Source organism: Roseateles sp. GW821-FHT09G03 (genome assembly GCF_059416045.1).
The window spans coordinates 110197-225539 of sequence record NZ_JBWKOK010000009.1 but is presented as its reverse complement, the minus strand read 5'-3'; the positions used below and the strand labels follow the sequence as shown (position 1 = coordinate 225539).

The 115343-nt window shown below is 68.9% G+C and carries 84 protein-coding genes, 1 tRNA gene and 2 pseudogenes (2 of these 87 only partly in view); 45 read left to right on the top strand and 42 right to left on the bottom strand.

Features of this window, described 5'->3' with window-relative positions; translation table 11 throughout:
- On the top strand, positions 1-460 hold the end of the coding sequence (locus tag AC07OZ_RS26660) for a TFIIB-type zinc ribbon-containing protein (protein WP_495470055.1). 650 nt of this gene lie to the left of the window's left edge; only the last 460 of its 1110 coding nucleotides appear in the window; its start codon lies off the left edge, out of view; the stop codon is at positions 458-460.
- Between the two features lie 27 nt (positions 461-487).
- Here the strand turns inward: AC07OZ_RS26660 and AC07OZ_RS26655 are convergent, their stop codons facing one another.
- A complete protein-coding gene (locus AC07OZ_RS26655) occupies positions 488-1489 on the bottom strand; it encodes a hypothetical protein (protein ID WP_495470054.1) in 1002 nt (333 codons plus the stop codon).
- A 234-nt stretch (positions 1490-1723) separates the two neighbouring features.
- On the bottom strand, positions 1724-2764 hold the full coding sequence (locus AC07OZ_RS26650; RefSeq protein WP_495470053.1) for a zinc-binding alcohol dehydrogenase family protein: 1041 nt from the start codon (positions 2762-2764) through the stop codon (positions 1724-1726).
- Positions 2765-2916: 152 nt separating this feature from the next.
- Here AC07OZ_RS26650 and AC07OZ_RS26645 point away from each other — a divergent pair, with 152 nt between their 5' ends.
- The gene (locus tag AC07OZ_RS26645; protein WP_495470052.1) at positions 2917-3852 is read left to right on the top strand and encodes a LysR family transcriptional regulator; all 936 of its coding nucleotides are present in this window, start codon (positions 2917-2919) and stop codon (positions 3850-3852) included.
- 94 nt (positions 3853-3946) lie between these two features.
- Here AC07OZ_RS26645 and AC07OZ_RS26640 read toward each other — a convergent pair whose 3' ends face one another.
- From AC07OZ_RS26640 to AC07OZ_RS26630, 3 genes are all read right to left on the bottom strand, one after another.
- Entirely contained in the window at positions 3947-4441 is a 495-nt protein-coding gene (locus AC07OZ_RS26640) for a copper chaperone PCu(A)C (RefSeq protein WP_495470051.1), read from the bottom strand.
- A gap of 43 nt (positions 4442-4484) precedes the next feature.
- Entirely contained in the window at positions 4485-5327 is an 843-nt protein-coding gene (gene blaOXA / locus AC07OZ_RS26635; RefSeq protein ID WP_495470050.1) for a class D beta-lactamase, read from the bottom strand.
- A gap of 71 nt (positions 5328-5398) precedes the next feature.
- Positions 5399-6898, bottom strand: a complete 1500-nt coding sequence (locus tag AC07OZ_RS26630; RefSeq protein ID WP_495470049.1) for a hypothetical protein — start codon at positions 6896-6898, stop codon at positions 5399-5401.
- A gap of 242 nt (positions 6899-7140) precedes the next feature.
- On the opposite strand from AC07OZ_RS26630, the gene AC07OZ_RS26625 reads away from it, so the two are divergent.
- Positions 7141-8184 carry a tellurite resistance TerB family protein gene (locus AC07OZ_RS26625; RefSeq protein ID WP_495470048.1) on the top strand — a complete coding sequence of 348 codons (1044 nt, stop codon included), beginning with the start codon at positions 7141-7143 and terminating at the stop codon, positions 8182-8184.
- Positions 8185-8366: 182 nt separating this feature from the next.
- Here the strand turns inward: AC07OZ_RS26625 and AC07OZ_RS26620 are convergent, their stop codons facing one another.
- From AC07OZ_RS26620 to AC07OZ_RS26590, 7 genes are all read right to left on the bottom strand, one after another.
- On the bottom strand, positions 8367-9050 hold the full coding sequence (locus AC07OZ_RS26620; protein ID WP_495470047.1) for a hypothetical protein: 684 nt from the start codon (positions 9048-9050) through the stop codon (positions 8367-8369).
- Between the two features lie 151 nt (positions 9051-9201).
- Positions 9202-10023 (bottom strand): hypothetical protein, encoded by an 822-nt coding sequence (locus tag AC07OZ_RS26615; RefSeq protein WP_495470046.1) that lies wholly within the window; start codon positions 10021-10023, stop codon positions 9202-9204.
- Between the two features lie 139 nt (positions 10024-10162).
- On the bottom strand, positions 10163-13474 hold the full coding sequence (locus tag AC07OZ_RS26610; protein WP_495470045.1) for an error-prone DNA polymerase: 3312 nt from the start codon (positions 13472-13474) through the stop codon (positions 10163-10165).
- Complete coding sequence (locus AC07OZ_RS26605; protein WP_495470044.1) at positions 13467-14873, bottom strand: Y-family DNA polymerase; 1407 nt, start codon at positions 14871-14873, stop codon at positions 13467-13469. The genes AC07OZ_RS26610 and AC07OZ_RS26605 overlap by 8 nt, the downstream gene beginning before the upstream one ends.
- On the bottom strand, positions 14824-15690 hold the full coding sequence (gene imuA / locus AC07OZ_RS26600) for a translesion DNA synthesis-associated protein ImuA (RefSeq protein ID WP_495470043.1): 867 nt from the start codon (positions 15688-15690) through the stop codon (positions 14824-14826). Before imuA ends, AC07OZ_RS26605 begins: the two co-directional genes overlap by 50 nt.
- 102 nt (positions 15691-15792) lie before the next feature.
- Positions 15793-17181, bottom strand: coding sequence for a sensor histidine kinase (locus AC07OZ_RS26595; protein WP_495470042.1), 1389 nt, complete (start codon positions 17179-17181; stop codon positions 15793-15795).
- Positions 17171-17854 (bottom strand): response regulator transcription factor, encoded by a 684-nt coding sequence (locus tag AC07OZ_RS26590; protein ID WP_297525796.1) that lies wholly within the window; start codon positions 17852-17854, stop codon positions 17171-17173. Before AC07OZ_RS26590 ends, AC07OZ_RS26595 begins: the two co-directional genes overlap by 11 nt.
- 345 nt (positions 17855-18199) lie before the next feature.
- Here AC07OZ_RS26590 and AC07OZ_RS26585 point away from each other — a divergent pair, with 345 nt between their 5' ends.
- Positions 18200-18790, top strand: coding sequence for a GNAT family N-acetyltransferase (locus AC07OZ_RS26585; protein WP_495470041.1), 591 nt, complete (start codon positions 18200-18202; stop codon positions 18788-18790).
- A 60-nt stretch (positions 18791-18850) separates the two neighbouring features.
- Here AC07OZ_RS26585 and AC07OZ_RS26580 read toward each other — a convergent pair whose 3' ends face one another.
- Positions 18851-19507 (bottom strand): Crp/Fnr family transcriptional regulator, encoded by a 657-nt coding sequence (locus AC07OZ_RS26580; RefSeq protein ID WP_495470040.1) that lies wholly within the window; start codon positions 19505-19507, stop codon positions 18851-18853.
- 295 nt (positions 19508-19802) lie between these two features.
- On the opposite strand from AC07OZ_RS26580, the gene AC07OZ_RS26575 reads away from it, so the two are divergent.
- The 12 genes from AC07OZ_RS26575 (at position 19803) to AC07OZ_RS26520 (ending at position 32161) form a co-directional block, all read left to right on the top strand.
- On the top strand, positions 19803-20645 hold the full coding sequence (locus tag AC07OZ_RS26575; protein ID WP_495470039.1) for a hypothetical protein: 843 nt from the start codon (positions 19803-19805) through the stop codon (positions 20643-20645).
- Positions 20646-20792: 147 nt separating this feature from the next.
- Positions 20793-22739: an AMP-dependent synthetase/ligase gene (locus AC07OZ_RS26570; protein WP_495470038.1), complete on the top strand. Its 1947-nt coding sequence runs from the start codon at positions 20793-20795 to the stop codon at positions 22737-22739.
- On the top strand, positions 22739-23686 hold the full coding sequence (locus AC07OZ_RS26565) for an ABC transporter ATP-binding protein (protein WP_495470037.1): 948 nt from the start codon (positions 22739-22741) through the stop codon (positions 23684-23686). Before AC07OZ_RS26570 ends, AC07OZ_RS26565 begins: the two co-directional genes overlap by 1 nt.
- A gap of 48 nt (positions 23687-23734) precedes the next feature.
- The gene (locus AC07OZ_RS26560) at positions 23735-24664 is read left to right on the top strand and encodes a branched-chain amino acid ABC transporter permease (protein WP_495470036.1); all 930 of its coding nucleotides are present in this window, start codon (positions 23735-23737) and stop codon (positions 24662-24664) included.
- A 33-nt stretch (positions 24665-24697) separates the two neighbouring features.
- Positions 24698-25759, top strand: a complete 1062-nt coding sequence (locus AC07OZ_RS26555) for a branched-chain amino acid ABC transporter permease (RefSeq protein ID WP_495470035.1) — start codon at positions 24698-24700, stop codon at positions 25757-25759.
- Positions 25760-25833: 74 nt separating this feature from the next.
- Positions 25834-27147 carry an ABC transporter substrate-binding protein gene (locus AC07OZ_RS26550; protein ID WP_495470034.1) on the top strand — a complete coding sequence of 438 codons (1314 nt, stop codon included), beginning with the start codon at positions 25834-25836 and terminating at the stop codon, positions 27145-27147.
- 33 nt (positions 27148-27180) lie between these two features.
- A complete protein-coding gene (locus tag AC07OZ_RS26545; protein ID WP_495470033.1) occupies positions 27181-28035 on the top strand; it encodes an ABC transporter ATP-binding protein in 855 nt (284 codons plus the stop codon).
- 27 nt (positions 28036-28062) lie between these two features.
- The gene (locus AC07OZ_RS26540) at positions 28063-28353 is read left to right on the top strand and encodes a hypothetical protein (RefSeq protein WP_495470032.1); all 291 of its coding nucleotides are present in this window, start codon (positions 28063-28065) and stop codon (positions 28351-28353) included.
- Positions 28353-29645, top strand: a complete 1293-nt coding sequence (locus AC07OZ_RS26535; RefSeq protein WP_495470031.1) for a phenylacetate--CoA ligase family protein — start codon at positions 28353-28355, stop codon at positions 29643-29645. Before AC07OZ_RS26540 ends, AC07OZ_RS26535 begins: the two co-directional genes overlap by 1 nt.
- Before the next feature lie 139 nt (positions 29646-29784).
- Positions 29785-30750 (top strand): tripartite tricarboxylate transporter substrate-binding protein, encoded by a 966-nt coding sequence (locus AC07OZ_RS26530; RefSeq protein WP_495470030.1) that lies wholly within the window; start codon positions 29785-29787, stop codon positions 30748-30750.
- A gap of 202 nt (positions 30751-30952) precedes the next feature.
- Positions 30953-31414 (top strand): hypothetical protein, encoded by a 462-nt coding sequence (locus tag AC07OZ_RS26525; protein ID WP_495470029.1) that lies wholly within the window; start codon positions 30953-30955, stop codon positions 31412-31414.
- 240 nt (positions 31415-31654) lie between these two features.
- Entirely contained in the window at positions 31655-32161 is a 507-nt protein-coding gene (locus AC07OZ_RS26520; protein WP_495470028.1) for a hypothetical protein, read from the top strand.
- A gap of 25 nt (positions 32162-32186) precedes the next feature.
- On the opposite strand, the gene AC07OZ_RS26515 is transcribed toward AC07OZ_RS26520, so the two are convergent.
- Genes AC07OZ_RS26515 through AC07OZ_RS26505 form a run of 3 tightly spaced genes read right to left on the bottom strand, consistent with a single transcriptional unit; the run spans position 32187 to position 34025 of the window.
- Positions 32187-32570, bottom strand: coding sequence for a VOC family protein (locus AC07OZ_RS26515; protein WP_495470027.1), 384 nt, complete (start codon positions 32568-32570; stop codon positions 32187-32189).
- A 46-nt stretch (positions 32571-32616) separates the two neighbouring features.
- The gene (gene dtd, locus AC07OZ_RS26510) at positions 32617-33054 is read right to left on the bottom strand and encodes a D-aminoacyl-tRNA deacylase (protein ID WP_495470026.1); all 438 of its coding nucleotides are present in this window, start codon (positions 33052-33054) and stop codon (positions 32617-32619) included.
- Positions 33051-34025: a cation diffusion facilitator family transporter gene (locus tag AC07OZ_RS26505; RefSeq protein WP_495470025.1), complete on the bottom strand. Its 975-nt coding sequence runs from the start codon at positions 34023-34025 to the stop codon at positions 33051-33053. The genes dtd and AC07OZ_RS26505 overlap by 4 nt, the downstream gene beginning before the upstream one ends.
- A 94-nt stretch (positions 34026-34119) precedes the next feature.
- Here AC07OZ_RS26505 and argB point away from each other — a divergent pair, with 94 nt between their 5' ends.
- The 13 genes and pseudogenes from argB to tatC all read left to right on the top strand — a co-directional run bounded on the left by argB (position 34120) and on the right by tatC (position 41727).
- On the top strand, positions 34120-35034 hold the full coding sequence (gene argB, locus AC07OZ_RS26500; RefSeq protein ID WP_238139351.1) for an acetylglutamate kinase: 915 nt from the start codon (positions 34120-34122) through the stop codon (positions 35032-35034).
- Between the two features lie 239 nt (positions 35035-35273).
- The gene (locus AC07OZ_RS26495; protein WP_067276757.1) at positions 35274-35963 is read left to right on the top strand and encodes a response regulator; all 690 of its coding nucleotides are present in this window, start codon (positions 35274-35276) and stop codon (positions 35961-35963) included.
- Between the two features lie 158 nt (positions 35964-36121).
- Positions 36122-36760, top strand: a complete 639-nt coding sequence (gene slmA, locus AC07OZ_RS26490) for a nucleoid occlusion factor SlmA (protein WP_297525826.1) — start codon at positions 36122-36124, stop codon at positions 36758-36760.
- Between the two features lie 57 nt (positions 36761-36817).
- Positions 36818-37786, top strand: a complete 969-nt coding sequence (locus AC07OZ_RS26485) for an ATP-binding protein (protein ID WP_495470024.1) — start codon at positions 36818-36820, stop codon at positions 37784-37786.
- A gap of 22 nt (positions 37787-37808) precedes the next feature.
- Positions 37809-38294 (top strand): NUDIX domain-containing protein, encoded by a 486-nt coding sequence (locus AC07OZ_RS26480; protein WP_495470078.1) that lies wholly within the window; start codon positions 37809-37811, stop codon positions 38292-38294.
- Between the two features lie 58 nt (positions 38295-38352).
- The gene (gene hisI / locus AC07OZ_RS26475) at positions 38353-38745 is read left to right on the top strand and encodes a phosphoribosyl-AMP cyclohydrolase (RefSeq protein ID WP_495470077.1); all 393 of its coding nucleotides are present in this window, start codon (positions 38353-38355) and stop codon (positions 38743-38745) included.
- A 110-nt stretch (positions 38746-38855) separates the two neighbouring features.
- Positions 38856-39221 (top strand): phosphoribosyl-ATP diphosphatase, encoded by a 366-nt coding sequence (locus tag AC07OZ_RS26470; protein ID WP_495470076.1) that lies wholly within the window; start codon positions 38856-38858, stop codon positions 39219-39221.
- A gap of 23 nt (positions 39222-39244) precedes the next feature.
- A complete protein-coding gene (locus AC07OZ_RS26465) occupies positions 39245-39646 on the top strand; it encodes a DUF4870 family protein (RefSeq protein ID WP_495470023.1) in 402 nt (133 codons plus the stop codon).
- Between the two features lie 21 nt (positions 39647-39667).
- Complete coding sequence (locus AC07OZ_RS26460) at positions 39668-40015, top strand: histidine triad nucleotide-binding protein (protein ID WP_495470022.1); 348 nt, start codon at positions 39668-39670, stop codon at positions 40013-40015.
- A 193-nt stretch (positions 40016-40208) separates the two neighbouring features.
- Positions 40209-40439: a Sec-independent protein translocase subunit TatA gene (tatA, locus tag AC07OZ_RS26455; RefSeq protein WP_495470021.1), complete on the top strand. Its 231-nt coding sequence runs from the start codon at positions 40209-40211 to the stop codon at positions 40437-40439.
- Between the two features lie 11 nt (positions 40440-40450).
- Positions 40451-40643 (top strand): annotated as a pseudogene (tatB, locus tag AC07OZ_RS26450) (Sec-independent protein translocase protein TatB); the annotation flags it as partial.
- A 140-nt stretch (positions 40644-40783) separates the two neighbouring features.
- A pseudogene (gene tatB, locus AC07OZ_RS26445) lies at positions 40784-40933 on the top strand (Sec-independent protein translocase protein TatB); the annotation flags it as partial.
- A complete protein-coding gene (tatC, locus tag AC07OZ_RS26440) occupies positions 40930-41727 on the top strand; it encodes a twin-arginine translocase subunit TatC (protein ID WP_495470020.1) in 798 nt (265 codons plus the stop codon). The pseudogene tatB (AC07OZ_RS26445) and the gene tatC, both read left to right, overlap by 4 nt.
- Positions 41728-41798: 71 nt before the next feature.
- Here tatC and AC07OZ_RS26435 read toward each other — a convergent pair whose 3' ends face one another.
- Positions 41799-43244: a S41 family peptidase gene (locus tag AC07OZ_RS26435; RefSeq protein ID WP_495470019.1), complete on the bottom strand. Its 1446-nt coding sequence runs from the start codon at positions 43242-43244 to the stop codon at positions 41799-41801.
- A gap of 338 nt (positions 43245-43582) precedes the next feature.
- Between AC07OZ_RS26435 and AC07OZ_RS26430 the strand changes: the two genes are divergently transcribed.
- Positions 43583-43924 (top strand): cupin domain-containing protein, encoded by a 342-nt coding sequence (locus AC07OZ_RS26430; protein ID WP_495470018.1) that lies wholly within the window; start codon positions 43583-43585, stop codon positions 43922-43924.
- 27 nt (positions 43925-43951) lie between these two features.
- On the opposite strand, the gene AC07OZ_RS26425 is transcribed toward AC07OZ_RS26430, so the two are convergent.
- From AC07OZ_RS26425 to AC07OZ_RS26380, 10 genes are all read right to left on the bottom strand, one after another.
- Positions 43952-44026, bottom strand: a tRNA-Arg gene (locus AC07OZ_RS26425).
- Positions 44017-45477, bottom strand: a complete 1461-nt coding sequence (locus AC07OZ_RS26420; protein WP_495470017.1) for a TolC family protein — start codon at positions 45475-45477, stop codon at positions 44017-44019. The genes AC07OZ_RS26425 and AC07OZ_RS26420 overlap by 10 nt, the downstream gene beginning before the upstream one ends.
- A complete protein-coding gene (locus AC07OZ_RS26415) occupies positions 45474-47459 on the bottom strand; it encodes an ABC transporter permease (RefSeq protein ID WP_495470016.1) in 1986 nt (661 codons plus the stop codon). The genes AC07OZ_RS26420 and AC07OZ_RS26415 overlap by 4 nt, the downstream gene beginning before the upstream one ends.
- On the bottom strand, positions 47456-48661 hold the full coding sequence (locus tag AC07OZ_RS26410; RefSeq protein WP_495470015.1) for an efflux RND transporter periplasmic adaptor subunit: 1206 nt from the start codon (positions 48659-48661) through the stop codon (positions 47456-47458). Before AC07OZ_RS26410 ends, AC07OZ_RS26415 begins: the two co-directional genes overlap by 4 nt.
- A complete protein-coding gene (locus AC07OZ_RS26405; RefSeq protein WP_495470014.1) occupies positions 48658-50784 on the bottom strand; it encodes an ABC transporter transmembrane domain-containing protein in 2127 nt (708 codons plus the stop codon). Before AC07OZ_RS26405 ends, AC07OZ_RS26410 begins: the two co-directional genes overlap by 4 nt.
- Before the next feature lie 2 nt (positions 50785-50786).
- Positions 50787-51761, bottom strand: coding sequence for a lysophospholipid acyltransferase family protein (locus AC07OZ_RS26400; RefSeq protein WP_495470013.1), 975 nt, complete (start codon positions 51759-51761; stop codon positions 50787-50789).
- 109 nt (positions 51762-51870) lie between these two features.
- Positions 51871-52062, bottom strand: coding sequence for a hypothetical protein (locus AC07OZ_RS26395; RefSeq protein ID WP_495470012.1), 192 nt, complete (start codon positions 52060-52062; stop codon positions 51871-51873).
- 228 nt (positions 52063-52290) lie between these two features.
- Positions 52291-56523, bottom strand: a complete 4233-nt coding sequence (locus AC07OZ_RS26390) for a translocation/assembly module TamB domain-containing protein (RefSeq protein WP_495470011.1) — start codon at positions 56521-56523, stop codon at positions 52291-52293.
- A gap of 4 nt (positions 56524-56527) precedes the next feature.
- Positions 56528-58462: an autotransporter assembly complex protein TamA gene (locus AC07OZ_RS26385; protein WP_495470010.1), complete on the bottom strand. Its 1935-nt coding sequence runs from the start codon at positions 58460-58462 to the stop codon at positions 56528-56530.
- Positions 58459-59652 carry a vWA domain-containing protein gene (locus tag AC07OZ_RS26380; RefSeq protein WP_495470009.1) on the bottom strand — a complete coding sequence of 398 codons (1194 nt, stop codon included), beginning with the start codon at positions 59650-59652 and terminating at the stop codon, positions 58459-58461. The genes AC07OZ_RS26385 and AC07OZ_RS26380 overlap by 4 nt, the downstream gene beginning before the upstream one ends.
- A 131-nt stretch (positions 59653-59783) precedes the next feature.
- Between AC07OZ_RS26380 and AC07OZ_RS26375 the strand changes: the two genes are divergently transcribed.
- Positions 59784-61076: an EAL domain-containing protein gene (locus AC07OZ_RS26375; protein ID WP_495470008.1), complete on the top strand. Its 1293-nt coding sequence runs from the start codon at positions 59784-59786 to the stop codon at positions 61074-61076.
- A 103-nt stretch (positions 61077-61179) separates the two neighbouring features.
- Positions 61180-62010, top strand: coding sequence for an MHFG family PEP-CTERM protein (locus AC07OZ_RS26370; RefSeq protein ID WP_495470007.1), 831 nt, complete (start codon positions 61180-61182; stop codon positions 62008-62010).
- Here AC07OZ_RS26370 and AC07OZ_RS26365 read toward each other — a convergent pair.
- From AC07OZ_RS26365 to AC07OZ_RS26350, 4 genes are all read right to left on the bottom strand, one after another.
- Entirely contained in the window at positions 61955-64069 is a 2115-nt protein-coding gene (locus AC07OZ_RS26365) for a S9 family peptidase (RefSeq protein WP_495470006.1), read from the bottom strand. The two genes, AC07OZ_RS26370 and AC07OZ_RS26365, sit on opposite strands and share 56 nt — an antisense overlap.
- On the bottom strand, positions 64069-64677 hold the full coding sequence (locus AC07OZ_RS26360) for a GNAT family N-acetyltransferase (protein ID WP_495470005.1): 609 nt from the start codon (positions 64675-64677) through the stop codon (positions 64069-64071). Before AC07OZ_RS26360 ends, AC07OZ_RS26365 begins: the two co-directional genes overlap by 1 nt.
- Before the next feature lie 70 nt (positions 64678-64747).
- Positions 64748-64972, bottom strand: coding sequence for a hypothetical protein (locus AC07OZ_RS26355; protein ID WP_495470004.1), 225 nt, complete (start codon positions 64970-64972; stop codon positions 64748-64750).
- Positions 64973-64994: 22 nt separating this feature from the next.
- Complete coding sequence (locus AC07OZ_RS26350; protein ID WP_331617684.1) at positions 64995-65837, bottom strand: AAA family ATPase; 843 nt, start codon at positions 65835-65837, stop codon at positions 64995-64997.
- A gap of 88 nt (positions 65838-65925) precedes the next feature.
- Here AC07OZ_RS26350 and AC07OZ_RS26345 point away from each other — a divergent pair, with 88 nt between their 5' ends.
- The 7 genes from AC07OZ_RS26345 to AC07OZ_RS26315 all read left to right on the top strand — a co-directional run bounded on the left by AC07OZ_RS26345 (position 65926) and on the right by AC07OZ_RS26315 (position 71968).
- Positions 65926-66648 carry a c-type cytochrome gene (locus AC07OZ_RS26345; protein ID WP_495470003.1) on the top strand — a complete coding sequence of 241 codons (723 nt, stop codon included), beginning with the start codon at positions 65926-65928 and terminating at the stop codon, positions 66646-66648.
- 146 nt (positions 66649-66794) lie between these two features.
- The gene (locus AC07OZ_RS26340; RefSeq protein ID WP_495470002.1) at positions 66795-68072 is read left to right on the top strand and encodes a cyclic di-GMP phosphodiesterase; all 1278 of its coding nucleotides are present in this window, start codon (positions 66795-66797) and stop codon (positions 68070-68072) included.
- A gap of 189 nt (positions 68073-68261) precedes the next feature.
- The gene (locus tag AC07OZ_RS26335) at positions 68262-68654 is read left to right on the top strand and encodes an SDH family Clp fold serine proteinase (protein WP_495470001.1); all 393 of its coding nucleotides are present in this window, start codon (positions 68262-68264) and stop codon (positions 68652-68654) included.
- Between the two features lie 78 nt (positions 68655-68732).
- Positions 68733-68897 (top strand): hypothetical protein, encoded by a 165-nt coding sequence (locus AC07OZ_RS26330; RefSeq protein WP_495470000.1) that lies wholly within the window; start codon positions 68733-68735, stop codon positions 68895-68897.
- Between the two features lie 50 nt (positions 68898-68947).
- A complete protein-coding gene (locus tag AC07OZ_RS26325; RefSeq protein WP_495469999.1) occupies positions 68948-70546 on the top strand; it encodes an ABC transporter substrate-binding protein in 1599 nt (532 codons plus the stop codon).
- Positions 70543-71394 carry an urease accessory protein UreD gene (locus AC07OZ_RS26320; RefSeq protein ID WP_495469998.1) on the top strand — a complete coding sequence of 284 codons (852 nt, stop codon included), beginning with the start codon at positions 70543-70545 and terminating at the stop codon, positions 71392-71394. Before AC07OZ_RS26325 ends, AC07OZ_RS26320 begins: the two co-directional genes overlap by 4 nt.
- A gap of 169 nt (positions 71395-71563) precedes the next feature.
- A complete protein-coding gene (locus AC07OZ_RS26315) occupies positions 71564-71968 on the top strand; it encodes a GFA family protein (protein ID WP_495469997.1) in 405 nt (134 codons plus the stop codon).
- A 204-nt stretch (positions 71969-72172) separates the two neighbouring features.
- Here AC07OZ_RS26315 and mdoH read toward each other — a convergent pair whose 3' ends face one another.
- From mdoH to AC07OZ_RS26290, 5 genes are all read right to left on the bottom strand, one after another.
- Complete coding sequence (gene mdoH / locus AC07OZ_RS26310) at positions 72173-74350, bottom strand: glucans biosynthesis glucosyltransferase MdoH (RefSeq protein WP_495469996.1); 2178 nt, start codon at positions 74348-74350, stop codon at positions 72173-72175.
- An 11-nt stretch (positions 74351-74361) separates the two neighbouring features.
- Positions 74362-75870, bottom strand: coding sequence for a glucan biosynthesis protein G (locus tag AC07OZ_RS26305; RefSeq protein ID WP_495470075.1), 1509 nt, complete (start codon positions 75868-75870; stop codon positions 74362-74364).
- A 244-nt stretch (positions 75871-76114) separates the two neighbouring features.
- Complete coding sequence (locus tag AC07OZ_RS26300) at positions 76115-77476, bottom strand: sigma 54-interacting transcriptional regulator (protein WP_495469995.1); 1362 nt, start codon at positions 77474-77476, stop codon at positions 76115-76117.
- Between the two features lie 79 nt (positions 77477-77555).
- Positions 77556-78212 carry a hypothetical protein gene (locus tag AC07OZ_RS26295; protein WP_495469994.1) on the bottom strand — a complete coding sequence of 219 codons (657 nt, stop codon included), beginning with the start codon at positions 78210-78212 and terminating at the stop codon, positions 77556-77558.
- On the bottom strand, positions 78170-79618 hold the full coding sequence (locus AC07OZ_RS26290) for a HAMP domain-containing sensor histidine kinase (RefSeq protein WP_495469993.1): 1449 nt from the start codon (positions 79616-79618) through the stop codon (positions 78170-78172). Before AC07OZ_RS26290 ends, AC07OZ_RS26295 begins: the two co-directional genes overlap by 43 nt.
- A 156-nt stretch (positions 79619-79774) precedes the next feature.
- Between AC07OZ_RS26290 and AC07OZ_RS26285 the strand changes: the two genes are divergently transcribed.
- From AC07OZ_RS26285 to AC07OZ_RS26265, 5 genes are all read left to right on the top strand, one after another.
- Positions 79775-99700, top strand: a complete 19926-nt coding sequence (locus AC07OZ_RS26285; protein WP_495469992.1) for a C80 family cysteine peptidase — start codon at positions 79775-79777, stop codon at positions 99698-99700.
- A gap of 82 nt (positions 99701-99782) precedes the next feature.
- Entirely contained in the window at positions 99783-100679 is an 897-nt protein-coding gene (locus AC07OZ_RS26280) for a LysR substrate-binding domain-containing protein (protein WP_495469991.1), read from the top strand.
- A 225-nt stretch (positions 100680-100904) separates the two neighbouring features.
- Positions 100905-102101, top strand: coding sequence for a CaiB/BaiF CoA transferase family protein (locus AC07OZ_RS26275; protein ID WP_495469990.1), 1197 nt, complete (start codon positions 100905-100907; stop codon positions 102099-102101).
- Positions 102102-102231: 130 nt separating this feature from the next.
- Positions 102232-103173, top strand: coding sequence for a hydroxymethylglutaryl-CoA lyase (locus AC07OZ_RS26270; protein WP_495470074.1), 942 nt, complete (start codon positions 102232-102234; stop codon positions 103171-103173).
- A 115-nt stretch (positions 103174-103288) separates the two neighbouring features.
- Entirely contained in the window at positions 103289-104284 is a 996-nt protein-coding gene (locus AC07OZ_RS26265) for a Bug family tripartite tricarboxylate transporter substrate binding protein (RefSeq protein WP_495469989.1), read from the top strand.
- A gap of 57 nt (positions 104285-104341) precedes the next feature.
- On the opposite strand, the gene AC07OZ_RS26260 is transcribed toward AC07OZ_RS26265, so the two are convergent.
- From AC07OZ_RS26260 to urtA, 6 genes are all read right to left on the bottom strand, one after another.
- On the bottom strand, positions 104342-109129 hold the full coding sequence (locus tag AC07OZ_RS26260) for a TcdA/TcdB pore-forming domain-containing protein (RefSeq protein ID WP_495469988.1): 4788 nt from the start codon (positions 109127-109129) through the stop codon (positions 104342-104344).
- 115 nt (positions 109130-109244) lie between these two features.
- Positions 109245-109949 (bottom strand): urea ABC transporter ATP-binding subunit UrtE, encoded by a 705-nt coding sequence (gene urtE, locus AC07OZ_RS26255; RefSeq protein ID WP_495470073.1) that lies wholly within the window; start codon positions 109947-109949, stop codon positions 109245-109247.
- Positions 109950-109998: 49 nt separating this feature from the next.
- Positions 109999-110835, bottom strand: coding sequence for an urea ABC transporter ATP-binding protein UrtD (gene urtD / locus AC07OZ_RS26250; RefSeq protein ID WP_495469987.1), 837 nt, complete (start codon positions 110833-110835; stop codon positions 109999-110001).
- Complete coding sequence (gene urtC / locus AC07OZ_RS26245; RefSeq protein ID WP_495469986.1) at positions 110832-111971, bottom strand: urea ABC transporter permease subunit UrtC; 1140 nt, start codon at positions 111969-111971, stop codon at positions 110832-110834. The genes urtD and urtC overlap by 4 nt, the downstream gene beginning before the upstream one ends.
- Positions 111968-113599, bottom strand: coding sequence for an urea ABC transporter permease subunit UrtB (gene urtB, locus AC07OZ_RS26240; protein ID WP_495469985.1), 1632 nt, complete (start codon positions 113597-113599; stop codon positions 111968-111970). The genes urtC and urtB overlap by 4 nt, the downstream gene beginning before the upstream one ends.
- Positions 113599-114894 carry an urea ABC transporter substrate-binding protein gene (urtA, locus tag AC07OZ_RS26235; RefSeq protein WP_495469984.1) on the bottom strand — a complete coding sequence of 432 codons (1296 nt, stop codon included), beginning with the start codon at positions 114892-114894 and terminating at the stop codon, positions 113599-113601. Before urtA ends, urtB begins: the two co-directional genes overlap by 1 nt.
- A gap of 127 nt (positions 114895-115021) precedes the next feature.
- On the opposite strand from urtA, the gene AC07OZ_RS26230 reads away from it, so the two are divergent.
- A protein-coding gene (locus AC07OZ_RS26230) for a prolyl hydroxylase family protein (protein ID WP_495469983.1) crosses the window boundary here: on the top strand, positions 115022-115343 show its 5' portion. Its footprint extends 281 nt past the window's final position; only the first 322 of its 603 coding nucleotides appear in the window; its start codon is at positions 115022-115024; the stop codon falls past the right edge of the window.

The following is a 115343-nucleotide window of genomic DNA, read 5'->3' as shown; positions in this document are numbered from 1 at the left end:
GCGCCGTCGCTCGCCGTCGGAGCCGCTGCTGATGTCCAACGGCGGCAAGCCGGTGGGCTGGGCCTGCCGCGGTTGCGGGGCGCCCATGGATCCGACGCGCGAGACGCGCTGCGGGCGTTGCCATCACACGGTGGTCGCGCCGTCGATGGAGGACCTGGGGCCGCTGCTCGATGCCCTCGAGCATGATGGCCAGGAGGCCGAGGCCCAGCTCGAACGCGAGCGCCGCGAGCGGCTGGCCTCCTACAACTTCGAGCACCGCGATCCGGCCGGCGGCAAGCACGGCCTGTTCTGGAAGGGCAAGTACGAGAAGCGCTACGACGCGGAGAACGATCGCCGCGAACGACGACGCGACGGCGAACGCGGGTGGGACGCGTCCGGATGGCCCTCGTCCGGCGAGGGCTCGCCGCCCACGCTGATCGAGATCGCGCTGCGTCTTGCCGCGATGCTGCTGAAGAAGTGATGCGGGCGCGCGCGAGGCGCGCTTCGATCAGAGCTCCAGCACCCCGATCGGTTTCGCGCAGGCCGCCGGCGTGCCGCCGCCGCGCACGACGAAGGGCAGTTCGCCCCACGGACCCGAATCGCGCGGACAGCCGTTGCGCAGCGTGCCGCCCGGGCAGCCGCAGCCCTTGGTCTTGACCAGCTTGTCCAGCGTCTGCGACTGCTGCGGGTTGAGCTTGGGCAGGTCGTGCTTGAAGACCAGCTGCAGCGCGGTCGTCGGCGCGGGCGCGTCCAGCGCGGGCACGGGACCGAGCAGCGTCGCCATCGTCAGGGTTTCCTTCAGCGCCGCGGCGGGCTTCATGCCCTTGGCACGGCGCAGGTAGTTCAGCGCCACCTCCATCGCCGCATACCCGCGCGCGGCCGAGGCCGTGAACGGCTTGCGGAACGCGGCGCCGTAGGTGTTGGCGACCTGGTCCCAGCGGCCGCGATCGATCGTGAGCACCGGGCACAACACCGCGTCGACGCGATCCGACAGCGTCGCGTCGAAGTCCATCCAGCACGAGGTCCGCGCGCTGATCCGCAAGCCGGTCTGGCGGCGCAGGTCGGCTGCGATCTTCTCTCCGGCATTGAGCTCGATGCGGCCCAGCTGCAGCTGCAGGTCCTGGTCCTTCATCCGCTCCGCGTTGCTGGAGATGAAGGGGATGCCCGCGGCACGCAGTGCGTCCGCGCCGGCGTTGATCTCGCACCAGTTGCCCAGCACGACGTCCACCTTGGCCTTGATGAATTCCTGGGAGATGGCGTCCGCCTTGCGAGCGTCGCAGCCGCTGTCCTTGACGATCAGCTTGGGCGCGGCGTCGCCGGGCCAGGTCTTGAGGGCCAGCGTCATGCCGAGCTGGAGTTCCTCGGCCTGCCCGGCGCTCGGGTAACTGCCCGGCAGGATGACGCCGATGGTGGCGGCGGTGGCTGGCACGGCGGCGCACAGCAGGACGGCAGATAGCGCCGACGGTAGTGCGGCGCCCGCGACGGCGCCCAGGACCTTGCGGATGTTCATGACGATCCCTCTTGTTCTTCGTGGCCGGGGTAGCGGCCGCTTGTTGATTTGTCGCCGGGACTGCGTTGTGGCGTCCAAGGCCGAGGTATCGCCTGCGCGGAGGGCGCGCGCACTGGAGGTTTTCCCGGGAGTCCCCACGAATGAAAACGCCCCGGCGGGCCGGGGCGGTAAGACGTCACAGTGGTGACAGAAAGTGCGGCATGCGCGCAACGCAAGCCGTACAGCGCACGAAGCTCAGGCGGGCCAGCCTTGCAGCACGAGCTTGCCGCGTTGGCGCTGACTCTCCTGCAGCGCGTGGGCGCGCTTGAGGGTCTCGGCGGCGATCGGGCCGACGACATCGGACAGCGTCGTGCGGATCTTGCCGGCGTCGACCAGTGCCGCGACTTCAGTCAGCAGGCGGCCTTGCGCGGCGATGTCGTGCGTCGCATGCATGCTGCGCGTGAACATCAGTTCCCAGTGCAGCGAGAGCGACTTGCCCTTCAGCGCCATCACGTCCAGATCGTTCGGGCCGAAGTCGTCGATCATCGCGAGCTTGCCCTGCGGCTCCAGCGCGTCGACGAATCCCTGGAAGTGCTGCGGCGTGTGGGTGAGGCTGGTGACGTAGCGCAGCGGCGGGACGCCTTTCTTCTGCAGCGCGGCGATCTGCGGCGCGATCGGCTCGCGATGGTTGATCACGTGGTGGGCGCCCAGCGCGTGCAGCCACTTGCCGCCGTCGCCCTCGGGCTCGGAGCTGGTGCCGATGACCGTCAGGTGCTCATGCCGGCGCGCCAACTGGACCAGGATCGAGCCCACGCCGCCAGCCGCGCCGGTGACCAGCAGGCTGACCGGGCGCTCCGGCTGCTGCTGCACCTGCAGGCGGTCGAACAGCAGTTCCCAGGCGGTGATGGCGGTCAGCGGCAGCGCGGCGGCTTCGGCGTCGCTGAGCGAGGTCGGCGCCTTCGCGGCGATGCGATGGTCGACGCACTGGAACTGCGCGTTGCTGCCGGGGCGCGTGATGTCGCCGGCATACCAGACGCGGTCGCCGACGGCGAAGCCGCTCACGTCCGGTCCGATGGCGCGGACCGTGCCCACGGCATCCCAGCCGAGGATCACGGGCGTCGTGCCGTCGGCGCTGGCGCGCCGCACGCGGATCTTGGTGTCGACCGGATTGACGGCGATGGCGGAGACCTCGACCAGCAGGTCCTTCGGGCCGGGCGCGGGCGTGGGCAGATCGAGATCGATGAGCGATTCGGCCTCGGTGATGGGCAGGGACTTGAAGTAGCCGACGGCTTTCATGGCGGGACTCCTGAGATTCGGATGGGAAGGGAAGGCGGAAGTAGCGGGATGCTGTGGGAACGAATGGTGAGCCTTCCGGCAGAATCAATGAAGAGCGCTGAATTGCTATCAGTTTCAATGCTGGATTGAAGATCGACGGAGGAGGGCGCGCCATGGACATCGAGAACACCGCCGAGCTGCGCCTGCTGATCGAATGCGCGCGCGGCGGCAGCCTGACGGCGGCCTCGCGGGAGATGGGCATCACGCCCGCGGCGGCCAGCGCGATGCTGAAGAAGCTGGAGGCGCGGCTGGGCGTGCGGCTCGCCGAGCGCAGCACGCGGGCGCTGCGGCTGACCGCCGCCGGCGAGCGTTTGAGGGACTACGCGCAGCGCGCGCTCGAACTGCTGGACGAAGGCCTCGCCCTGGTCTCGGAAGGCGGCGACGAGGGCGCCGCCAAGGGCCGTGGGGCGACGGCGCTGCGCGGGCGCATCCGCGTCAGCGCGTCGAGCGACCTGACGCGGCGCATCATGCTGCCGCTGCTGGACAGCTTCCTCGACCGGCATCCGGGGGTCGAGCTGCAGCTCAATGTCGGCGACGCGCTGCAGGACGTCGTGCGCGACGAGGTCGATCTGGCCTTGCGGTACGGCGAACTGGCCGACTCGCGGCTGGTGGCGCGCAAGCTCCATGACGGGCGCCGGCTGCTGGTGGCGTCGCCGGACTACCTGAAGCGGCATGGCCGGCCGGCCCATCCCGGGGAACTCACGCAGCACGAGTGCATCCGCTTCAAGATCGGCGACCGGCTGGAGCGCGAGTGGCGCTTCTGGCGACGCGACGCGATGCAGGCGGCGCCGGTGGACGTGACGGTGCAGGGCCGCCGCACGGCGGACGACGGCGGCATCGCCCACCAGTGGGCCCTCGAAGGGCGGGGGATGACCTACAAGAGTTGCCTGGACATCCGGGAGAGCCTCGCGAGCGGGGCGCTGGTCGAGGTGCTGCCGGACTGGATCGGCCGGCCGATGCCGCTGCATGCGCTGATGCCCAGCCAGCGCTTCCTGCCGCAACGGCTGAAGGCGCTGGTGGACCACCTAGCGGAAGCGCTCAGGCGTTGACCGGCAGGCGCGCTTGCGCGTGCCGGGGGCAGGCACTGTCGATCGGCCGCTCAGGGGCCGCTCAGGGGCCGCTCGAGGGCCAGTCAGGAACCGCTCAGTGCTTGTGGTCGCCGTGACCCGCGTGCGGGTCCTTGGCATCGGGCGACGCGACGGGGCCAGTCCTTGCCGGGGCCTGGACGGTGACCGTGGAGCGGGACTTGTCGGCGCCTTCGAACACGAAGGTCAGCGGCACCGCATCGCCGGTCTTCAGCGGGCCCTTCAGGTCCATCAGCATCACGTGATAGCCGCCGGGCTTCAGCTCCACCGGCTTGCCCGCGGGCACCGCCAGCGTGGTCACCGGCCGCATGCGCATCACGTCGCCGTCCATCGCCATCTCGTGCACCTCGGCCACGCCCGCCGCGGGCGTGCTGACCGAGATCAGCTTCACGTCCGTCGGCGACTTGATCTGCATGAAGGCGCCGGTGGACTTCTGCTGCGGCACCGTCGCGCGCACCCAGGCGTCGGCGACGACGACCTGCGCCTGCGCCAGGCCGGCAGTCAGCAGCAGGGTGGGAACAACAGCCAGGCGGGCGAGGGAACGGAACTTCATCGGGGCGTCCAATCCATGATTCATGACGATCCGGAAGTATCGGTCATCGTTCTTCGAGCGCTCCCATCGAGCGCAACACACGCTTGACGATCTCTTCGCGCTTCGAAGAGAAGGCGGGGTCCTTCATGTCCATGTTGAGCGCGAAGTACACGGGCCGCGCCTCGCGGTCCTGCTCCACCCATCCGACGAACCAGCCCAGGCCCGGCTCGGCGTTGTCCGCCCAGCCGGTCTTGGCGTAGAGGCGCCAGCCGGGTCCCTGCTCGCGCAGCATCACCTGGCGGGCGATGTCGTAGGTGCGGTCGGACAGCGGCAGCGCGCGGTCGTGCACGCGGCGCAGGAAGTCGATCTGGCCGACCGCCGAGATGCGCAGGTCGCCGTCGAGCCAGAAACGGTCCCCGACCGGGCCGGCGACGGCGTTGCCGTAGCGGAAGTCGCGCACGAACTGCTGCACCGTCGGCTGTCCGATCTGCCGTGCGAGCGACTGGAACACCCACACGGCCGACACCTTGTAGGCCGAGGCCAGGGTCTGGTCGCGGTTCCAGTCCTCGATGCGGCGCTTCGTGCCGTCCCACTTGAAGGGCTGCGTCTGGTCGGCGGCGGCGCCGGTCTCCAGCGCGATCAGCGACATCGGGATCTTGAAGGTGGATGCGGGCAGGAAGCCCTCGAAGGCGCGCACGCTGTCCGACGCGATCCAGCGATGCGCGCGGGTGTCGAGCATCACGAGCGTGCCCTTCGTCCCGAGTTCGGTGAAATGGCGCTGCAGTTCAGGACGGGTCTCCCAGCGTTCGCGCTCGTCGGCGGGCGTGGTCTGCGCGATCGAGGCGCGGCAGGCGGTGAGGGCGAGGCAGGCGAGCAGCGCGCTCGCCATCAGGCGGGGAAGGGACATGGCGGTCTCCGGTCGGTGAGGGACGTCGCCAGTGTGCGAAGTCCTCTGCGACGGAAGACGTCGAAGTGCCGTTACGCCCGTTGCGACTGCGGCATCAATCCGTCGGCCTCGTCGAGGTAGCGCCGCCGCGCGCCGTCATCGCGCAGCTTGCGCGCCTGCAACCGCGCCTGCCGCACGAGGTCGGTCGCGCTGAAGGCATCGCCCTCGTCGAGCGCGTGCCGGGCCCACAGCAGGAGGAAGGCGCAGCGCTGGTCGGCGGGAATCTGCGATTGACGCGCTCGACAGGACGCCCAGCGCTGCGCCGCAAGATCGCCGAAGGAGGTGGCGGGGAGGGGCAGGCCTTGCGTGGTGGCCAGGCGCTGGAGCGCCGCGAAGTCCAGGCGTCCGAGCGCCGCGAGCCGCAGCAGGAAGATGGTGTTCAGCAGCGAACTGCGTCCGAGCTGCCAGCGCGCGCAGAGCGCGTCGCTGAGCAGCAGCCAGCGCAGCGCGTCCTCCACGCCGGGACCGTCCGTGGGCAGCAGGTCGGCTTCGACGAGCCGGCCCAGCGCGTTGGACAGGTTGGCGGCGCAGACCTGGAGCGCGTCGGGCAGCCCGGCCAGCGAGGCGCTGCGCAGCGCGTCGCCCAGGCTGGCCAGCGATTGCGCCGCGAGCGCCGCGTCGCCGCGGGCGATGGCGAGGTCGCGCAGCACGATGCCGCGCAGGTTGCCGTGATCGCAGCGCAACGTGGAGTCGGCGGCGAGCACGTCGGGATCGACCTCGTCGAGCTTGTCCAGCGCCGGCGCCGCCTGGCCGAGGCTGCCGAACCAGTGCCAGGCCGCGAGGATCGCGACGCGGGCGCGCAACTGGCGGCGTTCCAGGCGCGGCAGGCGGCTGTTGTTGAGCGTCTGGCCCAGTTCGCGCAACTCGTCCTGCAACGCGGCCCAGTCGCCGAGCCGGCGCGCGATGCGGGCGCGGCGCAGGCCGAGCGCGGCGGCCGCGGCGTCGTCGCCCGGCGGCACGTGCGGCGCGGCCTGCTGCAGTGCGAGCCGCGCGGGGTAGAGCTCGCCGCGGTCGAGCAGGTAGTCGGCGCGGGCGAGCGCCTCGGCGTAGGCCAGCGGGAGCAGCGGCGCGGCGGCCGGCGCGCGCACCGGGCGCTGCTGGCCCAGCCAGCGCGCGAGCGCCTCGCCGGTGGCGGGTTCGCCGTCGATCTCGAAGCGGCAGGCCGGCAGCAGCGCGGCGTTGAGCCAGAACGGGCCGCTGCTGCGGGCGCTGGCCTCGATCAGCGCGGCGAGCGGGCCGTCGTCCAGCAGCGCGAGCGCGCGCCAGACCTGCGTGCGGTGCAGCTCGGCCATGCCGGCGATGCGCTCGCGCAGTTCGGCGCGCGGGCAGGGGCTGTCGATGCGCGCCAAGCCTTGCTCGTGCGCCTGCAGCAGCGCGGCGAGCAGGCGCGGCAGCAACCGGCTGCGCAGTTCGGGCAGTCCGTCGATGCGCAGTCCCTGCGCCAGCAACTGGATGCGATGCGAGAGCGTGCCGGCGCCCGGCGAGGCAGCAGCGATGGCGGTGGCGGTGGCGGAAGCAGCGGGAGCGGTCATTGGAGGCGCATTCTGCGCCGGGCGCTTCGTCGGTGTGACGGCATCGGCGTAACGGGCGTTACGCGGGCGGGTTACGGCGCGAGGCGCAGGTCGTGGCGCGAGCGGGGCCGTGCAAAGGAACCGTCAAGACGATCGCGGAGGCGGGCCGCACCGCTCGTCGATGGCTCTCGAGAGCGGCCGGTAACGAAACGTCAGGCCCGCCCTTTGCCTGTGGTTGTCCATCACAACTCGAGGGGACTGCCATGGTGGTGAAGAATGAAGCCTGGTATCCGGGCGAAGCCGGCGTGGGTGGCGTTGTCGCGCCGCGCGCGTCGACATCCGCGGTGTCATGGGGCGCGGTGCTGGCTGGTGCGACGGCCGCCGCGGCGCTGTCGTTGATCCTGCTGCTGCTGGGTGCGGGACTGGGGCTGTCCGCCGTGTCGCCCTGGGCCGGCGACGGCGCAAGCGCCGCGGCGCTGGGCGTGGCGGGCATCGTGTGGCTCGCGTTCACGCAATTGGCCGCATCGGGACTCGGCGGTTATCTCGCTGGCCGGCTGCGGGTGCGATGGCGCGACACGGATGCGGACGAGGTCCATTTCCGCGACACGGCGCACGGGATGCTGTCCTGGGCCGTGGCCACCTTGTTCACCGCTGCCGTGCTGACCGCTTCGGTCGGCGCGATCGCGGGGATCGGCGTGAAGGGCGCGGCCGTGGCGGCCGGAACCGCGGCAACAGGGGCGGCGGCGGCGACAGCTGCCGCCGGGACTGCCGTGGATGAATCCGGCATGAAGGGCGGTTCTTCGGGAACTGCGCGGACCTCGCTGGGCAGCGGCGACTTCGGCTATTACGTGGACACGCTGCTGCGTCCCGCGGCGACGGCGCCCACGACCACCTCCACACCGTCCGCGGCGCCCGCCGGGGTCAATCCGGCAACGCTGCGCGCCTGGCCGGATGCCTCGATGGTCCACGCAGACGAGCAATCGTCGGCATCGCTGAACCGTCTGCTGGTCCGTGCAGTGCGTGATGGCGGCACGCTGTCTCCAGAGGACACGCGCGCGGCGGGACAACTGGTGGCGCAACGCACCGGCCTGACCCAGGCGGAAGCCGAGCGGCGCGTCACCGAGACGCTGCAACGCGCCCGCACCGAGGCGCAAGCCTTGGAGACCCGTGCCCGTGAAGCCGCCGACACCGCTCGCAAGACGGCGTTGACGACGGCGCTGTGGATGGTTGTCGCGCTGTTGATCGGCGCGTTCACCGCGAGCCTGCTGGCCACCTTCGGCGGCCGTCAGCGCGACCTCATCGACTAAGACAAGGAGAACTCACATGCGATCGTTGCTGCTCTTTTTCCTGGGCGTGCCCATTCCCATCATCATCCTGATCGCGTTGATCAGATGATCACTGCGCGACCGCAATGATGCGGTCGCGCGATGTGACTGCCGGGCGATGAGACCCGTGCCGACATCGCGGCACTGTCCAAGGCCCTGGCGGATCACTCGAAGTCGCCCTGGATATCGAAATAACTGTCGTGACGACTGTGGTGACGACTGTCGTGACAACCGTCGTGGAACAAGGCGTCCGCCTGCGAGCTCACCATCTTTCGACGTACCGTATCGAAGGATTGGCCGTTCTCGGCGGCAACGATGAGGGCGTCGGGTGACGGACCGAAGTCGCTTTCCCATCGGAACGTCCTCGATTGCGCCAACGACTGCTCGAACAGCGCGGTGATGATGTCGAGCGCGTCCGGGCGCATGGGATCCACGGCACGGGCCTTGACGTCGTAAGGATAGTGAAGAAAGTCCAGCATCTCGGGGATGTTGCCGGGCGGGGTGCCATAGGGCTTGATGGTGATGTCGCCGGCGGGAGCGAGCCTCAAGGCCAGAGAGGCCACCATCGACTTCGCCTCGCGCGCGATGCGCAGCGCTTGCAGGCCGTCGGTGCAGCTCTTGAGTTGGGTGCGCAGTTGACCGAAGCGCGTTGCCAGCTTCGGCGCAAAGCGTGGGCAATCGGCCAGCTCGGTGTGGTCCTTGACGTACTGGGCGCAATCCTCGAAGTAGGCCGCCTTTCCTTTCAAGGTATCCGGAAAGGGACGTCGGAAGAGTTCGGCGGCCAGCTTCTCGGCGGGCTGGTACTTCGCCATGCTTTGGACGAACACGTCGCCGCTCAGCGGATTCATGACGAAGGCTTCAAAGGTGGGGACAGGAAACGACATGGAGGGGGACGTGGACAGTTGATGAGGAAGGACCGTGAGTCCTGCTCATCCGTGTCTGGTTCGCCAATTCCTTCGATGGTCTCCCGTTCGTCCGGCCGGTAAGGCCAGCCGGCATTCAGTTCATCGACGAGGTGGCAAGCGCGCTCGCGCGGTCGATCGGTTCGCCGTAAGGCCGCCATGCGCCGGGCGCATTGGACAGCCGATCCGCGACGACCTTGAGCACGGCGGGATTCCAGACCAGGCCGCAGTGGCTGCCGTCGACCTCGACGTTCTCGACCATCGGATGGTCCTCGGGCTGCACGCAGGCCTGCCACGCGACGACGCCGTCGCTGCGGCTGTAGATCGAGGTCGTCGGCACCTGCGGCGCGGCGATGAGGCGCGACTTGAAGTCGTCGTCGAGCACCGGCAGCGAGCCGTTGACCCAGCGGTAGATCAGGCTGACGTTGGTCTGTGTCGCCTCGCCGGTGATCGGCGTGCCGATCGTGATGACCTGACGCACCGGCAGCGAGATGCGCTTGGCGATCTCGCGCGCGTAGATGCCGCCGAGGCTCCATCCCACCAGCGAGACCGGTTGCGCCTGCTCGGCGACGAGTGCCTCGATGTCCGCGGCGAGCGTGTCGAGCCACAGGTCGATGTCGCCGGTCGGGCCGGTGTTGATGCCGCGACCCCAGTCGCGCGCCGCGTAGCCCAGCCCGTGGCAGAAGCCCACCAGCGGCGCGATCGACTGCGCGTCGGCCGCGAGGCCGGGGAACACGATGACGGGATGCCCGTCGCCGGGCGCGTGGCCGCTGCGGTCCATCATCCGGCAGCTCGCGTATTCCATCGCGGCGCGCAGCGGCTCGATGCCGAGCAGGGCCCACGACGGGGAACAGATGACCGGGGCCGGAACCGGCACGGCGGAGGGGTGGGCGGACGGAAGAGCGGCGATCTTCTTCATGGTCTTGGGGCCGCCTTCCCGGAGTGACCGGCGAGGTCGGCAGAAGGACAGTTGAGTCGATCTTTCCGCAAGCTGCGTTCCATGGGCATCCCCACAAGGTCGCATGTGATCGTCGGACGAGGCCTACATCCGGGGGAGATCAATGAAAATCCCGGCTCTCCGTCCTCAGCCGTCCCAGCATCGGGGTCAGGTCTTCCATGTGTCCGGCGATGAGGTTGCGCACGTCGCCGCTGCGCTGCCACTTGCCCTTCACCGCCATCAGCCGTGAATGCAGCATGACGTGGCGCTGCCGCTGCCACAGCGCGCGGTGCACGATGACCTGGATGTCGCCGGTCTCGTCCTCGAGCGAGATGAAGATCGTGCCCTTGGCCGTCGCCGGCTGCTGCTTGACCGTCACGATCCCGCAGCCCCGCGCCGGCCGGCCGTCCGGCAGTCCGTTGAGTTCCTCGGCCGACATCCAGCGCTGCTCGCGCAGCAGCGGCCGCAGCAGCGAGAGCGGATGGCGGCGCAGCGTCAGCCCCAGCGACGCGTAGTCGAAGACGATCTCCTCGCCTTCCGGCGCCTGCGGCAGAGCGAGAAAATCCTCCTGCACCGGCGCCGAGACCAGCAGCGGCGGCGGCGCGTGCTGCGCGGCCGCGTCCCACATCTGCTGGCGGCGGTGACCGCTGATGCTGGTCAGCGCGTCGCCAGCGGCCAGCATCGTCATCTGCTGCTGGTTCAGCCCGGTGCGTCGCGCCAGGTCCTCAGCATCGTTGAACGGGCCGTTCCGTCGCTCGCGGCAGATCAGTCCCGCCGACGACTGCTGCAGCCCTTTGACCAGCCGCAATCCCAGCCGGACCTTCACCGGCGCCGCGTCGGCCGCCAGCGCTTCTGCCGTGTCGAGGTAGGGATCGCCGTTGTCCTCCTGGACGATGCCATCCTCGTCCAGCGGCATCGCATCGATCGTGTCGGCGGCCGCGCCACGCCGCGCGGGTCGGATGACGCGGCCATCCGCGCGTTCCAGAATGCAGTCCCAGTCGCTGTGCATCACGTCGGGCGGCAGCACCTCGACGCCCTTGCGTCTGGCCTCCTGCACCAGCTGGCTCGGCGAATAGAAGCCCAACGGCTGCGCGTTCAGCAGGCCTGCCAGGAACTCCGCCGGGCGATGGCATTTCAACCAGCTGCTCGTGTAGACCAGCAGCGCGAACGAGGCCGCGTGCGACTCCGGGAAGCCGTATTCCGAGAAGCCCTTGATCTGCTCGAAGATCTGTTCGGCGAAGGACACCGGGTAGTTTCGTTCCCGCATCCCGTCGATCAGCTTCGCGCGGTACTTCTCCAGACTGCCCTTGCGTTTCCATGCGGCCATCGAGCGCCGGAGCTCGTCGGCTTCTCCCCCGGTGAATCCGGCCGCAATCATCGCGATCTGCATCACCTGCTCCTGGAACACGGGAATGCCCAGCGTGCGCTCCAGGACCGTCTCCAGCCCCTGTGGATAAACGACGGACTCCAGCTTCTGCCGTCGCTGCAGGTAGGGATGGACCATGCCGCCCTGGATGGGTCCGGGACGCACGATCGCGACCTCGATGACCAGGTCATAGAAGGTCTCCGGCTTCAAGCGCGGCAGCATGCTGCGCTGCGCGCGGCTCTCGATCTGGAACACGCCGATGGTCTCGGCCCGCTGGATCATCTCGTAGGTCTTCTTGTCGCCGTCCGGGATGTCCTTCAGTTCGAACGGATACCGCTCCCGTTTTCCGACGAAGTCCAGCGTCTTGCGGATCGCCGTCAGCATGCCCAGTCCCAGCACGTCGACCTTGAGCAGGCCGACCGCGTCGAGGTCGTCCTTGTCCCACTCGATGACGGTACGGTCCGGCATGGACGCGTTCTCCACCGGCACCATGCGCGTCAGCGGCCCGTGCGTCAGCACGAAGCCGCCCGGATGCTGCGACAGGTGCCGCGGGAATCCCAGCAACTCCGACGTGATCTCGACCAACTGGCGCACCGCGAGGTCGTCGGCCTCCAAGCCGGACTCGCGCAGCCGCTCGGCATCGATGGTCTGCCCGTCCCACCACTGGTGATTGCTGCACAGCGTGTCCAGCACCTCGGGCTCGAAGCCCAGCGCCTTGCCGACGTCGCGCAGCGCGCTCTTTACGCGGTACGAGATCACCACCGCCGCCAGGGCCGCGCGTTCGCGCGTGTACTTGCGGTAGAGGTACTGGATGACCTCCTCGCGGCGCTCGTGCTCGAAGTCGATGTCGATGTCCGGCGGCTCGTTGCGTTCCTTGCTGATGAAGCGTTCGAACAGCACCTGCATCCGCGCCGGGTCGACCTCGGTCACGTGGGTGCAATAGCAGACGATGGAGTTGGCCGCGCTGCCGCGACCCTGGCACAGGATGCCCTGCGAGCGCGCGAACTGGACGATGTCCGCCACCGTCAGGAAGTAGTGCTCGTAGCGCAGCTCCTCGATCAACGCGAGCTCGCGCTCGATCTGCTCGCTGGCCGCGGCCGGCACGCCCGCCGGCCAGCGCCGGCCCGCGCCCTCGTAGGTGAGCCGTCGCAGATGGCTGGCTGGCGTCTGGCCGTCGGGCACGACCTCGGAGGGGTAGTGGTAGCGCAGTTCGTCGAGGCTGAATTTGCAATGCTCGGCCACGCGCAGCGTCTCGGTGAGCAGGTCGGCCGGGAAGCTGAGCGCGAGGCGGCTGCGGTGGCGCAGATGCCGCTCGGCGTTGCGATCCAATGCCTGGCCGCACTCGGTCAGAGGCTTGCCCAGGCGCGTTGCCGTCAGCACGTCCTGCAGCGGCTTGCGGCTGCGCACATGCATGAGGGCGTCACCGACGGCCACCAGCGGGATCGCGGTCAGCGCGCCGGCCTCGCGCAGGCGCAGCAGGCGGATCTCGTCGTCCGCGTGCTGCGGCTGGTCGATGCCCAGCCAGCAACGTCCCATGAAGTGCGACAGCAGCCATCGCGCCATGGACAGTAGCTGCGCTGGCGTGGCATGCCGGTCTGGACAGGCGATCACGACGCAGTCGTCCAGCGTCTGCGGGCCGATGTCGGCGAGCGTGCAGCGGTAGGTGCCTTTCTCGGACGAACGCCGCAGCCGCGAGATGAACTGGCACAGGTTGCCGTAGCCGTTGATGCCGCAGGCCAGCACGACCAGCGTGAACGGGCCCTCGTCATCCGCGGCCTGACCGGTCATCGCGCCCACGGCGCGTCCTGAAGCGCCACCGGGCTCAATGAGGAACTGGCTCCCCACCAGCAGCTTCATGCCGTGCTGCTTGGCCGCCACGTGCGCACGCACCATGCCGGCCATGCTGCATTCGTCGGTGATTGCGAGCGCGGAATAACCGAGCTCCTTGGCACGCACCACGAGCTCCTCGGGCCAGCTCGCGCCCTTCAGGAAACTGAAGTTGCTGAGGCAGCGCAGCTCGGCGTAGTCGGGGAGTGCCGAGGCGTCAGAGGGGGCGGTCTCAGGCATACATCCCGTGGAGATACCACGCCTGCACGGGGTCCTTGTCGTCGCCCTCGTTCCCCGGCCCGGTCAACCGTTCCTGATAGACGGCCAGGACGCCGGCGTTCTCGTTGACGGCGATCCAGTAGTCGCGGGTGACCTGGCGGTGATGTTGCGCACCCTGTTCAGTGGCGGGCACACGGTCCCACCAGCCGCCTTCGACGCGATCCGGACCGATCAGCAAGGTCAGCGGGCCCTGGTAGTGCGGCCGGTGCTCGCGCACCGCCAACCTCAGCGGCGGATCGAGCAGGAAGGCAGGCTCCGGCACGTCCGGCGCGCGCACCGCCGCGTGCCGGCCCTTGCGGCGGGATGGCGTCCGCCCATCGCCGCAGGTCCGCCAGAGCGTCATCCATTCGGGTCGATGGTCGTCGGCGAGTACCGGCTGCAACACGCGCTCCGGCCCGAGCCGCGCGGCGATGCGCTCCAGCGTCAGGTAGAGCGTCTCGCCGGTGCGCACCACGTCGGGCAGCAGGGAGCCGCTGTCCTCGACCAGCGCCTGCACCCCGACCGCTTCCAGCCGCAGCTCGCCGACCGGCGCCAGCAACTGGGTCTTGGCGAGGTGCTCGGCCATCAGCCGGCAGAAGTGTTCGAGCTCGCGGATCGGCTCGGCCGTGCGCACGGTCAGGCTGCCGCCCTCGCCGGCGTCCTTGGCGCGCATCGAATCGTGCACCCAGTGCAGCGTCACGCCGGTGGCGCCGGCATGGCGCGCGGCCAGCCAGCCGCACAGCCGCATCAGCAGCGGCCGCGTGCCCATCAGCAGCGCGGGTGCATGGTCCTCGCGGCTGGGCAGCTCGATGCGGGCGTGGAAGTCCTCGGGCAGGGCGACCCAGGCGTGCGCCTCGGGGCGCAGCCCGTAGGCCTGGTCCAGCATCGTCAGCAGCGCCGCGCCGAAGCGCCGGCCGATGCCGCCGCGCGGCAAGGCCCGCAACTGGCCCAGGGTGTTGATGCCGGCGCGGCTCAGCGGCTCGGCGTGTTCAGCGCCGGCGCTCAGCGTCTGCAGCGGCAGCGGGTCCAGCACCGCCTGCAGCAGCCGCCCGCCCAGGTCGAGCACGCCGCAGCGCGCCAGCACCAGCGCGGCGGTGGCCGACGGCGCCCAGCCGATGCCGACGGCGCCCAGGTCGGGCGCCTCGTCGCTCAGGCGAGCCTTGAGCGCGGGCAGGCCCCGGAACAGGCGCAGACTGGCCTCGACCTCCATCACGACAGCGTCTTCCATCAAGGCCACGCGCGGCGTGAACTGCAGGCACCACACGGCCAGACCCGCCTGTGTCTCCGCACACACGCCCCAGGGATGGGGCGGCGGGGCGGTCGTCGGGTCCTCAAACGGTGCCGGCGGACGAGGCGGCAATACCAGTGCGACCCACAGCATGGGAGAACTCCGGGAACAGGGCGAGCGCAACGGGCTCGCCCGGGGAAAGGGCCTCGGCGTGGGTGACCGCCTCGGCGACTGGGACCGGAGCCGGCATGGGGGCCGGCAGGGGAACAGGCGCCACCGGACGCATCGTGCTGGGCCGCATCACGCGCGGCGTCAGCACGCGCTCAAGCCCGCCGGGGATCGAGGCCAGCCGCAGTGGGGTCTCGTGGGCGGGCCCCTTGCGCTTGAGGATCTGGACGTCCAGGGCCCAGTCGGCATCGATCGTCGCCAGCACCCGCAGCGGGGCCGGAGAAGGGTCATGGCGCGCCGCCAGCGGCCGGAACAGGAACACCGGCCCTTCGAACGACTGCGCCAGCACCTGCAGCCTTCGCAACTGCTCGGGCGCGGCCTGAGGCATCCAGGCCAGCACCGCGCCGGCGGCGTTGGACTTGATCAGCTGTTCGGTGCACCAGAGCCGTTCCGATGGCGCGCGTGCGTCGATCCAGACGAGGTGCCGTTCATCCAGCCCCAGGTGCATCAGGCCGGGCAAGTGGGGGCGCTTGGGCGGTCCGACCATCGCCACCGCGGCGCCGTCGGCGACCACGCGCCGCAGCGCCGGACCCGCCAGCCGCCATTCGGCCAGCGAGAACTGCGGCAGCAGCACCTCGGTCAGCTGGCGGCCCGGCCATCCACCGCCCGGGAGCTCGGCGTCGAGCGCGTCGAACCCGCTCGGCCAGACGGTGTCGGTGCCGCGGCCCAGCGCGTCACCGCGCCAGATCGCCTCTGCCACGGCGGGCGGAAGCGGGGCAAGAGGGGTGGACGGGGAAGGCATGGCGGGCGTCGGCGAGAGACAAAAACGCCGGTTGAGGAACCGGCGTGGAATTACTGTATTTGCATACAGTATAGGACGACGACAGGCCCGTCCAGGGCTGTTTCAACTCAACCCGGGAGAATGTCCGGAAGAGCCGCCCGGGGTCCCCTCAGGCACGGGCGAAGCGGGGAAGGTCAGTACGAATCTCGTCCCTCCGCGTGCTGGCGCCTCGAGGCTGACGCTCCAGCCCAGGTGCTCGGCGACGCGCTTGACGATGGCCAGGCCCAGGCCCGCGCTGCCGGCGCCGGCCGGGTCGACCTGCATGAAGCGGTCGAAGATCCGGTCGCGCACGGCCGGCGGGATGCCGATGCCGGTGTCCTCGATGACCACGCGGCCGGCCTCGAGCCGGATGTCGACGCGGCCCTGGTCGGTGAACTGGCAGGCGTTGCGGATCAGGTTGCCCAGCGCGATGGCCGCGAGCTCGGGCCGCGCCGGCACTTCCAGGCCGGCGTCGGCGGACGCGGCATGCAGCGTCATCTCGACCTCCTTGCCCTTGAGCAGCGGCCGGCAGCGCTCCATTTCCTGGCGCAGCAGCGGCAGCAGCGCGGTCGGCGGCGCGCCGATGCTGGCCGGATCGCGCGACAGCAGCAGCATCGCGACGACGCGCTCGCTGGTGTCGGCGGCCGTGCGCCGGATGCGCTCGGCCAGCTCGACCATGTCGTCGCGGTCGTGCAGGCGCGCCTTCAGGATCTCGGCCGCGCCCAGCATGACCGCCAGGGGGGTGCGCAGCTCATGGCTGACGTCGCCGGTGAACCAGCGCTCGCGGTCCAGGTAGCGCTGCTGCGCTTCGGTCTTGGCCGCGAAGGCGCGCGACAGCACGCCCAGTTCGTCGGTCGAGTCCAGCAGCGGATAGTCGCGCGGCGCGGCATCGGTCTCGACGGCGCTGGCCAGCGCGGTGACGGGGGCGACGATGCGGCTCGCGGTCAGCTGTGCCAGGAACAGCGCCAACCCCAGGCAGCAGACGAAGGCCAGGCCGAGCAGCCCGTAGACGCCGGCCTCGATCTTGGCGAAGTCCTCGTCGCGGTCGGTCAGGACGAAGACCGTCCCGAGGTCGTCGCGGACCAGCGCGGTGAAGGTGGTGTCTTCCTGCGGCAGCGTGTACTTGCCCGGCGGCTTGCCGCGCAGCGCCTGCGGGATCGCGTCGCCGCGGTAGAGCGTGACGCTGGGCGGCAGGTCGGCCTCCAGGCCCTGTTTCTCGCGGGCGACCAGTTCGTCGGCGGTGCGGTCCAGGCGCTGGTCGACGAGGCGGTCCTCGATGCTCGAGGCGATGCGCACCGCAGCCACCGCGAAGGCGCCGCAGACCAGCAGCGTCAGCAGCAGGAAGGCGGCCGCCACGCGCGTGCGCAGCGTGGTCGGGGCGGCGGTCGAGCGGCCGGCGCGGTGTTCACCGGGGTGGTTGCTGCGGTGGGGGCTGCGATGGTCGCCGCGGTCGCGCCGCGGCTCATCCCGCATCGGGCGACACCAGCCGGTAGCCGATGCCCGGATGGGTCTTCAGCAGCGGGACGGGGAAGGGCTTGTCCAGCGCCGCGCGCAGCGCGTGGATGTGGGTGCGCAGCGCGTCGCTGTCGGGCGGGTCGTTGCCCCAGACCTCGCGCTCGAGGTCCTCGCGGCGGACCAGCTTGGGCGCCTCGCGCAGCAGCGCGGACAGCAGCTTGTAGCCGGTCGGCGTCAGTTGCAGCGGCTTGCCGGCGCGGGTGGCCTCGAGCGTGTCGGGGTCGAAGTTGACGTCCGCGTAGCTGACCGCCGAGCTGAGGTTCAGGCCGTGGGAGCGCCGCATCAGCGCCTTGAGGCGGATCTCCAGCTCGACCAGCGAGAAGGGCTTGACGAGGTAGTCGTCGGCGCCGCTCTCGAAGCCGGTGACCTTGTCCGCGATCGTGTCGCGGGCGGTCAGCATGAGGATGGGGGTGGGGCGGCGGAAGTCCTTGCGCAGGCGGCGGGCGACGTCCAGGCCGTCCAGGCCGGGCAGGGTCAGGTCCAGCACGATCGCGTCGTAGGAGCCGGCGGCGGCCTGCGCCAGACCGCCCAGGCCGTTGCGGGCCACGTCCAGCGCATAGCCCATCGGCTCGAGGTAGGCGAACAGGTTCGCGACGATGTCCGGGTTGTCTTCGATGACCAGCAGCTTCATCACGAGGCTCTCGTTCCTGCGGCGCCGGGCGCCGCGTCGTCCTGGGGGACGGGACCCGGAGGGGAGTGTTCCCCCCGCGAGCCCCGCGGATGCCGGGAATGCTATGCGAGCGGGGACCTCCCGACCTGTCCGCGGGCTGTCGGCACCGCCCACGCGAGGGGCATCGCCCGTGATCGGGGCGAACGGTGGGCAAAAGATGGGCGATGGGCGCGCATCAGGTTCAAAGCTTCTGAGGTTCCTTCCTCTTCGTCACGTTTCGTGACGCAAGTCCGGGGCTGTCACCGACCGCTCGGTCGAGGGTGCACTTGAAATCCGGCTTGGGCGCATAATTTGCGGGTTAACCCTATGCTTGCGCCCTTCATCTCCATCCCCGCCGTCGAGCGGCTCACCGCGACCCGCCGGCTGACCTTGCGTCCGCCGGCCGCTGCGGATGCGCGCAGCTTCCGCGACCTGCTGACCGATCCCGCGAACCGTCGATTCGACGCGGGCGGTCCAGCCGCGTCGGAGCGGCTGGAACTGTGGCGCGCGCTGTGGACGCGCGACGGTCTGGGGCCGTGGGCGGTGGCGCTGCGGGAGCAGCCCTCGCTGGGCGCGATCGGTTTCGGCGGCCTGAGCCGGGGCCGCATCTGCGGCGCGCCGGCGCTGCTGCTGGAGTTCCACTTCCTGTCCGACCACTGGGGCCGGGGCTACGCGGCGGAGATGGCGACGGCCGCGCTGGCGCTGGCCTTCGACAGCCTGCATGCGACGTCGGTGCATGCACTGCTGGCGCCGGGCAACACGGCGGCGCGCAAGACGCTGGAGCGTGTCGGCCTGCGATTGACCGGCTCGGTCGCCGACTGCCCGGGCGAGGCGGCCAGCCTGCTCTACGAGATCAACGCCGGGCAGTACGCGGCCCTGCCGCAGGAACCGCCGGAAGCGACGCCGTTCGGGGCGTGAGGCAGACGGCCTCACCCGACGTCGTCGCATTCATCGTCGACATGTCCGGCGAGCGCGTCTTCACTGCTGCGGATACACCCGCAACCCCGCGAGATCCAGCACCCGGAGCCCGCCGTATTCCACGGCGATGAGGCGCTGTTCCTGCAGGTGGCGCAGCGCCTCGTTGACGCGCTGGCGCGAGAGTCCCACCAGGTGCCCCAGCTCCTGCTGCGTGATGCGCAGCAGCCCGTTCACGCCGGGGTAGAGCTGCGGATGGAAGAGCGACGCCAGGTTGCGCGCCACACGCAGGTCGGGATCGCTCTGGCGGTCGATCTCGCGGGCGGCGATGAACTGGCCCAGCCGCTCGTTGAGCTGGTTGAGCACGTAGCGGTTGAAGGCCAGGCTGGTCGCCAGCAATTCGTGGAAGCTCTCCAACGGCAGGCCCGCCACCACGCTGCGCCGCAGCGCCTGGATGTTGTAGCGGTAGGCCTCGCGCTTGAGCAGCGTGCCCTCGCCGAACCAGCCGCCCGGCGGCACGCCGGTGAAGGTGACCTGCCGCGCCGCCGCCTCGTCGTTGCTCATCTTCAGCAGCCCGTCGATCACGCCGAACCAGAAGTTGGCCTCGCGACCGATGCGGCAGATGCGCTCGCCGACTTCGACCTCCGCCACCTGGATGCTCGACGCGACGCGCTCGCGCAACTCGGGTTCGATGGCCTTCAGCCACGGGATGGCGCTCATCTCCTGGGCGCTCGCGGCCCGCGCCCGCAAGCGTATCGGCTGCGTCGGCACGGCTCCGGCAAGGGACGGCTGCAGGGCCGCGGGCGGGGGGGAGCCCGGCGCGGCGTGGACAACGGTGTCGGTGGTCGGAGCCATCCCCCGTTCATCGCGCCTGTGCATGACACGAACCTGACGAGGCGCCCTGGGGGAAACACGGAGCAGGAACCCGTCTGACAACCACGCCGACTAATGCAGCCCCCCTTCTCTGATTTGTGACCCGATGTTTACCAATAGAACCAGGACGCCCTGCTGTCCGATGTCAGCTGGCCCAATCCAGATCCTTCGCGAGACGCCCGAACAGGCGCTTGCCGAGGCAAGGCACCAGGTGGAGGTGTTCGCGCGGCTGAACGAACTGACCACGCAAACAGAAGCGCTGCTCGATCGGCACGCCAAGCCGCTCTCATCCCCCCAGGACCTTCAGGCCGCGATCAAGCAGCAGGCCCGTCACCAGCACCTGATCCTGGACACACTGCGTCGCGTGCCAGGAGACGGGCCCAATCTTCGCCCCTTCCGGGAGCGGGCCGACGTGTTGCTGGAGACGGCGCAGAGGCCGCGAGATGGGGAAGACTTCGGCATGTGGGTGGAGCGGCTCCAGCGGTATCTCGACGAATTGATGTCGTTGAACGATCACGGGCTATCCATGGCTGTCGATGCCCTGACCGGCGATGGTGAAGATACGGAGCCCCTGTGTCCCGATGAAATTTTCATTCCTCGGGACGTCGCGCAATTCGGAGACCTGATCGGGCAACTCCAACAGCGCTGCAACGACGGTTGCGACCAGGAGATGGTGGACTTGAGCCGGTCGTTCTACCTGCACTGGCGCATGCAGTGGAAGAAGGCCGACGCGCTGGCATCGCTGCAGGAGGACTTCCGGGTCCTGTGCGCCAAGGTTCAAACCGCCGAATCCTCGTTGGCGCCCTACTCGGACTCCGGCATCAGGCTCGGGAATCGTCAGCCGATCCTCGCCGTCGCGTCGGAGCTGCAACCGCCTGCCGACCGCGAGGCACGCAGGCACGCGATCGAGCAGAAGATCTCTTTCCATCAGCGGCAGGTGAGCGCGCACCGGACACCTCGACCCGACGAGGGAACGCCCGTCTGATCCGGGAAAACGCTCCCCCGAACTCTCCCTAGGACTGTCGTCGCAACGACAACACGACGTCAATGGTCCGGCCTACAGTCGGCGCAACCCCGCGGCCAGAGCGCCTCCATCAGAGAGGCGACAGCGGGGAGCACAAAGGAGACGACGGTGGAACAGACCTTCCCCCGGCTGCTGCTCGCTCACGCCGCCCAGCGCCCCCACGCGCCGGCGCTGCGCGAGAAGGAGCTCGGCATCTGGCAGACCCTCGACTGGGCGGCGCTGGCGGCGCTCGTGCGCGATCTCGCGCACGGCTTCGCCGCCGCCGACATGACGCGCGGCCAGCACCTCGTCGTGATCGGCGAGAACCGGCCCCGGCTCTATGCGGCGATGCTCGCCGCGCAGTCGCTGGGCGCGATCCCCGTGCCGCTCTACCAGGACGCCGTCGCCGCTGAATTCGCCTACCCGCTGCAGAACGCCGAGGTCGCCTTCGTCGTCGTCGAGGACCAGGAGCAGGTCGACAAGCTGCTCGAGATCCGCGATCAATGTCCCGCGCTGCAACGCATCTGGTTCGACGATCCGCGCGGTCTGCGCCATTACGCGGCGGACGGGCTCGCCTCGATCGACAGCCTGTGCGACGACGGCCGCGCCCATGCGCTGCGCCACCCCGGCTGGTTCGAACGCGAGGTCGACGCCGGCCGCGCCAGCGACGTGGCGGCGATGTTCTTCACCTCCGGCACCACCGGCCATCCGAAGGGCGTGGTGCACACGCACACCTCGCTGATCGACCGCGCCCAGGCCGGCGCGCGCTTCGACAAGCTGACGGCCAACGAGGAGGTCCTCGCCTACCTGCCCTGCGCCTGGATCGGACAGAACGTCTTCAGCTATGCGCAGTGGCTGGCCTGCGGCTATGTCGTCAACTGCCCCGAGTCGGCCAGCACCGTCAGCATCGACCTCAAGGAGATCGGGCCGACCTATTACTTCGCGCCGCCGCGGGTCTTCGAGGGGCTGCTCACCAGCGTGATGATCCGCATGGAGGACGCGGGCGCGCCCAAGCGCTGGCTCTTCGCGAAGGCGATGGCGCTCGCGGAACGCGTCGGCCCGGCGCTGATGGACGGCAAGCCGGTCGACGCCTGGGAACGCTTCAAGTACCGCCTCGGCGATCTCGCGATCTACGGCCCGCTGCGCAACGCGCTCGGTTTCTCGCGGGTGCGCGTGGCCTACACGGCGGGCGAGGCGATCGGGCCCGATCTCTTCAGCTTCTACCGCTCCATCGGCATCAACCTGAAGCAGCTCTACGGCTCGACGGAGACGGCCGTCTTCGTCTGCCTGCAGCCGGACCATGAAGCGAAGTCCGACACCGTCGGCGTGCCCATCGACGGCGTCGAGATCAGGCTCGCGGACAGCGGCGAGATCCTGGTGCGCTCGCCCGGCCTGCTCCAGGGCTACTACAAGAACCCCGAGGCGACGGCCGAAGTGCTCGGGGCCGACGGCTGGTACCGCACCGGCGATGCCGGCTTCCTCGACGCGGGCGGTCATCTGAAGATCATCGACCGCGCCAAGGACGTCGGCCGGCTGCGCGGCGGCGCGCATGACGGCGCGATGTTCGCGCCCAAATACGTCGAGAACAAGCTGAAGTTCTTCTCCTTCATCAAGGAGGCGGTGGCCTTCGGCGACGGGCGCGACCGCGTCTGCGCCTTCGTCAACATCGACTTCGAGGCCGTCGGCAACTGGGCCGAACGCCGCAACCTGGCCTACGCCGGCTACACCGATCTGGCGGGCAAGCCCGAGGTGCTCGGGCTGATCAAGGACTGCGTCGAGAAGGTCAACGCCGACCTCGCGCAGGACGAGCGCCTGGCCGGCAGCCAGATCACGCGCTTCCTCGTGCTGCACAAGGAACTCGATGCCGATGACGGCGAGCTCACCCGCACGCGCAAGGTCCGCCGCGGCGCGATCGCCGACAAGTACGCCGTGCTGATCGACGCGCTCTACGAGGGCAGGTCCTCGCAGTTCATCGAGACGGCGGTCCGCTTCGAGGACGGCCGCAGCGGCAGCGTCAGCGCCGACCTGCGCATCGAGGAGGCGACCACCTTCCCGCACACCCGGAGGGCCGCCTGATGAGCGCCAGTCTCACCGTCAATGCCGCCGGCGCCGCAGGTGACTCCGCGGCCGGGGCCCAGTTCCAGGAGGCCGGCCACGCCGCGCCGCCGGCATCGCCGGCATCGCCGGCGCAAGGCGCGGCATCGCCGCGCTCCGCCGGCGACGCCGCCCCGGGCCGGCGCATCGGCGAGGTGATCCTCGAGGTCGAGCACATCTCGCTGTCCTTCGGCGGCGTGAAGGCGCTCAACGACATCAGCTTCGACGTCCGCGAGCACGAGATCCGCGCCATCATCGGCCCGAACGGCGCCGGCAAGAGCTCGATGCTGAACTGCATCAACGGCGTCTACCAGCCGCAGCAGGGCGACATCCGCTACCGCGGCGAGGACGTGCGGCAGTGGAGCCCGCGCACGCGGTTGCGCCGCATGGCCGAGCGCGGCGTCGCGCGGACCTTCCAGAACCTCGCGCTGTTCAAGGGCATGAGCGTCCTGGACAACATCATGTCCGGCCGCAACCTGCACATGAAGCGCCACCTGCTGTGGCAGGCGTTGCGCCTCGGCCCGGCCGTGCGCGAGGAGATCGAGCATCGCGAGAAGGTCGAGCGCATCATCGATTTCCTCGAGATCCAGGCGCATCGCAAGACGCCCGTCGGCGGCCTGTCCTACGGGCTGCAGAAACGCGTGGACCTGGGCCGCGCGCTGGCGATGGAGCCCAAGGTGCTGCTGCTCGACGAGCCGATGGCCGGCATGAACGTCGAGGAGAAGCAGGACATGTGCCGCTTCATCCTGGACGTCAACGACGAGTTCGGCACCACCATCGTCCTGATCGAGCACGACATGGGCGTGGTGATGGACATCAGCGACCGCGTCGTCGTCCTCGACTACGGGAAGAAGATCGGCGACGGCACGCCCGACGAAGTGCGCGCCAATCCCGAGGTGATCCGCGCCTACCTCGGCGCGGGCGAGTGAGCGCCGGAAGAAGCAGGCAGCAGCAAGCAGGCAAGCAAGGAAACGATCATGGGCTTCTTCCTCGAAACCGTCTTCGGCGGGCTGATGGCCGGCATGCTGTACGCGCTGGTCGCGCTGGGCTTCGTGCTGATCTTCAAGGCCTCCGGCGTCTTCAACTTCTCGCAGGGCGCGATGGTGCTGTTCGCGGCGCTGGCGATGGCGCGCTTCGCCGAATGGTTTCCGCAGTGGTTCGGCTTCGAGAGCCAGTGGCTGGCCAACGGGCTGGCGCTGATCGCCGCCGCGGCCTGCATGGTCGTCGTCGCGTGGCTGGTCGAGCGGCTGGCATTGCGTGGCCTGGTCAACCAGCCGGCGATCACGCTGCTGATGGCGACGCTGGGCATCAGCTACTTCCTCGACGGTGCCGGTCAACTGATCTTCGGCAGCTCGACCTACAAGATCGACGTCGGCCTGCCGAAGGATCCGCTGTTCGTGCTGGAGGACAGCTTCCCCGGCGGGCTGCTGCTCAACAAGGAGGACCTGTACTCGGCCGTGATCGCCGCCGCGCTGGTGGGCCTGCTGTCGCTGTTCTTCCAGAAGACCCGCACCGGCCGCGCGTTGCGTGCCGTCGCCGACGACCACCAGGCCGCGCAGTCCATCGGCATCCCGCTGTCGCGCATCTGGGTGATCGTCTGGTCCGTCGGCGGGCTGGTCGCGCTGGTGGCCGGGATCATCTGGGGCAGCAAGCTGGGTGTGCAGTACTCGATCTCGCTCGTCGCGCTCAAGGCCTTCCCGGTCGTGATCCTCGGCGGCCTCACCTCGGTGCCGGGCGCCATCGTCGGCGGACTGATCATCGGCGTCGGCGAGAAGCTGTCGGAGATCTACCTCGGTCCGTCCGTCGGCGGCGGCATCGAGAACTGGTTCGCCTACGTGCTCGCGCTGGGCTTCCTGCTGGTGCGGCCGCAAGGCCTCTTCGGCGACAAGATCATCGATCGCGTCTGAGTTCCCGCTCGACGAACGATCAAGGAGACGACCGTGTTCTATCGTGAAAACGGCCAGTTCAAGGCCAGCTACCGCGCGGACCTGGCGCTGTTCCCGATCGCGCAGGACCGCCGCGCGGTGATCGCGCTGGCGCTGATCGCCTTCGTCGCCGTGCCCTGGCTGGCGAGCGACTACACCTTCCGCGCGGTGCTCATCCCCTTCCTCGTGCTGTCGCTGGCCGCGCTGGGCCTGAACGTGCTCGTGGGCTACTGCGGGCAGATCTCGCTGGGCACCGGCGCCTTCATGGCCGTCGGCGCCTACGCGGCCTACAACCTGCAGGTGCGCATAGAGGGCATGCCGCTGCTGCTCTCGCTGATCGGCGGCGGCCTGGCCGCGACGGTCTGCGGCGTGATCTTCGGACTGCCGAGCCTGCGCATCCGCGGGCTCTACCTCGCAGTCGCGACGCTGGCGGCACAGTTCTTCATCGACTGGTTCACCAACCGCGTGCCGTGGGTGACGAACTCCTCGTCGGGCTCGGTGAGCGTCGGCACGCTGCAACTCTTCGGCCTGCCGCTGGAGACGCCGGCGCAGCGCTACCTGCTGTGCCTGTCGCTGGTGGTCGTGTGCGGCATCCTCACCAAGAACCTGGTGCGCGGCGCCATCGGCCGCGAATGGATGGCGATGCGCGACATGGACGTCGCCGCCGCCGTCATCGGCATCCGGCCGGTGCACGCGAAGCTGACGGCCTTCGCAGTCAGCAGCTTCATCGTCGGCGTGGCCGGCGCGCTGTGGGGCTTCGTGCACCTGGGCGCGTGGGAGCCGGCCGCCTTCGGCATCGACAAGTCCTTCCAGCTGCTGTTCATGATCATCATCGGCGGGCTGGGCTCGATCGCGGGCAGCTTCTTCGGCGCCGCGTTCATCGTGCTGCTGCCGCTGCTGCTGAACCACGTGCCGCATTGGCTGGGCCTGCCGCTGTCGACCGCGGCCGCCTCGCACCTGGAGCACATGATCTTCGGCGCGCTGATCGTGTTCTTCCTCATCGTCGAGCCGCACGGGCTCGCGCGACTCTGGTCCACGGCGCGCCAGAAGCTGCGCCTGTGGCCCTTCCCGCATTGATCGCGCATTGGTCACCGATTGAATCCACGAGATTTCAAACCGCACCGCAGAGTGCACCACCAGGAGACGACACCATGAGCTTGAAGACCCTCGCGCGAGGCGCGCTCTGCGCGGCCACGCTGGTCGCGGCGGCGCTGCCGGCAGCGGCACAGACCGCCACCGAGCAGTTCATCCCGCTGCTGGTGTACCGCACCGGCCAGTTCGCGCCGCTGGGCATGCCCTGGGCGGACGGCAAGCAGGACTACCTGAAGCTGATCAACGCGCGCGACGGCGGCGTGAACGGCGTCAAGCTCGCCTACGAGGAATGCGAGACCGCGTACGACGCCGCCAAGGGCGTCGAGTGCTACGAGCGCCTGAAGGGCAAGGGCGGCGGCGCGTCGGGCTTCGACACGCAATCGACGGGCATCACCTTCGCGGTGACGGACAAGGCCTTCGTCGACAAGGTGGTCGTGGAGACCCCCGGGTACGGCCTGTCGCAGTCCGCCGACGGCACCGTCTTCGAATGGAATTTCCCGCTGCTGGGCACCTACTGGACCGCCGCCGACGTGATGCTGCAGGACATCGCGAAGAAGGAGAAGGGCTCGCTCAAGGGCAAGAAGATCGCGCTGGTCTATCACGACAGCCCCTACGGCAAGGAGCCGATCCCGCTGATCCAGAAGCGCGCCGCGGCCGAGGGCTTCGAGGTGCTGCTGTATCCGGTCACGCCGCCCGGGGTGGAGCAGAAGTCGACCTGGCTGCAGATCCGCCAGCAGCGGCCGGACTACGTGCTGTTCTGGTCCGCGGGCGTGATGACGCCGGCCGGCATCCGCGAGGCGCAGGCCAGCGGCTACCCGCGCGAGAAGATCTACGCGATCTGGTGGGCCGGCTCGGACCACGACGTCAAGGACATCGGTGCCGGCGCCAAGGGCTACAACGCGATCACGCTGCACAACAGTTCGGCCAAGGACAAGGTCCATGACGAGCTGAAGAAGTTCGTCTACGACAAGGGCCAGGGCACCGGCCCGGCCACCGGCATCGGCGCGATCGCGCACACGCGGGGCATGATGATCTCGATGCTGCAGGTCGAGGCGATCCGCGCCGCGCAGGAGAAGTTCGGCAAGGGCAAGGTCATGACGCCGGAGCAGGTCCGCTGGGGCTTCGAGAACCTGAACCTGAGCGCCGACCGGCTCAAGGCGCTGGGCTTCGGCGACGTCATGCGGCCGGTGCAGACCAGCTGCGCCAACCACATGGGCAACGACTGGGCGCGCATCGTCCAGTGGGACGGCGCGAAGTGGAACCTCGCGTCCGACTGGTACCAGTCGGACAAGACCCACATCGATCCGCTGGTCAAGGAGTACGCCGCCAAGTACGCCCAGACCAAGAACCTGAAGCCGCGCAGCTGCAGCTGACGTCCCAGTGAATCCTGCCTGAGCACGACCGCCATGCAAGCCACCTCCGTTCCCTCCGCATCCCCCGCGGGCACCACCGCGGCGGCGCCCGCGCTGCTCGACGTCAACGGCATCGAGGTCATCTACCACCACGTGATCCTGGTGCTGAAGGGCGTCTCGCTGCGCGTGCCCGAAGGGGCGGTGGTGGCCTTGCTCGGCGGCAACGGCGCCGGCAAGACCACGACGCTGCGCGCGGTGTCCAACCTGCTCGCGGGCGAACGCGGCGAGGTCACGAAGGGCTCGATCGAGCTGCGCGGCGAGCGCATCGAGCGGCTCACCCCGGCGGACCTCGTGCACCGCGGCGTGGTGCAGGTGATGGAGGGGCGGCACTGCTTCGCGCACCTGACGATCGAGGAGAACCTGCTGACCGGCGCGTACACGCGCACGGACGGCAAGGCCGCCATCGCGCAGACGCTGGAGAAGGTCTACGCCTACTTCCCGCGGCTGAAGACGCGGCGGACCTCGCAGGCCGCGTACACCTCGGGCGGCGAGCAGCAGATGTGCGCGATCGGCCGGGCGCTGATGGCCGATCCGAAGATGGTGCTGCTGGACGAGCCCTCGATGGGCCTGGCGCCGCAGATCGTCGAGGAGGTCTTCGAGATCGTGCGTGACCTCAACCGCAAGGAGCGCACGACCTTCCTGCTCGCCGAGCAGAACACCAACATGGCGCTGCGCTACGCCGACTACGGCTACATCCTCGAGAACGGCCGTGTCGTCATGGACGGCCAGGCGCAGGCCCTGCGGGACAACGAGGACGTGCGCGAGTTCTACCTCGGCATGGGCGGCACCGATCGCAAGAGCTTCCGCGACGTGAAGAGCTACAAGCGCCGCAAGCGCTGGCTCGCCTGAATTCAAGGATGGATGGGAGAGCAGTTCATGGACAACGATTTCTTCGCGCCTCCGCCGTTCAAGGCCGAGGAGGCGCTCGTGCAGTTGAAGCGCGCCTTGCGCGACCTGCGCGCGCTGACGGAGCGCGGCAACGGCTGGAGCTTCGAGAACCAGGAGGTGCTCCAGCTCGCGGCCGGCGAGGGCCAGATCACCGCGAAGCTGGCGAAGAAGCCGGCGCGCAGCCCCGACTGGGAGACGCGCGTCTGCCGCAACGCCGCCGACGTGCGCAAGCTGCAGGACGACCTCAAGCGTCGACTGGCGCAATGGGCGGAGGAGTGATGGGCGCCGCCAGCCTCGATTTCTACGATGCGCTGGAGACGCGCGATCCCGCCGCGCGCGAGGCCGCGCTGCTGGCCGCACTGCCGCACCAGGTGGCCAACGCGCGGCAGAACACCGATGCCTTCGGCGAACTGCTGGGCGACGTCGAGCCGGACCTGATCCGCACGCGCGACGCGCTGGCGCGGCTGCCGGTGACGCGCAAGTCGGAGCTGCTCGCGCGCCAGCAGGCCGTGCGCGCGGACGCGGGACGCGTGCCCTTCGAGCCCTTCGGCGGCTTCTCGACGATCGGCTGGCGCGGACTGAGGCGTGACACCGGCGCGCGTCGCGTGTTCCAGTCGCCGGGCTCGATCTACGAGCCCGAAGGGCACGGGCGCGACTACTGGCGCGTCGGCCGTGCGCTGCATGCGGCGGGCCTGCGCGCGGGCGACCTGGTCCACAACTCGTTCAGCTACCACCTGACGCCGGCCGGCGCCATGATGGAAGGCGGCGCGGAGGCGCTGGGCTGCACGGTCTTCGCCGGCGGCGTCGGCAACACCGAGTTGCAGCTGCAGGCGATGGCCGAGCTCCGGCCGCAGGCCTACGTCGGCACGCCGAGCTTCCTGAAGATCCTGCTGGACAAGGCGGCGGAGCAGGGCCAGCCCCTGTCGGTGCGCAAGGCGCTGGTCAGCGGCGAGGCCTTCCCGGCCGCGCTGCGCGACTGGTGCGGCGAGCGCGGCGTCAGCGGCTTCCAGTGCTACGCCACCGCCGACCTCGGGCTGATCGCGTATGAGACCGTGGCGCGGCAGGGGCTGGTCGTCGACGAGGGGGTGATCCTCGAGATCGTCCGGCCCGGCACCGGTGATCCCGTGCCCGACGGCGAGGTGGGCGAGGTCGTCGTCACCACGCTCAACCGCGACTACCCGCTGATCCGCTTCGGCACCGGCGACCTGTCGGCGGTGCTGCCCGGCGCCTGCCCGACCGGGCGGACCAACGTGCGCATCAAGGGCTGGATGGGACGCGCGGACCAGAGCGCCAAGGTGCGCGGCATGTTCGTGCATGCCGGGCAGGTGGCCGAGGTGCTGCGGCGTTTCCCGCAGGCGCGACGGGGGCGGCTGGTCGTCGAGGGCGAGATGGCGCAGGACCGGATGACGCTGCGCGTCGAGACCGAGGGCGCGGCGCCCGAGGGGATGGCCGAAGGCCTGACCGCAGCGCTGCGCGACGTGACCAAGCTGCGCGGCGAGGTCGTGTTCGTCGCGGCGGGCGGGCTGCCCAACGACGGAAAAGTCATCGAAGACCTGCGGAAGTTCGACTGAATTCCCGCAGATGGAGGGGGATGGCAGCGGTTCCATGCCTCGGGGCAATCCCGGCTTACGTAGTTTCCGTAAGTTGCAATGTGGGAGGGAGACCTAGCATCCGCGCCATCACCCACACCTCCAACGAGGAAGAGACACCATGAAGAAGATCTTGCTCGCCTCCGTCGCGGCGCTGAGCGTCGGCGCTGCCTGGGCCGACTACCCGGACAAGCCGGTGACCATCGTCGTCCCGTTCGCTGCCGGCGGCCCGACCGACAAGGTCGCGCGCGACCTGGCCGAGGCGCTGCGCAAGCCGCTCAACGCGACGATCGTGATCGAGAACGTCGGCGGCGCCGGCGGCACGCTGGGCGCCACCAAGGTGTCCAAGGCCGCGCCGGACGGCTACACGCTGCTGCTGCATCACATCGGCATCTCGACCTCGCCGGCCCTGTACCGCAACCTGCAGTACAAGACGCTGGACGACTTCGAGTACCTGGGCCTGATCAACGAAGTGCCGATGACGCTGATCTCGCGTCCCAACCTGCCGGCCGCCAACTACGCCGACCTGGTGAAGTGGCTGGGCGCCAACAAGGGCAAGATCAACCTGGCCAACGCCGGTCTGGGTTCCGCGTCGCACCTGTGCGGCCTGCTGTACATGAGCACGGTCAAGATCGACATGACCACGGTCCCGTACAAGGGCACGGGCCCGGCGATGACCGACCTGATCGGCGGTCAGGTCGACCTGATGTGCGACCAGACGACCAACACCACGACGCAGATCGACGGCGGCAAGGTCAAGGCCTACGCGGTGTCGACGACCAAGCGCCTGGGCGGTTCGCTCGCCAAGCTGCCGACGCTGGACGAGTCCGGCCTGAAGGGCTTCAACGTGACGATCTGGCACGGCATGTACGCGCCCAAGGGCACGCCGAAAGCGGTGCTGGACAAGATCAACACGGCGCTGAAGACGGCGCTGAAGGATGCCGAGTTCCACAAGCGCGAGGAAGCGCTGGGCGCGGTCATCGTCACCGACAACCGCGTGAACCCGGCCGAGCACAAGAAGTTCGTCGCCGACGAGATCAACAAGTGGACGCCGATCATCAAGGCGGCCGGTCAGTACGCCGACTGATCGCCGCGCGACCCTTCGGAGCGGCTCCCGCCGCTTCGAGTCCAGCGTCGAAGCCCGCCTCATGGCGGGCTTTTCCATTTCTGCGCGACCGCCGAACCTCGACCTTCTGTGCGCCAACTGATCGCCTTTCCAACTTGCCAATGAGGTGATCGATATGTGGAACGGAAGCTGTGAGTGCGCGGTGTCGCAGGGTCACTTGGCAATGGCAGTCCAGCCTGAAAGCAATCCGAAGTCCTCGCCGCAGAGTGATTCCGGCTGGACCCGGCTGAAAGCCCTGAGCGAGGGCAATCCGCACACGGATCTGGTGGGCAGGCGCACCTACGCCAACGGCATGGCGGAACTGCAGCGACAGTGGCCGCTGAGCAGCGGGCGTCAGCAAGCGGACTTGCTGGAACGCGCCGAGCAGATGAATCGCGACGCAAGGGCGTCCACGGCATCCTCCAGCAAGGCATCGCCCGCGAAGGAGATGCCCGCCCCTGTGGAGTCCTCAAGCAAGGCAACGCCGCTGAAGCCGACGGCGCTCCCCACGGTGTCATGGGATCCGGTGCAGTGGGAGGGGGAGTCCGACGCATCGTTCTACCACCGGCTCCACGGCTGGCGCGACGAGAAGACCGGCTTCATCTGGGAATGTGAAGTCGTCGGGGCCGATTCCGATTCCGACTGAGTTCACTCAGGTCTGGTGGCGTTCTCCGCGCCTGTCTCCCCGTTCGTCACGCCGGCGACCGGCACACCACGCCCACCTTGTTCCCGTCCAGGTCGCGGAAGTAGGCCGCGTAGAAGCTCGGCCAGCGAGGTGACGTGGCCCGCCTCACGGCGGGCTTTTTTCGTTCCCGAACGACGGACGAACTCCGGCCTCTCGCGCGCCAACTGATGGACTTTCCAACTCGCCAGCAAAGGTGATCGAATGTTGCCTCACCTCCCCTCAGTCTTTACGTGGTTGGCCGGGCCGGGAGGCGCTGATGCCGACCACCACGTGCCGTCCTGGAAAACGGGCGAAATCGGCCTGCGTCGATTGAAGGAACTGAGCGAGGACAACCCGTATTCGGGCATGGACAGGGCGAGTGGAGGTCGCTGGATCGACAGTGAACTGAGGCCTCGTCGCTATCGCGATGAGATGCTTGACCTGCTGTGGCGGTGGCCGCATAGCGACGCACGGAAGCAGTCGGAACTGCTCGACTTTGCCGAGCAGCTGAATCGGCAGGGACACGAAGCGAAGGCCGCACTCGAGAAAAAGGAACCGTGGAGGAAACCGCGCGAGCGTTCGCCCGAAGAGAAGAAGATCAACGAACTGACAAAGCGCAAGCGCGCCGGCGAAGCGTGGACCGATGACGACGCGAAGTTCATGCGCAGTCAGGGGTACTGCTCGCGGTTGGACGGCTTCCCAGAAAGCAATCGGCCCGACAAGAGCTGACGGTGTGCATCCAGCTGTGCCGGCGTCAAGCCGGCGACCGGCACACCACGCCCACCTTGTTGCCATCCAGGTCGCGGAAGTAGGCCGCGTAGAAATTCGGCCCGTAGTTCTCGCGCGGGCCGGGGCGGCCGTCGTCCTTGCCGCCGCCGCTGATCGCGGCGGCGTAGACCGCGTCGACCTGCGCCCGCGTCGACGCCGCCAGCGCCAGCATCGAGCCGTTGCCGACCGTCGCGTCCAGCCCGTTGAAGGGCTGCACCACCCACAGCTGCGTCTCGCCGCCTTCGGGGCCGTAACCGACCATCTCGTCGTCCGAGTAGCCTGGCTTCAGGCCCAGCGGCGCGAGCGCGGCGTCATAGAACACCTTGGCCGCGCGGCGGTCGTTGCTGCCCAGGGTGACGTAGCTGATCATGGTGGGGTTCCTTGCTTCGATGTGCAGTTGTAGCACTGCATTCTCATCACATCCTCATCGGAATCGTGACCGGCCCGTCGTTGATCAGGCGGACCTGCATGTCCGCGCCGAACTCGCCGGTCTCCACGACCGGATGCTGCGACCGCGCGAATGCGACCGCATGGTCGTAGAGCCGGCGGCCCAGCTCCGCCGGCGCCGCGCCGGTGAAGCTCGGCCGGTTCCCGCCGGAGGTGTCCGCCGCGAGCGTGAACTGCGAGACGATCAGCAAGCCACCGCCCACGTCCTGCACGCTGCGGTTCATCTTGCCGGCCTCGTCGCTGAAGATGCGCAGCTTCAGGATCTTCTGCAGCAGCTTCTCCGCCACCGCCTCCGTGTCCTGCGGTTCGGCGCAGATCAGCAGCAGCAGGCCCGCGCCGATCTGTCCGGTGCAACGGTCGCCGACATCGACCCTCGCTTCCTTCACCCGTTGCAGCAGCGCGATCATTCTGGTCTTTCCTGGTTGGAGGCGGCCGCGGGCGCGGCCGTCGATGAGGGCGTGGCCGTCGTGGTGGCCGTGGCTGTCGCCGTCTCGCGCTCCGCCATTTCGGCGAAGCGCGTCTCGACGTTCACCGGCAGCAGCTGGATGCTGGCGCGCAGGCCGGGCAGGGCGCGCATCAGCGCCTGCTCGACCTGACCCCGCAACGCGGCGGCCTCACCGAGCGTCCATCGCGCCGGTACGTGCAGGTGAAAGTCGACGTGGCGCTGCTGCCCCGCCACGCGGGTCGCGACGTGATCGAAACGCAACTCCGGCGACTCGAAGCGCGCCAGCACCTCGGCGATCGTCTGCTGGTCCTCGGGCTCCAGCGCCATGTCCATCAGCCCGCCGGTGGACTTCCACATCAGGTGCACCGCTTCGCGCAGGATGTTCAGCGCAACCAGGATCGCGAGCAGCGGATCCAGCCAGGTCCAGCCTGTCAGCATCACGCCGATCAGGCCGGCGACGACGCCCACGGACGTCCAGACATCGGTGAACAGATGGCGCGCATCCGCCTCGAGCGCGATCGAGCGATGCTCGCGCGAGGCCTGCAGCATCTTCCAAGCCAGCGCGCCGTTGATCGCCGTGCTGACCAGCGACAGCGCCATGCCGATGCCGAGCTGCTCCAGCGGCTGCGGCGTGCGCAGCCGCTCCACCGCCGCCCAGGCGATGCCCAGCGCGGCGATCAGGATCAGCGCGCCCTCGAAGGCGCTGGAGAAGTACTCCGCCTTGTGGTGACCGAAGGGATGGTCCTCGTCGGGAGGCCGTCGCGCGACCGTCACCATCGCCAGACCGAAGAGCGCCCCGGCGAGGTTCACCCCCGATTCGAGCGCGTCCGAGGCCAGGCTCACCGACCCCGTCCACCACCAGGCGGTCGTCTTCAAGGCGATGGTCAGCACCGCCACGCCGGCGGACACCTTCAGATATTGCTGCACTTGCATGGCGTCGATTTTGCCGGTCCTAGAATGGCGCCCGACCCATTCCTCGTTCCGCTTTCAACCACGTCCCACCCCTCAGCCTCCTCCGGACAGCACCATGAGCAACACCCCTCCCGTCCACGACGCCGACCTGAGCCACATCCCGCCGCGCGACAAGGCCGAGCTGCTCTCCCAGGCGCTGCCCTACATCCGCAAGTACCACGGCAAGACCATCGTCATCAAGTACGGCGGCAACGCGATGACCGATCCGGCGCTGCAGCAGGACTTCGCCGAGGACGTGGTGCTGCTCAAACTGGTCGGCCTGAACCCGGTGGTCGTGCACGGCGGCGGCCCGCAGATCGAGGACGCGCTCAACAAGCTCGGCAAGAAGGGCCACTTCATCCAGGGCATGCGCGTCACCGATGAGGAGACGATGAGCGTCGTCGAATGGGTGCTCGCCGGCGAGGTGCAGCAGGACATCGTCGGCCTGATCAACGTCGCCGGCGGCAAGGCCGTGGGCCTGACCGGCCGCGACGGCGGCATGATCCGCGCCAAGAAGCTCAAGCTGATCGACAAGGACGACCCGGCCAAGGAGCACGACGTGGGCTCCGTCGGCGACATCGTCGCCATCGACCCCAGCGTGGTGAAGGCGCTCCAGGACGACCAGTTCATCCCCGTCATCAGCCCGATCGGCTTCGGCGAGAGCAACGAGAGCTACAACATCAACGCCGACGTCGTCGCCGGCAAGCTGGCCGAGGTGCTCAAGGCCGAGAAGCTGGTGCTGCTGACCAACACGCCCGGTGTGCTCGACAAGCAGGGCAACCTCCTGACCGACCTGTCCGCGCGCGAGATCGACGAGCTCTTCGCCGACGGCACGCTGTCCGGCGGCATGCTGCCCAAGATCGCCTCCGCGCTGGACGCCGCCCGCAGCGGCGTCAAGGCCGTCCACATCATCGACGGCCGTGTCCCCCACGCCATGCTGCTGGAGATCCTGTCCGAGCAGGCTTACGGCACGATGATCCGCTCGCACTGAACGGACCGACAGCGGCGCCTGGGATCCCCCTGATGGGTGGATCTTCCCCACCGAGCCCCCTCCGAACGAGGGGGCTCGGTCGTTTCCGGAGGGGAGGCAGGATCGCTGCTTGCCCTCGCTGTCCCTCTGGCCGCCGGGCTTGGTCGAAGGTCATACCACTGCAAGCTGGGGATTGCCGCTGAAACACGCGACATCCCAGAATGCGCCACGAAACGGCTCCACAGGCCGTGAGGGATTGCATGTCACTTTTCAGCGTCTTGATCGTCGAGGATCAGCTTCGTTTCCGCGAAGCGTTCGCCCACGCCCTTGAGAAAGCACCGGACATCCGTCTGGTGGGCATGGCCACCGATCTCCAGCAGGGCCGGAAGATGTTCGACCAGACGCGTCCCGACGTGCTGCTGGTGGACCTCGACCTGCCCGGGGGGAGCGGCATCGAACTGATCCGCCACGCGGCCCACGTCGCGCCCGAGTGCGAGGTGATGGTCATCTCCGTCTTCGGCGACGAGCAGCACGTGCTCTCGAGCATCGAGGCCGGCGCGACCGGCTACCTGCTCAAGGACTCGCTCGCGCTGGACCTGCCCGGGCAACTGCGCTCGCTGCGCGCGGGCGGCAGCCCGATCTCGCCGGTGATCGCGCGCCGCCTGCTGCTGCGCCTGGCGCCGCAGGGCGCGGGCGCGCATCCACGCGGCTTCGGCGATTCGGCCCCGATGCCGCTGGTCGACGAGCAGGTCGTCGCGCTGTCCGAACAGGAATCGCGCGTGCTGCACCTGGCCGCCAAGGGGTTCACCTTCGACGAGATCGCGCAGTTCATGAACGTGTCGCCGCACACGATCATGACCTACGTGAAGCGCACCTACCGCAAGCTGCAGGTGCGCTCCAAGGTCGAGGCGATCTACGAGGCGCGCCGCCTTGGCTGGTTGCGCGACTGACTGCGGATCGATCAGGCAAGGACTGTCCCTTCGCAGGGCGGCGGTCCTTCCAGAATGAGCCGGAAACCGGCCTCGGGGAGTTGGCGTACGACGTCCGGCATCGGCGTCAAGACGGCGTTCCGGCTGTGCCAGAATCGCCGCACACTTCGGCCCCCTCCATGCACCCCAGCTCCTCGGACACCCCGGACTCCGCCGCCGCCAAGCCGGCGGAGCTGCCCCGCAAGCGGCTCAAGCCGGGCGAGCGCCGGGTGCAGATCCTGCAGACGCTGGCCAGCATGCTGGAGCAGCCCGGCGCCGAGCGGGTGACCACCGCCGCGCTCGCGGCGCGGCTCGAGGTCAGCGAAGCGGCGCTCTACCGCCACTTCGCCAGCAAGGCCCAGATGTTCGAGGGCCTGATCGAATTCATCGAGACCAGCATCTTCTCGCTGCTCAACCAGATCGCCGAGCGCGAGACGGACGGGCTGGCGCAGGCGCAGCGCATCGTCGCCGTGCTGCTGCAGTTCGGCGAGCGCAATCCGGGCATGGCCCGCGTGATGGTCGGCGACGCGCTGGTGTACGAGAACGAGCGTCTGGTCGCGCGCATGAACCAGTTCTTCGACAAGGTCGAGTCCTCGCTGCGGCAGGGATTGCGCACCGCCGCGGAGGCCTCGGGATCGACCACGCCGACCGTCGAGGCGCAGGCGCAGGCCTCGGTGCTGGTGAGCTTCATCATCGGCCGGCTGCAGCGCTATGCGCGCTCCGGCTTCAAGCGCCTGCCGACCGAACAGTTGGATGCCGCGATGCGAATGCTCGCCTGAGCTTTCGCGATGCCAACCGCCCCGGACGCCTCGGGGCGCCGCCTACACTCGGTGGCTATGGCCAATGCTCCTGATGCCTCTGAAGCCCTTGTCGCCGTGCTCCAACGCGCCGACGCGCTGCTGACCCGCCTGGAGGCCGTGCTGCCCCAGCCCCTGACGCCGCCCGACTGGGATGCGGCCGTGGCCTTCCGCTATCGCAAGCGCGGCGCGAGCGCGCGGCTGGAGCCGGTGAAGCACCTCTCCGCGATCCGGCTCGCCGACCTCAAGGAGGTCGAGCCGCAGAAGGATCGCCTGCTGCGCAACACGCGCCAGTTCGTGCAAGGCCAGCCCGCCAACAACGTGCTGCTGACGGGCGCGCGCGGCACCGGCAAGAGCTCGCTGATCAAGGCCTGCCTCAATGAATTCGCCGGGCAGGGGCTGCGCCTGATCGAAGTCGACAAGGGCGACCTGGTCGACCTGCCGGACCTCGCCGACCTCGTCGCCGACCGTCCGGAGCGCTTCGTCATCTTCTGCGACGACCTCAGCTTCGACGAAGGCGAGGCCGGCTACAAGGCGCTGAAGTCGATGCTGGACGGCTCTGTCGCCGCGGCCACCGACAACCTGCTGATCTACGCGACCAGCAACCGCCGCCACTTGCTGCCCGAGCAGATGAAGGACAACCTCGCGTCCACCTATTCCGAGCGCGACGGCAACGTCGAGGTGCATCCGGGCGAGGCGGTGGAGGAGAAGATCTCGCTGTCCGAGCGCTTCGGCCTGTGGATCAGCTTCTACAGCTTCAGCCAGCAGGAATACCTCGCGATCGTCGCGCAGTGGCTGACGCATTTCGGCCTGGACGCCGCCCGCATCGAGGCCGCGCGCCAGCCGGCGCTGGTCTGGGCGCTGGAGCGCGGCTCGCGCTCGGGGCGCGTCGCCTACCAGTTCGCCCGCGATCTGGCGGGGCAGGGGGCTGCACAAGGCCGTGCCGCGGAGGGCGCCTCCGCATCGGCCCGGGACGGCGATGTGCCGGAGGGTCTCGACCATGTCTGACAAGTCCGAGTCCAACACGTCCATGTCTGAAACGAACGAATCCGCGAATCCACACAGCCCCTCCGCCGCGAGCGATCGCAAGCCGGTGGACGTGGCCGTCGGCGTCCTGGTGCGCCGCGAGCCGAACGGCCGCGAGACCGAGTTCCTCCTGACCTCGCGCCCCGAGGGCAAGGTCTACGCCGGCTACTGGGAATTCCCGGGCGGCAAGCTCGAGGCCGGCGAGACGGTGGAGCAGGCCCTGCGCCGCGAGTTGCACGAGGAACTCGGCATCACCATCGGTGCCGCGTTGCCGTGGAAGATCGAGCTGATGGAGTACCCGCACGCCAAGGTGCGCCTGCACTTCTGCAAGGTGTACGAGTGGCAGGGCGAGTTCGAGATGCGCGAAGGCCAGACCATGAGCTGGCAGCACCTGCCGGTGCAGGTGCAGCCGGTGTTGCCGGGCACGATCCCGGTGCTGCAGTGGTTCGCCGCCGAGCGTTTCCATGTCGGAGCGACCCATGTCGTCTGAAGGCGCGACCGAGGGTGTGAGCGATGCCGCCGGCACGACCGCGGACTACACTGCCCCGATGGACTGGCTGGATCAGATCAAGTGGGACCGCGACGGGCTGGTGCCCGTCATCGCCCAGGAGCGGGGCTCGAACGACATCCTGATGTTCGCGTGGATGAATCGCGAAGCCCTGGCCCGTACCGCCGAGGTCGGCGAGGCGGTCTACTGGAGCCGCTCGCGGCAGAGGCTGTGGCACAAGGGCGAGGAGTCCGGCCACGTGCAGCAGGTCCACGGCATCCGGCTGGACTGCGACAACGACGTGGTGCTGCTCAGCGTCACGCAGCATGGCCACGAACCCGGCATCGCCTGCCACACCGGCCGCCACAGCTGCTTCTTCCAGAAGCTGGAGAACGGGCAGTGGACGGCGGTCGAGCCGGTCCTCAAGGACCCGGCCAGCATCTACAAGGCATGAGCGCGATGGCCCCCTCCGACACTTCCGGCAAGACCGCCATGGCAGGCGCGCCCGGCGCACCCGACTCGGTTTTCCTGCCCGACAGTCCCTCGCCCGCGGTGACGGCGCCGCTGACCGATCCGGCGAGGGCGCCGCTGAACGGCACCGACGTGCTGGCGCATCTGGGCGACGTCGTCGCCCAGCGCCGTGCCGAAGGCGATCCGGACAAGAGCTACGTCGCCAAGCTGTTCGCCAAGGGCCTGGACCAGATCCTCAAGAAGGTCGGCGAGGAAGCGACCGAGGTCGTGCTCGCGGCCAAGGACGGCGCGCCGGACAAGTTGGTCTACGAGGTCGCCGACCTGTGGTTCCACTCGATCGTGGCGCTGGCCGCCTTCGATCTGCGCCCCGAGCAGGTGCTGGCCGAACTGGCCCGCCGTGAAGGCCTGTCCGGCCTCGAGGAATTCGCCCGCAGAAGCCCCCCGGCGGGGACCCCATAAGGAGCGCGCATGAAGGAGATCGCATGACCCAGTCGTTCGAACCGCAGCCGCCCGACGTCGTCCTCGACCCGCAGCGCGAAGCGAGCCTGCGCAGCGTCGGCATCATCAGCTACGTGCTGCATGCGGTCGTCGCGATCGGCGCATTGCTGCCCGGCGTGCAGGCCAGCATCGTGCTGCTGATCGTCGCGGTGATCGTCGACCTGGTGAAGCGCGACGAGGCTGTCGGCACCTGGCAGGCCACGCACTTCTCGTGGCGCCTGCGCAGCGTGCTGTGGTGCGGCATCCTGTACGTCGTCACGATCCCGCTGTGGTTCCTGTTCATCATTCCGGGCTGGATCGCCTGGTGCCTGATCTCGATCTGGTTCCTCTACCGCATCGTGCGCGGCTGGCTGGCCATGAACGACCGCCGGCCCATGCCCCTCTGACCTCCCCAACCGTCTCCGACCATGAGCCACGACCCCAACTGCCTCTTCTGCAAGATCGTGCAGGGCCAGATTCCCGCGAAGAAGGTCTACGAGGACGACGACGTGATCGGCTTCCACGACATCCATCCGTGGGCGCCGGTGCATTTCCTGCTGATCCCCAAGCAGCACATCGCCAGCATGGCCGACCTGCAGCCCGAGCACGCGCCGCTGCTGGGCAAGATGTCGGTGCTGGTGCCGAAGCTGATGAAGGAACTCGGCGTCACGAACGGTTTCCGGACCGTGATCAACACGGGTTCGGATGGCGGTCAGGAGGTGTTCCACCTCCACATGCACGCCGTCGGCGGCCCGCGGCCCTGGTTGAAAGGCTGAGCGCCGGCCTCATCTTTGTGTCGCCGCCGCGGGCTGAGCCGGCCGGATCGATCGGTTTTCCGATGCCGGGCGTTCGTCCAGCGGTTGGTTACGGGCCCATAAGCCGCTGAAGCGGGGAGGGGCGGGCGTTGTTTGCCGACATGCCTGTCATGCGCGCACCGTAGAATTTCGGCTTCCGACTCTGGAGATTGTCATGGGTGGTTTGAGCATTTGGCACTGGCTGATCGTGCTGGTCGTCGTCATCGCCGTCTTCGGCACCAAGAAGCTGCGCAACGTCGGCGGCGACCTGGGCGCCGCCGTCAAGGGCTTCAAGGACGGCATGAAGGACGGCACCTCGTCCGAGACGCCGCCGCAGCAGGTGGTCAACGCCAACAAGGCGGCTGATCCGAACACCGTCGACGTCGACGCCAAGACGCGCAACTGAGCGCGGCCCGCATGGTCGATTTCGGCTTTGACAAGCTGATGCTGATCGGCGCCGTGGCGCTGGTCGTGCTCGGCCCTGAACGCCTGCCGCGCGTGGCGCGGACGGTGGGCACGCTGCTGGGCAAGGCACAGCGCTACGTGTCCGACGTGAAGGCGGAAGTGAACCGGTCCATCGAGCTGGAGGAACTCCAGAAGATGAAGGGCCAGTTCCAGACCGCCGTCAACGACGTGCAGTCCAGCGTGCAGGAGCAGATGGACGCCGCCAACCAGTCGCTGCAGTCCACCTGGTCCGACCTGTCGGTGGACGGGACGAACGCGGACGGCACGATCGGCGGCTATGCGGCGGTCCCTGTCTACACGCATCCGAAGAAGAACTGGCGCCTCAAGCGCGGCGCCACGCCGGTCTGGTTCAAGCAGCAGCAGGGCGTGCGTCGCCACGCCCAATCCGGCGCGGCCCGCGTGGCGCGCTTCCGTCCCTCCCGCCGAGCCCCATGAGCAGCCCCCAAGAAGACGAACTGGCCGGCACCGAACAGCCCTTTGTGTCCCACCTGATGGAGCTGCGCGACCGGTTGATCCGGGCGCTGCTCGCGATCGCCGGTGCCTTCGCCCTGCTGTGCATCTGGCCGGGCACGGACGGCCTGTTCGACCTGCTGGCGAAGCCGCTGGTCGCGCATCTGCCGCAGGGGGGCACCCTGATCGCGACCAACGTGCTGTCGCCCTTCCTGGTGCCGCTGAAGGTCACCTTGCTCGCCGCCTTCCTGGTGGCGCTGCCGGTGGTGCTCTACCAGGTCTGGGCCTTCGTCGCGCCGGGCCTGTACTCGCATGAGAAGCGGCTGGTGATGCCGCTGGTGGTGTCGAGCACCTTGCTGTTCTTCGCGGGGGTGGCCTTCTGCTACTTCTTCGTCTTCGGCAAGGTCTTCACCTTCATCCAGAGCTTCGCGCCCAAGAGCATCAGCGCGACACCGGACGTCGAGGCCTACCTCGGCTTCGTGATGAACATGTTCATCGCCTTCGGGGCCGCCTTCGAGGTGCCGGTGGTGGTGGTGGTGCTGGCGCGCATGGGCATCGTCACGGTGCCGCAGCTCAAGCAGTTCCGCGGCTACTTCATCGTGCTGGCCTTCGTCATCGCGGCGGTGATCACGCCGCCGGACATCGTCTCCCAGCTCGCGCTGGCGATCCCGATGTGCCTGCTCTACGAGGTCGGCCTCTGGGCCGCCAACGCCTTCGCAAGATATTCGAAGGCGCCGGACACCGAAGCGGAAGAGAGCAACGGCACCTCGCCAAGCTGACCGATCAGGACCCACCAAGCAAAACGCCCGATGCAAGCATCGGGCGTTTGTCTTTGGAGCCGGTGAAAGACTTATTCAGTCTTCGCTTCGGCCTTGCGTTCCTGCGCGAGCTTGGAGACGGCGACCGGCTTGCCTTGCAGCTGGTTCAGCGCCTGGCGCAGCGGGAAGTCCTCCGCGCTGCCGAACTCGGGCAGCGGCTTCGGCGCTTCGGCGCGCTTGGCGTAGTCGGCTTCCAGCTTCTGGCGACGCTCCTCACGGATCTTCTCCAGTTCCTTCGAGCGCGTTTCTTCCGTCTTCTCGTCGGCGCCGTGCAGGTGCTTCTCGAGGTCGGCCTCGCGCATGCGCAGCTCGGCGAACACGTTGCCTTCGGCGGTCTCGTCCAGCGGGATGTCCGGCACGATGCCCTTGGCCTGGATGGAGCGGCCGCTCGGCGTGTAGTAACGCGCGGTGGTCAGCTTGACCGCCGTGTCCGGGCCCAGCTGGCGCACGGTCTGCACCGAGCCCTTGCCGAAGGTCTGCAGACCCATCACGGTCGCCCGCTTGTGGTCCTGCAGCGCGCCGGCGACGATCTCGCTGGCCGAGGCGGAACCCTCGTTCACCAGCACCACCATCGGCACGTTCTTGATCGCGTCCGGCAGGCGGCGCAGCGGATCGCCGGAGCCGCGACGCGCGTAGAAATCGGGATCGGCGCGGTAGCTGGCCTTGGATTCGGCGAGCTGGCCGTTGGTCGACACGACCTCGACGCCCTTGGGCAGGAAGGCCGCGGAGATCGCCACCGCGCCCTCGAGCAGGCCGCCCGGGTCGTTGCGCAGGTCCAGCACGACGCCCTTGATCTTGGGGTCCTGCTTGTAGAGCTCGGCCAGCTTCTGGCTGAAGTCCTCGACGGTGCGGTCCTGGAACTGGCTCACGCGGATCCAGGCGTAGCCCGGTTCGACCAGCTTGGCACGCACGCTCTGCACGCGGATTTCCTCGCGGGCGATCGTGACGGGGAAGGTCCGGCTTTCCGACTTGCGGTAGATGGACAGCGTGACCTTGGTGGCCGGTTCGCCGCGCATCTTCTTGACCGCCTGGTCGAGCGTGAGGCCGCGCACGGCCGTCTCGTCGATCTTGCTGATCAGGTCGCCGCTCTTGAGGCCGGCGCGGAACGCGGGGCTGCCTTCGATCGGCGAGACGATCTTGACCAGGCCATCTTCCATGCCGATCTCGATGCCGACGCCGACGAACTTGCCGGACGTGCTCTCGCGGAATTCCTTGAAGCTCTTCTTGTCGAAGAACTGGGAGTGGGGGTCCAGGCCGCTGACCATGCCGGAGATGGCATCGTTGATCAGCTTCTTCTCGTCGACGGACTCGACGTAGTCGGACTTCACGATCCCGAAGACCGCGGCGAGCTGCTGCAGTTCCTCGAGCGGAAGGGGGCTGGCGGTGCTGCGGGCATTGGCCTGCAGCTGCATTGTCGTCATGACACCGGCCATCGCACCCAATGCGACCCAGCCCGCGACTTTCAGTTTGGCGCCCATGATGAAAAACCTTGAATCAGTACAGCCTGGCTGCTTGGCGCCGCATGGTCCGTCCCCATTGCGCGGGACGGAACAAAGGCGTTCCCAGTATATGCGTGAGGCAAAAAACCGGCCCGGCATCAAAAGCCGGTTTACCCCTCATTTACGCGTATCCCGAGCATCTTGCGCCCATTCCGGGCATGCCGTGGCAACGGGGGTGATCGAGTGAATGACTTCCGGCAGGGGCGCGTCGTGGCAGGGATGCGAACGGGCACGGTCGGTGCCATGATCGATGCCATGCCAGCCGCGGCACGACCTCGATGTGCTGCCGCAGTCGCCCGCCCACCAGGAGCAGTTCCATGGCCTTGCCGCATGCCGCCCCCGCCCAGCCCATCGATGTCGCGCCGCTGGGTGCCGCGTTGACCTCGACGCCGTCCTCGGCGCTGTTCAAGTCGGAGGGCCTGGAAGTGATGCGCGTCGTGCTGCCCAAGGGCAAGTCGCTGCCGTCGCACAAGGTCGACGGCGAGATCACGCTGCATTGCCTGGAAGGCGAACTCGAGCTCAGCGTCCAGCGCGACGGCGCGCAGCAGCGCAACACCTTGCGCGCGGGGCAGCTGTGTTATCTCGAAGGGGGCGTGGTGCACACGGTGACCGGCGTGGTGGACGCGTCGGCGCTGGTGACGATCGTGCTGAAGCGCTAGCGGAGCGCCGGGACCGACGCGCGGCGTTGGTCCCTCCGACAGGAATCGAACCTGTATTTGCCGCTTAGGAGGCGGCCGTTCTATCCATTGAACTACGGAGAGCCAGGGCGGTACGGCTCCGCCAAGGCGCCGGATTCTCGCACGGATGGCGCGGCGTCCTGCCTGGCCGGGACGCTGCCGCCCAGCGCCAGCATCAGACGTGCGGTGGACATCAGTCGACGATAGTCGCCCTCGGCCAGGACCAGTTCGGCCTGCCGCTGCGCATCGCGGGCACGGAGCACCGGCAGCAGGCCGGTCTGTCCGAGCGACAGCCGCGCCTCGGACAGCGTCGTCGCGTCGCGTGCCAGTCGCAGCGCGTCGTGGAGCCGGACCGATTGCTGGACATCCCGGTCGTTCGTCTCGAGCGCGTCTGCAACGTCGCGCAAGGCGTGCAGCAGCTGCTTCTGAAAGCTCAGCGTCGCCTGTTGCTGCCGTTCCCCGGCCAGTTGCGACAAGGTGCGGAACGTCTGCGGCCGCATCAGCGCGACCATCGCCGATCCGGCGAGGCTGCCTACCGGATCCTGCAGCCACCGGAACAGGTCGCGGCCGCCGTTCGTGCCGATGCCGGCGGTCAAGTTGATGGAGGGGTAGAGGCTGGTGCGCTGCACGTCGGCATCCGACCACTCGGCCCGCAGTCGAGCCTCGGCCGCGGCCACGTCGGGGCGGCGGGACAAGGCCGAAGCCATCGTCACGAGGGGAAGCTCTGGTGCCGCGAACGGCAGCGCGCGAGGTTCCTCGGCGGGGCGCCACGTTGGAGGATGTCCCGTCAACTCGGCCAGCCGGGAGCGGACGTGCGCGAGCTCGTGTTCGAGCGTGCGGCGCTCCTGCGCATGGGTGATCATCTCCTGACGGATCTGCAGCACTTCGTCCAACGACGCGGCGCTCGAATCCTGCCGGGCCTCTGCCAGTGCCAGGATCCGCAGCGCGTCGGTGTCGGTCCTTGCCAGCCCTTCGAATCGCTGGTGCAGCCATCCGTTCCGCCAGTACAGCTCCGCCACCGCCAGGGTGATCTCCAGTTGGACCGCTTCGCGGTCGAAGCCCGAGGCCGATGCCTTGGCCGTCGCTGAGTCGCGCGTCGCCGCGAGCTTGCCCCACAGGTCGAGCTGACGGCTGGCGGCGAGGGTGCCGGTGTAGCTGCGCGTGCTGGCGGTGGCGGGTTCGTCGAGTCGTCGCAATACGCCGCCATTGAGGGCGAGGCTCGCGTCGGGCCGGCGATTCGTGTCCGTGACGCTCGCCTCGAGCTGGGCCTGTTGAACGCGCGAGCGCGCCAGCGCGACATCGACATTGCGACGCAGCGCCTCCTCCATCCATTGCGCGAGCAAGGGGTCCTCGAAGGCGCGCCACCAGGGCGGCTCGGCGGCGAGCTCGATCGCGGGCGGCGCTCCCGCGTCGGCGCGGATGGCCGCGAGGTCCGGTGCCGGGGCGGCGGCGCAGCCGACGAGTGCGGCCCCGGTCAGCCAGACGGCCAGTTGCCCGCGAAGGCGAAGCGAGGCGCACAAGAGCAGCGTCGTCATCGTTGAAGGGCCGTCGCCGGATCCAGCGCGGCGGCCCGGGCGGCCGGCCAGTGTCCGAAGAAGAGGCCGGCGCCCACCGCGCAGGCCAACCCGCTGGCGATGCTCCCTGCGGAGAGCCGGACCGGGGCGTCCGGGAGCAGCAGCGGCAGGAGCGCCGCGGCCAGTCCGGTGACCACCAGGCCCGCCACCGCGCCGAGCAGACAGACGACGGTGGCCTCGAGCACGAACTGCGCGCGGATGTCGCGTCGTCTGGCGCCGACGGCCATGCGCAGGCCGATCTCCGCCGTGCGCTCGCCGACGGTGACCAGCATCATGTTCATGACCCCGATCCCACCCACCGCGAGGGCCACGACGGCCACCGCGGTGACCAGCCGCGTCAGCGATTGCGACGCGCGGTCCACGGCGCGGAGGATGGCGTCCACCGATTGCGTCGCGAAGGACTGCCCGTCATGGCGCGCCGCGAGGGCTCGGGCGATGGCCCGTTCCGCTGTCGGGATCGAGACGCCGCGGCGGACGCGCACGGTGATGGCGTCGAACGGACGTTCTCCCGTCAGCCGGCTGAGTGCGGTCGTGTAGGGCAGGTGGACCTGATAGCTGCCCGGCGGCGGCGGGAACCCGGGCGGTGGCTGGAGGACGCCGACGACGACGGCCGCCATCTCGCCCAGCCGGACCACCCGTCCGAGCGCCTGATGCGGCGGGGGGAACAGCACGCGCGCCGCCGCCTCGTCGATGACCACCGATGCGGCGCGGCGTGCGACGTCCTCGGTCTGGAATCCGCCCCCTGCGGCGAATCGTCGGCTGCGCGTCCGGAAGTAGTCCTCGGAGACCCCTTCGATCGATGCCGTCACCGTCGTGGCGCCGACGGACAAGGGCGCGTTGCCGCTCAGCACCGGCGATGCGCCGTCGACGAAGGGGAGCGCGCGCAGCAGCTCGAGTTCGCGGAGGCCGAGGCGACCCGCGATGCGGGCACCGGATCCGGGCGGCGCGGCGCGCACCTCGACGGTGTCGGCGCCCAGCGCGCGGATGTCCGCGAGCACCTTGTCGCGCGCGCCGTCGCCGAACGCCGTGACCAGCGATACCGCCGCGATGCCGATCGCGACGCCGGACATCGTCAGGCCCGTCTGCAAGGGTCTGCGCAGCAGCGACCGGACGCCGACCCGCAGGGCCTCGATCAGGCTGGCCCGAGGGCGCCGGTGCTCCGGCTTGCCGGCGGCGCCGCCCGGCTCGCCCATGGAGGCCGGGACAGCGCGCGGTGTCGGCCGGCGGTCCGCGACGATGCGGCCGTCGCGCAGCTCGACGACGCGGTCGGCCTGCGCGGCGACCGCCGGATCGTGCGTCACCAGGACGAGCGTCTGCCCCTGACGATGCAGGGCCTTCAACTGGTCGAGCAAGGCCTGCCCGGTGCGGGCGTCGAGGGCGCCCGTGGGCTCGTCGGCGATCAGCACCCGCGCGCCGTTCATCATCGCCCTGGCGATGCCGACGCGCTGTTGCTGACCCCCCGACAGTTGGGCCGGACGACGATCCAGCCGGTCCTCCAATCCCAGCGCGCACAGCAGCGACATCGCCCGTTGGCGACGCTGGACGGAGGAGCGCGGCGGCCCGTATTGCGCGGGCATGGCGACGTTCTCCACGGCGCTCAGGTCAGGCAGCAGGTGGTAGCGCTGGAAGACGAAGCCGAACACGCGGCTGCGCAGGACGGCCAGTCCGTCGGCATCCAGCGTCGCCGTGTCGACGCCGTCGACCCGGTAACAGCCCGAGGTCGGACGATCGAGGCCGCCCAGCAGTTGCAGCAGCGTCGACTTGCCGGAGCCGGAGGGGCCGACGATGGCCAGCAGTTCGCCGGCCCGGATGTCGAGGTCGACATCGCGCAGGGCCTCGACGGCCAGATCGCCGTGGCCGTAACGCCGGCCCACGCCGCGCAGGCTCAACAGGGGAGGCGGGGCCGCGGTCTGCAGCGCGATGGGCGCCGACGCGCCGCTCATGGTCGACGCTCCCCGCCTGCGGCGCGCGCGGCGCTGTCCTCGTCCGCCGCGGGCTCGAAAAGCTCGAGGCGGTCGAGTTCATCCAGACCCTCGCGGACCTCGACGCGCAAGCCGTCGTCCAACCCGATGCGGACCTGGCGGGCTTCCGGCGGCCGGCCCGGCCGCCGCACCATCGCGACGGCCGTGTCCTTGTCGCCGGACCAATCGATCAGCGCGCCACGCGGCACGGTCAGCACCTGCTTCACCGACGCCTGCACGATGCGCACCTGCGCGCTCATGGCCGGACGCAACAGGCGGTCCGGATTGGCGACTTCCAGCAGCGCGTCGTAATAGACCGGCCCCGCCGGCGCGGCACCCGGGCCGCGCGGGTCGGCGAGCGACTGTGCCGGCAGCGATTCGACCGCGCGCACGATGCCGGAGAAGGTCCGGCCCGGCACGCCGGGAATGGTGAACAGCGCCTTCTGCCCGGCCTGCACGCGGATCACGTCGGCCTCGCCGATGCGGGCCTTCAAGGTCATCACGTCGAGGGAGCCCATCACCATCAGCGTCGGCGAAGCCTGGGTCGAGACGAGCGTCTGGCCCGGCTGCGCGGCGATGTGGAGGATCTCCCCGGCGGCGGGCGCGCGGATCGCCGTGAAATCAAGGCCGGCCTGGGCCGCATCGACATCGAGCTGAGCCTGACGCCACTGCGCCTGCGCCACCGTCAGCTCGGACCGTGCCGTGTCGACATCGCCGCCGGCGCTCTCGACATCCGCCTCGGCATTGGCCTGGCGGCTCCGCAGCGCCAACTGGCGGTCCAGCACCTTCTGGAGCCGTTGCAGCGTCATCGACCGCATCGCCAGCTGCGCCTGTGCCGCGTCGCGGACCGCGCGTGCCTTGTCCAGCGCGCTGCGCGCCAGGGCCGGGTCGATCTCGGCCAGCAGCTGGCCGCGCCGGACCCGGTCTCCGACCTTCACGAGCAGGGTGCGCACCTGACCGTTCACCTGGGCGCCGATCGAGACCATGCCGGTGGCGTTCAAGGTGCCGGTGGCCAGCACGACGTCCTCGAGGTCGCCGCGCAGCACGACCGCAACCGCACCGTCCTCGCGCTGTCCGTTGCCGTGCAGCGTCGCCGCGATGCCGAGCCCCACGAGCGACAGGACGACGAGGCCACCCAGCAGGCGCCAGGTCATGCCGGCACGCGTCAGGTCGGAAGCCTTCATGGGGTGTTCCCAGGGGCGGTGAGCTCGATCAGGCGGCCCGCCTCCAGAACCAGCACGCGGTCGAAGCGGGCGGCCTGCCGGCGGTCGTGGAGCACGACGAGCAGGCCCTTGTCGGACGCGAGCAGCGCATCGAGCGTTGCGCCGGCGCTGGCGTCGTCGAGGTTGGCCGTCGGCTCGTCCAGCAGCACCACCGGCTGTGGCGCGACCAGCGCCCGTGCCACCAGCAGCCGCTGCCGTTGACCGGAGGACATGAGCGGTGCGCTCTCGGAAATCCGTGTCGCCCAGCCGTGCGGCAGGGCGTCGATCACCGGGCCCAGACCGAGCCGGTCGGCGATGCCCTTGACCCGCGCTTCATCGCTGGCATGGGCGCCGAACGCCGCCACGTTGTCCAGCACCGAACCCTGGAACAGCACGCCCTGGGCGTCCTGGTGGAACACCACGGCGCGAAGCGGCGGTCCCCCGGCCGGGCGGCCGTCCACGCGCACCGTGCCGGCCGACGCGAGCGATGCGCCGCCGATCAGGCGCAGCAGGCTGCTCTTGCCGCAGCCGGACGGGCCGACGAGCGCGACCTTCTCGCCTCGGCGCAGCGTCAGGTCCAGCGGCCCCAGGAGCGGGGAGCCGTCCTCCCGGACCAGGTGCACGTCATGCAGCGAGAGCGTGGAGGACAGGACCGCCGGCGTGGAGCCGTCCACGGCGGGCTCCTCGGCGGCATCGATCATCAGCCCGGCGCGCCCTTCCACGACCTCCTGCTCGCGCCGGGTCATGCGGGCGAAGAACAGCGTGGTCGCGGCGCCGATCGCAATGTCCTTCAACAACGTGAAGACGAGCAGATGGCCCAGTGAGAGCTGCCCGCGTTCCAGCAGCCGCAGGCCGATGACGAGCAGCAGCACCGACTCGCCGCGCGAGATCAGCTTGTAGAGCGCCTCCTGTCGCAACTGCGCGGTCCCGATGGTGCGCGCGACGGTCTGGGCCTGGCGCAGCACGGCCGCGAAGCCCGCGGCGCGCCGGTCCTCCAGTCGTGCCGACTTGATCGCGGCCACGCCGCGGATCGTCTCGAAGACGAACTCGTTGCGGGCCGCGGAGGCCTCCTCGGCGGCAAGTCTCAGCGCGGCACGGCGCGGCTCGTAGTGGGCGGACACCAGCCCCATCAAGGCGACGGCAGCCAGCGAGAGCAACGCGAGCCACGGATGGAGCCAGACCATCAGCGACAGGCAGACCACCGCGCTCAGCGCCGCCGTGCTTACCCCGGCCGTCAGCTCGGCGCGGCCGCTGACGACGGGCGCGAAGGCGCTGAAGCGTTGATAGATGTCCGCGAGGTCGCGCTTCTCGAAGAAGCGCGGCCACTTGCGCATCAGCCGGGCGAAGAGCTCGGGCAGGACGCGTGTCTCGACCGCCTGGCCGGTGCGGATCTGCAGCCCGCCGAGGAGCAGGTCGGCCAGCACCGACGCGATCACGCAGCCCAGGACTGCGGCGATCGCGATCGCCGATGCGCCGCCGGCGCCGGGGGCCTGGAGATCGAGCACGCGGCTCAAGGCCATCGGCACGACGAGCGCCAGCAGGCCGGCCGTCAGGGCGAGCGGCATCAGGCGGCGCAGATGGGGGCGGGCCAGGAGGTCGGGCGAGAGGCGGGAGGAGGCCGGCGGTGTCGTTGGCCGCGACGATGCACCCGAGGCTGCGATCGCACCGTCCTCTCCGGCATCGATGATCAGCGCCCGGCCGCTGAGGCGGTCGCGCAGTCCGGCGGCGGGCACGAAGGCTTCGCCGGACGCCGGGTTGAGCACCCGCAGCCAGGCGCCCGCGCGGTCCGCGAGGACGACGAAGTGGTGGCCGCCGAAGTGCGCGATCGCGGGCAGCGGCAGATCTTCGAGCGCGTCGGGCGTGAATTCGACGGGATGGGCGGTGATGCCCAGCTCGCGCAGCCTGGCCCGCAGGTCCCACAGCGAGGTGCCGGCCGTCGAGGCGGGATGCAGGGCGCGCAGTGCCGGCAGCGTCACGTCGGACCCCTGCGCCCGGGCCACCATGACGACGCAGGCGAGCCCGCATTCGGCGACCTCGTCCTGCAGGAGGGACTCGACGGCGCGACGGCGATGGCGCCCCGGTCTGCCGGGGCCGGACCCGGCCATGATCATTGGTCCCCGGCGCGGAAATGGAAGAACGACGGGGCGTGCCACAACAGCCACTGGTCGGGCCGGTCGCGCAAGGCGGCCTCGATGACCGCGGGGAGTCCATCCGTCACGTCGGCCGGCGGCAGCGTGGCGAGCACGTCGAGCGTGAACCGCCCGCCGGTTTCCCGCAGCGCGAAGACCAGCACGTGCGCACCGGACATCCTCGCCATCGCGGCGACGCCGTCGTGCAGCAGGGCGGGGCGTCCGAAGATCCGACAGCCTTGCGTCGGCATGTCGCGGTCGAAGAGATGGCGGGTGATCTCGGGCGGCGCATCGGGGAACAGGACCAGACGACCTTCGCGGCGCCGCAGCGCGCGCACGGCGGCCTGATAGCGGGGGACTGCGTCGTCGGCCGCGGGATGGATGAAACGGGCATCCGCGCCGGCGCGGGCGAGCTGGACGTCGCGCCCCGGCAGCGACCGATGATGGGTGACGATCCATGTCGGGCCGCCCAGCCGCGTGCACAGCGCCGCCGAGGCCATGTCTGACACGCAGTGCAAGGGCGCCAGCAGCACGCGGCCGCCGTCGCGTTCGATGCGATCGACGTGAGGGCGCAGCGTCTCGGCGCAGCGTGTCAGCTCATCGACCAGCGTGCGATTGCGTGACAGGAGGGCGCGGTCCAGGATGGTCTGGCGCCACTGGCGCCGGTGATGGGGCGGCAGGGCGGAGGGCGTCGCCAGGATCGCCTGGTGCTGGCGCGCGAATTCGTCTCCGGCGCGACGCCGCGCGGCCCTGGCATAAATGGGGAGGATCGGACTGCTCAGTCGCAGCAGCCAGCGATGTGGCAGATGCCGCCACAGCGGTTGCGAAAGGACCGATCGGAGTGGCTCGAGGAGTTTTCCAGCCCGTTCCGCGATCTGACTTGCACCGGCCAGCCATTGCAGTTTCAGACGGCTGATGGAGGGCGTTTCAACGCCGGAAAACAGCAGATTCATGAAGCACTCGATGACAGGGCGGCCGGGTGTTCACATCGACGCCAGCGACCACCGGGGGCTGACGAATGGATATGAAAAGGGGAGCCGGCGAACCGGCTCCAGGAGGCGCTTACTTCGCGCGCTGCGGGGCCGAGCCCCTCACCGTCTGGCCGGTGCGGCTGTCGACGCAGCCGGCGTTGTTGGGCTGATAGTCCCAATATTCGCCGCCCTTGGAGTTCCAGCACTTGTAGTAATAGCCGTCGGCGTTGCCGCCGCCGCCCAGGGTGTTTCGAGCGGATTGTTCGTTCAGTTGCTTGATCATTTTTGATTCGATCCTGTGGAGAATGGGGTGAGGGAATCCGGAACGCGTCGCCGTGCGCCGCGCGATGAAATGTTCGAGTCATGGCTCGAACGAAACGGATGTTAGGAGGGCGAACAGACGCGCGAAATAGCCTCAATAGGCATGTCTGCGTTGGCTGCTCATCGAGGTCAGGCAGGACCTCCCGGTCTGCCTGAATGCCGCTCAGCGCGCGGTCATTCCCTCATGCCCTCATTCCCACTTCCACTGCCAGATCACGTCCAGCCCCTGCTGGTACTCGTTGGCCTGCGCCCGCAGCGTGAAGCGCTGCGCCAGCTTGTAGATCACCTGCCACGACCCCGTGGTCGCATTCAGCCCGCGCTCGTAGGCGACGAAGACGTTGCGGCTGACCTGCTTGCCCAGCCGCACGACGGTGCCGCGCGCGTCGTCGCCTTCGCCGCTGAAGGACAGCTCGTCCAGGCCGATGTTGTGGATCAGCTTGTCGCTGGCGCTCTCGCCGTCGCCGCTGATCAGCGCCATCGCGGCGCGCTGCATCAGCGCGGTGTCGCTGCGGCCCAGGTTGTCCGGCGAGCGTCCCAGCACCAGCCACGACAGCTTGTTGGTCTCGCTCATGTCGGGCTCGGAATAGAGCTTGATCCGCGGGCTGCTGGCCGTGCCGGTCACCGTCACGCCGACGCGCACGGCCTCGTTCTCCATGTCGGGCCGGATCGCGAGCACGTCCAGCCGCGGGTTGTCCAGCGGACCGACGAAGCTGAAGACACCGCGCTCGACGACCAGCTTCTGGCCGTAGGCGTTGAAGGTGCCGCCTTCGCTGCGGACCTCGCCGGTCATCTGCGGGCGCGCCTGTCCGTCCTGCGCCAGGTGCAGCAGGCCGCGCAGTTTCGTGTCGATGCCATAGCCCTTGAGCTGCAGCCGCCGGCCGAGATCCAGGTCCAGGTCCAGCTTGAGCCGCATCGGCTTGCCGCTGCCGTCGACGGCCTTGGGCGGCGCGTTCTGGCGCACGACCTGCACGTCGCTGTCGAGCTGCGGCGCGTCGCCGCGCGAGAAGTCGAACAGGCCCTCGACGACGACGAGCTGCCCCTTCAGGTCCAGCAGCTGCGCGCTCGCCTTGAGCTGCGCCGCGCCGGTCGCGACGACTCGGCGGTCCACGCGCTGCAGCAGCGCGAAGGTGTCCGCCTTCAGCGACAGTTCCGCGCTCGGCTGCGAACCGAAGCGCAGCGTGCCGTCCATGTTGACCGTGCCGTTGCCGGCGCGTGCGCTGAACTTCTCGAGCTTGGCCTCGCGGCCGCTCATCGTCAGCGCGAGCTCGCCCTGCTGCATGTCCACGCCCAGCAGCGGATTGCGCAGCGACAGCTTCTGCGCGCCGGCCTGGCCGCGGACCTCGGGCGCGCCCAGCGTGCCGCCGAAGTTCAGCGTTGCGGCGAGGCTGCCGCCCAGCCGCCAGCCGGCGGGCAGCCACGGGCCCCAGTTGCCCATGTTGTCGACCTTGGCCTCGATGCCGCCTTCGAGCTTGGCGCCCGGCGTCGGCAGCGCATGCGCGTTGGCCGTGCGGAAGGTGACGGCGCCGCCGATGGCGCCCATGTTCTCGCCCGCCACGCCCTGCACCAGGTGCCACACGCCCTGGTCCGCGAGCACGCCCAGCCGCAGATCGGTGAGTGCGAGCCGTTGCGTGCTCACTTCGTCGGTGACGGTCAGGTCGCCCTTGGTGCGCTCGAGCATCGCGTCCACCGTCAAGCCGCGCGCATCGCGCCGCGACTTGAACCGGCCTTCGATCTGCAGGTCGCCGCCCCAGCCGAAGTCCGGCTGCAGCTTGTTGAGCACCGGCGCGGCGGCCAAAGGCTCCATCACCGCCTGCACGTCCCATTCGCCGGCGGGCAGGTGCGCCTGGCTGGAGCTCTGCCACATCATCCGGTCCCAGCGCAGGCCGGCGCCGAGCAGCTCCATCCGTCCCGGCGCCAGCGTCGCCTGGCGCGGATCGAGGCCCGGGTCCAGCCGCAGCGCGAGCGCCAGCGGGCCGGCCTTCAGCAGCGGCGTGGGCTGCTGGCTGGCTTCCAGCGCGAGTGTCAGTCCGCGCGCGTTCCACACCGCGCCCTGGCGCCAGGCCTGCAGCGGATCGGCTTCCAGCGCGCCGTCCAGCGCGAGCCGCGCGCGCGCGCCCTGCGGATCCAGCGGCACCGTCTGCGCGAGGGCGGAGCCGTTCGCGCTCGCCGCCTGCGCGCGCGCGACCACCTTGGTGGGCGTCGGCTGCGTCAGCACCGGCGGCAGCGGCACCTGGCCCTGCGTCGTCAGCGTCAGGCGGTGCTGCGCCCAACTGCCGGATAGGTCCAGCTGCAGCTCGTCGAGCCGCGTGCTCTGCTGCGGCAACCGCAGGTTGCGGAGCTGCGTGGTCCACGCCAGCTTGGCGTCCTTGAGGCTGGACAGCGTCCATTGCCCCGAGCCGTTGTCCAGCTGCAGCGCCGGCCGGCTGCCCGAGTTGGCGGGAAGGCCCGGTACCCCGGAAAGCCCGAAGCCCTGCAACTGCCACTTGCCGTCGCTGCCGTACTGCGCCTGACGTGCGCCCGGCTGGATCAGCACGACGGTGGCCTGGGCCTGCGCGCTGCCCACGATGGTCGCCTGTGGGAACTGCGTTCGCAGCATGGGCTGCAGGCTGGCGAGCCTGGGCGCGTTCGCCGTGACCGACAGATCGACCTGCTCGCGCCGCGCGCCGGCGTTGATGCGGCTGCGCGCCTGCAGCGTCGCGTCGGCCAGGCGCAGATCGGCCAGCAGGTCCGGCGCGGCGCTGCCATTGCGGCTGTAGCGCACCTGGCCGCTGAGGGGCAGGCCTTGCCACTGGCTGGGTTGCAGGTCGACATCCGCCTTGCCCTGCGGCCACAGGCTGCCGCGCACCGACTGGAGCGCGGCCTTCAACCGGCCGTTGATCGCCTGCGGCGCCGCGTCGGCGGGCAGCGGCTCGGGGCTGAGGCGTCGAGGATCCAGGCCCTGCACCGACGCCTCCACGCGCGTCTTCCAGCCCGACGCGAAATCGAGCGCCTCGTTCAGCGTGAACTCGCCTTCGGCGTTCAGCGTGGCGGGGCCCGAGCGCGCCTGCAGGCGCTGCACGTCGATCGACTGCGTGCGCAGCTCGGCGGCCAGCGTCACGGCCAGCGGCGCCTGCAGCTTCCCTTGCCCGAGTTGCCCGGTGAGATCGCCTTCGACCTGCAGCGACTGGTCCGCGGAGGCCTTCACGAGGTTGGCCTTCGTGCTGAGCTTGAGCTCGCCGCGTGCCTGGACCACGGGCCAGCGCGCGTCGATCTGGCGGCTGTCGAGTCCGGTGAGGCGCAAGGTCAGCACGCTGCCGTCGGCCTGGCTGGTCTGGCCCACCGCCTGCAGCCGGCCGCCGCCGGCCACCAGCGCGTCCAGGCGCGGCAGGCGCAGGCGGGTCCAGTTGGCGGGATCGAGCAGCAGGTCCAGCTGCAGCTCGCGCAGCGGCAGGCGGCCCTGGTCGAGGCGGCCGGCCGCGTTGTTGTCCAGGTCGGCCTTGACGCTGAGCGACTTGTCCGCGTTCGGGGTCATCGTGACCTTGCCGCTGAGGCCGGTGCGCGGCACGCCGTCGGTGCCGGGCAGCAGCGCGGCGAGATCCAGGTCCTTCGCCTGCGTCTCCAGTTGCGCGACGGGGAAGGGCGCGAACGCCTGCAGCCGCGCCTGCACCTGCAGCCGCTGCTTGGCCGCTTCGAGCGAGCCCTTCAGCGTCAGGTCCGCGATCGGGCCGTCGAGCTGGAACGGCGCCGTCCACGGCAACTCGCCGGTGGGTTGGCTCAAGGTCCAGCGGCTGGTGAGCTTCAGGTCCTCCTGCGTCGCGATCGTCGCTTCGCCGGCGAGGGTCAGCTGTTGCCAGCCCAGCGACTTCACGGTCAGCGCATGCTGCTTGCCGCCGTCCGCGCCCAGCGACGCGCTGCCGCGCAGGCCGCGCAGCGGCTGCGCCAGGCCGGGCGCGAAGACCTCGCCGATCTCCAGGTCCGCGATCGTGATCGCGACCGGCGACAGCAGGCTGAGCGGCGGCTTGGCCGGCTCGGCCGACGCGCTCGGCGCGACCTGCACGCGCAGTCGCGCGATCGCCAGCCGGTCCGCCCGGACTTCGCCCCACAAGAGCGGCGAGCGATTCCAGACCAGGCGTACGTTTCGCCATTGCAACTGTTCGAGGACGATGCGGTCCTCGGTGCCGGGCAGGACCAGCTCGGCACGGTCGACGTCGAAGTCGCCCAGCAGCCGGCCGCGCGCGTTCTGCAGCGACAGACCTGGCACCTTGGCCAGCACGTAGGCCGTGCCGCCTTCCGTCTTCAGCGCCCAGGTCAGCGCGAGCGCCAGCAGGCCGATCAGCACCGGCACGGCGAGCAGCACCCACAGCAGGCCACGACCGCGTCGTCGGCGGCGCGGCGTCGCGTCCGGAGACGCGGGCGAGGGGGGATCGTCGCGCGGGTCGCTCATCGGATTACAGGTTGATGCCGACGCTGAAATGCAGGCGCCACTTGTCGACCAGGTTGCCCTTGGCGAAGTCGAAACGCAGCACGCCGACGGGGCTGCGATAGCGCAGGCCGGTGCCGTAGGCCCAGGCGGGGTGGTAGTCGCCCCAGTTCTGCGCGGCCTGGCCGGCGTCGATGAACACGGCGCCCATCAGCTGCGGGATGCGCGGCGTGAGCGGGTGCGAGACCTCGACGCTGCCGTTGAGCATCACGCGGCCGCCGGTCTGCGCGCCGGTGGAGTTCACCGGCCCCAGGTCGTTGTAGCCATAGCCGCGCACGCTGTCGTCGCCGCCGGTGCGGAAGCGCAGCGCCTCGGGCAGGCCGAGCTTGCCCTTGGCCAGGATCTGTCCACCCTCGAGCCGCGTCGAGAACAGCCAGCGCCCCGACAGCGGCGAGTACCAGTAGATCTTGCCGGTCGCCCGCGCGAACGGGCCGTTCTTCTCCGACGAGCTGTCGGCCCAGCCGCCGCCGAACGTGGCCGTGGCGCTCCAGCCCTTGGTCGGCAGCACGCGCGAGTCCAGCCGGCGCCACGTCATCTGCTGGTTCAGCGAGACCGCGCCGGCCACCGTCGTCGGGATGTCGGGCTTGTGCTCCCAGGCGCGGATCACCTCGACGTAGGTCAGCCGGTCCTCGGGCTCCGTCTCCTTCGCATAACCGAAGCGCGTGCTGAGGTTGAGGTTGACCTGGTCGTTGTCGTCGATGCGCTCGACCTTCACCAGCGCCAGGCTGCGCTGCATGTTGGGCTGCGGGTGCGAGCTGATTTCCGTGTCCAGCGCCTGGCGGACACGGGACAGCTCGAGCTTGCTGCGCTCGCGGATGTTGAGCCCGAAGGGCTTGCGGTGCGTGTACTCGACGCTGGCGCTGGGGCCGTCGACGGTCCGGTAGCCGACGCCCAGCACGACCTGCTGGCGCGCGGCCTCGCGGATCTTCACGGTCACCGGCACCTCGACGGTCTCGGCGCCGGGCGGCGGCGTGACGCTCTCGGGCTGGATCTCGACGCTGGCGCTGTCGAACAGCTGCGTGCCCACCAGACGCTCCTGGAAGTCGAGCAGCAGCTTCTCGTTGTAGGGCTGGTGCAGCTGATAACCGGCCAGCCGGCGCACGCTTTCCTCGGGCTGGTGGTTCAGGCCTTCGACGGTCAGCTCGCCGAGCGTGAACAGCGGACCGCTCTCCAGCGTGACGGCGATGTCGACCTGGTTGTCGTCGGCCTGCACGACGGCCTCGCTGTGCGTCATCCGGGCCAGCGGATAACCCTGCGCCCGGGCGCGTGTCAGCAGCGCGTTCTTGGCCGCGGCCCAGTCGCCCTGGCTGAAGCCGGTCTGCGGCGGCAGCAGCCAGCTCTGCGTCAGCGTGCGGTCGAGCGCGGTCGCGAGCTTGTCGCCGCGTTCGGAGGCCGTCTTGAGCGGGCCCTCGATGCGCAGGTCCATCTGGCGGACCAGCGCGCGCGGGCCGGTCTCGACGATCAGCCGCAGGTTGCGCACGCCGTCGGACAGGTCGCCCACTTCCTCGGTCCGGACCTTGGCGTTGAAGTAGCCGGCGGTCTCCAGCAGCTTGGTCGCCTGCTCGGGCGCGACGGCGGCGAGCCGGCGCAGCTCGCCGGCGGTCAGGCGCATGTCCTCGGGCGTGTCGCGGAAGCGCGCCAGGTCCAGGTGCTCCAGCAGCAGCGCGCGCAGCTCGGGCGGCGCCTCGATGGTCAGCTCGTAGGCCGAGATCTTGCGCGTGCTGGTCACGTAGGGATTGTTGGCGTCGGCCTCTTCGGTCGCGGCGACCTTGACTTGCGCCCTGCGCTCGGTCGGCAGCAGCGAGCAGCCGCTCAGCAGCGCCAGCGCCGTGCCGATCACCAGGATCGGCCGCGCGCGTCGCAGCCATCGAATCACCGGGAGCGTCGGGGTCGTCGCCGTCATCGATTGAGCACGCGCATCGCCTGTTCGAGACCGCCCATGGTGAGCGGCATCATGCGTTGCTGCATCAACTGCTGGATCAGCGAGATGCTCTGGCGGTACTGCCAGACCCCGGCCGGTTCGGGATTGATCCAGACGTGCTTGTTGAAATGGGCGGTGAGCCGCTGCAGCCATTCGGCGCCGGCTTCCTCGTTGTTGTACTCGACGCTGCCGCCGGGCTGGAGGATCTCGTAGGGGCTCATCGTGGCGTCGCCGACGAAGATGAGCTTGTAGTCCCGGTTGTACTTGTGGATCAGGTCCCAGGTCGAGGTCTTCTCGCTGAAGCGGCGCCGGTTGTTCTTCCACACGAAGTCGTAGACGCAGTTGTGGAAGTAGAAGAACTCCAGGTGCTTGAACTCGCTCTTGACCGCGGAGAACAGTTCCTCGACGCGGTGCACGTGCTCGTCCATCGTGCCGCCGACGTCCATCAGCAGCAGCAGCTTCACCTTGTTGTGGCGCTCCGGGATCATCCGGATGTCGAGCATGCCGGCGTTGGCGGCCGTCTTGTGGATGGTGTCGTCGAGGTCGAGCTCCAGCTCCGAGCCCTCGCGCGCGAAGCGCCGCAGCCGGCGCAGCGCCACCTTGATGTTGCGCGTGCCCAGCTCGATGTTGTCGTCGTAGTCCTTGTAGGCGCGCTGGTCCCAGACCTTGACCGCGCTGCGCTGGCCGCCGGGGCCGCCGATGCGGACGCCGCGCGGGTTCACGCCGCCGTTGCCGAACGGGCTGGTCCCGCCGGTGCCGATCCAGCGGCTGCCGCCTTCATGGCGTTCCTGCTGTTCCTCGAGCCGCTGGCGCAGCGTGTCCATCAGCTCGTCCCAGTCCAGCGCCTTCAGCTGCGCGAGCTGCTCGGGCGTCAGCTCGCGTTCGAGCTGCTTCGTCAGCCATTCCTGGGGCAGCGCCTTGAACAGGTCGCCCATCAGCTCGACGCCCTTGAAGTAGGCGGCGAAGGCGCGGTCGAACTTGTCGAACAGCGCCTCGTCCTTGACCAGCGAGGTCCGGGCGAGCGCATAGAACTTGTCGACCGTGGGGCCGCTGCCGCCGACGTCGGTGTCGTCGAGCACGCCGGCCTTCATGGCCTCGAGCAGGGTCAGGTACTCCTTGACGGAGACGGGCAGCTTGGCGGCGCGCAGCGTGTAGAAGAACTGGATCAGCATGGGCCTCCCCCTAGACTCCGGGGCATCAGGGCATTATCCATGCCGGCCGGCGGGTCCCAGGCGTAGCATCGGTGGCAAACACGGCGCCGCGGTCGCGGAGCCGCAAAGCCTCCAACGTTGGGGTCGGGCGAATGGATCACGGGACAGGCAGCGGCGACGACAACGCCGAGGTCGAAGGCATGCTGCAGGCGCTGTACGGCGCCGTCGGCGAAGAGCGCGGCCGCTGGGTCGGCAGCTTCCAGAACTACCGGCTGACCAGCGCGTTCCAGCCGGTGTACAGCTATCCGCACCGCCGGCCGGTCGGCTACGAGGGCCTGATCCGGGTCGAGGACGAACGCGGCCGCCCCATCACCCCGGTCACCGCCTTCGAGGGCGTCGGCAACTTCGAGCAGCAGATCTGGCTGGACCGGCTGTGCCGGCTGCTGCACGTCCACAACTTCGTCGCGCAGCGGCAGCCGGACTGCTGGCTCTTCCTGAACATCCATCCCGCCGTCTTCATGCATGCGGCGCTGCAGGTGCGCATGCTGGCGCGCGCGGTCGAGGTCGTGCATCAACTGGGCCTGCCGACGCACCGCCTGGTCTTCGAGGTCACCGAGGACGTGATGGCTCGCGACGACAGCTTCGAGGAAGCGGTCGAGGCCGCCCGCGCCACCGGCTGCCTGCTGGCGCTGGACGACTTCGGCGTCGGGCACTCGAACTTCGATCGCATCTGGCGGATCCGTCCCGAGATCGTCAAGCTGGACCGGTCGCTGCTGATGCGCTCGCGGGGCTCACGGCGCATGGCGCGCGTGCTGTCGCAGATGGTGGCGCTGCTGCACGAGTGCGGATCGCTGGTGCTGCTGGAGGGCATCGAGACCGCCGAGGACGCGCAGCTGGCGATGGATGCGGACGTGGACCTGGTGCAGGGCTTCGCCTTCGGCCATCCGGCGCCCTTCCTGCGGGACGGGGAGGGCGTGTCCGCGCTGGAGGATGTCTGGAGCATGTTCAACGAGCGCCAGGCGCAACTGCGGCAGGACCATCTGGACCGGCTGACGCCGTTCCGCACGGCGCTGGCGCTGTCGCTGCAGACGGTGCAGCAGGGTCGCCCGCTGGTGGAAGCCTGCCAGCCCTTCCTCAAGCTGGAAGGCGCGCAGATGTGCTACCTGCTGGACGACGATGGCCGCGAGATCGGCGCGCGCGCGGTGCCTGCATCGGGTCCGGCGGAGATCGATCCGCGCTTCCTGCCGATGGAGCGTGCCGGCGATGCGCGCTGGGCGCGCCGTCCCTACTTCCGCCGCGCGGTCGAGACGGTCGGCGAGATCCAGACCACGCGCCCCTACCTGAGCCTGCACGGGGCCAGGATGTGCGTGACGGTCTCCGTCGCCTACTGGCAGGACGGCCGCCTGCGCGTGCTGTGCGGCGACCTCGACTGGGACGAGGTGTAGCGGGACGCAGTACGGCTGAGGCAAGGCCTGTCCCCGGGTCCAGTGCTTGCCAAAGAAGGGCGGGTCCACTTCCGCCGAGGTCCTGCGGGGCCGCTGCCCTCCCATGTCACGACTGCAGTACCTGTTGGCCGCGTTGGCGGTTGGGGCGTTCCTCGCCCATGTGCCCGCGAGGGCTGCGGCGCCTGAGGCCTGTTCATGGGACCGGCCGGGCCATGACAGTTTCATGGGCGACGTGCCTGCGGCGGTCGATCGCTACAAGGACATCGCCCCCGAAGTGCGCGAGCGTTTGAAGACGCGCATGCGGGCGCACGACTACGACGACATCGTCGAGATCTCGCGCGAGAGCATCGAAGGCAACGCGGGCTACGAGCCGCGGATCCGCGACATGCACTTCGGCCAGGGCCGCGTCTGCGCGAGCGTGAGCCGCGATCGCTGGTCCGACGACCAGCGCGAGCGCGCGCTGGTCTATTGCGAGGGCGGCGACTGCGTGATGGTGCCGACGGTGTGCCGCAACGTGAGCCGCATTGCCCGGGTGCCGGGCGGTGGCGGCGGGCCGGTGCCCCCGCCGGGCGAGGGCGAACTGCCCTTCGATCCGCCGGGGGCCGGTGCGCCGGCGCCGGTGCCCGAAGGCCAGGTGCCGCCGCTGTCGACTTTGCCGCCGTCCCCGCTGACAGGTGTTCCCGGCATACCGCCCGGGTCGTTCGCGAACCCACCGCCGGTCTCGTTCGGCCCGCCGTCGGCGGGGCCGCCGATCTCGATCCCGACGCCCCCGCTCTTCGTGCTGCCGCCGCGTGTCGAGGACGTTCCGACGCCGGCAGTGCCGGAGCCCTCGACCTGGGCGATGGCCGCGGCGGGCCTGGCGTTGCTGACGCTGCTGGTCAGGCGCGCTTCTTCTTCGAAGCGGTCTGTGCGTCGAGCTTCTTGCCGACCTTGACCCCGGCCTTGGCCCGACCCTTGGCGCCGCCCGTATCGTGGCGCTTGAGCCAATCGAAGAACTCGCCGTACCAGAGCTTGGAATTGCGCGGCTTCATGACCCAATGGTTCTCGTCCGGGAACCAGACCAGCCGCGCATCGACGCCCTGCGCCTTCAGCGTGTTGTAGTAGGCCAGGCCCTGCGCGTCGGGCACGCGGTAGTCCAGCTGGCCGTGGATGACCAGCGTCGGCGTGTTGAAGTGCTGCGCGTAGCCGATCGGGCTTTGCGCGGCGACCTTGGCCGGGTCCTTCCAGTACGACGTCCCCAGCTCCTTCGCGTGCCACAGGTAGGCGTCGTTCGCGAACATCGCCGTCCAGTCGAAGCAGCCCGCGTGGCAGACATAGGCCTGGTAGCGGCCGGCCGGCACGTGGCCGTTCATCCACGCGACCATGTAGCCGCCGTAGCTGCCGCCGGTGGCGAAGACCCGCTTCGGGTCGGCCCAGGGCTGCTTGAGCAGCAGGTCGGTCGCGATCTCCACGTCCTGCAGCTCCAGCTCGCCCCAGCGGCCGGTGATCGAGTCGGCGAAGCGATTCCCGAAGCTCGACGAGCCGTGGTAGTTCACGCAGGCGACGACGTAGCCCTGCGACGCCATCGCCTGATGGTTCCAGCGCCAGTGCCAGCTGTCGCCCATCGCCGTGTGCGGACCGCCGTGGATCAGCTGCATCAGCGGCACCTTGGTCTTCTGCTTCGGATCGAAGCCGGGCGGGTGGTAGAGCCACATCTGCACGAGCTCGCCCAGCGCGCCTTCGTACCAGAGCTCCTCGACCTCGCCGAAGCGCACGGCGGCGAGCGCCGTGTCGTTGAAGGACTCGATGCGGTGCAGCACCTGCTCCTCGGCGTCGCCTTCGCGATCGACGACGGACACCCGCGGCGGGAAGGACGCGCTGTCGTGAAGCACCACCAGCGTGCCGGCCTCGAGCGCGAAGGCGCCGACATGGCCGCCCTCGCACAGCGGGAACGCGTGCAGCGTCTTCACGTCGAAGCGGTAGAGGTGGCGGCGGCCCTGCTCCTCGGCGCAGAAGAGCACGCCGAGGTCGTCCTCGTCCCAGCGCAGCGGCGCGGCGACCTCCTGGTCCCATTCCTCCGACAGCACGGCCCAGTTGCCGTGCGTGTCGAGCACGGCCAGTTGCTGCGGCATCGTGTGCTTCAGGCCCTGGTGTGTGGCGATGAAGGCGATGTGCTGCCCCGCGTGGCTGTAGACCGGCGCGACGAGGTCCCAGCCCGGCTCGTGCAGCAGCACCTGGGCACGGCCCGAGCGCACGTCGATCTCGGCCAGCGCGTTGCGATGCTCCAGCGTCCTGGGCGTGTACGGATCGAAGCTGAAGACGATGCGGCGGCCGTCGGGCGAGATGTCGAAGGTGTCGGCATCGGGCTCGGCGCGGCTGAGTTCGAAGTCGGTGCCTTCGAACAGGTCACGGACCTCGCCGCTGGCCAGGTCGATCACGTGCAGGTGCGGCACGCGGTTCATCGGCAACGAGTGGTCCCAGAAGCGGTAGAACCCTTCCTCGGTCACATAGGCCGAGTCCTTGCGGTCCTTCTCGGCCTTGCGGCGCTCGGCCTGCGCGGCCTGGCCCTTCAAGCCGGGATCGACCCAAGACACGAAGGCCAGGCGCTGGCCATCGGGGAACCACTTGAAGGACTCGACGCCGAAGGGCAGCTTCGTCACGCGGCGGGCTTCGCCGCCGTCGGGCGGGATCACGTAGAGCTGCGGGGCGTCGTCCTTGTCGCCTTCCTGCTCGCGGCGCGCGATGAAGGCGACGGATTCGCCGGTCGGGCTCCAGCGCGGCTGGCCGTCCTTCTCGCCGGCGGAGGTCAGCATGCGCGGCTCGCCGCCCAGCGTCGACAGCAGCCACAGCGAGGTCGCGCCCTTGTTCTTCTCCATGTCGTGGCGCGTGACCGGCACGACCGCCTGCGCGCCGTCCGGCGACAGGCTCGGTGCGCCGATGCGCGCCAGCGCCCACAGCGCGTCGACGTCGAAGGTCTTCAGTTCGGCGGATTGCTTCTTCTTCGAGGTGGCCATCAGGCGCTCCGGGGTTTGTCGATCAACCACTGCAGGTGGGTCTGGATGGTCGGCCATTCGGCCGCGGTGATGCTGTAGACGGCGGTGTCGCGCGGCAGGCCGCTGGGCATGATCATGTGCGAGCGCAGGACGCCGTCGAGCTGCGCGCCTAGCCGTTCGATCGCGCGGCGGCTCTGCGTGTTCAGGCGGTTGGTGCGGAACTCCACCGCGATGCAATCGAGTGTCTCGAAGGCGTGCCGCAACAGCAGCAGCTTGCATTGCGTGTTCAGGCCGCTGCGCTGGCTGGACGCGCGGGTCCAGGTGGAGCCGATCTCGACACGGCGGTTGGTCGCGTCGATGTTCATGAAGGTCGTCATGCCGGCGACGCGGCCGTCTATATCGAAGACGGTGAACGGGTTCATCGAGCCCGCGTCGCGCAAGGCCAGGCGGCGGTCGATCTCCGCGCCCATGCGCTCGGGCGCGGGCACGGTCGTGTACCAGAGCTTCCAGAGTTCGCCGTCGGCGACCGCGTCGGCCAGCGCCTCGCGATGGTCCTGGGAGAGCGGCTCGAGCCGCGCATGCGGGCCGGTCAGCGTGACCGGCGCGGTGAAGGGGGTGGGTGCGGTCATGAGGAGAGCCGACCCTCGGCCGGCGGTGCGAGGAAAGGGGGCGCGGGAAGGTCGGGGCGGGGCGGAAGCCTCAGCCCTTGTTGCCGAGCAGCAGCCGGCGCAGCAGCCATCGGCAGCCGCCCATGCCCACGAGGATGGTCAGCAGCCCCAGGATCTGCGTGGGGCCCCAGCCGGGCTCGCCGATGAATTCCCATCCGAGCGCGCGGCCGGCCAGCAGGCCGATCACGCCGCCGCCGACGAATCCGAGCGCGTCGGCGAGCGCGGCGCGCCAGGCCGTGTTGAAGTCTTGACTCATGCGGGGATCGTACGGGCGGCGGTCAACGGTTGCGGCTCTGCATGTAGACGAGTTTCTCGAACAGGGTCAGGTCCTGCTCGTTCTTCAGCAGCGCGCCCACCAGCGGCGGGATCGCGACCTTGTCGTCCTGCGTCTGCAGCGCCTCCAGCGGGATGTCCTCGGCCAGCAGCAGCTTGAGCCAGTCGATCAGTTCCGAGGTCGAGGGCTTCTTCTTCAGCCCCGGCAGCTTGCGCACGTCGTAGAAGGTCTTGAGCGCGGCGGCCAGCAGGTCCTTCTTCAGGCCGGGGAAGTGGACGTCGACGATGGCCTGCATCGTGTCGGCCTCGGGGAACTTGATGTAGTGGAAGAAGCAGCGGCGCAGGAAGGCGTCCGGCAGCTCCTTCTCGTTGTTGGAGGTGATGAACACCAGCGGCCGGTGCTTCGCCCGGACCCATTCGCGGGTCTCGTAGACGTAGAACTCCATCCGGTCGAGCTCGCGCAGCAGGTCGTTGGGGAACTCGATGTCGGCCTTGTCGATCTCGTCGATCAGCAGCGCCACCGGCGTGTCCGACGAGAAAGCCTCCCACAGCGTGCCCTTGACGATGTAGTTGGCGATGTCGCGCACCTTGTCGTCGCCGAGCTGGCTGTCGCGCAGCCGGCTGACGGCGTCGTACTCGTACAGGCCCTGCTGCGCCTTGGTCGTGCTCTTCACATGCCACTGCAGCAGCGGCAGCCCCAGCGCCTTGGCGACTTCCTCGGCCAGCAGCGTCTTGCCGGTGCCCGGTTCGCCCTTGACCAGCAGCGGCCGCGTCAGCGTGATGGCCGCGTTGACCGCCAGCATCAGGTCGGGCGTGGCGACGTAGTCCTGGGAACCTTGGAATTTCATGGGTGGGCTTCTCTAGCGCAGGGGTGAAAACCAGTATATAGGGCCCCCCCTATAATCGCGCCGCCCCAAATCCTAGAAGATCGGGACCATGAGAAGACAACTGCAGATCTCCCTCGCGTTGATGCTGGCCGGTAGTGCGTTTGTTGTAGCCGCTCAGTCCAACGCTTCTTCGTCGCCCGCGCCGGGACAAGCGCCGTCGACGACCACCCCTGCGGCGAGCAACGCCGCAACACCTGGCCCCCAGGCCAACGTGCAGGCCAAGGTGGCCATGTGCATCGGCTGCCATGGCATCCCCGGCTACCAGGCCACCTTCCCCGAGGTCCACAAGGTCCCGATGATCGCGGGCCAGAACGCCCAGTACATCGCCAACGCGCTGGCCGCCTACGCCAAGGGCGACCGCAAGCACCCGACGATGCGCGGCATCGCGTTGCCGCTGGGCGACAAGGACATCGCCGAGATCTCCAACTACTACGCCGGCCTGGCCAAGGTCGACGCGGTGCCCGCGACGGTCGAGGCGCCGGCCGACGTCAAGAAGCTGCTGGACAAGGGCGCCTGCGCGAGCTGTCACGGCGCCAACTTCAGCAAGCCGATCGACGGCACCTACCCGAAGATCGCGGGCCAGCATGCCGACTACCTGTACGTGGCGCTGAAGTCCTACCAGATCGAGGGCAAGCCGTATCACGGGCGCACCAATGCGGTGATGGCGGGGCAGGTGAAGCAATTCAGTCACGCTGAACTGAAGCTTCTGTCGCAGTATTTGGCAAGCTTGCCGTCCGAACTACGTACAGTCCCGCAATCGCGGTTCCGCTGATCCGTGGCAGGCTGTGTGCCAGCCTCGGGGTCCAGCGAAATGAAGTAGCCAAACCGCCCACCCGGGCGGTTTTTTCATGGTTGATCTGACTGTGCGTGTGCCGAGGAGGGCGCCATACTGTGTTGTCCTGGACGAAAACGCCAGTCATGCTGAAGAAGATCCCCACGGCCCAGGTGAAGCTGGGCATGTATCTGCAAGGGATGGAAGGGTCGTGGCTGTCGCACCCTTTCTGGAAGACGAAATTCGTCCTCACCGATCCCGAGGATCTGAAGGCGCTGAAAGCGAGCGGCGTGCCGTTCTGCTGGATCGACGCGTCCAAGGGTCTGGACGTCGACGCGCCCGAGGCGCCGAAGGCGGCTCTCGCACCGCCGGCCGCCGCGCCAGCGCCTGCCATGCCCGTGGCGCCCGCGGTGACGGAGCCTCCCGCCGCGCCCGCGGTCATTGCCGCGGCGCCCCGCCTCGAGTTGAGCACCGCGCCCGCGTCGATGGGCGAGGAGCTCGAGCGCGCCACGCAGGTGATGCAGCGCTCCAAGCGCGCCGTGATGCATCTGTTCGGCGAGGCCCGGCTGGGCAAGGCGATCGACGCGGAGCAATGCCTGCCCCTCGTCGAGGAGGTCGCGAGCTCGGTGGTCCGCAACCCGTCGGCGCTGATCAGCCTGGCGCGGCTGAAGACCAAGGACGACTACACCTACATGCACTCGGTGGCGGTGTGCGCGCTGATGGTGTCGCTGGCCCGGCAGATGGGCCTGGACGAGCCGCAGACGCGCGAGGCCGGCCTGGCCGGTCTGCTGCACGACGTCGGCAAGATGATGATGCCGCTGAACGTGCTGAACAAGCCGGGCGCGCTCACCGACGACGAGTTCGCGATCATGCGCGACCACCCGACGCGCGGCTTCGAGATGCTCAAGGAAGGCACGTCGGTGCCCGAGGCGGCGCTGGACGTGGCGCTGCGGCATCACGAGAAGATGGACGGCTCGGGCTATCCCGGCAAGCTGGCGGGCGAGCAGATCAGCCTGCTGTCGCGCATGGGGGCGGTGTGCGACGTGTACGACGCGATCACCTCGAACCGGCCCTACAAGAACGCGTGGGATCCGGCGTCGTCGCTGGCGCGGATGGCGCAGTGGACGGGCCACTTCGATCCGCGGGTGTTCCAGGCCTTCGTCAAGTGCGTGGGCATCTATCCGGTGGGCACGCTGGTGAAGCTGCAGTCCGGCCGGCTGGCGGTGGTGCTGGAGCAGAACGCCACGGCGCTGACGGCGCCGCGGGTGCGGGTGTTCTATTCGACCAAGTCGCAGATGCCGATCCCGACGCAGGTGCTGGACCTGTCGGCGGCGCACGCCGCGGACCGCATCGTCGGCCGCGAGGATCCGGCCACCTGGGGCTTCCAGCGGCTCGACGAGCTCTGGCAGGCGCCGGCGAAATGAGGGGGATACATCGCCTCGGGAGAGGCGAAGCCCCGAGTAACCGCAAGTCTCGGTAGTTGCCGCTGACTCAGAGCGGTAAGCGCACTCAATCTCTGAGGCGAAAGTCTCCTAGTTCAGGCAATGGTTCGCCTGAACCGTCCGCCGGAAGATGCAGACCTCGCGCCGATGAATGGCGCTGGAGGTCACTTGATGGCAGTCCTGTTGAAAGAGGCGGACCCGGTCGATCACGAACCGACGAATCCACCAACACTCAAACCGCTTGTTCCACCCTTCGATGTCGTGACTTATGCGGGTCCGATCACGATCGAGGGATATGAGCGGTTGAGCGCACTGCTCCGCGAGCGTCGATCCAACGACAAGGTGCTCCTCGTGTTGGAGATGCCTGGAGGCGATCCGCACGCGGCTTTCCGCATTGCCCGCGCGCTGGGCTTCCACTACGAACGCGTTGAGACCTTCGTCCCCCGTTACTGCAAGAGCGCGGGAACGCTGATCGTCCTCGGCGCATCCGTACTGCATATGGACGACCTCGCTGAACTGGGACCGTTGGACATGCAGGTACCTCGGCTCAATGGTGTCGCGTGAACATGCCCGGACGGGCAGAGTCCACGACTCCTCTGATCAATGTCCACCCCTTCTCAATGCTTAACTTGGAGGCTTTGCATGCCCAATAAGGTTCCTGTTCACATCGTGCTGCTGGAGGGCCGCAAGCGCACGCTCATGGCGGCGAGGGCGTATTACGCCAGCTTGTTTGACCTGGATCGGAAGCCGGTGCGGGATACGCCAGCGATGGACGAACTGTCCGGAAAGACCCCGACCTCCCGCTGATCCTCCGCTCCCTACACTCCCCGGCATCACATGACGTCGGGGAGTGCGGGATGAAGCCAATGCTCATGCTGCTGGCGCTGTGCGCCGGCACGGTTGGAGGCGCCGTGACCGGCGCATCGGCGGCCCAGGCGCAGACGCTGCGCTGGGCCAGTCAGGGCGACGCCCAGACGATGGACCCGCACTCGCAGAACGAGAGCCTGACCAACGGCATGAACTCGCAGGTCTACGAGCGGCTCACCGCCCGCGACCGCCAGCTCAACATCGTGCCGGGTCTTGCCACCGAATGGACCCAGGTCAGCCCGCTGGTCTGGCGCTTCAAGCTGCGCCCCAACGTCAAGTTCCACGACGGCTCCGCGTTCACCGCCGACGACGTCCTCTACTCGCTGCAGCGCGCCAAGGCGCCCACCTCGCAGGTCGCCGTCTACGCCAACGCCGTCGGCACCGCGCGCAAGATCGACGACCTCACCGTCGAGATCACGCAGCCGCGCTTCAACCCGATCTTCCTGCAGCACCTGGACCTGCTCTTCATCATGAGCAAGTCCTGGAGCGAGCAGCACAAGGTGACGAAGCCGCTCAGCTTCAAGGACAACGAGGAGAGCTTCGCCAGCTTCAACATGAACGGCACCGGCCCGTTCATGCTGGTCCGCCGCCAGCCGGGCATCCGCACCGTCTACAAGCGCAACCCGAACTGGTGGGGCCGCTTCGAGGGCAACGTGCAGGAGGTGCAGTTCACGCCGATCTCCAACGACGCGACGCGGCTCGCCGCGCTGGTCTCGGGCGAGGTCGACCTCCTGCTCGATCCGTCGCCGCGCGACGTGCCGCGGCTGCGCGCGACGCCCGGCGTGCAGGTCATCGAGGGGCTGGAGAACCGCCTGATCTTCGTCGGCATGGACCAGGCGCGCGACACGCTGGTGTACGGCCGGGCGCCCAACGGCAAGAACCCGTTCCAGGACCTGCGCGTGCGGCGCGCGATGTACCAGGCCATCGACATCGACGCCATCCACAAGCGTCTGATGAACGGACTGTCGCAGCCCACCGGCGGGCTGACGCCGTCGCCGCTGGGCGCCTTCAACGATCCGGCGCTGGAGACGCGGCTGCCGTTCGATCTGGCTGCCGCGCGGAAGTCGATGGCCGACGCCGGATACGCCGACGGCTTCGAGGTGACGCTGGACTGCCCCAACAACCGTTACGTCAACGATGAGGCCATCTGCCTCGCGCTGGCGTCGATGTGGTCGCAGATCAAGGTGAAGGTGAAGGTCAACGCGATGCCGCGCGTGCTGTACTTCCCGAAGCTGGAGCGCTACGAGACCAGCCTCTATCTGATGGGCTGGGGCGGCGCGATCACCGACGCGGAGACCATCCTGACGCCGGTCTACCGCACCGACGACAAGCCTTCCGGCGCCGGCTACTACAACTACGGGCGATCGAAGAATCCGAAGTTCGATCAACTGGCGGGCGCGTCCTCGACGGAGGCCGATCCCGCGAAGCGCGAGCAACTGATCCGGGCCGCGCTGCAGGAGTACCGCGAGCAGATCCACGTGATCCCCTTGCACCGGCAGGCCGCGCCGTGGGCGGTGCGCCAGGGCGTGAAGGCCGTGCATCGTGCCGACAACTGGCTGGACTACGCGTGGGTGACACTGCCGAAATGAATGGCACCCCTGAGAAGCAATGGCTGGCGCGTCTGCGCGCCGATTACCGGACCGAACGGGGACGCTGCGTCGTCAGCCATGAGCATCAGGGGCCGCTGCGCCTGCTGAAGAGCCTCTATCCCGAAGGCGACGCCATCTGCCATAGCGTGCTGGTGCATCCGCCCAGCGGGCTGGTCGGCGGGGACACCTTGGACATTGCCGTCACGGTGGGCGAGGGCGCCCATGCGCTGGTGACCACGCCGGGCGCGACGCGTTTCTATCGCAGTCCTTCGGGAGCGCTCGCGACGCAGCGCGTGCACGCCCAATTGGGTGATCGCGCGCGGCTCGAATGGCTGCCGCTCGAGGCCATCGCCTATCCGGGTTGCGAAGCGCTCAACGAGGCGCGCTTCACGCTGGCGCCGACGGCGGAGCTGCTCGCCTGGGACATCACCGCGCTGGGCCTGCCCGGCGCGGGGCAGCCGTATGCCGCCGGGCGCTTCCAGCAGCACCTGGAGATCCCGGGCATCTGGCTCGAACGCGGTCTGCTCGATGCCGGCGATGCCTTGCTGATGGACGGCGAGCTCGGGCTGGCGGGTCACCGCTGCCTGGGCACGCTGGTCTTCGCCGCCGGCACCGCGATCGGACGCGAGCGTCGCGAACAGGCGCTGGATGCGGTCCGCGCGCTGATCGAGGCCGATCCGCTGCGGCTTGCCGCCGGCGCGACGGCCGCGCAGGACGGCGTGCTGGTGGTGCGGGCGCTGGGGCCGGTGGTCGAGCCGGTCTCGCTCCTGCTGCGCCGCTGCAGGGCCACCTGGCGTCAGGTCTTGTGGGGCCTGGACGGCACCTCGCCACGCCTCTGGGCGATGTAGGCCGGACGCCCCGCCCGGTTCCCGGGCAAATCCCCGGCCCGCGCGCATCCCCCACTCTGGGGACGCCCGCGCATATCGCTGTGGCAACGATGTCTCAGAGTTGTAGCCAGCACACTCAGGCAGCGCTTAGCATGGCCGTTCCACAGACGGTCTCCAGGGAGGTGATCGCATGGCTTCACGTACCGCTTCATGCAGTTGCGGCCAATTGAAGATCGTGGTGCAGGGAGAGCCGCTGGGAACCGGCCTCTGCCATTGCCTGGCGTGCCAGCGGCGCACGGGCAGTGTCTTCGCGACGCTGGCAGCCTTCGCCGAACCCTATGAGGTGATCGGCATCGCGACCGAGTTCGTACGCGCCGGGGATCAGGGCGCACGCTTCCGGTTCCACTTCTGCCCGGTCTGCGGGAGCAACGTCTTCCATACGGAAGAGGGTGTCGAGGGCTCGGTCGGCGTCGCCGTCGGCGCCTTCGCGGATCCCTCGTTCCCGCCGCCTCAGGACTCGGTCTACACCTGCCGCATGCACGGCTGGGTCCGGTTGCCGGAGGAGGTCAGAACTTATGACAAGGATCCGATGTAGCGGGTGATCCGCCAGCCCGAATTCACTGCGGGAGGCCTGGCGCGGGCACTCCACGATGCAGGAGGCCTCGCGTCCGCGAACCTCCCGCATCATTCCGGCCCCACGGGATCTCGCTGACCGCGGGTTGGGACACCATCGGTCCCGGGCGCCGCGCCTCCGCCATGACTCGTCGGCGGGCACCCGGGCCGATGGGGCGTTCTTGCATCAGGCCGCCAGACGCAGGTCCGGGCGGACCTCGGTCAGCGTCGACGGACGCAGCGGCTGCGCCAGTCGCAGCAGGTGACCCGGCTCGCTCAGGAAGCGCATGCGGTCCGCGTTGCTCATGGCGTCGACGATGCCCGGCTGAGCGGTCAGCTCATGCATGCGACGGCCGCGCACCTCGGCGCGCTTGCCCGTGCCGACGTCGCGGCGGCCCATCGCCTCGGCCGCCAGCGCGGTGAGGCGGCGGCTCGCCAGCAGGTCGGCGAAACCGGGAAGGCGACGTTCCTGGCGGCCGTAGGCCCAGGCGTTGCGCAGCACGGTCGGTGTTGAGCTCTCTTCCGGAATGACCAGCAGGCCGGCGCGGCGCATGCGCTCGCCCAGGCTCGCCCGGCTCGACAGCACCGTGATCGGCGCGGCCAGCAGCAGCGGCAAGGCGATCGGCGCGATCCAGATCAGCGTCGTGGGACTCAGCGCGCCGATCAGCGCCGTGATCACCAGCGTCACCGCGCTGATGCGGCCGTAGGCGGCGAAGGCCTCGCGCCAGGACACGTCCTCGGCGGCCCGCGGCGGCGACTTCCAGTCCAGCGAGATCCCCGTCAGCGCGACCACGCAGAAGATCGAATGCGCGACCATCCGCAGCGGCGCCTGCAGCAGCGACATGCCGGCCTCGGTGGCGCAGGAGGCCACCAGCTTCAGCGAGCCGCCGTACTGCGACTGCTCGCCGCGCAGGATCAGCGCAGCGACCGACAACAGGCGCGGCAGCACCAGCATGCCGATCGTGCCGAACCACAGCGCGGCCACGCCCGGCGCCAGCGAGCCGTCTTCCAGGAAGGGCTGGAAGGCCTCGTTGCCGCCGACGTTCCAGAGCAGCACGCCCAGGCCGACGTAGAGCAGCCACAGCGGCGCGGCCAGGTAGGACAGCGCGCCGGTGACCAGCATCGCGCGGTGGACGCCGTGCAGACCCGGCTCGGCGATCAGGCCGGCGTTCTGGATGTTGCCCTGGCACCAGCGGCGGTCGCGTTGCAGCTCGGCCAGCAGGTGCGGCGGCTGTTGCTCGTAGCTGCCCGGCAGGTCGGCCACCAGCCACACCTGGTAACCGGCGCGGCGCATCAGCGCGGCTTCCACGAAGTCGTGGGACATGATGTCCTTGCCGCGCAGCGGGGCGAGGGCGCAATGCTTCATGAAGGGCTCGACGCGGATGATCGCGTTGTGGCCCCAGTAGTGGGCTTCGCCCAGCTGCCAGAACTGCATGCCGGCGGCGAAGAGACGACCGGTCACGCGGCTCGCGAACTGCTGCGCGCGGGCGTGCGGCGTGTCGTGGCCGCAGACCTGGTTGGCGGCTTGCAGGATGCCGGCGCGCGGATGCTTCTCCATCAGGCGCACCAGGCCCAGCAGGCAGTCGCCGCTCATCACGCTGTCGGCGTCCAGCACCACCATGTAGCGGTAGTTGCGGCCCCAGCGGCGGCAGAAGTCGGCCACGTTGCCGGCCTTCTTCTTCACCCGGCGCTGGCGCCAGCGGTAATGGATGCGACCGCGACCGGCGAACTGCGCGCGCAGCTCGGCCCAGGCGGCCAGTTCCTGCGTGCGGCGCTCGGGGTCGGAGCTGTCGGAGAGGATGTAGACGTCGAACAGGCGCAGCGCGCCGGCGGCCGCGAGCGACTCGCAGCTGGCGCGCAGGCCGGCGAAGACGGTGGTGACGTCCTCGTTGCAGATCGGCATGACGAGCGCGGTGCGCGCGTCGGCGCCCAGCGCGTCATTGCCGGCGTCCTTGATGCTGATGGCGTGCCTGTCGCCGCGCAGCATGACCCAAAAGCCCATGACCGCGGTGACGCAGCCGGCGCTGACCCAGGCGAACAGCAACGCGAACAGCCCCAGATGCACGCACTGCAGCGCGAACGCCCACGGGTCCGAGGCCCAGCCGCGATGCGTCTGCCAGAGCACGCCGGTCGCCAGCGCGGTGGCGCCGATGATCGACAGCTTCAGCGCGTTGCGGCGGTTCTTCGCGGCGGTCTCCCAGGCCTCGGGCGGCTCGGCATCGGGCAGCGACTCGACCGGCGGATTGCGCTGGCCCCAGGCGCGGGGCACCATCGCGCCGCGCCTGATCGCCGGGGCGCTCGGACCGACGGGCCCGGGGGCGGCGGCGGCTTGGTGCACGGTGGCGGTGTGCGTGGATTCGATCATGTCGTGCTCCTTCACTGGGGAGGAAGAATCAGGCTCCAGGTCTCGGTGAGGACCTGTTGCTTCGTCTGGAGGAAGCCGCGCAGCTCGGTCGATTGACCGGGGCGGAGCTGCTTGATGCGGACGGCCATGCGCCAGCCGCCGGTGACCGGGTTCGGGTAGGCGTTGACCTCGGTGACCTCGCCGTTGCCGTTGGTGCTGGCGACGGCCTTGACCTCGGCGCCGGCCGGCAGCGCGGCGAGCGACGGGCCTTCGAAGTCGACGATGAACTGCTGCTCGTTCTTGTCGAGCTTGGCGTAGCTGTAGCCGGTGCGGGACTGCACGGCCCAGGCGCCGGGCGGGCGCTGCTGCTGCTCGCCCTGCAGGTGCAGGCGATACGAGTAGTCCAGCGGCTGGCCCGGAGCCGGCTGTTTCGCTGGCACCCAGTAGGCGACGATGTTGTCGTGCGTCTCGTCGGGGGTGTGCAGCGACATCAGCTCGACGCGGCCCGGACCCCAGTCGCTGGTCGGCTCGACCCAGGCGGAGGGACGCATCTCGTAGCGCGCCTCGGTGTCCTCGTAGTTGGCGAACTTGCGGTCGCGCTGCATCAGGCCGAAACCCTTCACGCCGGGCAGGGTGAACGACGTGGTCAGCGTGCCGTTCGGGTTGATCAGCGGACGCCAGATCCATTCGCCCGTCGAGCTGGCGACCATCAGGCCGTCGCTGTCGTGGACCTCGGGCCGGAAGTCGCCCTTCTGCGGCTGGTTCTCGCCGAAGAGGTACATGCTGGTCAGCGGGGCCATCGCCAGCGTCGCGACCTGCGTGCGCATGAACAGCCGCACGCGCGTCTCGACCACGGTCTCCGCGCCCGGCTTGATCACGAAGGTGTAGACGCCGCTGGCGCGCTGCGAATCCAGCAGCGCATGCACGGTCAGCGACTTGGCGTCGGCCGCGGGGCGCTCGATCCAGAACTCGGTGAAGCGCGGGAATTCCTCGCCCTTGCCGCCGACGGTGTCGATGGCCAGGCCGCGGGCCGACAGGCCGTAATGCTGGTTGGCGCCGAGGACGCGGAAGTAGCTCGCGCCCAGGAAGACCGCCAGCTCGTCCTTGTACTTGTCGTTGTTGAGCGCGAAGTGCGCGCGGAAACCGGCATAGCCGACGTCGCCCCACTTCTGCGGCGACAGCTGGCTGTTCTTGCCGTAGTCGAAGTCCTCGCGCTTGAAGGGGACAGGTCTTGCCTGGCCGCCGACGATCTCGTTGATGCGCACGGCCTGGGTCTGGTAGTGGCCCAGGTGGAAGAACATCAGCTCGAAGGGCAGCTTCTCCTCGCGCCACAGCGCGCGCGCCGGCTTGAACCGGATGTCGCGCATCTGGTCGTAGTTCAGGTTCTTCAGCTCGGCCGGCAGCGTGTCCGGCGGCGCGACGTAGGGCTTGGCCGCGAGCGCCTTGGCGCGCTCGGCCACCTCGTCGAAGCCGAAGGCATGCGCTGCGGCGGTGGCCGCCAGCAGCGCGGCGCCGACCGCGAGCCCGAAGAACGACCCCATCCACCGACGCTGGCCGGCCTGGAGGCGGACACTGGCCGCCTGGATGAGGACCCGAGAGGAGGGGGTGTGCATATTTCTCATGTGACAGGCCTAACGCAAGGCCTGTGCCACAAGAGAAATCTCTTCTAAATCAACAACTTACGTCGTTGGTGCGGTGCCGCACACGGGAATTTCTGTCGCCGGGGGGCGACGCGATTGCTGCCTTGAATTCCAAGTCCTTGATTTGAAAGGACTTTTCTTGTCGCTATTCAGCGACAGGCCCATCGGCGCGGAACATCGAGGGGTCCAGTCCGTTGCGCTGCAGCAAGCGGTAGAACTCGGTGCGGTTGCGGTCGGCGAGCCGCGCGGCATCGGCGACGTTGCCGTCGGTGAGCTTGAGCAGGCCCACCAGGTACTCGCGTTCGAAGCGTTGTCGCGCCTCGGCGTAAGGAAGTACTTCGATGCTGGGCGAGCGCAGCGCGCGCTGCACCAGCGACAGCGGGATCAGCGGCGAGGTGGCCAGCGCGCTGACCTGCTCCACGACGTTGTGGAGCTGGCGCACGTTGCCCGGCCAGGCGGCCATGGTGAGCGCCTTCAGCGCGTCGGGCGCGAAGCCGTTGAGGCGCTTGTCGTACTTGGCCGCGAGCTTCTGCAGGAAGTGCTGCGCCAACAGCGGGATGTCCTCGCGTCGCTCGTCCAGCGTGGGCAGCGTCAGGCTGACGACGTTGAGGCGGTAGTAGAGATCCTCGCGGAACTGGCCTTCGGCCAGCGCGGCTTCGAGGTCCCGGTGGGTCGCGGACAGGATGCGGACGTCGATCGGCACCGAGGCGCTGGCGCCGACCGGGCGCACCTGGTGCTCCTGCAGCACGCGCAGCAGCTTGACCTGCAGCGGCAGCGGCATGTCGCCGATCTCGTCGAGCAGCAGCGTGCCGCCGTCGGCGGCCTGGAACAGGCCGCGGTGGTTGGCCAGCGCGCCGGTGAAGGCGCCCTTGACGTGGCCGAAGAGCTCGGACTCCAGCAGCGGCTCCGGGATCGCGCCGCAGTTGACGGCGACGAAGGGCCGCTTCGCGCGCGGACTGGCGGCGTGGATCGCGCGGGCGAGCAGTTCCTTGCCGCTGCCGCTCTCGCCGCGGATCAGCACCGGCGCCTGCGAGGCCGACACCAGCCGCGCCTCGGCCAGCACCTCGGCCATCACGTTGGACCGGCTGACGATGGATTCCCGCCAGAGCTGGTCGGGGCTGTCGTCCTGGTGGACGGCGGTGAGGGTCAGGGCTTGCGCGATGGTGTCGAGCAGCGCGCGGCCGTCGAAGGGCTTGGTCAGGTAGGTGTAGACGCCCTGCGCGGTCGCGGCGACGGCGTCGGGGATGGTGCCGTGCGCGGTGAGCAGGATGACGGGCAGGGCGGGGTGGCGCTCGCGGATCGTGTTGAACAGCGCCAGGCCGTCCATGCCGGGCAGCTGCACGTCGCTGAGCACCAGCGCGGGCCGCTGCACGTCGAGCTTGGCGAGCGCCGCCTCGGCGCTGCCGACGGCGGTGATGTCGTAGCCGGCGGCTTCCAGCCGCATCTGCAGCAGCTTCAGCAGGTCGGCGTCGTCGTCGACGATCAGGATTCGCGCACCGCCGCTCATGTGAGCCCCTCGTCCGCCGCACGCGGCGGCCGGTCCCCCGAGGGGACGTGAGCTTGCTTGGGGCGGCCCTGCGCTGCGCTCATGGTTTGTCCAGCGCCGAGCGCGGCCCGCCCAGGCTGCGTTCGATCGCCTTCAGCGCCTCGAGCTTGCGGTTGGCCTCGTCCAGGCGGCGCTGCAGGTCGTCGCGGGCCTGGCGGGTCTTGTCGAGCTCGCCTTCCATGCGGCGCTGCTCGGCGACGCGGTCGACGAGGAACTGGGCCATCGGGCGCCACTCGTCGGCCTCGGGGCGCGCGTCGCGCAGGACCTGGTCGAGCAGCGTCTGGGCGCGGAAGGTCTCGCCGTTGGCGTGGCTGAACATCAGCGCCAGCGCGAGCTGCACGGCGTTGCCCGGCGGCAGCGCGCCGTCGTCGCGCGGCGCGACTTCCTGCGCCAGCTCGAGCGGGCTCATCTGGCGCAGCCGGTCGTTGAGGTTGAGCACGATGCGCGCGGCGTTGTCGGTCGGCGCGACGACGGGCACCTGCACCGGCACCTGGACGCGGACTTCCTTGACGATGGTCTTGGGCGGCTGCTGCGCGCAGCCCCCGGCGAGGGCGGCGACCACCAGCGCGGCCGACGCGGCCGCCAGCGACGCCGCCCGGGAGCCGGACAAGGCGCATTGAACGGCCGTCGACGCGGCGGGCAGGGGACCGGCCGTCAGGCGTTCGAGGACTTCAGGAATCGGGGCGTGTGGGCGCATGGCAGCGTGATTCTGAAATGGGCGCCCTGGTCGGCGGGCAGCAGGTCGATGTGACCGCCGTGGGCGGCGATGTATTCGGTGACGATGGACAGGCCGATGCCGGTGCCCTTCAGCGCGTCGTCGGGCTGGCGTTCGCCGCGGTAGAAGGGCTCGAAGATGCGGGCCTGGTCCGCCGGGGCGACGCCGGGTCCGTCGTCGCGCAGGTCGATGGTGAGCTGGCCGCCCTGGCGCGCGAGAGCGATGTCGACGCGGCCGCCGGGCGGGGCGAAGCGTATCGCATTGGAGAGGAGGTTGCCGACCGCGGCCGCGATCTTGGCCGGGTCGACCTCCGCCTCGAGCGGTCCGCCGGACAGGTTGATCTGCAATCCGCGTGCCTGCCACTGCAAGCGCTGGTGATCGATCGTGCCCTGGATCAGGGACAGGAGGTCGGTGCGCTCCGGCTTGAGGTCGCGCGCCTCGAAGGCGGCGGCGTTGAAGCGCAGCAGGTCCTCGATCTGGCGCTGCAGCACGGCGGTGTTGTCGCGCAGGATGCGGGTCACTTCCTTCTGCTTCTCATTGAGCGGGCCGGCGACCTCGTCCTCCAGCAGCGCGGTGCCTTCGCGCAGCGCGGCCAGCGGGGTCTTGAGCTCGTGCGAGACATGCCGCAGGAAACGCGCCTTGTCGGCATCGAGTTCCGCCAGCCGCAGCCGCAGCCAGTCCAGGCGCTGGCCGATCACGCGCAGGTCGGCGGGGCCGCGGATCTCGATGCGGTCGTCCAGGCGGTTCTCGCCCAGGCCCTTGATGGCGCGGGCGAGGTGGCGCAGCGGCCGGGTCAGGAAGATGCCGAAGACCAGGGACAGCAGCGCGGCGACGCCGATCGCGCCCAGCACCTGCTGGCCGAGCAGCACGCGGCCGTTCTCGAGCTTGTCCTGCAGCACGCGGTTGCTGGTCTCGGCGTGCTTGCGGACGTCGTCGGCCAGGCCGCCGGTCAGGCCGCCGAGCTCGCGGAAGCGCGTCATCAGGTCGGTCTCGCGCTTGCGCGGATTGGTGCCGCGGGGCGTGTCCATCAGCGCGCGGACCTCGCCGAGCTTGGCCTTCCAGGCGTCCAGCGGCGCGGGGGTCAGGCCTTGCGCGCGCAGCAGGCCGAGCAGGCGCTCGGCGTCGTCGGCGTCTTCCTCGAAGCGCTGACGCAGCACGTGGTCCTCCAGGACGGCGTACTGCCGCGCGGCGCGCTCCATGCTGACGCCGCGGTCGCCGAGCTGCTGCACCTCCGAGCTCATGCGCGCGGCGCGCACGACGGCCTCGCGGCTCTGCACGGTGAGGCGCTCCAGGGTGAGCAGGCCGCCCAGCGATGCGGCGGCGAGCAGCCCCGCGATCGACAGGAAGCCGATCAGGAGCATCTGGCGGAAGGAAATGCGGTTGAGCATCGGGCGGCAGTGTAGTGGGCCGGTCCGGTCCGGCGCCGGGTCTGGGGTCCGGTTTGCGGATGCGCGGGTTCGCCGTCGCCAACCGGCGGCGAACCCGACAACCGCGCGGCGGGGGGTGTCACTGAGGCGCTGTTTCGATTCCATGCGACAGCTTCCATGACTTCCCCCGTGCCAACCTCTTCTTCGTCCTCCTCGTCCTCCTCGCCTGCCGCCGTCCTCAAGGACGCTTGGGACAAGCTGCCCGACACCGCAGATCGTTTCCTCCATCGAGCACACCCTTACGACTACGAAGCGGCCGGCGTCGACGCGGAAGGGGTCCTGCTGCTGTTGACCCGGCGTTGGGCGGCGTCGTGGAAGTCGGAGGCGCCGTCGACGTCGATCCGCCCCGTTCCGGTCGAGGTCGTCGACGCGGCGCGGCGCATCCTCGAACCCGACATGGACCCGACCCTGCCCGGCGAGCGCCCGTTGCTGGAGCGGGCGTCGCAGGCGCTTGCGCGTGGGCTCTGGCATGCGGATCCCGGGTCGCTCCATCTCGCGTACATCGAGATCAAGGCGTTCCTCTGGGGGAAATATCCGGAGACCTTCGTCGTCGGCCAGACGACCGAACCGTTCGTCAACGTGCTGCCGGATGCGATCCTGAGCGGCACCGGGTACGGTGTGCCGGTCGATCCTGGCGCCGCCCGCTTCAGGGAAGAACAGCGATGGGCGGGCGGCGCGAAGGTGAACAGCACCACTGCCTTCTTCCTGCAAGGCGTGCAGGCCGTCAACGAACGGATCCGTGATCTGGCAGCGTCGGGCGCGTTCGCGGACGACACGGCCGGGTCCGGCGTGCGGGGCCAGCTCTCCCACCTGATCGAGGAGGTCCTGCGGTCCGCCCTGACCGGGCACACGCTCACGGTCAATGCCGACCTGGTGGACGCGCTGACCGGCTCGTCGGCGACGCGGGACCAGGAGCGTCTGGCCGCCTTCTGGAAGGTCTATCCCGACGTGCAGCGGGCCGCGGACCACGCCGTTCTGGCTGCGCCGGACGTCCTGTCGATCAAGGACGGCGTGGTGGGCGTCTCGGACCGGCTGGTCCTCCCGCCGACACCGGGGACCCCGTCGGCCGTCGACGAGGGCCAGCCCTGGAAGCTCTTCGCGAAGGGTGAGCCGGCGGCGAAGCAGACCCTGGATCGTGCCAAGGGAACGCTCACGATCGAACTGACCGACGCGCGTGCGCCGCACACCAAGACCATCAGCTTCCAGCCCTGGCAGGCAGCGGACGGCGAGGCCGCGCGCGTGCGGCAGGACGACGCGCTGCGAAGGCTCGAGGAGTTCTGCGTCGCGCACTTCCGCGGCGCCCAGAACATGCCGGACCACCTCGTCATGGAGGGCGGACATCTCAAGACGGGGAACCTGACGCTCGCCCAGCAGATCCCGTCGGGCTGGCGTCTCGATCGCCCGGCCATCCGCGAAGCCGTCAGCTTCTTCGACACCTTTTGGGCACCGGACGACAAGACGCCGGTGTCGCAATGGCAGGGCCCGAAAAAACCGCTCCCGGCCACACCCACCACGGGAACCCTGGCCGAATTGCGCATCGTCCTGCAGGTCCAGGGGGACTGGGTCACGCAAGACTCGGCCAACAAGCTGACCGAGAAGGCGCCTGATTCCACCCTGTGGATCCAGTACGCCCCCAACGGGGAGTCGCGCGTCCTTCACGGCGGATCACTGGTGGATCTCATCGGGCCGGAGACGTCCGTCAAATTGATCATCGACGGGCATGGCGCCCGCGTGTGGAACGGCGGCGGAACGACTGTCGTGGGCCACCACGGCGCGCAGGACCTGGCGCTGCTGGCGACGGAGACCCTGCGCAGGCACGGGATCCAGCAACTGGTGGATCGTGTGGTGCTGCATGCCTGCGCCATCGAATCGTCGGCAACCGACACCAGCTTCGCCAAGCCGTTCCTCGATAGCGCGCTCAATGCCGGGCTGGTGACGTCCACGGCCACCGTGACCGCCTACCGGAACCTGGTCTACATCACATCGGAGGAAGGACGCACCACCGCACCCTTCTCGGGGGCTGAGCGTCGGCATCGCGCGTCCGGCGTGACGATGATCTTCCAGAAGCGCCCTGGCGGCGACGAGATCACCATCCGCGACAAGTATCCGGCGCTACCAGGCGACGCGCCGGATCCGGATCTTGCGGAGTTCGACGATCTGCGGCCGGAGCGTCCCCCCGTCCTCAAGGACGACTGGGACAGACTGCCCGAGAGCGGACATCGCTTTGTCGACTGGTCCCATCCGTACGACACCGAGCGGCCTGCCGTCGACGCGGAAGGTGCCTTGCTGCTGCTGACGAAGCGATGGCAGGCCTCGTGGAAGGAGGAGGCGCCATCGACGGCGACAACGACGGCGATAGCGCCTTGCCCGCAGGAACTCGTCGAGACGGCTCGGCAGAGCCTGGCACCGAGGAGGGACGTGACCCGGTCGGGGCCTTCCCACGTCCGTCTGCTGGACGAGGCGTCGTCGGCGCTCGCCCAGGGGCTCTGGGAGGCGGATCCTGAAAAGATCCATCTCGCCTACGTGACCCTCAAGCGTTTCGTCGGAAATGGCCATCCGGAGACCTACGCCGTCGGCACGACGGCCGAGCCCTTCGTCAACGTGCTGCCCGATGCGATGTTGAGCGGCACCGATCACGGTGCGCGGATGAATCGCCATGCTGTCCACTATTCGGAAGAGGTGGCCAGGCAGGGCCGGGCGAAGGTCTCGAGCACCACGGCCTTCTTCCTCGAAGCGATGCAGGTCGTGAACCGACGCATCCGCGACCTTGCCACGTCGGGAACGATCGCGGTCGACGCTGCCGGACCCGGGACGCGGGGCCAGCTCTCCCACCTGATGGAGGAAGTCCTGCGGTCCGCCTTGACCGGGCACACGCTCCAGCTCAACGGGGATCTCATCGAGGCGCTGACCGGCTCCCCGGCCACGCGGGACCAGGCGCGCCTCGCCGCATTCTGGAAGGTCTATCCCGATGTGCAGCGGGCGGCGGACCAGGCCCTGCTGACCCCGCCGGTGATCCTGTCGATGAAGGACGGCGTGGTGGGGACCGCGGACAAGCTGGCCGTCCAGCCGTTCCGGCAGGCGCCGCCGGACGTCGACGAGCGCCAGCCGTGGAAGACCTTTGCGACGCGCGCTCCCGAGGCGGACCAGATCCTGGACCGCGCCGGGGGGACGCTGACGATCAGCTTGACCGACGAGCGCTCGCCGTACACCAAGACCATCCGCTTCGAGCCCTGGACGCCGGCCGACGGCGAGGCCGCGCGACTGCGCCAGAACGAGACGCTCCGCTGGATCGAGGACTTCTGCGTCACGCACTTCAGCGGCACCTGGAACCTGCCGGATCACCTGGTCATGGAGTCGGGACGCCTCAAGACGGGGCGACTGACGCTCGCGGAGCAGTTCCCCGCGGGCTGGCGTCTCGATCGCCCGGCGGTCAGAGAAGCCATGTCCCGCTTCGGCGCGCTTTGGGCACGCGACGAAGCGCCGGTGTCGACGTGGCCGTTGCCGACCACACCCCTGGAGGCCGCGCCATCGACGGGGACCCTGGACAAGTTGTTCATCGTCCTTCAGGTGCAGGCGGACAAGGTCATCCAGGATGGGTCCTTCCTCAGGACGAGCACGGCGCCGCGCGCCACGATCTGGATCCAGATGGACTCCTCCGGGGAGTCGCGCATCGTTCACGGGGAGTCGCTCGCCTCGCTGGTCGGACCGACGACGTCCGTCAAGCTGATGGTCGACGGCCATGGTTTCCGCGTCTGGAACGACGGCGGAAAGATCACCTTGGGCGGCCGCGGTCCGGACCAGCTGGCGCGGTCCGCGACGGACACGCTGCGCAGGCATGGCATCCACAAGCCCGTGGATCATGTCGTCCTGCTGGCATGCGCCCTCGAGTCGTCGGCGGCCGACACGGGTTTCGCCAAGCCGTTCCTCGAGAGCGCCTACAAGGACCGGCTGGTGTCCCCCGCGGTCACCGTGACCGCCTACCGGCACCTGATGTACCTCTCGGAGGAGGAGGGGCGCACCTCGGCGTCCTACCAGGGCCAGCAGCGACAGCATCACGCCCCTGACGTGACGCTGGTCTATCAGCGCAACCCCGTGACCAAGGAGATCACCGTCCACGACAAGTATCCGGCGGTGCACGGGCTGGCCGGGGCCGAGCCCTGGACGCCACCGCTGCACCGTCGCGCGGCGTTTCGCCATGCCCCGTTGATCAAGGTCGCGCCGAAGGACAGGCAGGTGCTGGCCGCCATGCCCAATCCGGGCCTGCTCGACCTGGTGACCGGAGAGCTTCAGCGCTACCTGCCGCGCTTCGAAGGCACGACGACGACGAACCAGGCGGCGGTCGACAGGGCGATCGCGTCGCTGTGGCACCTGCTGGCCCACGATGCGACCGTGGCCGCGGACGCCAGCCCCGAAGCCACGAAGCAGTCCGCGAGGGACCGGATCGAAGCGGAGTTCGGCAAGCAGCGGACCGCCAAGGTGGAGACGCTGCTGCGCGAGGCCGGCGAATCCCTGGTCGCGGGCCTGGGCGACGTGGATCCGGTCAGGCTGTACGACGCCTACCTGAAGACGGGCGCCGCCTGCGAGATCACGCGCGGCACCAAGGCGGAACGCCTGGAGCTGCATGACGTCGCGTCGGGCTGGTTCGCCACGGAATCCGACCTCGATCTCGACCTGCGCGACCGGTCCGAGCTGCGCCACGCGCGCGTGGTGCAACGGGACGGGATGGCCTTCATCGTCGCGTCGTCGGATGCGATGCGCAGGCTGGAGGCTTCCGCCACCGGCGACGATGGCGCGCGCATGGCGTCGGCCCGCGTGATGGAGCAGATCGTGCGCGCCACGATCCTCAGGGAGCCGTTCCTCATCGACGCGGACGCGGTGGTGCACATGGCCTCGTCGTCGGTCCCGGCGGACCAGCACCGGCTGAACGCGCTGCGCGCGACCTACCTGATGCAGCAGCGCCTGGCCGAACGCGGCTTGTCGCCCGCACCGAAGTTCGTTTCCCTGTTCGATCGCGGCGCCGGCGAGTGGAGCGCCCTCGCCGGCGGCGGGCTGATGGCCAGCGATGCGGACCTGCTCAATGCCTTGTCGGGTCCTTTGCCGCCGCCGCTGCCGTTGAGGGACACGGCGGTGCCCGTCGACCCGGAGGCCCCGCTGCGCGGGCTGACGGGCGGCAAGCGGGCCCTCGTGCAGACGCTGGATCGCGGGCAGGGGCGCATCGATGTCGAGCTGTTCAAGGGGGGCAACGACGGCGCGCCGGCCGACGGGCGCCGGTTCAAGGCCAGCGTCTTCGTCGATCCGCTGCCGGCCGACGCCACGCCTGATCAGCGCGCAGGGCAGGACCGTCAGATCCGCCAATTGGACGACTTCATCCGGGCCCACTTCAACCGCGTGCTCGACAAGCCGGAGAACGGCCTGCCGCCGGAGATCCGCCTCCAGGGCAAGGAGATCCTCGTCGGCCGATTGCGCGTGGCGACGGAGCAGGACGGACGCTGGATCGCCGATACCGAAGCGATCAGCCGCGCGGCGGCCACCCTGTGGGTGCATGACCGGATCGCTCCCTCGTTCGAGGACACCCGCCTGCGCCTGGGCCGGACGACGCCCTGGTCCGACAAGCCGCTCAAGCACCTGACGCTCGTCCTCCAGATGGAGGATGACGCGGGCATCGCCTACAACGCCCGCCACATGGTGGCGCGCAAGCCCGATGAGACGGCCTGGGTTCAACTCAACCGGCAGGGCGGGTTCAAGATCGTCGACGGGGAGACGCTGATCCGCGGCCTGGCGTCGCGGGGAGAGGTCAAGCTCGTGATCGTCGGGCACGGCGCCCGGCTTGGCAGCCTGGACGAAGCGGCGCTCTCCGACTATTCGGCGTCCGCGCTGGCCCTGCGCGTGAACCAGGCGCTCGAGGAGCTCCGGCTGCCACGACGCGTCGAACGGACCACGCTCTTCTCCTCCGCGCTGGAGTCCCCGGTGTTCCCCCGCAGTTTCGCCGGCGAGTTCCTGGTCGCCGCCGACAAGGCCGGATTCCTGAGGCCGAACGCCGCCGTGACCGCGTACGCGGAGAAGGTGGCCTTCTCGCCCTTCGGAGGAGGGCGCCAGACCCAGCCCACCGGCGATGCCCCCATGGCGGCGCATCGCCCCGACACGACCTTCACCTTCCAGATCGATCACAAGACGGAGACGGAGACGAAGACCGTGGTCCGGAACGACAAGTATCCGGGCGCGTCGGAGGACGGGTTCATCGGTGTCGCGCAGCGCGGCGACGCCGACGCCGATCCCCGCCGCGGAGTCAGCTTCGCGGATGACGTGGAAATCATCCGTCAGCCCGGCCAGGCCGGGAAGCTGTTCGAGCTTTTCTCGACGCTGAAGGGCACGTTGAAGAAGATGCCGCTCGACGGGAAGCCGGGCGTTCCGACGGGAGTCTTCGAAGAGACACCCGACGCGATCGTCGCGGCGGTCCTGCGCCGTCTGACGGAAGTGAGTGGAACGCAGCCGCAGGCCGTCGCGGATCGCTTGCCGGGTGGCGCGAGGTTGATGGCCGACGGCCTCTGGCTGAAGGATCCGGACCTGGTGCATGACGGGTACGTGGCCTTGTCCCGCGCCTACGACCTTGATGACCAGAAGCCCGGGCATTGGCAGGTGGACGATCGTCCGATGGGCGTCGTCGACCGGGTGAGGATGCCTTCCGATGTGCTGTCGCAGTACGACAAGTCGTTGAATCTGCCGATCGAGGATTTCGCCTTCATGGAAGGCCTGGCTGCCGGCGTTCGGGCCCTGGAGGACCTGCCCTCGGGCTCGGCGGGCGACGCGGTCCGTCTCCAGCTGGGTCGGCAGCAACTGGCGCTGCTGCAGGCGACCTTGAGCGGGCGACCGTTCACCGTGGACACGGATCACCTGGACGCCCTGTCCGCCTCGGGAGAGATCGGTGATCGCGCGCGGCTGCGCGTGCTCGAGATCGTGCACGGCACGTCGATGAAGCTGGCACGCAAGGGCATCATGCAGACGCCGGTCTACCTGAGCGATTTCCCGCGAAGTGCAGACGCGGGATGGGAGACGCATGAGGACGGCAGTCACCTCCATCGCGGCGACCTGCTGGTGGATCTGCTGCCGGGGCGCCGGGCGCAGGTGACGCGGGCACGGACGGAAAGCAGCCTCGCGTTCGACGAGGTCCATCCGCTGTCCCGTCTGCACGCGTTCATGCCTGACGCGAAGCAGACGCTCGACCGCGGGGCGGGCACGATCACGGTCATCTGGCCTCGAACCATCGAGGGGCGGCAGGCCGACTCCGTGCTGCGCTTCTCCGAGGCCGATGCCATTCCCGGCTCGCACAGTCAGCGCCTGCAGGAGAGGGAGATCCGCGCGATCGACGACTTCCTCGTCGGTGCGTTCTTCGACTCGTCCGTCTCGTCGCACAACGCCCTGCCGGGGGACATGAGGTTCCATGAAGGCACCTTGACCGCCGGTCGCGCCGACCTCGCCCGACGTTCGGGCGGCCGGTGGGTGGTGCAGGAGGAAGCGTTCCGCCAGCATTGGTCGGGCGTGGGGTCGCGTGGCTTCCTGAAGGTGTCGTCGACACCGGCCTCGTCGTGGGCCCACGATCTTCACGGGCTGCGCTGGCCGGCGGGGACGGCGGCGCGAGTTCCTGCGGCCGGGATCCTGCTCATCCTGCAGATGGACGATGACCCCGTCCTGCTCGGCTATGCGCGCCGGAGCATCATTCGCCATCGCGACGAGGTGGTCTGGGTCCAGGTGGACAGGGCCGGCAATCACGTGGTGCGGTGGGGAGAGCGCCTGCTGCTGCAAGCCGGGCCTGAGCTTCCCGTCAAGATCGAGATCGTCGGCCATGGCACACACGATCGGGCCACGCGGTCCCAGGTGCTGTCCGGATATCTGTCCACGAAGCTGGCGGACCACGTGGCGCCGGTCCTCGACCAGTTGAAGCTGAAGGCGAGGGCCGACCGTGTCACGCTGGTCTCCTGCGCGCTGGAGACACCTTCCGTCAAGCACAGCTACGGCAGCGAATTCGTGGACTACGCGATCAAGATGGGCGTGCTCCCTCGGACGGCCTCGCTGGTCGCATACGGCGAGCGGCTGGCGTTCCTACTGGATGCCGGCGACGAGGCGCTGCCCCGACGCACAAGCCGTTACCGCGGTGCGAGCGAGATCGTTCATGCACCGGGAGTGACCTGGACCTTCAGGAAGGATCCCGACTCGGAAGACATCATCCGGACCGACAAGTACCCGGCGGACGACGTCCATTCGTCCGGACTGGACCATGTCATGGTCCTCGACGGTGAGAAGGCCACCCATGTCCGGCCGGGGCGCGCCGGCACCCTGTCCGAGCTGTTCGGCACGCTGACGGCGACGCAGGGCAAGAGCGGCCTTGCCACGATCCAGACGGGGCCCGCGCCGGACGCCATGGTCACGGCGGTGCGCGAACGACTGACGTCGCTGTACGACGCTCTGAACAGCGGGCCGGGGATGGACCTGGGCCCGCCTGCACGGTTGATCGCCGACGGCATCTGGCAAAGCAGGCCCGGGAAGTTGAACGAGGCCTTCGTCCAACTGACCGACCTCGTGGCGGACCGCGGGTGGATGTCGAAGGCGACCTGGAGCGAGGACCCGATGGGGGTCGTGGACCGGGTGCGCATGCCCTTGCAGATGCGCCTGAAGTTCGACACGGTCACGACCGTGCCGCTGCCCGACGCCGCCCTCCTGGACGGCATGAAGTCTGCAGTGCAGGCCATGGAAGGCATGCCCGCGGACATGCAGCCGGACGCGTTCGGGCGGGCCTTCGCCCGTCAGACGCTGTCGTTGACGGAAGCGACGCTGAGCGGGCGGCCCTTCACCATCGACGCGGACGCCGTGTTCCGGATGTCCGGCTCGAAGCAGGCGGGGGACCGCGCGACGCTGGACGTCCTGAACGTCGTGCACGGCACGGCGATGCAGATGGCGGGCAGGAACCTGATGCAGGTGCCGATTTACCTGACCGATGGCCCCCAGACGGATGCCGGCTGGACGAAACCGCAAGATGCGGACGGCAGCTACTTCCATCGCGGCGACATCCTGGCGGACATCCTGCCCGAGCGCAGGGCGAAGCTCGACCTGCTGCGGACCCCGCCCGTGGTCGAGATCACCGACGCGAATCCGTTGCCGAGCCTGACCCGCCTGATGCCGCAGGCCCGGCAGACGCTCGACCGTGCACGCGGCACCGTCCGGATCGTCTGGCCCGACGACATGAGGGACGGCCGGCAGGCCGATTCGGTGTTGCATGTCGAGCCATCCGATGCCGCGCCTGGAACGCAGGGGCGGCACAAGCAGGACACGGCCATCGCGGCGCTCGATGATTTCATCATCGGCGAGTTCCTCTCATCGGCAGGCCCAGTGCGCAACAGCGTGCCGGCCAAACTGACATTCGACGGGAAGGAACTGCACGCCGGTCATTCCCTGCTGGCCAAGCGGGCCGAGGGGCGATGGGTGCGGAACGACGATGCCGTGCGGGAGGCCGTGGAGATCCTCAATCCGCAAACGCCGCTGACCAGGAATCTGAAGCCTGCACAGGAGTGGGACGCCGGTCTGGACGGCGCCCTGTCGGGTGCGGTCACGACGGGCAAGGGACGCCGGCTGCTGGTCCATCTGCAGATGGAGGATGACATCGCGATGCTCAAGTTTGCGCGGCGGACCGTCCGGACCCATCCCGACGAAACCGTGTGGATCCAGGTGGACCGGGAAGGCGCTCATGTGATCCGGTACGGGGAGCATCTCCTGAAGCAGGCCGGTGCCGAGCTCCCGGTGAAGATCGAGATCAGCGGGCATGGCGGTCACGATCCCGCGACGCGGACGCAGCGGCTGTCGGGCTACAGCAATACGGATCTGGTGGAGCGCGCAAGCGCGGTGATCGGGGACCTCGGACTGATGTCGAGCGCGCGCCAGCTCACGCTCGTCTCGTGCGCGATCGAGGCCCCGCCGGTGGCGGAGAGCTTCGGCCGGGGGTTCATGGAGACGGCGATCGCCAAGGGTCTCGTCCACGAGGATGCGTCGATGGTGGCGTACGGCGAAGTGCTGATCCGGCAGACGGGGCTGCTGGCGGACGCGGAGCCGTCGCGCACAACGCGCATGCATTCGGACGCGGCGCCCACGAAGCACAAGCCCGGCGTGACCTGGATGTTCAAGAGGGATCGCGACACCCCCGAGATCGTGCGGACGGACAAGTATCCGGACACGGGGACGGCGACCGCGCCCGTAGACGCCACCGGTGACGAGGACTCGGCATGGGACGGGCTCTGGGAGCAACGGCAGGCGTGGGAGGCGCAGACGCGGGAATCCGTGGCGGAGGGGCTGGCCGGACGCACGCTGAGCATGGGCGGCATCGACGTGCCGATGTCCTTCCTGGCCACGCTGGGCGCGGAGATCGACGGCCAGCCGCTGACGATGGATCTGCTGCGGTCGTTGGCCGATGTTCCGGGCGATCCGTTCGCGCGACTCAAGATCGATGCGGACCTCTTCGCGCAATGGGTGACGCTGCTGGGTGACCGGCCCGATGCCGAGGTCGCGGACCAGCTCCGCGCATTGGACGGGTGGATGGGCGAGCGTACGAAGCAGGATGGAAAAGGGGCGGCGTTCGTCGACGAACCGTCGGTCAAGTCCCGTGAGACGCTCGACCGGCTGAACGTTGCAGTCATCAGCGAAAGGGAAGCGAGCGCTGCGACAGAGCGAGTATTGGCCGGCTTGAGGGGGGAAGAAGGCCTTTCCAGTCAGGTCTTCGGGGGGTTGACGCCGGAGATGCGCGTGGCCATCGAAGCGGAGAACGCCGCGATGGCGAGGCGTGCCAGGGCGGAATCGGGTTCGAGCGGTGACAACTCCCCGAACGGTGGCTCGACCGCCAAGGAAGTGCCGACGATCAAGCCGGTCTCCGACATCGATATCGATGCCGCGAGAGATGCCGCGCTGATCAAGGCCGTGCAGGGCGACGTTGCGGAGCCCAAGAGCCTGTTCGGCCAGGTTTTCGTCTGGGACCGCTCACCGACGGCGGGCGCGGGGCTCAGGGAATGGTTGGCGAAGAACGGGCTGACCCCCGATGATCTGGCGGACATGCCGAAGGCGACGGTCTCGCGCGAGGCGGATACGCCGATCGAGAAGGTGGCCAGGGAGATCGGGCGCCGCGCCGGCAACGAGGGCGGCATCGACTTCGAGAAGATGAAGGGCCTGAACAAGGACAACGCGCTCGCCGGTTTGCTGGAGATCGGCGCGGTGCGAGCCGACAAGTTCGGGTTGCGACTGGACCACGAAAGCCTGAGGTCGTTCATCGACGGCGGCGACCTCGTGAAGCTCGCCCACGCGGGACGCGCCTTGCGCAAGCTTCCACGAAATGCCTATCGAGCGATGCTGGATTCGGCGACGGACAGCGTGGTCCGGAACTTCATGGCGCAGCAGCGCAGCTTGCGGAGGATCAACATCAAGTGGCTCAAGGGGGTGACTGACAACGTGGACGGTGCGGTCGATTTCGTGGACACCGTTCAGGGCGTCTACCAGATCATGACGAACTGGGATCACATGAGCCCGACCACGAAGGGCTTGAGCATCACGCAGACGCTGAGCGTTGTCGTCTCTCCACTGGCCATGATGGCAGGACGAGCGCTGCTCACGCTCGGACCGGTGGCCCGTTCCGCAGTGCTTCGCGGAATCAGCGCGGGACTGGCTGGCGGTGCGGCCAATGTCGCGTTCTCGAGCGTCGGAGTCGCATCCTGCATCCTGCAGTGGCAGGACTTCCAGAAGAGCGGCCTGGGTACCGACAGCAGTGCCTACAAGAGTCTGGTCTTCAGCACGGTCATGACGTCCATCTCATTCGCGATGGCGTTGACCGGCGCAGGGCTCGGCGTGGCGACGGTCCTCGCGGGTGGCGCCGCAGCCATTGCCGGCACTGCGCTCGGTGCGGCGTCGAGCATCATGGGTGCCGTCGCGGCACCGGCCGCACTGGTCATGTTCGTCGCCAGCGCGCTGGCGCAGGCGCTGTTCTGGTTCGACGAATTCGGCCAGTACATCCATGAGTCGACCACCGCCAGCGAAAAGGCGTTGGCCGGGTTCGCCAAGGCCTTCGGCTTCTCGACAGATGTCACGCTGAGAGCGGAGATCGAGAAGTCCGCGCGGGAGGCCGCCGCCCGGCTCTCAAGCGCGTTGAAAGACGATTTCAGGCAAGCCCTCGAGTTCGAGGCCGAGATGCTGTCCAAGCAGGGCTACGACAGATTCATGATGCCGGATGTGCACTATCCGGTCGCGTCCACGACGTTCCACGATGCCGAGTCGGGTCCGAAGTACAACTACGTCCTTCAAGCGAAGCCAGCAACGGCAAGCCGTTTTCTCGACGTCGTCAAGGAACCCAAGGGGCGGGACCTGCCATCGGGCGTCGCCTGGCTGTCCATGGACAAGCTGGTCGGGACCAAGCGCTTCAGCCGCGTAGGAGATGGCCCGCAGTTGTTTCAAGTCGGGAATCTCGTCGACGCCACCGTGGTAGGCGGCCATGGCATCGATCGCTTCCACTTGAAAAAGACCGACGGGGTGAAACTCTTCGGGCCCTCCGGTGAACATGTGAAGCCCAATCCCGAAGACGAAATCCAGATCGATGCCGAGGGATCAGATCTGACGATCAGGCGGGACCCGGACGCACAGGGCGGTCTCCTGCGCATCGGCTACCCGAAACTGCGTGAGACCCAGGTGTACGGGGTTCATCGGGTCGTGGTCCGCAACGCGGCCAATGCCGACCTGACCGGCTCCGACGAACACGAGCTGTTCGACATCTCGGCCAAACGAGGGCACATCCGAGGCAACGGGGGGCGCAACACGTATGTCCTGCGGAATGGCAATGAGATCACCTCGACATCGGGCGACGTGGCCATCTGGATGCGCGGCGTCGGCAACGCCGCCGTCGACGTGGGTGGCAACGACACCGCCAGCCTGCTGCTCAAGATCGACGTGCTGTACGAGTCGCTGGCCTTGCGTCGCGACGGGCAGCATTTGCTCGTTCTCATCGGAACGGAGTCACTGACACTGAAGCGCTACTTCGATCGGATCGAGAAGTCGCGGCTGGTGATCTTCGTCGACGCGCTCGGAACGGTGATCACGCTGATGGATCCCGGCGTGATCAAGGACAAGGCCGTTCGCGTCACCGAACTCGACAAGCACCTGGTCCTTGGCACCGACCTTCCGGCCTCGCGGAGGACTTTCTCCGGCGACAACGCCTACAACCGCATCCATCTTTCCTCCGGCGCGGGCGACCTCCGTGTCCTGCCGATGACAGGGATGTCGATGGACTTCTCTCTCGATGTTCCGGTGGCGCGCCTCCGGATGCTCTCGGATGGCGATGACCTTCTGCTCGTCGAGACGCCGCCGGCCGATGCGCCGAAGGACTTCGCACCGCTGCGATTGCGGTTGTCGGGGCAGCAGCACGTCACGACGCTGACGAAACCTGCCGGCATCACCGTGTGGGCGAAGGACAAGGACGGGACGCCGGTCGCCGTGATGCTGCCGGAAAGCGGCGAGCCGGTCGACGGTCCGGCCCTCGCTCGCGCCGCGGTCAAGGCGCCGGAAGGCGGTGCCGTGACGGGCAGCGATCCTGCGCCGATCACTGGACAAGGGACGGACCAGGACGACGTGATCGACGCCCGGGATCTCGCGAAGGACATCGTCCTCCGTGGCGGCAAGGGGGCGGACACGTATCGGCTTCGCGCGGGACAGTCCGTCATCATCGACAACAGCGCAACGGATGACGCGATGGATGTCCTCGCGGTGGAGTTCGAGGATGCCGCCGGTCTTGCAGCACCCGGCCCGCGTAGTGAGGTGTCATCGACCGATGGCGATTCGATGATCCATCTCCGTGGCGTTCTGGAGGGCATGCGTTTCTCGCGTCTGGGAGACGACCTCCAGATCGATCTCGCCGGCGGCAAGGTCATTCTCCGAAAGCATGCGGCGATGACGCAGGCGCGTCACCTGTCACTGGCCATCTCGGGAAAGCGCTTCGCCTTGCCCGTCTTCCAGGACGGCATCATGGTGCACCGGCCTTCCGGCACGGACGAGATCGTTCTGGCCACCGCGCAGGGGTCCCACCTGATCCTGCCCTCGCCCGCGGCGGCATGGGATCTCAAGCAACCGGCAAGGCGTGTCTTGATGTCCGGGACCGGCAAGTGGCTGAGATACGGGGCCATGGCGCAGTTCCAGGTGGACGGGGACCGTCCCACCACCGTCATGGTGGTGGACTACCACCGGGCTCCCGAGGCATGGCGTCTCACGGATGTCGCTTCTCTCGACGTCGGCCCGTCGGCGTCCGCCGCCGATCCGGAAGGCGTTCATCGCATCGCCGAGGATCTGCGGCACGGCAGGCCCGGACCGGCAGGCGGTTATCCGCAGGCGGAAGTCACCGCCCATCTGGTGACGCGAGGCATGCCAAAGCAGATCGCGGAGCAGATCCGCAGCAACAGCGCGGACGGGTTGCGACGGGTGCATCAACTGCTGGCCGTCGCCGTCGATGGCAACGGCTGGACGCTGCCCGCGACGTTCATCGACGCCTACGCGAAGAGCGCCATCCAGGCGTTGCCTCATCACGGACCGATGATCCGCCATCTTGCTTCCCGCCCGTTCCCGCTGGCCGAGAAGGCGTTGACCAAGGATTTTCCCCTTGCGCATCTTCAGGCATTCGAGTCCTGGGCCTCGGTTCACATGGGCGGCGTTTCTGCAGAAGCGGGCGCCGTCGATGCCGCCTTGGGAGACTTCATCCGGATGCTGAAGGGCGAGAAACATTTGGCGCCTGTTGCCGCATCGTTGCTCGCCAAAGCCCTTGAGCTGAAGGGGCGCCCGTCGATCATCGCGGAGCAGCTGGCGCGCGCCATGTTGTTCGCCGACACGATGGACGATCAATGGGTGGCAGACATGTGGCAGGCCGGTGTCGTTCATCACGACGTCTTGTCCCGTCTGCACAAGGCCGACGTGTCACCGCTGGACGTGGTACTTGGCAATGCGAATCGCGCACGCTATGAGGAGCGCGGCGATCGTTCGGCGTTGATCAGGGTCGATACCTCATCCACGTTCAAGAGCAGTCCGAAGACGATCTACCGATATACCTCCAACCATTACCTCAAGCGTGACTGGAAAGGCCACGGATTTACACAATGGCATGTCAAGCCTGAACAAGGTGTTGTCTATGACCTCGTTCCCGGAGACGTCTTCGACCAGTCCGGGGATTCGCCAGACCCGAAAGCCGAACTCGAAAAATGGGAAAAGAAGCTCGACGAAGGGAGGAGTTCGTTCGAGAAACTTCCGCTGGAGGAGCGCAAGAAGGCTTGCGCTAAAAGCCTCGCGGGTGCGGCGAGGATGCGCAGCTGCTCGACTTCGAAACCCAGTATTCCGGACGATCTCCCGGCGCTGTCCTCCGTGGTCCGGCTGCAGCTCAAAGGGATTCTCACCGCGACGCAGCATGTCGTCGACGGCGCGTGGGACGGCCGATCCACGCCCGGCAACCTGGTCGACGGTTTCGAGGGGCATGACGAGATCGTCGCATGGCGACCTGGCCCGTCGACTCCTTCCCCCAAGGAGGTCAAGTCCAAGCCAGACATTTCGATCAATGCCGGCAAGTTCATCCAGTTCGATTTCGCGCACCCGATCGCGTTGAATGGTTTGACGCTGACGCATGCGTCGTCGTTGTCGGCCCCTGAACTCTCACCGGGCCAGCGCGGCTACCATTCTGAATGGAAGGTCGAGGCTCAGCGTCCGGGCGGAAAGTGGATTGACGTCTCGCCGACTTGGACCGTTCGGGGCGTAGAGCATGGCACGAGCGAGGTCAAGATCATCAACACCGAAGGCGTCCCCTACCGGAGTTACCGGCTCACGGGCGTCAGTGGGCTGTTCCCCAAGGAGGCCTGGTTCAGCGAAGTCACCTTCACCACGGCGGAGGCAGGCGCAACACCCAAGTCCATCGCCGGTGCATTGCGAGAAGGCGGTTTCAGCGACGAGGAGGTCCGGTCCCTGCTCCTGCACGGCCTGTGCGACGAGGCGCAGGTCAAGCGCGCAAACGACCTGCGCCGCCACTTCGGTTCGCTGCCGCCAGCCGTCATGGTGGACGACCTGCAAAGGCACCGTTCGCTGACGGAGACGGAGATCAAGATGCTGGACGATCTGAAGGCCAGCAGGCGAGATCAACGCCGATTGGCTCCTGAGCGGCTACTCAAGGCGTTGCGTCTTCGCTCCGCAGGGCGACATGTCGAACTGCTCAACGACAGGTCGCCATTCTTCGACGACGCCACGGTGAAGGACAACGAACACCGCGAGTTCGTGACGAAGATCAAAGCGGCGCTGATCGCCAATCGCGATCTTTCCTCCCAGGAAGGCTTTCAGGACGCGGTCGCCGATGCCGAGTTCTTCTCGTCCGGATACGCGTCCGCCTTGCGTCTCGTGGACCAGCTGCATGACAAGCTTCGGAAGAGCCACGGCGAGGAGAAGGCTATGCGCGATACCGCCGCGTGGCATCTCCACATGACCGCGCTGGCGGGCGCAGCTTCGGACCGGGCCCTTAACCTGGTGGTGCAGCCGGTGAAAGCGCCGTACGTCGCGATCAGCGAGTCGATCATTGAGGCAGCCCTTGCGCGCCTGCAGGCCGCCCAGGACGGAGGCCTGCTCAAGGTGGCCATCATTTCGGCGATCCCGCCTGCCGGCGGGGCGGCGTCATGGCCGTTGCTGACGTCGAACGGGGCCGATCGCATGTACGTGTCGCCGGGCATCGACCTCGCGAGCGAGTTCCGCGCGGCTCAGGCCGGCCAGCCTGTTCCCCGTCTGGTGGCGGGCGGCTTCACCGACAGTGATGCTGTGCAGATGCTCATGGCGGGGATCCGGACGCTGAACCAGGTGACCCGCGCGATCGAATGGCGCAAGCTGTTCAAGACGCTGTCCTGGGACATCATCGCCACGGACGTGCTCTACAACGACCCCGTCGACGACGGGCAGCACAAGCTCGAACACACCCTGGGCTCGGGACTCGGGTCGACGGCACCTCGCGAGGTCAGCGACAAGGCCCTCCGAACCGGTCTCACGCTGGAAGAGAAAGCCAAGCTGATCGACGGCCTGCTGCCGGACAGCACACATGGCCTGCTCAAGGCGTCGCAGGCCTTGCCGATGTATGCGCAGGTGAAGTCGTGGTTGCACGAAGCCCAGCAGCTCCCGCGACACAGTCGCGCCGCGGACGCGCTTGCCACGATCGCGCTGGGGCTGCTCCAGGCCGCGATGGGGATGAACGATGGATTGAAGAACGCCATCGAGCAGGCCAGCAAGGCGAAGCTGCTCCGTTCAGGACATGCGGAGGTCGTCGACGCGTCGCCCTGGGCGCCGCCGACGCTGCTCGGCGTCGTATCGATGGCGCCGCGGGTGCTGCCCGGCTCCGGCTCGGCGGTCCCGGCAGAAGGTGCCCCGGCGGAGATCACCTTCAAGGCCCCGCACCACATCGTGCTCAGCGCGTATGAGCGGCTCCTTGACATGCTGGGCTGGAAGCTCAGGGCCGCGCGGAACCCCGAGGAGGACGTGATGGCGGCCCTTCGTCCGAAGTATCTCGACCTGGCCGTGCTCCGGGCCGCGATCAGCGGACAGCAGCTCCGGCTGCATGTGCCACCGGGCGACTCGCCGCAGGAAGAGGCGATCAAGACGCTGATCGAGTCGAGGCTGCCAGCCTTGCAGGAAGCCGAGGGCTTCGGCCTCGTCGACGTCACGATCGCCTCGTCGATGCCTCCCGCCAAGCCGGTGGAGCCGTGGACGACGGAGGTCGTGGATGGCAAGACCTGGTACCTGTCGCCGCAGGTGCCGCTGGACACTGCGTGGAAAGTAGCCAAAGACGGTCAGCCCATGCCCGTGTTGACGGCTGCCGGTTTCAGCGAGGAACAGGCGGAAGCGCTCTTTGCGAAGGGCGTCAGCACGCCGGAGCGCGTGGCGCGGGCCATCGTGCTGCGGGAACACTTCGGCGACCTGCCGACGGACGTCATCGCGAAGGATGTCGAGACGGCGCTCAACAACATCGACGATGCCTGGTATTGGCGCATGATCAGGCAGCATGTCTCGCCGACGCCGACTGAGTTGCTGGCGGCCGTCCGCGGCAATCTGGTCAAGCCGCTGCCGGAGGTGGTGCTCGACCCCGGCCATCTGCCCTTCTCGGAGGTCTCGTTGCAGGACGTCGGCTATGAAAAGTACCGCGAAATCATGGAAGCCGTCGTTGAGCGCCTGTCGCAACTGATGAGCGTTGAGACGAACGCCCTGGGGCGCACCGCAAATGAACTGGTGATGGCCCTCAGGGGTCGCCGCTCCTCATTGATCCACGCCATGCTGCAGTCGCAGTGGTGGCATATTCAGCGCGACCTGCGGCCTTCGGCCAGCGATTCATCTCCCTGGGATCCGGAACGCCTGCGTGGCATCGTGTCGATCGGGCAAGGTGCGGGGCCAGAAAGGGGGATCCCCAACTCCACTGCCATCGTCCTTCAGGCATACGAGCGGTATCTTGATTTGCTGGTCGCCGAACTCCAGCGCCGAGGATACGGCGAGGCCGACGTGACGGAAGCCGTCGTTCCGTTGTTCCTGCAACTGGCCGTGCTGCGCGCAGTGGCCACTGGGCGGCAACTGCGCCTGCATGTGCCGACTGAGGGATCACCCCAGGAACGGCCGATCGGTCGGTTCTTCTTCATCGAGAACGAGCTTCGCCGACTGGAAATGGCCAAGCGAGAGGGTGCCATCGATGTCGCCATCGCTTCGTTCTTGACGCCTGCGGGTGATCGGGGCAAATGGATCTCACAGGAGATGGATGGCAAGACCCTTTATGTGTCCGTGGAAGGTACCCTGGTTGAGGCATGGCGAGACGGCCTGCTGGGCGACCCGTTCAATCGTCTTGCAGCAGGTTTCGGCGAGGACGAGGCGCGATCGCTGTATGAAGCTGGCATCCAGACCATCGAGCAGGTCGACCGGGCGATTCAATTGCGCCACTTGTTCGGTGAGCTGCGATCGGAGGTCGTGCTGAATGACGTGCTCGGCAAGCCGCCGCTCAGCTCGCTGCAAGTCGAACTTGGCTCGCGCTATGGCCAGCTGTTGCGGTTACACGGGATGGACCAACTCCGCTTCGTCCGGGACACCTCGTCCGAAATCGCACCGCTGATCAAAATCTGCGACGAACTGCGGCTGAGGGGCCTTCTTGCCTTCGATGACAAGATCAGGAGCGACTATGCCGCGACGTTTCTCGAGTGGCTTTCCGGGACGCAAGATCCAGGGTGGGCGGCTGACAGCGCTGCGGTCAGTTCGCTCGCCATCGCAATGAGCCACGCGGTCGCCGGCAACTGGAAATCGCTGCCTGAAGCCTTCGTCATCGCTCGCGGGTTGAACCTTCAGTACCAGGGACAGGCCAACGTCGTCGATGCTGGGGACTGGATGCCGGATGTCATGGGCCGCCATGCGAAGCTCGTTCCTGCGGATGACGGGGGCAAAGCGTCGGCCATGGCCGCGTCCGACTACATCGTCCTGCAAGGGTATAAGCGTCTCCTCGACAGGGTGCATGCCGAACACCTGAAGGGGGGAGCAACGGAGGGCAGCAGGGAGCTTCTGGAAAAGTCCTACTTCCACCTGCAAGTGCTTTGCGCCGTCGCGACGCGGCAGCGCGTCGAGCTGCACACGCCGCAGGGAGAATCCGATCGGGACCGATCGATTCGGGAAGCGTTCAGCGACCTGCGCCGTTCATTGGAGAAGGTCCAGTCCTCGGGACTACTCAAGCTCGACTTCCTGACCGAAGTCGTCGCTCGGGCGAGCGCAGGGAAGACCGAATCCGATGCCCCTGCGCCACTGACTCTGGACGGGGATATCGGGCGCGCCGCGGAGGAGTCCGTTTCGGATGGAGCCACTGGTGGCGATTCGATGCGCCAGGCCAACCTGCTCAAGCAGGCGGTGTCGTCGCAGCAGCACGAGGGCGCCAGCGGCACCAGCACATTCGGCGTGTCGAAGACGCAGTCCGCGGAGAAGATGCTCGCCGGGCAGGCGACCTGACGCGCTGACTGCGCCATGGCGCCGCCGCCCGTCAGGCGGTGGCGCCAGCACCACGACGCTGCGGACGGATACTCGCTCCGCCATGAACCTGCATCGCGTCGATCTCGTCTCGCTCTCGCTCTTCAGCCTGGTCGCCCGCACGGGCAGCATCAGCAAGGGGGCGGCGCTGGCCGCGCTGGCGGTCGGCGCCGCGAGCAAGCGCCTGAGCGATCTCGAGCATGCGCTCGGGACCACGCTGCTGGAGCGCCATTCCCGCGGCGTCACCCTGACGGCCGCGGGCCTGGCGCTGCAGCAGCACGCGCAGCGCATCCTCAGCGACGTGGACCAGATGACGGCCGACCTGTCCGACTACGCGTCGGGCCTGACCGGCGTCGTGCGGCTGTGGGCCAACACCTCGGCGGTGACGCAGTTCCTGCCGGCCCAGGTGTCCGCCTTCGTGCGCGACAACCCCCGCATCCGGATCGAGCTGGAGGAAGCCGACAGCCACGAGATCGTCGTCGCCGTGCTGGACGGCCGCGCGGACCTCGGCATCTTCGCGGACCGCACGCCGGCGCTGGGCCTGCACGTCCTGAACTACCGGCACGACCGGCTGGTGCTGGTCGCGCCGGCCGGCCATCCGCTGACGAAACGCAAGACGGTCCGCTGGGAGCAGGCCGTCGAGCACGACTTCGTCACCCTGGCGAAGGCGACCTCGCTGCAGAAGCGGCTGGAGATGGAGACCGAGAAGCTCGGCCGCCGCCTGAAGAACCGCATCCAGGTGCGCAGCTTCGACGCGATGTGCCGCATGGTGGCCGCGGGCATGGGCATCGCGGTGCTGCCGGACGTGGCGGTCGAACCGCTGCTCAAGCCGCTGAACCTGCGGCGCGTGGGACTCGACGAGGAATGGTCCGATCGCACGCTGCTCATCGGGGTGCGGGACCTCGATGCGCTTCCGAGGCATGTGCGGGTGTTCATCGATCATCTCTGTGCCACCGACTGACCGAGCAAGTCGGCGGAGGCTGGGGTCCCCTGGCCCTCATACGCTCGGCAGGCTCCGCTAAATCGGTCCAGGGGACCCCAGCCCCCGCCGACCGGCACGTCGCTGACGTTCGGGAGAACCCGATGCCGCTTTCGCGATCCGTGAAAGCTGGCGCCGCCACTCCGTCATTCCATCCGGAGGCGGACCTTCCCAGAATCCGTCTCCATTACAAGGAGACAGCTAGCCATGGAAGGTCTGCAGGCGCTGCAAGGGTTGCGCATCGTCGAGATGGGGCAACTGATCGCCGGCCCGTTCGCCGGCAAGACGCTCGGCGACTTCGGCGCCGACGTCGTGAAGATCGAGGCCCCCGGCAGCGGCGACCCGCTGCGCAACTGGCGGATGATCCAGGACGGCACCTCCGTCTGGTGGCAGGTGCAGTCGCGCAACAAGCGCTCGATCGCGCTCGACCTCCGCCAGAAGGACGGACAGGACATCGCCCGGCAGCTCATCAAAGAAGCCGATGTGCTGATCGAAAACTTCCGCCCCGGCACGCTCGAGGGCTGGGGCATGTCCTACGAGGAACTCGCCAAGACCAACCCCGGCCTGATCATGCTGCGCATCAGCGGCTATGGTCAGACGGGGCCGTATCGTGACCTGCCGGGCTTCGGCGTCATCGGCGAAGCGATGGGCGGACTGCGCCATCTGACCGGCGAACCCGGCCGCGTGCCGGTGCGCTGCGGCATATCGATCGGCGACACGCTCGCCGCGTTGCACGGCACGATCGGCGTGCTGACCGCGCTGTATCACCGCAAGGTCAACGGCGGGCGCGGCCAGGTCATCGACGTCGCGCTCACCGAGGCCGTGCTCAACGTGATGGAGAGCCTGGTGCCCGAGTACAGCGCCTTCGGCGCCGTGCGCGGTCCGGCCGGATCGGCGCTGCCGGGCATCGCGCCGTCGAACGCCTATCCCTGTGCGGATGGCGTCGTGCTGATCGCGGGCAACGGCGACTCGATCTTCAAGCGGCTGATGCAAGTGATCGGCCGCGACGATCTCGCCAACGACGAGGCGCTGGCCAACAACGCCGGCCGCGTGGCCCGCGTCGAGGAGATCGACGCCGCCATCGGCGCCTGGGCCGCGACACGTACCGTCGACGAAGTGCTGGCGCCGCTTGGCGAGGCCAGCGTGCCCGCCGGTCGCGTCTACACCGCCAAGGACATCGTCGAAGACCCGCACTTCCGCGCCCGCGACATGATCCTCAAGCAGCAGACGCGCGACGGCCATGAGCTCGACGTCCCGGGCATCGTGCCCAAGCTGATGGGCACGCCCGGCGCCGTGCGCCGCGCTGCGCCGCGACTGGGCGGCGACACCGACGAGGTGCTGCGCGAGATCGGCCTCACCGCCGAACAGATCGCCGCGCTCCGCGACCGCAAGATCGTCTCCTGAAGGCCTCGTGATGACTGCTTCCTCTTCTGCTTCCGCAACCGCATCCGCGTCCTCCGGGCCTCCCTCCACGGCTGGTGCGGCAGCGCGCGTGCCGTCCGACGTCTGGACCGGCGCCGGCCGGCGCATCTTCATGCAGGACGTCGGCACCCGCGACGGCCTGCAGGCCGAGACGACCTTCGTGCCGACCGCCGACAAGATCGCGCTGGTCGATGCGCTGTCGGAGGCCGGTCTCGCCAAGGTCGAGGTGACCGCCTTCGTCTCGCCGAAGGCGATCCCCGTGCTGGCCGACGCGTCCGAGGTGATGGCCGGCATCACCCGCAAGCCGGGGGTGATCTACACGGTGCTGGTCCCCAACGTCCGCGGCGCCGAGCGCGCCATCGAGGCCCGCGCCGACGAGCTCAACCTGGTGATGTCCGCCAGCGAGAGCCACAACCTGTCCAACCTGCGGATGACGCGCGAGCAGTCCTTCGCCGGCCTGGCCGAGGTCGCCGCGATGGCGCACCAGGCGGGCATCGCGGTGAACGTCTCGCTGTCGTGCTCGTTCGGCTGCCCGATGGAGGGCGACGTGCCGTTCGAGACGGTGCTCGGCTGGTGCGGGCACTTCCTGGAGGACCTCGGCGCGCGCGGCGTCACGCTGTGCGACACCACCGGCATGGCCTATCCGACGCAGGTCGTCGCGCTGGTGCGCGCCTTCCGCGAGCGCTGGCCCGAAGCGCAGTTGACGCTGCACTTCCACAACACGCGCGGCATGGGCCTGGCCAACGTGATCGCCGCGATCGACGCGGGCGCGGACCGCTTCGACGCGTCGCTGGGCGGCATCGGCGGCTGTCCCTACGCGCCGGGCGCGACCGGCAACGTCTGCACCGAGGAGATCGTCCATGCCCTGCAGTGCATGGGCTGCGACACCGGCGTCGACCTCGAGCGCCTGATCGCCGCGGCGAAGCGCCTGCCGCCACTCATCGGCCATGCGGTGCCGAGCCAGATCGTCAGCGCCGGCCGCCGGCTGGACCTGCATCCGCGCCCGCGCGACTTCGACGCGATCCGCGAGCGTGCGCTGGCCCGCGACGCTTGAGAGCCCGTCCGCCGGCCTGCCCTCAAGACCTGTCCAGCACGACGTTCCCGAACGACCTTTCCGCTTCACCACTAACGACAACGCCGCCCCGAGCGGCTTTCCTGGAGACAAGACCATGAACCGAATCCGCCGCCGCCTCGCCATGAGCGCCCCTGCCGCCGCGCTGATCGCGACTGCCGTCGCCGCGCTGGCCCCGATGACCGCCGCACAGGCGCAGTCGTATCCGAACAAGCCGATCACGATGCTGGTCGGCGCCGCGCCCGGCGGCACCACCGACATCGCCGCGCGCATGCTGGCCGAGCCGCTGGGCAAGGCGCTGGGCCAGACCGTCGTGGTGGACAACCGCTCCGGCGCGAGCGGCGCGCTGGCTGCCGTCGCGACCAAGCGCGCGGAGCCGGACGGCTACACGATCCTGATGCAGTACTCCGGGTACCACGTGATCACGCCGCACATCCAGAAGGGCGCGTGGGAGCTGAAGGACCTGCGTCCCGTGGCCAACGTGCTGACCGCGCCGCAGCTGATCGTCCTGCGCGAGGGCGTGCCCGCGAAGACCACCGCCGAGCTGATCGCCTACGCGAAGAAGAACCCCGGCAAGCTGTCGTTCGCGTCCTCGGGCAACGGCTCGTTGCAGCACGTCACCGGCGTGATGCTGGAGCAGCAGGCGGGCATCCAGATGATCCACGTCCCGTACAAGGGCACGGGCCCCGCGCTGCAGGATCTGCTGGGCGGCCAGGTCGACCTGACCTTCGGCACGCCGCCGCCGTTCATGCCCTTCATCGCGGCCGGCAAGCTGCGCGCGGTTGCGGTGACGGGCAAGGAACGCCTGTCCTCGCTGCCGGACGTGCCGACGGCCACGCAGGCCGGTCTGCCGAACCTGGATGCGGGCTCGTGGTTCGCGGTGTTCGCGCCGGCCAAGGTGCCGCAGGCGGTGGTGGACCGCCTGACCACCGAGATCCAGAAGATCATGGCCACGCCCGAGTTCAAGAAGAAGGCCGCGGAGCTCGGCGCCACCGCGGACTACATGAACCCGCAGCAGCTGCAGGCGCATTCGGACGCGGAGTTCCTGCGCTGGGGCAAGGTGATCTCCTCGGCGAAGATCCAGGCGGACTGAGCCGCCATCGCCGCCGCCATGGGCGGGTGGCCCGCGGCGGCGGCAGTCCCCACGGCCTCAGCCGTGCTGCGGCGCGAGCAGCGCGGAGGATGACGTCCGCGTCGGGAGGGTCGGGTCTGAAGTCATGGGACGTCCATCGGCGGGCATGCCGGCGCTGAAGGCGCTCAGCTCGGCCGCCCGCAATGCGAAGGGCGGCGTGGGATCGCCCCGCCGCCGGGACTTGGGCTCCAGATACCCGTCGATCTCGATCAGCCGCCGCAGGTCCTCCTTGAACAGCGCCAGCGCTTCGGCGTTGGCGTCGTAGCGCTCGTTGACGCCGCCCCTGTCGACGCCACGCGGGTCGTCGCCGACATCGATCACGATGTCCACGCCGGCATGGCGCAGACGGAACGCGAAGTCGCGCGACAGCGCCGGGGTGTCGCCCAGGTTCACCCACGATCGGCCGCCTTTCGTCAGCTCGGTGGCAAAGCCTTCCACGGCGGCGAGCAGCGCCTTGCGCTCGGCGCACAACGGAGCGCCTCGATCCGACGGCCGCGCCATCCGCGCATCGGCCGTGGACGACCTGTCTACGTCGCCTTCGAGGTCGCTGTCGCCGTTGCCGTCGCTGTTCCGGTCGATCGTCGTCATCCGGATCCACTGCCCTGCCGGATCGGAGCCGGGGCGGGTCGTGGCGTTCGTGGGGAGGTGCGCGGGGCCGTGGATCCACAGCGTCCGGCCGGCTTGCAGGACGGCATGACCGCTCTGCAGGTCGACGTAGCCGCCGAGCGGGATGCGCGGCCCGATGTCCGTCGACGCACCGTGCTGCTGGAGATGCGGCACGGCGGACGTCTGACCGTTACGCGAGGTCGCGCCGGCGGCATCGACCTGTGCCGTCAGCAGCACCTGGCCCTCGCCGTCTTGCGGCAGGACCAGCGCGGTCAATCCGCCTTTCATCAGGTCCTTGCCCAGCGCATCGAGGTGGACGCGCACCTCCGCCACCGGATCGACGTCGTAGGGCTCATAACCGAGATCGACCACCAGCGCGGCGCGCCGTCGCCGCAGGTCCAGACTCACGCTCAGTTCCGGCTGCTTCGGATCCACCACACGCACCGGGCCGCCCGGCATCGCGTCGAACCGGATCGTCTGCCCGTTGAGCCGGAAACCGATGCCGGCGCCTTCGCCTTCTCCGCCGACTTTGCCGCCGCCGTCGAGGAACTCGAAGGACTTGCCGCCGGCGGTCAAGGCGCCATCGAGCATGAAGGTCCACGATTCACCCGATCGCGCCGACGGGACGATGTTCACCGGGTTGCGCACGGTGCCGGCGCCCGGCAGGACCAGCACGACCTGACCCCCGCCGCCGATCAACCGGTAGTCCGTCGACGACTGATCCAGCGGGCGGATCTCGCGATCCGGCTCGCCGTCGTGGTTCCGGAAAGTGAAGCGCGCGTCGTCGAGGCCGGCGCGGCTCGGCAGCACGAGCACGCGCGGCTGGTGGTCGAGCACGACCGACAGCGTGCTGTTCCGATAGCGGTAGCGCCAGACGTCGGCCGACTTGGCCATGCTGCCGGAGGTGACGTAATCGCCGACGAACCGTCCGCCGCTGCGGCGCTCCATCCGGTCCAGCCGCGCGTCGCCGAGGACGGAGAAGTCGCCGCCGGCCCGGCTGTTGGAATACAGCTCGAAGTCGATGTCGACCGCGGGGCTGGTGGCGAGGATCAGGAGGCGGGAGGGATCCTGCTGCTCCGGGGTGAGCGCGGTCACCGGGCGGATCGCGCGCCCCTGCTTCCACAGCAGGGACCACAGGTCCAGGTCCATGCCGTCGCGGGACTTGGCCGCCTGGACGTCGGACCCGTCGTTGATCTTCCACTCGTGCGGATGTCCGGCGGAGGTGTAGAGACCCGACAGGCGGAGCGATGTCTCGCCGATCGTGGCGTCGCCGAAGCCGACCTCGCCGTTGAGGAAATCGATGCGGTCCACCGGCGCCCAGCCGGTGACGGCGAGGAACTGGTGATCGTCGCCGCCGCTGCCGCCGATGCCCGCACCAGTGCCGATGCGAGTGCCGATGCCACGGCCAGGAGGCATCAGCCGGAGCGGTGCGTCGTATCCCTCGTCGATCTTGCGCAGCGGCTGCAGGTTGAAGATGAGGCGTTCTTCCTCCTGCGCGACGGCGAGCGCCAGGCCTGTGACGCCGATCGCGATGCCCGCGAGCGGCACCGCCAGTTCCCGCATGCCGGCGGCCAGCGTCGTGAAGCCGGCCAGCGCGGCGATGGCGCTTCCACCCAGGAGGCCCAGTCCAGCAATGTCGAAGCCGAGCTGCGTGCCGGCGACGCCGATCGCGCTCGATCGTCCCGAGGCGATCGCGTCGACGAGGCCCTTGATGTCCAGGCCGACGACGCCGGCCTGCAGCAGCGAGCCCAGACCGCGCAGGCCCTCTGCGAGCAATCCCGCGGTCCGTGTGAGGCCCGAGACGACGGCGGTATCGGTGCTCTGCATCGTCGCGCGGATGGCCCCCGCCAGCGTCACCGCATCCGCCCCCAGGAAGGCGGCGCCCTGCGTCATGCCGAGGTAGGCGACCGCCGTCTGGTAGGGCGAGCCCGCCGCGGAGGTCCTCGAGAGCTGGCTCAGCGCCAGCGCGAGCAGTCCGGCGTTGAGGCCGTCGGGCGCCTGGGTGTCGAGCATCGAGGACAACTGCCGCAGGTAGAGGTCCACGAGTCCCGCCTCGCCCGTATCGTCGAGCGCCGTGATCGCGATCGCGCCCGTCGTCTCGTCGAGGAAGTGCAGCGCCGCCGGATCGGCGTCGGACGGCACGGGCAGCAGATGATGGCGAGCGGAGGGCCGCACGCGGTCGACGATCCGGCCGGCCGCGCCGAGGATGACGCAGTACGCCGAGCCGAGCGACGACGCCTCCCGATAGACCGTGTCCGCCGGTCGCTGGCCCGGCGCGGCGGGGTACTTGTCGTGGCGCGCGATCCGGCCGGTCGCCGGATCGCGCTGGTAGATCCAGGTCTTGCCCGGCGCATGGCGTTCTTCGGCGGCACCGAGGTAGCGGAGCGTAATGCGGACCGTGTCCGGCCGCAGCAGCGGCGCCATGAGCCAGTCCCACCGGTTCAGAACGAAGCCCAGTACCTCCGAGTAGGCCGTCACCTGCGCGTCGCCGGCCAGCAGGCCCTGCTCGACACCGGCCTCGATGAAGCGCTCGGCGAACGAGCCGGGGGCCGCACGGCTGACGAGCGCGCAGGATCGCAGGGTGACCCGGCTCGCGGTCCGGGCGATGCCCAGGTCGTGCAACGCCGACTTCACCCGGGCGACGAGCGCCGCGGGTGAGTAGTGCTCGAGTTCGGTCGCCCCGGTGTCGCTCAGGCTGTCGTGGCCTTCGATCTCGAGCTTCACGCGGGTGTCCGGCGTGAGACGCGACAGCAGCGCTTCCCCGCCGACGATGCGCTGATGGCCGTGTCGATCGACCTGGATCCAGACGGCCTCGTCCGGATAGCGGTAGCGCTCGAGCGCCAGATTCGCACTGTCCGGGCTCATCTGGAGGAACAGGCGCAGTTGCCGGACCTCCGTCGCGCGGACGCGCGGCTCGAAGAACCGGTAGCCGCCGCCGTCCCACCACTGGGCGATGGTCGAGTGCGTGCCCGGCCGCTCGATGACGGTGGTCACGCTCCGCGCCTCCTTGATGGCCTCGAGGTCCGGGAGCCACATGCCGCGGCGGGACCGGGCGGCGACAGGCAGGTCGCCGACCCGGATGTCATCGCCCTTGAGCGTGACCTGGAACCGGTTCGTGACGCCGTCCTGGAACAGGCGGACCAGCACGAAATCGCGGAGCAGCCGGAACTGCCGGTCCTGCCGGGCGATGTCCTCCGCCGACGCGGTGGCCGGCAGCGGATCGACGTGCAGGGTCGCCTTGGATCCGCGGCGATCGGGCTGGAACTCCCAGGTCCCGCGCTCGCGGTCCGAAGGCGTGGGGGCGATCTCCAGCATGCTCGACACGCTCCAGGGCGGCGGGGGCGCGGGGGCGTCCTCCTGGACGGGCCGGTCCGTGCCGCCGGTCTGCAGCGCCCTGATGAGCGCGCGATCCTCCGGCGTTCGTTGCTGCGGCTGCACCGTCCCGGGAGAAATGAACCGCGGTGCGGGCGCCAAGCCTCGTTGCGCGAGCCTGTCCTGCGCCGCGACGACGTCGCGGACCGCTTCGAAGGCCTCCGACTGTTGCGGCGCCTCCGCGCGCCACAGCGTGCGCGCGTGTGCGAGGGCCACCTTGAGCGGCTGCTCGCAGAGCAGCGCCTTCAGTGCCTGGACGCGGGCCTTCACGCCCGCCGTGGCGTACTCAGGACTGACGGACCGCGCCGAGGCCACGGCCAGGCTGAGCAGTTTCAGCAGCAGGCCTTCGGACAGCGGCAGCACCACCTCCGTGGCCTTGACCGGCGCGAGCGCGAGGGTGTTGTCGGAGCGGTAGCGGCACAGATGGACCGGGTCCTCCGGCTCCTGCCCCAGCCGAAGGTTGCTGCTTAGCGCATGCGCCGCGTCGGGAAGACCGGAGAAATCGGCCGTGCGTACCGCCGTCATGATCGACGCGACGATGGGCGACAGCATCGATGTCCACATGCCCTGCAGTTGCGCGGGCGAGAGGACCGTCTTCCGAGGCAGTGCCCGCATGACGAAGTCCACCGCCCACGCCGTGAGCGCGTCCTTCGTGCCGTCGGCGAAGCGGACCTCGTCGGCGGGCGATCCGCCCGCGCGCGATGGAAGTTCCCGCGTGAAGAGCATCAGCAGGCCGGTATGCAGCGCCAGCGCCCCATCGGTCCGGGATCGCTCCACCGATTCCAGGCGCGTCAGGTTGTCGGCGAGGGCGGGGTTGAAGGCGGGCATGGTGCATCCGGCAGCGGAGGGACCTCCTCAGTGGCTCGGCGCGCGTGCCAGGTCTTGCCTCGACCGCTCGACAACCGCCGCGGCCATCGGCCCTCGGTTGTCGACCCCGCAGACTTCAGATCGCCACCAGCCCCCGGATTTCCGGCGTCTGCATGTCCGCATTGTTCCCCCGCGCGATGACGCTGCCGCGTTCGAGTACGAGGAACTCGTCGGCCAGTTCCGCCGCGAAGTCGTAGTACTGCTCGCACAGCAGGATGGCGACCGGGTGGCCGTCGAGGCCCTCGTCGGCCAGGCGCCGGATGACGCGGCCGATGTCCTTGATGATGCTGGGCTGGATGCCTTCGGTGGGCTCGTCCAGGATCAGCAGCTTCGGGGACGCAGCCATCGCCCGCGCGATCGCGAGCTGCTGCTGCTGGCCGCCGGACAGGTCGCCGCCGCGCCGCTTGAGCATCTGCTTGAGCACCGGGAACAGCGCGTACAGGTGCTCCGGGATCGCCGTGCCGCCGGGCTTGCTCGCCAGGCCCATGCGCAGGTTCTCCTCGACGGTCAGGCGGGCGAAGATCTCCCGCCCCTGCGGCACGTAGCCGATGCCGGCCCGTGCGCGCTGGTACGGCGTCGCGCGCGTGATGTCCGCGCCTGCCAGCGTGACGCTGCCCGCGCGGATCGGGATCAGGCCCATCAGGCTCTTCAGCAGACTCGTCTTGCCGACGCCGTTGCGCCCGAGGAGCACGGTGATCCGTCCCGGCGACGCGCTCACCGACACGTCGCGCAGGATGTGCGAGCCGCCGTAGTACTGCTGGATGCCGATGGCTTCGAGCATCGGTGCGATCGTCGTCGTGGCGCCGTTCGAGCCGGGCCGGTCCTGAAGTTCAACGGCCAAGGTACACCTCGATCACACGTTCATCGGCTTGCACCTGTGCGAGCGTGCCTTCGGCCAGCACCGATCCTTCGGCCAGCACGGTGACCTTCTCCGCGATACGGTCGACGAAGCCCATGTCGTGCTCGACGACGATGATGCTGTGCCTGCCCTTCAGCGTCAGGATCAGCTCCGCGGTGCGTTCGGTCTCCTGGTCGGTCATGCCGGCCACCGGCTCGTCGAGCAGCAGCAGCTTCGGATCCTGCACGAGGAGCATGCCGATCTCCAGCCACTGCTTCTGCCCGTGGCTCAGCAGCCCCGCCGCGCGCGTCATCTGGTCCTGCAGGCGGATCAGCGTCAGCACCTCCGCCAGCCGGTCCTTCTGCGCGCCGCTGAGCACGCCCCACAACGACGCCCGCAACGCACGCGATCCTTGCAGCGCGAGCTCGAGGTTCTCGTAGACGGTGAGGGCCTCGAACACCGTCGGGCGCTGGAACTTGCGGCCGATGCCCAGCTGCGCGATCTCGGCCTCGCTGTGGCGCAGCAGGTTGATGGTGCCGCCGAAGAACACCGTGCCGCTGTCGGGCCGGGTCTTGCCGGTGATGATGTCCATCATCGTGGTCTTGCCCGCGCCGTTGGGGCCGATGATGCAGCGCAGCTCGCCGGGCGCGATGTCGATGGACAGGCCGTTGATTGCGCGGAAGCCGTCGAAGCTGACGAACACGTCCTCCAGGTACAGGATGCGCCCGTGCGCCAGGTCCAGCTGGCCCGGCAGCACGACGCGGCCGTAGCCGGGACCGCTGGCGGCGCGCAGCCGTTCCTCGCCTTGTTCGAGCAGGTCGGGACTCATGCCTGGGTCTCCACGTTCTTTCCGACGTCTTTTCCGCCGAGCTTGCGCTTCACCAGCCCCGCGATGCCGTCCGGCATGAACAGCGTGACCGCGATGAACAGCGCGCCCAGCAAGTACAGCCAGTACTCCGGCGCGAACTGCGTGAGCCAGCTCTTCGCGCCGTTGACCGCGAAGGCGCCGACGATCGGCCCCACCAGCGTGCCGCGCCCGCCGACCGCCGCCCAGATGGCGATCTCGATCGAGTTGGCGACGCTCATCTCGCCGGGGTTGATGATGCCGACCTGCGGCACGTACAGCGCGCCCGCCAGTCCGCAGATCAGCGCCGACAGCACCCATGCGGCCAGCTTGTAGGGCAGCGGGGAATAGCCGCAGAACATCAGCCGCGACTCCGCGTCCCGCACGGCGCTGAGCACGCGACCGAACTTCGCGCGCGTCAGCCAGCGCAGGCCGAGGTAGCAGCCGACCAGCGCCACGGCGCTCAGTACGAACAGCGTCATCCGCATGCCCGGCGTCGTGATCGACAGTCCCAGCAGCCGCTTGAAGTCGGTGAAGCCGTTGTTGCCGCCGAAGCCGCTCTCGTTGCGGAAGAAGAACAGCATCGCGGCGTAGGTCATCGCCTGCGTGATGATCGAGAAGTACACGCCCTTGATGCGCGAGCGGAAGGCGAAGAAGCCGAAGAGGAAGGCGATGCCGCCCGGCACCAGCAGCACGAGGAGCATCGTCGCGAGGAAGCTGTCGCTGAAGGTCCAGTGCCAGGGCAGCGCCTTCCAGTCGAGGAAGACCATGAAGTCCGGCAGCGTGCTGCGGTATTGGCCGTCGGTGCCGATCTGGCGCATCAGGTACATGCCCATCGCGTAGCCGCCGAGCGCGAAGTACAGGCCGTGGCCCAGCGACAGGATCCCGGCGAAACCCCAGATCAGGTCCATCGCCAGCGCGCACATCGCGTAGCAGCAGAACTTGCCGAGCAGGCTGATCCAGTAGCCGTCGACATGCAGCGGATGGCCGGCGGGCACCAGCAGGTTCAGCGAGGGCAGCAGCACGCAGGCGATGGTCAGCGCCGCCAGCACGGCGACCCAGCCGGCGCGGCTGAGCAGGGCGGGGCGCTGCGGCAGCAGCATCGGAGAAATCGCGGTCATGAGGGGATCCCTGCGCATTCAGACTCCTGCGCGCGGCCCTTGACCGCGAACAGGCCCTGCGGCCGCTTCTGGATGAAGACGATGATGAACAGCAGCACGGCGATCTTGGCGAGCACCGCGCCGACGACGCCTTCGAGCGCCTTGTTGGCCAGGCCCAGTCCGAGCGCCGCGAGCACCGTGCCGGCGAGCTGGCCGACCCCGCCCAGCACGACGACCATGAAGGCGTCGACGATGTAGCTCTGTCCGAGGTCCGGGCCGACGTTGCCGACCTGGCTGAGCGCGCAGCCCGCCAGCCCCGCGAGACCGGAGCCCAGTGCGAAGGCGTAGGTGTCCACGCGCGCGGTCGGCACGCCCATGCAGGAGGCGATCGGGCGGTTCTGCGTGACGGCGCGGACGAACAGACCGAGCCGCGTGCGCGCGATCAGCAGCGACATGCCGCCGAGCACGACCAGCGAGAAGACGATGATCACGAGCCGGTTCGCCGGCAGCGCGAGACCGGGCATGACACTGGGCATGAGGGCGAGCGAGCCGCCCATCCACGACGGGCTTTCCACCGCGACGTTCTGCGCGCCGAAGAGCGAGCGCACCGCCTGCATGAGCACGAGGCTCAGGCCCCAGGTGGCGAGCAGCGTCTCCAGCGGCCGGCCGTAGAGCCAGCGGATGACGGTGCGTTCCAGCGCCGCGCCGACCAGGGCCGACGCGAGGAAGGCGGCCGGCATCGCGACGATCAGGTAGGCGTCGAACCAGCCCGGCAGCCACTGGCGAAAGGCGACCTGGACGAGATAGGTGGCGTAGGCGCCGATCATCATCAGCTCGCCGTGCGCCATGTTGATGACGCCCATCAGGCCGTAGGTGATGGCGAGGCCCAGCGCGACCAGCAGCAGGATGCTGGCCAGGCTGATGCCGGTGAACAGCGCGCCCAGGCGTTCGCCCCAGGCGAGCGTGTCCTCGACCTCGCGCAGCGAGCGCTGCAGCGCGCGCTTGACGTCGGGGTCCTGTTCGTCGGACAGGCGTTGGTTGAGCAGCAGCCGCGTTTCGGGGCTGTGCGATTCGCCGAGCAGCTTCGCGGCGGCGAGGCGCTTGGTCGCGTCGGGGCTCGCGGCCAGCGCGGCGGCGCGGGCGAGCTTCAGGGCGTCGAGGACGGTGGCGTCCTGCTCCTTCGCGATGGCGGTCTCCAGCAGCGCGACGCGGGCGTCGTCGCCACCGGCGTCCATCAGCGCCTTGGCGGCGGCGAGGCGCTCGATCTTGTCCGCGCTCGACAGATGGAGCGCGGCGAGCGCGCCGTCGAGTTCGCCGCGCAGCCGGTTGTTGAGCATCACGTCCTCGAGCGAGGACTGCGCGTCCGGCGACAGCGTCACCGCCGCGCCGGTGGCGGCGTCGACGACGCCGGCCTCGGTCGTGATCAGCACGCGCTGATCGGGGCCGAGCTTCACGCGTTCGTCGGACAGCGCCTGCAGCAGCACCGCGGTGCGCTCGTCCGGCGCCGCGACGAGCTTGCCGAGCGCGGCGATGCGGTCATCGGTCTCGCCCTGCGCCACGGACAGCGCCTGCGGCTGCGTCAGCGCCTGCGCTGTCGACGCGAGGCTGCCGATCGCCAGCAGGCATCCGAGGAGCAGGGCGCGCCGCATCACTTCTTCGCCGGCTCGTCAGGCTTGCCTTCGTTCCCGGCGATGTACGGGCTCCACGGCTTGGCCTTCACCGGCGCGGGTGTCTTCCACACGACGTTGAACTGTCCGTCCGCGCGGATCTCGCCGATGAACACCGACTTGTGGAGGTGATGGTTCTTCTCGTCCATCTTGGACGTGATGCCCGACGGCGCGCTGAAGGTCTGGCCGGCCATCGCCGCGATCACCTTGTCGGTGTCGGTCGACTTGGCCTTCTCCACCGCCTGCTTCCACATGTTGATGCCGATGTAGGTGGCCTCCATCGGGTCGTTGGTCAGCGGCTTGTCCTTGTGGCCGGGCAGGTTCTTGGCCTTCGCATACGTCGACCACTTCTTGATGAACGCATCGTTCGTCGGGTTCTTGATCGACATGAAGTAGTTCCACGCCGCCAGGTGACCGACCAGCGGCTTGGTGTCCACGCCGCGCAGCTCTTCCTCGCCGACCGAGAACGCCACCACCGGCACGTCCTTGGCCTTCAGCCCGGCGTTGCCCAGCTCCTTGTAGAACGGCACGTTGGAATCGCCGTTGATCGTCGACACCACCGCCGTCTTCCCGCCGGCCGAGAACTTCTTGATGTCCGCGACGATGGTCTGGTAGTCGCTGTGGCCGAAGGGGGTGTACTTCTCGTCGATGTCGCTGTCCTTCACGCCCTTGCTCTTCAGGTAGGCGCGCAGGATCTTGTTGGTGGTGCGGGGGTAGACGTAGTCGGTGCCCAGCAGCACCCAGCGCTTGGCGCCGCCGCCGTCCTTGCTCATCAGGTAGTCGACCGCGGGGATGGCCTGCTGGTTGGGCGCGGCGCCGGTGTAGAACACGTTCTTGCTGAGTTCCTCGCCCTCGTACTGCACGGGGTAGAAGAGCAGGCCGTTGAGTTCCTCGACCACCGGCAGCACCGACTTGCGCGACACCGAGGTCCAGCAGCCGAAGATCACCGCGACCTTGTCCTGGGTCAGCAGCTGGCGGGTCTTCTCGGCGAAGAGCGGCCAGTTGGAGGCCGGGTCGACGATCACCGGCTCCAGCTTCTTGCCCAGCACGCCGCCCTTGGCGTTGATCTCGTCGATGGCCATCAGGACGGTGTCCTTGAGCACGGTCTCCGAGATCGCCATCGTGCCCGACAGGCTGTGCAGCACGCCGACCTTGATGGTGTCGGCGGCGAAGGCGGGCAGGGCGGCGAGGTTCAGGCCGGTCAGCGCGCCGGCGACGGCCAGGGTCTTGAGCGCGTGGCGACGTTGCGGGCGCGGGGATTTCGGATGCGAGGACATGGGGAGCTCCGGTGGATGAAGGAAGACTTCGACGGACTTCGCAGGACTTCGGGAAGTGACCGGATGCTAGGAAGGAGGGGACGCGGGGCATATACGGCACATGGCGTACATCCGAGAGAATGGGCGCATGCAAGCCCATTTCCACAACGACCGCGTGTTCACCGTGCCGGGTTTCCTCTCCCCGGAGGAATGCACCGAGGTGATCGCGCTGGCGGAGCAGAGCGGCTTCGAGGCCGCGACGGTGCGGCTGGAAGCGGGGCAGCAGCTGCTGGCCCACATCCGCAACAACGAGCGGACGATGGCGGCGAGCGCCGCCTGGGTCGAACGGCTGTGGGGACGCTTGCGGCAGCTGCCGCTGCCGGAGCTCGACGGCTCGCGCGCGGTGGGCCTGCCGCGGGAGCTGCGCTTCTACAAGTACTCGGCGGGCCAGCGCTTCCGGATGCACAAGG

What these genes read in the sequence shown, in the direction of transcription:
- AC07OZ_RS26525 (WP_495470029.1), top strand. Translation starts at nt 30,953, where the DNA reads ATGGCAGTCCAGCCTGAAAGCAATCCGAAGTCCTCGCCGCAGAGTGAT.
- AC07OZ_RS26285 (WP_495469992.1), top strand. Translation starts at nt 79,775, where the DNA reads ATGACTTCCCCCGTGCCAACCTCTTCTTCGTCCTCCTCGTCCTCCTCG.
- AC07OZ_RS26560 (WP_495470036.1), top strand. Translation starts at nt 23,735, where the DNA reads ATGGGCTTCTTCCTCGAAACCGTCTTCGGCGGGCTGATGGCCGGCATG.
- AC07OZ_RS26365 (WP_495470006.1), bottom strand. Translation starts at nt 64,069, where the DNA reads ATGGCCACCTCGAAGAAGAAGCAATCCGCCGAACTGAAGACCTTCGAC.
- AC07OZ_RS26375 (WP_495470008.1), top strand. Translation starts at nt 59,784, where the DNA reads ATGGATCACGGGACAGGCAGCGGCGACGACAACGCCGAGGTCGAAGGC.
- AC07OZ_RS26610 (WP_495470045.1), bottom strand. Translation starts at nt 13,474, where the DNA reads ATGCCTGAGACCGCCCCCTCTGACGCCTCGGCACTCCCCGACTACGCC.
- urtD (WP_495469987.1), bottom strand. Translation starts at nt 110,835, where the DNA reads ATGAGTCCCGACCTGCTCGAACAAGGCGAGGAACGGCTGCGCGCCGCC.
- slmA (WP_297525826.1), top strand. Translation starts at nt 36,122, where the DNA reads ATGCACCCCAGCTCCTCGGACACCCCGGACTCCGCCGCCGCCAAGCCG.
- urtE (WP_495470073.1), bottom strand. Translation starts at nt 109,949, where the DNA reads ATGCTCGAAGCCATCGGCATCCAGCAGTACTACGGCGGCTCGCACATC.
- AC07OZ_RS26535 (WP_495470031.1), top strand. Translation starts at nt 28,353, where the DNA reads ATGGGCGCCGCCAGCCTCGATTTCTACGATGCGCTGGAGACGCGCGAT.
- AC07OZ_RS26370 (WP_495470007.1), top strand. Translation starts at nt 61,180, where the DNA reads ATGTCACGACTGCAGTACCTGTTGGCCGCGTTGGCGGTTGGGGCGTTC.
- AC07OZ_RS26495 (WP_067276757.1), top strand. Translation starts at nt 35,274, where the DNA reads ATGTCACTTTTCAGCGTCTTGATCGTCGAGGATCAGCTTCGTTTCCGC.
- AC07OZ_RS26275 (WP_495469990.1), top strand. Translation starts at nt 100,905, where the DNA reads ATGGAAGGTCTGCAGGCGCTGCAAGGGTTGCGCATCGTCGAGATGGGG.
- tatA (WP_495470021.1), top strand. Translation starts at nt 40,209, where the DNA reads ATGGGTGGTTTGAGCATTTGGCACTGGCTGATCGTGCTGGTCGTCGTC.
- AC07OZ_RS26485 (WP_495470024.1), top strand. Translation starts at nt 36,818, where the DNA reads ATGGCCAATGCTCCTGATGCCTCTGAAGCCCTTGTCGCCGTGCTCCAA.
- AC07OZ_RS26325 (WP_495469999.1), top strand. Translation starts at nt 68,948, where the DNA reads ATGAAGCCAATGCTCATGCTGCTGGCGCTGTGCGCCGGCACGGTTGGA.
- imuA (WP_495470043.1), bottom strand. Translation starts at nt 15,690, where the DNA reads ATGCCTTCCCCGTCCACCCCTCTTGCCCCGCTTCCGCCCGCCGTGGCA.
- AC07OZ_RS26505 (WP_495470025.1), bottom strand. Translation starts at nt 34,025, where the DNA reads ATGCAAGTGCAGCAATATCTGAAGGTGTCCGCCGGCGTGGCGGTGCTG.
- mdoH (WP_495469996.1), bottom strand. Translation starts at nt 74,350, where the DNA reads ATGATCGAATCCACGCACACCGCCACCGTGCACCAAGCCGCCGCCGCC.
- AC07OZ_RS26320 (WP_495469998.1), top strand. Translation starts at nt 70,543, where the DNA reads ATGAATGGCACCCCTGAGAAGCAATGGCTGGCGCGTCTGCGCGCCGAT.
- AC07OZ_RS26300 (WP_495469995.1), bottom strand. Translation starts at nt 77,476, where the DNA reads ATGAGCGGCGGTGCGCGAATCCTGATCGTCGACGACGACGCCGACCTG.
- tatC (WP_495470020.1), top strand. Translation starts at nt 40,930, where the DNA reads ATGAGCAGCCCCCAAGAAGACGAACTGGCCGGCACCGAACAGCCCTTT.
- AC07OZ_RS26405 (WP_495470014.1), bottom strand. Translation starts at nt 50,784, where the DNA reads ATGGCCGGGTCCGGCCCCGGCAGACCGGGGCGCCATCGCCGTCGCGCC.
- AC07OZ_RS26355 (WP_495470004.1), bottom strand. Translation starts at nt 64,972, where the DNA reads ATGAGTCAAGACTTCAACACGGCCTGGCGCGCCGCGCTCGCCGACGCG.
- urtB (WP_495469985.1), bottom strand. Translation starts at nt 113,599, where the DNA reads ATGCGGCGCGCCCTGCTCCTCGGATGCCTGCTGGCGATCGGCAGCCTC.
- AC07OZ_RS26400 (WP_495470013.1), bottom strand. Translation starts at nt 51,761, where the DNA reads ATGAATCTGCTGTTTTCCGGCGTTGAAACGCCCTCCATCAGCCGTCTG.
- urtC (WP_495469986.1), bottom strand. Translation starts at nt 111,971, where the DNA reads ATGACCGCGATTTCTCCGATGCTGCTGCCGCAGCGCCCCGCCCTGCTC.
- AC07OZ_RS26565 (WP_495470037.1), top strand. Translation starts at nt 22,739, where the DNA reads ATGAGCGCCAGTCTCACCGTCAATGCCGCCGGCGCCGCAGGTGACTCC.
- AC07OZ_RS26645 (WP_495470052.1), top strand. Translation starts at nt 2,917, where the DNA reads ATGGACATCGAGAACACCGCCGAGCTGCGCCTGCTGATCGAATGCGCG.
- argB (WP_238139351.1), top strand. Translation starts at nt 34,120, where the DNA reads ATGAGCAACACCCCTCCCGTCCACGACGCCGACCTGAGCCACATCCCG.
- blaOXA (WP_495470050.1), bottom strand. Translation starts at nt 5,327, where the DNA reads ATGTCCCTTCCCCGCCTGATGGCGAGCGCGCTGCTCGCCTGCCTCGCC.
- AC07OZ_RS26350 (WP_331617684.1), bottom strand. Translation starts at nt 65,837, where the DNA reads ATGAAATTCCAAGGTTCCCAGGACTACGTCGCCACGCCCGACCTGATG.
- AC07OZ_RS26340 (WP_495470002.1), top strand. Translation starts at nt 66,795, where the DNA reads ATGCTGAAGAAGATCCCCACGGCCCAGGTGAAGCTGGGCATGTATCTG.
- AC07OZ_RS26460 (WP_495470022.1), top strand. Translation starts at nt 39,668, where the DNA reads ATGAGCCACGACCCCAACTGCCTCTTCTGCAAGATCGTGCAGGGCCAG.
- AC07OZ_RS26435 (WP_495470019.1), bottom strand. Translation starts at nt 43,244, where the DNA reads ATGGGCGCCAAACTGAAAGTCGCGGGCTGGGTCGCATTGGGTGCGATG.
- AC07OZ_RS26410 (WP_495470015.1), bottom strand. Translation starts at nt 48,661, where the DNA reads ATGAAGGCTTCCGACCTGACGCGTGCCGGCATGACCTGGCGCCTGCTG.
- AC07OZ_RS26280 (WP_495469991.1), top strand. Translation starts at nt 99,783, where the DNA reads ATGAACCTGCATCGCGTCGATCTCGTCTCGCTCTCGCTCTTCAGCCTG.
- urtA (WP_495469984.1), bottom strand. Translation starts at nt 114,894, where the DNA reads ATGTCCTCGCATCCGAAATCCCCGCGCCCGCAACGTCGCCACGCGCTC.
- AC07OZ_RS26590 (WP_297525796.1), bottom strand. Translation starts at nt 17,854, where the DNA reads ATGAAGCTGCTGGTCATCGAAGACAACCCGGACATCGTCGCGAACCTG.
- AC07OZ_RS26650 (WP_495470053.1), bottom strand. Translation starts at nt 2,764, where the DNA reads ATGAAAGCCGTCGGCTACTTCAAGTCCCTGCCCATCACCGAGGCCGAA.
- AC07OZ_RS26530 (WP_495470030.1), top strand. Translation starts at nt 29,785, where the DNA reads ATGAAGAAGATCTTGCTCGCCTCCGTCGCGGCGCTGAGCGTCGGCGCT.
- AC07OZ_RS26585 (WP_495470041.1), top strand. Translation starts at nt 18,200, where the DNA reads ATGCTTGCGCCCTTCATCTCCATCCCCGCCGTCGAGCGGCTCACCGCG.
- AC07OZ_RS26430 (WP_495470018.1), top strand. Translation starts at nt 43,583, where the DNA reads ATGGCCTTGCCGCATGCCGCCCCCGCCCAGCCCATCGATGTCGCGCCG.
- AC07OZ_RS26640 (WP_495470051.1), bottom strand. Translation starts at nt 4,441, where the DNA reads ATGAAGTTCCGTTCCCTCGCCCGCCTGGCTGTTGTTCCCACCCTGCTG.
- AC07OZ_RS26290 (WP_495469993.1), bottom strand. Translation starts at nt 79,618, where the DNA reads ATGCTCAACCGCATTTCCTTCCGCCAGATGCTCCTGATCGGCTTCCTG.
- AC07OZ_RS26545 (WP_495470033.1), top strand. Translation starts at nt 27,181, where the DNA reads ATGCAAGCCACCTCCGTTCCCTCCGCATCCCCCGCGGGCACCACCGCG.
- dtd (WP_495470026.1), bottom strand. Translation starts at nt 33,054, where the DNA reads ATGATCGCGCTGCTGCAACGGGTGAAGGAAGCGAGGGTCGATGTCGGC.
- AC07OZ_RS26540 (WP_495470032.1), top strand. Translation starts at nt 28,063, where the DNA reads ATGGACAACGATTTCTTCGCGCCTCCGCCGTTCAAGGCCGAGGAGGCG.
- AC07OZ_RS26515 (WP_495470027.1), bottom strand. Translation starts at nt 32,570, where the DNA reads ATGATCAGCTACGTCACCCTGGGCAGCAACGACCGCCGCGCGGCCAAG.
- AC07OZ_RS26605 (WP_495470044.1), bottom strand. Translation starts at nt 14,873, where the DNA reads ATGCTGTGGGTCGCACTGGTATTGCCGCCTCGTCCGCCGGCACCGTTT.
- AC07OZ_RS26575 (WP_495470039.1), top strand. Translation starts at nt 19,803, where the DNA reads ATGTCAGCTGGCCCAATCCAGATCCTTCGCGAGACGCCCGAACAGGCG.
- AC07OZ_RS26465 (WP_495470023.1), top strand. Translation starts at nt 39,245, where the DNA reads ATGACCCAGTCGTTCGAACCGCAGCCGCCCGACGTCGTCCTCGACCCG.
- AC07OZ_RS26480 (WP_495470078.1), top strand. Translation starts at nt 37,809, where the DNA reads ATGTCTGAAACGAACGAATCCGCGAATCCACACAGCCCCTCCGCCGCG.
- AC07OZ_RS26415 (WP_495470016.1), bottom strand. Translation starts at nt 47,459, where the DNA reads ATGAGCGGCGCGTCGGCGCCCATCGCGCTGCAGACCGCGGCCCCGCCT.
- AC07OZ_RS26330 (WP_495470000.1), top strand. Translation starts at nt 68,733, where the DNA reads ATGCCCAATAAGGTTCCTGTTCACATCGTGCTGCTGGAGGGCCGCAAG.
- AC07OZ_RS26295 (WP_495469994.1), bottom strand. Translation starts at nt 78,212, where the DNA reads ATGCGCCCACACGCCCCGATTCCTGAAGTCCTCGAACGCCTGACGGCC.
- AC07OZ_RS26270 (WP_495470074.1), top strand. Translation starts at nt 102,232, where the DNA reads ATGCAGGACGTCGGCACCCGCGACGGCCTGCAGGCCGAGACGACCTTC.
- AC07OZ_RS26595 (WP_495470042.1), bottom strand. Translation starts at nt 17,181, where the DNA reads ATGCGGGATGAGCCGCGGCGCGACCGCGGCGACCATCGCAGCCCCCAC.
- AC07OZ_RS26615 (WP_495470046.1), bottom strand. Translation starts at nt 10,023, where the DNA reads ATGAAGAAGATCGCCGCTCTTCCGTCCGCCCACCCCTCCGCCGTGCCG.
- AC07OZ_RS26580 (WP_495470040.1), bottom strand. Translation starts at nt 19,507, where the DNA reads ATGAGCGCCATCCCGTGGCTGAAGGCCATCGAACCCGAGTTGCGCGAG.
- AC07OZ_RS26315 (WP_495469997.1), top strand. Translation starts at nt 71,564, where the DNA reads ATGGCTTCACGTACCGCTTCATGCAGTTGCGGCCAATTGAAGATCGTG.
- AC07OZ_RS26390 (WP_495470011.1), bottom strand. Translation starts at nt 56,523, where the DNA reads ATGAGCGACCCGCGCGACGATCCCCCCTCGCCCGCGTCTCCGGACGCG.
- AC07OZ_RS26360 (WP_495470005.1), bottom strand. Translation starts at nt 64,677, where the DNA reads ATGACCGCACCCACCCCCTTCACCGCGCCGGTCACGCTGACCGGCCCG.
- AC07OZ_RS26380 (WP_495470009.1), bottom strand. Translation starts at nt 59,652, where the DNA reads ATGCTGATCCAGTTCTTCTACACGCTGCGCGCCGCCAAGCTGCCCGTC.
- AC07OZ_RS26620 (WP_495470047.1), bottom strand. Translation starts at nt 9,050, where the DNA reads ATGAATCCGCTGAGCGGCGACGTGTTCGTCCAAAGCATGGCGAAGTAC.
- AC07OZ_RS26345 (WP_495470003.1), top strand. Translation starts at nt 65,926, where the DNA reads ATGAGAAGACAACTGCAGATCTCCCTCGCGTTGATGCTGGCCGGTAGT.
- AC07OZ_RS26550 (WP_495470034.1), top strand. Translation starts at nt 25,834, where the DNA reads ATGAGCTTGAAGACCCTCGCGCGAGGCGCGCTCTGCGCGGCCACGCTG.
- AC07OZ_RS26655 (WP_495470054.1), bottom strand. Translation starts at nt 1,489, where the DNA reads ATGAACATCCGCAAGGTCCTGGGCGCCGTCGCGGGCGCCGCACTACCG.
- AC07OZ_RS26420 (WP_495470017.1), bottom strand. Translation starts at nt 45,477, where the DNA reads ATGACGACGCTGCTCTTGTGCGCCTCGCTTCGCCTTCGCGGGCAACTG.
- AC07OZ_RS26630 (WP_495470049.1), bottom strand. Translation starts at nt 6,898, where the DNA reads ATGACCGCTCCCGCTGCTTCCGCCACCGCCACCGCCATCGCTGCTGCC.
- AC07OZ_RS26335 (WP_495470001.1), top strand. Translation starts at nt 68,262, where the DNA reads ATGGCAGTCCTGTTGAAAGAGGCGGACCCGGTCGATCACGAACCGACG.
- AC07OZ_RS26520 (WP_495470028.1), top strand. Translation starts at nt 31,655, where the DNA reads ATGTTGCCTCACCTCCCCTCAGTCTTTACGTGGTTGGCCGGGCCGGGA.
- AC07OZ_RS26260 (WP_495469988.1), bottom strand. Translation starts at nt 109,129, where the DNA reads ATGCCCGCCTTCAACCCCGCCCTCGCCGACAACCTGACGCGCCTGGAA.
- AC07OZ_RS26395 (WP_495470012.1), bottom strand. Translation starts at nt 52,062, where the DNA reads ATGATCAAGCAACTGAACGAACAATCCGCTCGAAACACCCTGGGCGGC.
- AC07OZ_RS26305 (WP_495470075.1), bottom strand. Translation starts at nt 75,870, where the DNA reads ATGGGGTCGTTCTTCGGGCTCGCGGTCGGCGCCGCGCTGCTGGCGGCC.
- AC07OZ_RS26385 (WP_495470010.1), bottom strand. Translation starts at nt 58,462, where the DNA reads ATGACGGCGACGACCCCGACGCTCCCGGTGATTCGATGGCTGCGACGC.
- AC07OZ_RS26625 (WP_495470048.1), top strand. Translation starts at nt 7,141, where the DNA reads ATGGTGGTGAAGAATGAAGCCTGGTATCCGGGCGAAGCCGGCGTGGGT.
- hisI (WP_495470077.1), top strand. Translation starts at nt 38,353, where the DNA reads ATGGACTGGCTGGATCAGATCAAGTGGGACCGCGACGGGCTGGTGCCC.
- AC07OZ_RS26265 (WP_495469989.1), top strand. Translation starts at nt 103,289, where the DNA reads ATGAACCGAATCCGCCGCCGCCTCGCCATGAGCGCCCCTGCCGCCGCG.